The sequence below is a fragment of the Flavobacterium nitrogenifigens genome (assembly GCF_003254565.1).
Taxonomy (GTDB): domain Bacteria; phylum Bacteroidota; class Bacteroidia; order Flavobacteriales; family Flavobacteriaceae; genus Flavobacterium; species Flavobacterium nitrogenifigens.
Map to the genome: position 1 here is coordinate 173015 of NZ_QJRI01000177.1, position 107849 is coordinate 280863.

A 107849-nucleotide genomic window follows, 5' to 3' on the forward strand; every position below is an offset into this window, starting at 1 on the left:
CCGAAGTTAGAAATTTTCTGATAACCCCAAACGCAGCGACCAATCGTTTTTACTGATTCCGTAATCTAGAGCTAGATTACTGCCGTTACGCTTATTCCATTTTATACGGATTCCGGTTCCAACTGCCGGATTCCATTTTTTAAATTCGTACGTATCAAGTTTAGAAACCGAAGAAACATTGGTAAAAAAAACAGCGCCAAAAAATCCGTTACGGCTGATATCGGTTCTGTATTCGGTTTCAAAATAAATTAAAGCATTGCTGCGATATCTATTTTTGGTGAATCCGCGACCTGTTTTCCCTTCACGATCCCAACCAATGCTTGGTAAATCCAGATAATGCGGTTTTCCTCCAAAAGTTGACCAAAAGAATGCGCGTGAAGCCCAAACCCGATGTTTGGTTTTACTAAAAGAATGGTATTTTCGGGCATCAAAATACAAAGACTGCCACCTATCTCCTTCTACTCCACTGGTATTGAGTCGTAAATCAGCTTCTAAATATAAACCCTGTTCGGGATTAATAATATTTTCTCTAGAATCGTACAAACCTTGAATAGCAAACCCAAAAGAAGTCTCATCAGAATAATCTCCATTCATATATTTGTAATAATCAGTTTCTCCTTCGATATAAGATTCTTCAGAAATATTTTTATAATTATCAAAAAGAAAACCAACTCCCAACCGGTAATTACCGACAATCTGCCTTGTAATAAACTGGTAAAAACGCCACTGCTGATAATCGAGCGTTGACATTTCTTTTTCTGAATTGTCGGTACCCAGTCCGTAAGTATCTTGAGGATAAATCATGTAACGATAATCTCCCATCAGATTCCATTTATTGTCACTTGTATAAATATAAGATTGGATTGGAAATACAAATTGATTGCTGAAACTAAAATAAGGCGAAAAGGTAATCTGTGACATTTTGGTTTTTTCTGCATCTCCCAAGTAAAAAGTAGTCAGAAAAGAAACCACCAAACCATTGCTAGAATTAACACCTACTGGAACAGGCAGTAAAGAAAAAGTCAGTTTTCGTTTTCTATCTGGGCGAATAGTGTCCTGCTTATCAAAAATTTTATGAATAACGTCCAAAATATCACGAGTTCCCACGGCTGTGCTGTCATTTTGAGCCTGACAAAACGATCCTACAAAAAATAAAACTAAGATGTATTTAATTTTTAAACTATTCACGCACAATATCTTAAAAACCGTCTCTTACAAATTTAAAATTTTATTAAGAATATCTGCCATTTTTTTATACGAATAAAAAAGAATTCTGAATTACATAAAAGTTATATTTGAAACACTAAACCATCTGATTTTGAAAATCTTTATCATATGCCGTTTCTTCATTCCTTTCCCACTGATCATGCTCTTTGGTTTTTCAACAATGGATCAGAAGAATGAAACAAATCTCGTAAAATCGAATAAATGGTTTATTGCTGGACCAGCACTAGAAAATGAAGAAGAAATCAACAAAACTCGACTAGAAAAAGGAATCGTTACCGTTACAGCAAAAGATAATCCGAAAGGAGAAATAGAATTGAATGTCATGATTACTCCTTCTGAAATTAATGATGGAGTTCCAACTAATCTTCCAAATGATTCTAAACAGGTGGAAATTATCTATCAATCAACCCAAATTATAAAATTACAAGCGAGAGAAGGTAATGAAGAAGGAACAGGTTGTGTTCATGGAGGTTCGCATCCGAGAGTTACTATTCCCGCTTCTCCAAAGCATTTTTCTACAGTAAAAATTCCTTGGTCAGATTTTAGGCAAGACGAACTTTCTAATGGAAAATTTTTGAATATCCATAATCTATGCAAATTCAATTTTGTCAATTATAATCCAGTTTCTGGTTCTGTTTTAAAGATTAAATCGGTTATTCTTTTTTAGTTTTTTTGTTTCAGGTTTCAAGTTTCAGGTTTCAAGTTTTAAGTTTTATTTGGAACGTGAAATCTAAAACTTGAAATATCTCCTGTATTTTTAACGCAAAGCACGTGAGATTTGTTCTAGGTTCAACTCACTTGAAATGCAAGGTTCGCAAAGCTTTGTCTAAAAAAACTTTGCGAACCTTGCATATATCTTTGTGTTCTTTGCGGTTAAGTTCAACAACTTGAAACTTGAAACCTTAAAGATGCAGCTGAATTTTATATCTGTTTAAAATCTTCATTACAAAAAGCATAATTATTGAAAATACCAGAGACCATAAAATCCCTGGAACTCCTACTCTGAAATATCCCGGTATTATATGAAAGTTGAAAGCTTTGCAGAAATAATAAATAACCCCTGGTAAGATATAAATCAATAATGGGTTTGCGGCTGCAGGCATAAAAAACTCGCTCCATTTGGTCTGCTTTTTAACTTCCATAAGCCAATACAGAAAATAGAACAAAGCGGTGCAAATTGCCGCCGAGAACATTGTCCAAGATGGTGTTCCTTTTATTTTTGATATTCCGAAATACGGACGAAGCAAAATTGCTGTTAACGTAAACAAGCCAATAAAACCAATTACTGGCCAGTTAATTTTGGAACTGATTTTTCGATCAAAAAACAATAATGAAATTATAATTCCAGCTGAAGTCAGAGAAACATGTGTAAGATGTCCTGCTATAAAACTCAACCAAGAAGTGCTTTGAACAAAAGAGTTTTCGATTAAATTAAGAGAATTCATAGCAACGGCAAAAACCAGAAAAGCAATCATTGCCCACAGATTTCCTGAAACTAGCCAATAATAAATCACTGTAAAAAGATACGCCCAACCTATCAACCCAAGAATTCCCCACCATTTTGGTGTCATTCCGCGATCTCCGGTATCTTGAACATATATAAAATAGAGCGCGATGAGAACTAAAATCCCTCCATATTGCAATACATTTTTTAGCCAAAGAGGAAAATCTTTTGGGTATTTGTTCCAAATTGGAATTGGCATACTATAAGCCAAAAGTCCCCAAAATGCTGGTGCGATAATCATTTTTGTCGCATCATATCCATACTCAGCATTGACCATAAAAACACCAATTACAATAAGCGCGATGGCTCTTTTAAGAGTATGTGTCCAAATTGTTTTTGGACTGTCTCTTTTTATGAGTCTGGCATTAAAAGCAAACGGAATAGACATTCCGACAATAAATAAAAAAGCAGGAAAAACTAAATCAACAAAAGTCATGGCATCTGCATCTGCGGGCATGTGCTTCATCCATTGCGGCACGTTCTGAATACTCGCCAGTTCGTTTACAAAAATCATTACAAAAATGGTAATTCCACGCAAAGCATCAATAGAAATAATACGCTGATTAAACAGATTCTCTTTTATTTTCATAATTTTCTAATTTTTTACTAAAAATCAAATATAGTATAATTCTAAAATGCCTTGTTACAAATTCTAGATTAATTTTGTAGTTTATAATTGGATAAATTTCTTGCCTTATGTTTTTATTCTTCAAACCTAAACCTGTCTTAAAAGATCTGCTAGCAGACAGTTTTGTTGACATTCATTCTCATATTTTGCCAGGAATTGATGATGGTGCAAAAAACATTCAACAAACAAGCGATCTGATTAAATCTTTAGAAGGATTTGGCGTTTCTCAATTTGTAACTACACCTCACATTAGTCACTATATTTGGGATAACTCACCTCAAACCATTTTAAATACTTATGCCGAAACTAAGTCTCTTTTAGAAAGAGATAATATAAACCCTCCTTTTAAAGCCGCTGCAGAATATTTTATGGATGACTGGTTTGAAAAACATCTTAAAGCCGAAAAGCTTTTAACTTTAAAAGATAATTATGTTCTTGTAGAAATGTCATACATGAACGCTCCTTTAGAGCTTTATAAAATACTTTTTGACCTACAAGTAGCTGGATATATTCCCGTTTTAGCGCACCCTGAAAGATATATTTTTTATCACAAAAAGTTTAATGAATATGAGAAATTAAAAAGAGCTGGATGCAAATTTCAATTAAATTTACTTTCTATTGTTGGTTATTACGGTGGGGAAATTACTAAAATTACTGAAGAGCTACTGAAAAAAGGCATGTATGATTTTGCCGGAACCGATGTACATCATGCCAAACACATTAAAGCCTTTGATGAAAAAGTAAATAGTAAAAACATTTCAAATCTGAAAGAAGTTATTGCAAACAATACTTTTTTTAAGTTTTAAAACACCTCAATAAGCATTTTCTTCACCTTGAACAATATTCATAATTGTTCTAATTATAATTTTTATATCTAATAAAAGGCTCCAGTTTTCTATATACCAAATATCACATTCTACTCTATTTTCCATATCAGAAAGCTTTTTTGTTTCTCCCCGATAACCGTTTACCTGTGCCCATCCTGTAATTCCAGGTTTTGCATAATGTCGGACCGAATAGTTATCTATTAGCTGTCCATACTCTTTGGCAAGATTTATCATATGAGGTCTTGGCCCAACAACAGACATATTTCCAAATAGAACATTAAAAAATTGAGGCAATTCATCAATGCTTGTTTTCCGCATAAAAGCGCCAAACTTTGTAATGCGCGAATCCCCTTTTCTAGCCTGCTTATCATGTGCAAAATCATTTACATACATGCTTCTAAATTTAAAACATGAAAATGATTTATTATCACGACCCGAACGCTCTTGTCTAAAGAATATGGGGCCAGGTGATTCTAACTTTATAAACAGCATTACTATAGGAAATAGCCACGGAAAGATTAAAATTATAACAAATATTGAAAAGCAAAGATCAAATATTTTTTTTATAAGTCTATTAACTGCAAGCTCCAATGGTTCGCGACGCAACATCAAAACAGGTGTGTTTTCGTAAAAATCAACTTCAACTTTACTTGATTTTGTATACAATTGAAAATCTGGTATAAACTTGATTCTTACTAAATTTTGCTCACATATTTTGGTCAGTTTATTAATTATTTCAATATGATCAATATGTAAAGCTACGTACACTTCTTCAACTTTTTCTCTAATAACAAATTCATGCACATCATCAAATCCACCAATAATTGGGGTCACCTGATTTTCAGTTTCTTTTTTTTGATCAAAAAAACCCAAAAATTTGTAACCATACGTTAAATCTTTAGCTAATATTTTCCGCATTTTTTCTCCAGTCTCATTAGCCCCTACAATGATGAATTTTTTAAAATTATAGCCTTTAGCCCTAAAGTTTTTTAAAAGCTTCATGAAAATGTAACGAGAAATCACTAGCAAAATGAAGAAAAACGCATAAAAATATAATAATCTGAGCCTAGAAATATCTGAATATTTAAGAAGAACTACAAAAAAAACAATTAACGCAATATGTATAAAAAGTTTCTTAATTGTCCTTCTTAAAATTGATTCTATATACTCTATTCTAATTATTCTATGGGAATCCTTTTGCATCAGCAAAGCTATCCAAATCAAGTTTGCTAAAAGTGAGATTGTTTTTTCGTCCTTCAAAAAAAGCTTATCTAAATCGCCAAATCTCACCATAGCAGACATATATATAGCAAGATTTAATAATAGTAAATCCCAGCACACAAATAATAGTTTGGAGTAACGCGAAATACGATAATGTGATAGGTTTTGCAAAAAATTCATCTTCAACTTATTTGCCTAGATAAGATTTGTTTTTGGTATAGAAGACGAAAATAATACTTTAATTACTCTTACATACTATTTTTTAGATCATTTCTCTAAAAAGTTTAAATTAAAAAGATGTTTCCAATTATGGCATAAAAAAAAAGCTGTCAAGGGAGACAGCTTTTTTTTCGATATTAACAAATATATAAATTACAGTAAATAATTTTAAGCAATTGATAATAGCATAACTATTCTATTAAAATTTTATTTGTTCCAAAAATTGATTTTTGACTTTTACGGCAATTTCATTTTTTCGCTTTAACTAATTAGTTTTTTAAACCATCCTTTTTTCTTTACACTCTCTCCATAACCATAACTATATTTTTGTGAAGGATTTGTATCATTAAGAACAATGCACATATTAGGAAGTTTTTTATCTTTAAAAAATCGGTTCGCAATTGATATCATGCTCTTTTCTAAAAATCTGGCGCGCATAACATACACAAATGTATCCGCATTTTTGGCTATAAGCAAAGTATCTGTCACAAGACTAACTGGCGCTGTATCTACTATAATGTAATCATATTGGTCTTTTAACTTTTCAAATAGCTCATCCACTTTTTTACTTGTTAATAATTCGGGCGGATTGGGTGGAATTATTCCTCCTGGCAAAATATAAAAATTCTCATATTTATTATGTTTTATGATGTACTCCTCAATTTCTTTATTATTCGAAGTCAAATAATTTGTTAATCCATCAGGTGGAAGATCAATATATTCATTCAGTCTCGGACTTCTAATATCCATACCAATAAGCAAAACTTTTTTCCCTAATAAGGCAAAACTGGCCGCTAGATTTGATGATATAAATGTTTTTCCTTCGGAAGCAAAAGTTGATGTAACAAATATTTTTTTTGCTACTTGCTCTTCAACATTATTTAGCATGAAACCCAGATTTGTCCTAACAATGCGCAATGCTTCCGCAGAGCTGCTCCTGCTATTAGATTTGATTAATTCTGATACATCATCACTATTAGGCACATCTCCTATAAATGGAATGAGGGTTTTTCCATCTAAATCATTACTATCTTGAATCTTAGTATTCAGCAAATCTTTTGTATAAATAATACCAAAAGGAACTAAGAAACCAAACAATAATCCTGCTAGATATACAATCTTTCTCTTAGGACTTAGGGGTTCCTGATCTGCCTTTGCTACATCAATAACACGGGCATTTGGTTCTGTTGCTGCTAGAGAAATTGCCGTTTCCTCCCTTTTTTGAAGCAAATACAGATATAACTCTTCCTTTACCTTTTGCTGTCTAGCAATAACTTTAAACTGACGCTCTTGGGCCGGAATTCTACCTATTTTACCATTCAAAACCCCTTCTTGGCTTTTTAAATCTCTACTTTGAATCAGCAAATTTGATTTCATTCGTACTAAACTTGCCACAACGTTTGATTTCAAAGAAATTATTTGTTCTTCTAATTTTATTACTGTCGGATTTTCGGCAGTTGCAGACTTCAAAATCCGATTACGATCTAAAACCAATTGATTATAGGAATTAATTAAACTGCTTGCATCGCTCTTGTCACTAATCATATTAGATGGCAACAAATCGGAGATTGAGCTTTTCTTCATAAAGTCTAGTAATGACGTAACTACATTCAACTGAATCTCTGTCTCTACTCCTTTTTTATCATATTCATTAGAATTCTCAACGAACAATTTAGCCTCAGATTCTATATCTGTTAGTTTATTTGATTTTTTAAAGCTTTCAACATTCTGTTCAACATCGTCCAATTCTTGAGCTATTAGAGCCAGTCGATTTGCAATAAATTTCGATGTGTTTTCAGAAATAAAATTTTTATCCTCAGCAGCATCGTCATTATAAATCTGAATCATGGTATCTAAAAAATTCTCTGCTTTTTTAGCTACAGGATCTGATATCGAAATATTAACAACACTGCTTGTTTTACTTATAGGCTCAACTTTCAATTTTTTTCTAAAATTGTCTGTTAATTGATCTAAAGGCTTTATGGAAATACGAATAAATTCCGAATTATTCTCATTCTTTTCAGCAAAAAAAAGCGTCTTTTTTATTATTATAGTTCCTATTGGCGTCCCAATTTTTTCTCCATATTTAAACACTTTTTTGGTTAATAAAACTTTCTTGTCGTTCTCAGCTGTTTCATTTTCTAACGAAAAAGTATCTGATGTTAAAAACTTGAATTTTAAAACAACATCAGTGTCATCAAACAATTTGCTTTTATTTACAATACTAATGCTTATAGGGGCTTCTGCATATAAATCTTCATTCCTAAAATTTTCTTTAGCAAACAATCCGATATTTAAATTTAGTTTAGAAATTGTGCTCTCCACTAAGGTTCGAGATCTTAATATTTCAATTTCATTATCTACATTACTCTTCAGACTGCTTCCTATACCCAAATCTGAAAATACGGACAACTCTGAAAGCATTCCTCCTTTTTTCTCATCTTTGACAAGAATTGTACTTGTCGCTTCATAAGAGGGAATTGCATAACTCAAATAGGCAAATGCTAGCAACATACATATTATGACACTAACTACAAACCACTTCCAATGAATTAAATATTTTTCTAATTGTTCAGCTAAACTAATATCGATTTCATCTTCCATAAAATCATTATAAAAATCTTCCTTTTGCATTTTCTTATTTCAACTTTATTTAAAAATTAGAACTGAAAGCGAAACTAAAATAGAAATCGCCGATATAATAACTGAAGTATTTGGCCCAACAGCCGAAGAATTTACTCTTGTTTTGTTTGGTTCTACATATACCACATCGTTCTGGGCTAAATAGTAAAAAGGAGAATTGATAAAATCAGATTTTGTTAAATCAACTCTATTATATGATTTTACCCCATTGGTCTCTCTAATAACCAAAATATTATTTCTCTTACCATAGATGGTTAAATCTTTTGCCATACTTAAAGCTTCAATAATCGTAATTCTTTCTGAAGCTATAGAATACGTCCCTGGCATATTGACTTCTCCTTGCAACGAGACCTTAAAATTGGTTATACGAAGATTGATTATTGGATTTTTAATATAACTGCTAATCTTTGTTTGAAGTAACTGTAAAGCTTCCGTACGGCTAAGTCCCCCCATTTTAAGCGTTCCTAACACTGGAAATTCAATATTTCCACTTGAATCAACCAAATAAGTCTGAACCGTTTCTTGCCCGCGCGCTAAATCTGATTTAATATTATTAGAAATACTGTAGGTCTTTAGATTAAAAGGAATTGCCACTTCAGGATCATCGGCAGAAACAATAATCATTAATAAATCATCGGGCTGAATTTTGACTTCATACGTAGTATTTTTTTCTTTGGAAGAAAGCGCGTCAATATTCTGATAATAAAGGATGTCTTTTTTTGAACCGCAAGAAAAAAACAAGAACAATAGGGATAAAAAACTTATGTTTTTTATCAAAAAAATAAATTGAAATTTCATTATGCTAATTTTTAAAATCGTAAGCTTCTATAGCTAAACATTTTTGTTTAGCTAAGAGCATTTTGTAGTGAAGGAATTCTATTTTTAATCAGGAAGAAAAATGTTAATAGGCATTTTTCTCACCTCGAAAAATGTTGACAACTGTCTTTATAATAATTTTCACATCCAAGAGTAAACTCCAGTTTTCTATGTACCAAATATCGTATTCTACTCTATTTTCCATATCAACTAACTCTTTTGTTTCGCCTCGATACCCATTTACTTGAGCCCAACCTGTTATGCCAGGTTTAGCATATTGTCGAACTAAGTAATTATTAATTAGCTCACTATACTCTTGTGTATGATACAACATATGGGGTCTTGGTCCAACTACCGACATATTTCCCCACAAAACATTAAAAAACTGGGGTAATTCATCGATACTCGTTTTACGCATAAAAGCACCAAATTTTGTTACACGTACATCATTTTTCTGAGCCTGTTTCTGATCTGATGAATCATTTACAGCCATACTTCTAAATTTAAAGCAAGCAAATGACTTATTATCTCTACCGGATCGATCTTGTTTAAAGAAAATTGGTCCTTTAGACTCTAATTTTATGACAATCATAATAATAGGAAACAACCAAGGAAATAAGCCCATTATGACTAATGCTGAAAAACAAATGTCAAATGCTTTTTTTAAAAGTCTATTTACAGCATACTCTAAAGGCTCACGACGAGACGTTAAAACAGGCGTATTTTCATAAAAAGAAATTTCTACTCTGCTGGATTTGGTATACAATTGAAAGTCGGGTATAAACTTAATTCTAACCATATGATGCTCGCAAATATCAATTAAGCGATTAATTACATTCACATTATCTATGTGCAATGCAATGTACATTTCGTCAACATCTACTTTAGCTAGATAGTTCTGAACATCATCAAATCCTCCTAAAACACGGTCTGGAGTCGTTACCGAAATATTTTCTTTTTCGTCAAAAAAACCCAAAAACCTATAGCCATAAGTTAAATTTTTAGCTAGTATTTTACGAATCCTTTCTCCTTTATCATTGGCTCCTACAATAACAACATTTCTAAAATTATAGCCTTCTGATCGCACATATTTTAAAAACCTCATCAAAAAGAAACGTGATAACATTAACAAAACAAAAAAGATCACATAGAAAAAAACAGCCTAACTCTTGAAATATTAGAATATTCCAAAAAAACCACAAAAACAGCAACTATAGAGGCATGAATAATAACTTTTTTGATTGTTCTGCTTAAGATCGATTCCAGAGTTTCGATTCTAATAATTTTATAAGAGTTCTTATATAGTAGTAATCCAATCCAAATTAAATTTCCTAGCAGAAGAATTGTTCTCGATTCCTTTATTGATAACACATCAAGATCCTCAAACTTAATCAAACCAGAAAATACAACGGCAATGTTTAATAAGATCATGTCCCATAAAATGAACAAAATCTGGTAGTATCTTGAAAAACTATATTCGGATAGTTTTTTTAAAATTTTCATTTATGATTATTAAAAATTAAGCGTTGCATAAAAAACATCAAAGAATCAAATATTTGATTTATACATAAATGTTTTTTTGAATTAGTCACTTAATAAATTATTATTTATTGCTTTTTTCTGTAACATGCAAATCAACAAACTCGGTGAATGCTTTTTTGAACTTTCGCTCAACAAATTTCATTGCATTCTCTCTAATTTTATGCGAAAAGAACTCATTTTCCATTAGTAAAAATTTATTTATAGCTTCTGTCAAAGATTCAATAGTCTGCTCGTCAAAAAAAACTCCAGTCTCATTTTCTATTACTGTCTCTAAAGCTCCACCTTTGCCAAATGCTATTATTGGGGTTCCACATGCTTGAGCTTCAATTGGAATTATCCCGAAGTCCTCTTCAGCTGCAAAAACAAATGCTCTAGCGTTCGATAATTCTCTTTTAAGTACATTATCTTCTTGATAACCTAATATCTCAATATTTGATCTTCCTAAAAGTTTTATTTTTGCCATTTCTGGACCATCTCCAATTACTTTCAGTTTAAGATGTGGAAGCAAAGAAAAAGCTTGCACTATAAGATCAACTCTCTTATATGGCACTAATCTCGAGCAGGTTATAAAATAGTCTTCTTTCTTACTTACAAATGGAAACTGCTCAACAGAAACTGGCGGATAAATAACCTTTGCCGTACGTCGATATACTTTTGCTATTCTGTTTTTTATGTAATTTGAATTACAGATAAAATAATCAACACGGTAAGTACTAATTACATCCCATATTCGCAGCCTATGTAAGTAATATTTTACAATAATAGATTTTAAACCTTTTTTTAATCCGGCTTCATTTAAATATTGATGATATAAATCCCAAGCATATCTTACTGGTGAATGACAATAACAAATATGAACTTGACTGCTATTTGCAAGTATTCCCTTAGCGACAGAATAAGATGAAGAAATTATAAGGTCATATTGGCTAAGGTCAAAACTCTCAATTGCTTTTGTGAAAAAAGGGAGATAATTACGGTACTTTGTTTTGCCAAAGGGTAACCTTTGAATAAATGATGCTGTAACTCTATCCTCAGAAATTTTCATTTTTTCCAAAACCTCAGGATTATATACTAAAGTATATATATCTGCATCAGGATATATATCATAAATCGATCGGAAGACTTTTTCGGCTCCGCCAAACTCTGTCAACCAATCTTGAACAAGTGCAATTTTCATTTATTATTTTTTACAAAGTTTGTTTTGCAAAAAATGTTCTCACATCTTATTACCCACAAAAAAATCTAAGAACGTTTTTTATTTTACTTTTAAAATGTAAGGTTCATTTATTTTGACTATAGAATTTGACTCAATACTTTTTGTCAATACTACATTTGCTCCAACAATTGAAGAGTCTCCAATTTTTACATTTCCTAATATTTTAGCACCAGCGCCTAAAACACAATTTTTTCCAACTATCGGAAACCCATCAGAGGGGTGCTCTTCTGTAATTTGAAATTTTCTACCTAAAGTTACACAGTGGTATATAATTACTCCTTGATTAATAATAACTCCCTGACCAATGACTAAACCTATGCCGTGAATAATAATTACGCCCCCAAATATTTTACATTTAAAATCGATATCAATGCCGTACAAAATCTGAATCAGTCTTGTTAGAATAAGAGGCAATAATGGGATTTTCAGTTTATAAAAAAAATTACTAATTCTATAAATAAATAACGCATGAAAGCCTCTATTTGATATTATTATTGAAGCTTTCGAGATATGAAATTTTTTGCTCAAAAAATTGAGGTCTGCATTTATATCATTAGTCAATCTCAACTTTGATTTTCTTTTATTAGTTTTAAAACCTTTATAGCGCCATCTTCCCAGCTAAATCTAGATAAGTTATAACTAAACAATTCATAATTATCTAATGATTTTAAGATTTTATTTTTAATATCGTTTTCATCTAATGGATCGAAATAAGTTACATTTTCTCCACATATTTCTCTAAATACTGGTATATCTGAGACACAAATTTTTGTATTTTGGCTTAACGCCTCAATAATTGGTATACCAAATCCTTCATATAGACTAGGGAACACAAATAATTTTGCAAACTTGTAATAATAAACCAATTCTTCATCAGCGATATTTTCGAGATAAATAATATTTTTCGAAGTATATTTTTTATCTAGCTTAAAATCTTTATTTACATTTCCGATAATATATAACTTAAGATCGTCTTTTTCAATTCCTTTAAAGGCATTAACAAGTCTATTAAAATTTTTTCTTGGATGGTGTGATGATACTGATAAAATATAATGACAATCAATCGGAATTTTTCCAGAAAATTTTTTCTCTAATTCTTTTTTTTGAAATACTGGTGCAAGAGCATTATAAACCACGGTTATTTTTTCTTCAGGCACATTTAGTTTTTCAATCAATTCCTTTTTTGAAGTATTACTTACTGTAACAATTGCTTTTGAAACTTTTAACAATTGGGGTATTAATAAATTATAAAAAAATACGAATCTTTTTGAAAACCATTCTGGGCAAATTTTATAAGATATATCATGAATAGCAACTATTTGATTCTTAAAAAATAATGGTCCCGTATTACAAAGTGATATTAAAAGTGCTTTTTTCATTCGAACATAGGCGTACAATTCTACCTGTTCCCATAAATGACCTGTAGTTCTTCCTAAAACCTTAGCGCCTAATTCATTTGCAACGTCATTATGTATAATGTTTTTTGGAGTTAAAAAAACAATTTCCGAATTTGCTCTTCTTAATTCTTTTGCTAATTCAATAGCAAATCGTTGTACCCCTGTTACGGGCTGTGTTAAAAACCTTGAATTAATGACGATCATTTTCAAATTACGCATTTTTTCTTCCACGAAGTGCAACAGAACTGGCAATACCTAAAAACAAACTACTTATTACTGCTTCAAGACTATCAGTAGTCCAAGATATTATACAAATACAAACAACAATTCCACATAGTGCTACTGAAAAACTATCTTCTCTCTTAACAAGTCTATTCATGAGCCAATAGAAACGAGTATATAAAAAGATCCCAAATAACCCGAAAAGACCCCATAAATATAAAAATGTGTTATCAGCAACACCAAGTCCATAACCTTTAATAGTGGTAATATCTCTTATTGGAAATGAAGAAAAAGCCGATCCAATTGTTCCAATTCCAGTTCCCCAAATAAAACCGTTGTTATCTCTTACACATTGATAAAAGAAAGGCCAAGTATTAGTTAATCTATCATCAAATGAAAAAAGCAACGACCGACTTATTACACCAAAACCCTCACTGTCAACTGAATAATCTAAAAAAATTCCAATTATCGGCAAAAAACATCCAAAAAAGGTTATGAAAAAGAAAAAACCTTTTATAAATTTTCTCTCATAGTAGTAGAAATAAATAATTGATGTGGAAAAATATGAAATTACTGCAGTTTTATTTGTAGTTAATATTAAACTACAAAATGTTACAATTAAAAGAAAAAGCTTTAAGAATTTTGATTTTAGAAACATGTTTATATAAGTTGAAAAAATAGCAATCATAAAAGCTAATGATGCCGATAATCTTGAAAAGCCAGCAATTCTATCTTCTCCTAATGTTGACCATTGTCTATTTGCTTCAATTTCCACGCCACCAATATTATAAACAAACCCTTTCCAGGGGAGCTCAGTCACATAATCTAAATAAACACCAAGAATGGATGACAAAAAACATATCCAAACAATGATTAACAATTCTTTTCTCTTTATTTCCAAATATTGTCCATATAAAAATCCAAACAAAAATGGACAATAAACAAAAATGCTAAAGAAAATATTAAACATCGTAGCTGAATGAAATAAAGAGATCAAGATAGATAACATAAGAAAAGCGAATAGCATCAAATTCTTAATTTTTAATGCTACTACTTTAATTATTACCGCAAACAAACATATTACCTTAGGAAGATAGATCATAAATGATAAGTTCCATTGAGTAAAATAATATCTTAGTGCTCCGGAAAACACTTCAAACAACAAAACAAGAGAAGTAATAACAAGAATGATAATAGACACTCTTCCTTTTTGTTTTTTGACTAATTTATGCTCATGTAACTTCCGAGTGTCAGAATGCCCCTTAATATAATAGGTTTCCATTTATCTACCTTCTTTAAAAACCAAGGTTACTAATTTTCCAACATTTTATTGTAAAGACTAACATATCTGGATGCAACCTTCTCAGTAAATTTATTCCTTTGCTCAGGAACAACTTTTGTGCGTAATATTTCCATAATCTTTACTATTAATTCATCTGATTCAGGTTCAAACAAATCATCTTCAATAAGCAATTCTTTAATACCTCCCCGTTTGCTTGCTAATACATATTTGCCATGCAAAACCCCTTCTATTACAACTCTGCCAAAAGGTTCCTGCCAAAGAGATGGAACAATTAAAACATCAATACTTTTATAAAAAAACTCAGAGTCAACAACTCCAACAAATTCAACTCTATTTGACTTGTATTTTTTTTTCAGCAAATCGTCGAAACTTCCATTCCCTCTTCCTGCAATTATTAATTTCCAATTATTTATGTGTTCTAGCTTCTCGAAAGTTTTTAATAATTGAATTATTCCTTTAGACTCATTTAATTGACCTATAAATCCAAAAACAATACTAGATTCGTCAACATCTCTTTTAATAGTTTCAACGACCCTTATATCGTTACCTATTACTTCCCTGCTTATTGTATTTTCAAAATAGCCAAGCTGAATATGCTTTTGGAGTACATAGTCACTTATTCCAACAACACTATCAACTAAACAACTTGTTTTTTTTTTGGGGAGAGAAAACTTTTTACATAGTAAACATTGATTGAAACAATTTTTATTATCTTTATACATTGTAGCATTTGGACAAACTAAATAATAATCCCTAATAGTATGAATTATTTTAATGCGATTCTTTTGAGCAACTTTCCAAACTACTACAGATAATCCTGATAAATTATTTGTATGCACAATTTTAGGTTTTTCCTTTTGTAGTATTTTAGTAATTTTATTCTCTAACCTAAAATTATATGTATCAATTGAATGCCAAACTATTTTTTTCAAAGCTGAAGCACTCTCTTGATCAAAACCCCAATAAAGATTTCTATTATTGATATAATAAACTTTTACCCCATTAATCTCATCAATATAGTCACTTTTCGAAGTCGAAGTTACAACTGTAACTTTGACTCCCTGTTTTAATAAATTTTCTGCTAAAGACTGAACAGATTTTTCTGCGCCTCCAATACTATTGGGAAAATACAAAGTATTAAAAATCAAAACTCTCATTTTACATTTTTCTATAAATTACAAAGTGTTGTATGCTCGAAAATATTCATACAATGATTTTATAGTATTTTTATAAATAAATCTTCTCTTAGCTGTCGCTTTTTTAAAAACAGAATTCGTAGCCGAATCCTCTTTATGAAACACATTAATTTTATTACTATAAATTACTTTCATGCTATTACGTCTAATTCTATGATATAGAATATCCTCTTCAAGAAACATGAATGTTTTATCAAAAAAAACATCTTTAAACTTTTTGAAATAAGACTTTGAAAAAATTACCGCTGCCCCATGTACTTTAATATTTTTTCTAAAAACATCGTTCTTGTATTCGCTAAAAGCAATCCTATTTTTATATTTTTTTTCATTCCAAAAAAATACAAATTTTTGATCTAGATTAATGAAACTTAAGAGGAGTAAAAAAACTAACAATAAAAATTCTTTTATTATAGCCTTCTTTGTTACTATTGCAAAATCAACAGGGTTTTGATGCAAATTATCTATCAATGAAATAATATCAGGGCCTAGAACATCAAAATTATGAGAGATTTTTAGATCTATTATCTTATTCTCAAAATCCTTTTGATTAATTATAATGTCATTATTCAAAACAACTAAAAAATCTGGTTCGTAATTATCAATTGCAAAATTGCAACCTAGATTATTTCCTTTTGCAAAACCAAGATTAGTTTCTGAGAGTATCACAATCACGTTTAATGAATCAGCGTATTTTTCTTTAAGAACTTCACCACTTTTATTGGGAGAACAATTATCTACAATAATTATTTTTTGCTCAATATCTTTATCCTGTAACTTAATAATTGACTCTACACATTCTATCGTATCCGCAATTACCTGATAATGAAGAATTATGTAATTAATTTTTTTCATACTTTCATTTATTCAGCTATAAAACAATAATTTAAAAACAAACTTTACTGCTTTAAATAATACTAATATGATTAAACAGAATTTTTAAAAGATTAACTTAGAACTTTATGAAAACTAATTATAATAAACTAAAATTTTCTTTTTGTAGCTGATATAAAAAAGAAATATCATACCCCAAAACTCAACAATTAAAATTAAGTATGCCAATGTTGTAAGGAAAACACTGTGTAGTAAGATTAATATAAATACACCTAGACAAAATAAAACTCCTGACGAAACAATTACGCGCGCAAAGTCTTTATTATATCCAAAAATAATCAATCTAGAAGGACCTAAAAATTGACTAAAAGCGGTCATTAATGCCGAAAAAGATAAAATTCTTATAATTAAAGAAGCACTTTGCATCTCTTTATTGCCTAGAAATTTGATAATAGAATCTACTGAAATAAATATGGAGACAATAATAATTAAAGTAAACAAGACAGTAAACTTCATCATCTTATTTATTTTTGAAACACTTTTTTCTCTTGCTAATAGAGGAAATGTTGCCTGACCAAACATTCCAATTGGAATTTTAATTAAACGCAATATTTTTTCTCCTAAATCATAAATAGCAACATCACCCATTCCTAAAAATCCTCCAACTAAAATTCTATTTGCATTAACATAAATTTGAATTGAAGCAGCAGAAATAAATAAAGGTAAACTTTCTATAAAATAGTATTTTAATATCTCTTTTTTTTGAAAAGTTAAAACAATCTTTTCTTTAATTAAAAGAATATAAATTGCGATCAAACCCGAAAAAACAGCTCCTAAACCCTGAAAAATAGGCACATACAAATAGTCATCTTTCTTATGAACAAATAAAAAAATTAAAATTGTAAACAAAATTTTAGATGCAATAGTAATAAAAGTAGTATACTTCATTTTTTCTATAGCTTGAAAAAACCATTGCGGAAACAAAAAATCATTAAAGGTTATTGCAAAACAAAATAAAAACAATATATACTCTCTTTTAAATGGTGGTACAAAAATAAAAAGCAAAAGCAATATTATAAACGTACTAATCCATAACAATAATTTAACTATTAATACTGCAGAAACAATTTCGTTTAGTTTTTTATAGTCATATCTATTTTCTGCTATATTTTTTGTTGCTGATATATTAAATCCAAAATTGATTATCAACGAAAAATACATTATTATTGATTGAGCAAAAACGATAATTCCATATGTCTGAATTCCTAAAACTCTTATTAAATAAGGATAAGAGATTAAAGGCAATAAAATATTAAAAAGCTGTAATATTGTTAAATAACTGAAATTTTGCAACACAACTTTATAATTAAGAATCTTTTCTCTTATCTCTATCTTCATTAAAAACTTCTATAAAACAGCAATTGATACAATAAATATCATCTAGCCAACTCCCTAACAGCCACTTCCTTCCTAAGCCCACTACTAGAAAAACGATGATCCCGAGTATTAAAATAAAGCTCAATTCCTTTTTCTTCACAATATGATCTTCCTGTAAATTTTTTATGCTGATATTCATCGCCTATTATGCGAACATCTATTTTAAAAGCTCTTAGGATATCTTCTAAGTCTTGTTCTGTAGAATAAGGAACAATTTCATCAACAAACTTGCATCCTTTTAGCTGAATATACCTTTCGACTACAGTTTGAGTGGGTTTATTTTTTTCTGGCCTATCTAATGTCGGATCCGTTTGCAATCCCACTATTAGATAATCACATATCTGCTTTGCTTCTTCTAACATTTTAATATGTCCTGCATGCAGTAAATCAAAAGCGCTAAAAGTTATCCCTATCTTCATTTCTTAGACTTTAGTTTTTTTATTTATAATTGTCAAATTCTTAGCTGCCTGGCACAGCTTCGCTACTCCCACTCACATAAATTGGGATCAAATCTGATTTTAATTATGTACACAAACCTTCCTTAAATATGTCGTAGGCTTATGTTTTTATTTTTTTGCAAAAGTAGCCTAACGTAAAGGTAGGACACAAGCCAAAAAGAAAGAATTATCCTATCTTGTTACAAATAAAACCTTTTGGGGTTATCTCAAAAATGGGGTAAAAAGACATTTATAGCAATTTGCGCCCATTTTTCGGGCTGTAAACTCTATTTTTACTTTCTTAATAAACCTTAATCAAATGATTAGAATATTAGTACTTTGGGGCCTATTTATCTCTTCGGCTTATAGTCAAAATGAAGTGTACCTGGATGTGAAAACTAAAAAATATGATTCTTCATCAATAATAAACACTCGTAAATTCAGTCATAAAAACCTGAAATTAAAACCAGAATACTCCATACGTTTGAGCGATTCTATAAAAGAAACTTCTGGATTAATCGCTTTCGAAAATCTGCTTTGGACTCATAATGACGATCGTGACAAAACAATTTATGGATTAGATTCTTTGGGAAAAATTAAAAAGAAAATCGTTCTGGAACAGGCAGTAAACAACGATTGGGAAGAAATCTCGCAGGATAGTACACATATTTATATTGGAGATTTTGGAAATAATTATTCTGGAAATAGATCGGATTTAAAAATCCTTAAAATCGAAAAAAAATCTTTTTTTGAAGGCATTCCAAATATTGAAATCATTTTGTTTTCTTATTCTGACCAAACCGATTTTTCTCCTTCAAAACCAAACAAAACCAATTTTGATTGCGAAGCTTTTATTGTTTCTAAAGACAGCATTTATCTGTTTTCCAAACAATGGAAATCATCTAAAACCAATATTTACGTTTTGGCTAAACAAGAAGGAACACAAACTGCAAAACTCAAAGCCACACTTGACACCAAAGGTTTGGTTACTGGTGCAGCTTATTTAGAAGATAAAAAACTAATCACTTTGTGTGGATATACCAAAATTGGGAAGCCTTTTTTATACCTACTTTACGATTTTAAAAATCAGGATTTTTTGTCTGGAAATAAAAGACGAATCGATATAAAACTTCCTTTTCATCAAATAGAAGGAATTGCAACAAAAGACGGACTTCATTATTTTATGACAAATGAATCTTTGGTTCGAAAACCTATTTTAAACAATCCGCAGCAAATTCATTATTTTGATTTGAGTTCAGTTCTAAATCAATACATCAATCCGCAGAAATAGTTTTATTTTTTGCTCCCATTATCAAAAGCCATAAGCAAGTTCCTATTTCTCCAAGGCTTGCAGGAAGTCGCACATAAGATGATATTCCGAGTTCAGAATAATTAGGAAACAATGTATTTGCAAAGAAATTTATTAAATAGCCTAGACAGCCTAGCATTAATAATACTCCGAAAAATTTGGGAATTATTCCTGATTTGAAAATTAAATAACCAAGCGGAAAAAGCCAAAGTCCCCAAAATATCTGAACAATTAGATTTCCGTAATCATATTGATTTAGATAAAACATAACCTGTTCAGCATCTTTCTCATGGGAATTAATAATAGAAAGCACTGCAAATTTATTTTGCATATTTATAAAAGAAATTGGCACGCTTACAACTGCCAAAACAACCATATAAATAGCATAAGTTTGATTAACGGATTTTAGCAGTTTATAAAAAACAAAAGGCAAAAACAGAAAGAAAGTATAGCAAATTAGACCGCTTACGATACCAATTCTGAAGAGAAATTCAGATTGGACAATATTATTATAAGTCATCGAAGCATTATCCCAAACAATTAATTTGGAAGGAACATATCCTAGACTAAAAATTCCAGTTAATACAACTACTAAATATATTAAACCGGCAATTCTACCAGTATTTCTAAACGATACATTTGATTCTTGATTCATGCTTTTATCTTTTAAAATTTAAACCTTTTTTGGCCATTTCAATGCAGTCCAAAATATTACTGATGTCAGAACACTTTCTATTAATGCGAAAAAAACGTAAAAACTCCACCATGGCGCAATTGTCGTAAAGGCTATTAAAAGCATTATTAACGTATAAATAATTCCAAAAATGATATTGAGAAGACGGTTAAATTTTGGCTTTAAAACAACCGATGCAACAATCATTAATGCTGGAATTGCCATTAAAATTGCTGCAAGAAATAATTTTACTGGAGAATCAAGAAGTGTATCTCCACTTATAAAATCCTCTACTTTTTTAGGAACGTAAAGCGAGAAATAATCTCCATATACATAACAAAACATTACTGAAGTCCATAATGCCGCAAGTTTGATTTTGGGATTGATTCTAAAATCTTCGTAACCACTGGTATTTATTTGTTTCTCGCTCATGTTTTAAGGAATTAAATTGTAAATATGACGAATGTCGTCTTAAAATGTTACAATCGGTTTTTACAATCAACTTCCGTAGTGATTTTATAAAAGCATGGAAACCAGTTTTAAAACCCGTTTTTTTTCTCTAGTTCAAAAACCTATCTTTGCGCATTATTAGAATTTTAATTAATAGAGACTGATATTTCAGTTAAAAATCTTCATGAATTACTTATCTGTAGAAAATATATCAAAGTCATTTGGCGAAAGAGTCCTTTTTGACAACATTTCTTTTGGAATCAATAAAGACCAAAAAATCGCTTTTATTGCTAAAAATGGTTCAGGAAAAACAACCATCATGAGCATTATTAATGGATTGGAAGAACCAGATACTGGACAAGTTGTTTTACGAAAAGGAATCAGAATGGCATTTCTTTCTCAAGACAATAATCTTCAGGACGAACTTACGATTGAAGAAAGTATTTTTGCTTCAGACAACGAAACGCTTAAAGTGATTGAAGCTTACGAAAAAGCGTTAGAAAATCCTTCAGATGAAGAAGCTTACCAGAAAGCTTTTGACGCTATGGACCAGCATAATGCTTGGGATTTTGAAACACAATACAAACAGATTTTATTCAAATTAAAACTGGAAGATTTTAAACTTAAAGTGAAGAATCTTTCAGGAGGACAGAAAAAACGTCTTTCTTTAGCTATAATTCTAATTAACCGCCCAGATTTATTGATTCTAGATGAGCCTACCAACCACTTAGATCTTGAAATGATTGAATGGTTGGAAAGTTATTTTGCCAAAGAAAACATTACGTTGTTTATGGTAACGCACGACCGTTTCTTTTTAGAACGTGTCTGCAACGAAATTATCGAATTAGACAACGGAAAACTATACCAATACAAAGGGAATTATTCTTATTATCTACAGAAAAAAGAAGAAAGAATCACTTCTGAAAATGCAAGTATTGACAAAGCCAAGAACTTATTTGTAAAAGAATTAGAGTGGATGCGCCGCCAACCAAAAGCGAGAACAACCAAATCTAAATCACGTCAAGACGATTTTTACATTATTAAGGAAAAAGCGCAAAGCCGACGAAAAGAAAACAAAGTTGAGCTTGAAATTAATATGGAAAGAATGGGAAGCAAGATTATTGAGCTTCACAAACTTTCTAAAAAATTTAAAGACAGAGTTATTCTGGACAATTTCAGTTTTGATTTCCAACGTGGAGAAAGAATCGGAATTATTGGTAAAAATGGAACCGGAAAATCGACTTTCTTAAATCTGCTTACTGGGACAATTCCGCCAGACAGCGGTCGCGTTGTAAAAGGAGATACCATTAAAATTGGATATTATACACAGTCTGGAATCAATCCAAAACCTGGACAGCGTGTTATTGATATTATAAAAGAATACGGAGAATACATTCCGCTTACTAAAGGAAAGATTATTTCGGCTTCACAACTATTGGAGCGTTTTCTTTTTGATGCTAAAAAACAATATGATTATGTTGAGAAATTAAGCGGCGGAGAATTAAAACGTTTATATCTATGTACGGTTTTAATTCAGAATCCGAATTTTTTAATTCTTGATGAGCCAACAAACGATTTGGACATTGTAACGCTTAACGTTCTTGAAAGTTTCCTTTTAGATTATCCTGGCTGTTTATTGGTAGTTTCTCACGATCGTTACTTTATGGATAAAATCGTCGATCACTTATTTGTTTTTAGAGGTCAAGGCGAAATCGAGAATTTCCCTGGAAACTACTCTGATTTTAGAGCTTACGAAGACAGTGCAGATGTTACTCAAAAAGAAGAAAACAAGGCTGAAAAGAAAGATTGGAAACAAAATAATCCCACTGGAAATTTAAGTTTCAACGAACAAAAAGAATATCAAAAAATCGAAAGAGAAATAAAAGATCTTGAAGCTGAAAAAGCTAAAATCGAACAGTTATTCTCTGATGGAAAAGTTGCCGATGCTGATATTGAGAAAAAAGCGAATGAACTTCAAAATATCATAAACAAAATAGATGCAAAAGAAGAACGCTGGTTTGAACTTTCTGCTAAACTTGAAGGATAAGTTTTGTTTCACACCTCGGTCATGAGTGTTAATATACATAAACACTCACTGCAACTAGAAAACTAATTTATATATTTACGGCTTTTAAAATAAATACCACATGAAAAAATTATTAGCAGCATTTTCTATTCTTACATTTTTCATCTCTTGCTCAAGTGATTCAGGATTGGAAAGAATTCCAGAGAAAATAGATTATAGTGTTGAAAACGAAAAAGAAATTACAGATTATTTGACTAAAAATAATCTAACAGCACAAAAAACAAGTACTGGTTTGCATTATATTCTTACAGAAGAAGGAACAGGAAAACAACCTACTTTACAGTCAAATGTTACCGTTACGTATAAAGGCACTCTTACCAACGGAACTGTTTTTGACCAAAATGCATCTGGAGCAACTTTTCCATTAAACAAATTAATATTAGGATGGCAGCAAGGATTACAATTTTTTAAAGAAGGTGGAAGCGGTATCTTATTTGTTCCAGCACATTTAGGATATGGAAGCAGTAAGGTTCAAAACATTCCTGGTGGCTCTGTCTTAATTTTTGAAATAAAACTAGTTTCTGTAAATTAATCGATCTGAAGAACAAAACATTCTAAGAGTGCTGTTTCAAATACAATCTTATTTAAAATTTCTTTGGCATTCTAAAAACGAACACGCGGTTCATTCGCCATTTGTTTTTAGTCTGCTTACAAAATGTTTTTATGATAAGAAACCTAAACCTGAATACGACATTCTTAAAAAGTATAGAAAAACGCTTTTAGAGAATAAAAACTTTATTGAAGTAACCGATTTTGGAGCAGGATCGAGAGTTTTTAAATCAACCAGAAGACAAATTTCTAAGATTGCGCAAACAGCGGGAATTTCTCCAAAACGCGCCGAATTGTTGTTTAGAGTTACCAATTATTTTCAGCCTTCAACTATTCTAGAAATAGGAACTTCTTTAGGTTTAGCAACTTCTGCGTTGGCTTTAGGAAATCCAAAAGCTAAAGTGGTTACTATTGAAGGCTGTCCAAATACCGCAAATGTTGCCCAAAATCAATTGGCTGAATTTGATTGTAAGAATGTTGAAAATGTAATTTCAGAATTTGAATCTTTTTTAGTTTCTGAGAACATTCAAGCCACAAATTACAATCTGATATATTTTGACGGGAATCATTCTAAAAAAGCAACTTTGGCTTATTTTGATCTTTTACTGCCAACTATCGACAATGATTCTGTTTGGATTTTCGACGATATTCATTGGTCTCCCGAAATGGAAGAAGCTTGGGAAATTATTAAAAGTCACCCGAAAGTAAAAGTTACAATTGATACTTTTCAATGGGGATTTGTATTCTTCAGAAGAGAACAGCCCAAAGAGCATTTTATAATACGAGCATAAAAAAGACGATCATTTTTGATCGTCTTTTTGTTTAATTGAAAACATTAAAATCTTATTTTTTTGCGTCTTTGTTTTCTTCAGATTTAGCTCCCATTCTGTTTACAGTATACATTGGTGCAAACTTAACTTTCAAACCAGCAATTTTTCTGTTATCCTCAGCCGAAAGCCCTTCTTTTTCAACAGTATTTTTACGGCTGTCAAGCGCTTCGTACATTAATTTAATTTCATCCCAGTCTTCTCTAGAGTACCTGTCTTTATTATTTTCTACAGTATGTACAAATTGCTGATAAACACTATGAATATTTTGGGCATTCACCCAACTAAAACTCATATCGTCACCAATTTTTCCTGCGCCAAACAAAGCATCTCTTAACTGTTGTTTCGGACTAGGAGCTGGAGGGGCAAATTGGGCGGTCATTTCATCTCTAAATTCTTCGTACTTAATTTTACTTGCATTTACTTTTTCAGTCGCAGCAGCATTATCTTTGATATCTGCTAAAGCAGCTTGTGCTTCTTGAGATCTTCTGTCATATTCGGCTTCTACACTTTTCCAATTGTCTTTTAAATCGGCTGCTGCCACGTTTTTGACAGAGTCAACGTAGATTACATAGTTCTCAACTGTTTTTTGAGCTTTTTCTTGTTTTTCATCTTTACACGATGCAAACCCTAATACTACTAATGCAATTCCTATAGCTATTTTTATATTTTTCATAATCTTAGTTATTAATTAATTGATATATCAAATTTACTTAATACCAATTTCAATAAATTACATTATTATCACGTTTTCAAAACAAAAAACATCTTAAAACTATAAAACATTGAAAATAATGCGAATTACACAAAATTAAAGCTAAATCATATAACTATTTTGCTTTTAAAAATTATATTTTATTAATCGTTTCGATACGTTTATTCGCTTAAGTGATTTTGTAACAAAAACCAATTATCAACTACTTATTCAAAAGTGTTTTGTACTTTTAAATCCAAAATTGTAAACTCAAATGGCTGAACCATTAATTAAAATAACCGACATTAAGCGAAATTTTACTTTAGGAAACGAAATCGTTTATGTTTTAAAAGGAATAGATCTAGAAATACAAAAAGGCGAATATGTTGCTTTAATGGGGCCTTCCGGATCAGGAAAATCTACATTAATGAATTTATTAGGCTGTTTAGACACACCAACTTCGGGTCGTTATATTTTAAATGGAAAAGATGTCAGCAAAATGAAAGATGATGAACTGGCCGAAATCAGAAACAAAGAAATTGGTTTCGTTTTTCAGACCTTCAATCTTTTACCAAGAACAACTGCGCTTGACAATGTTGCTCTGCCCATGATTTATGCTGGTTATGGAAAATCTGAAAGAATTGCTCGTGCTACCGAAGTTTTAAAACAGGTTAATCTCGCAGACAGAATGGATCACCAGCCAAATCAGCTTTCTGGAGGACAGCGCCAGCGTGTTGCAGTTGCAAGAGCTTTGGTAAACAAACCATCGATTATTTTAGCCGATGAGCCCACAGGAAACTTAGACAGTAAAACTTCAGTAGAAATTATGAAGCTTTTTGGAGATATTCATGCCCAAGGAAACACTGTAATTCTTGTAACTCACGAAGAAGATATTGCCGCTTATGCGCACAGAATTATTCGTTTACGAGATGGATTAATCGAAAGTGATACAAGAAAATCTGTTTAATCGTTTAATCGCAAAAGAAAACTTATAATTTCAGCACGATCCTAACAGCTTTCGACATAGCAAAAAAAAATAAGCTCAAAGAAAGAAAAACTTAGAATCTCAGCATCTCAGAACCTTAGCATCTTAAAAAAAAAAATGAAAGTATATACCAAAACAGGCGATAAAGGCACAACGGCACTTTTTGGAGGAACTCGCGTACCGAAAGACCACATCAGAATTGACAGTTACGGGACTGTTGACGAACTAAATTCTTATATCGGATTAATCCGCGATCAAGAAATGGATTCACATTACAAAACCATTTTAATCGAAATTCAAGATCGCCTTTTCACAGTTGGTGCCATTTTGGCAACTCCACAAGAGAAAGAAGTTTTGAAAAATGGAAAACTTCGCTTAGAAAATCTTGGTATAATTGATTCGGATATCGAATTACTTGAAAACGAAATCGACAAAATGGACGAAAGCCTACCGCCCATGACTCATTTTGTTTTGCCTGGCGGGCATCCGACCGTGTCACATTGTCATATAGCGCGCTGTATTTGCCGTCGTGCGGAACGTTTAGCAGTACACTTAAGCCATAATGAACATGTTCCCGAAATAGCAATCACCTATTTAAACCGACTTTCTGACTACCTTTTTGTCTTGGCACGAAAGTTGTCCTCAGACTTAAAAGCGGATGAAGTGAAATGGATACCGCGTAAGTAAACAGTCTCAGTTTTCAGTTTTCATACTGCAAACTCACAAGAAAACTGAATACTTAAAAGTACAGTAATTAGTAGCAAACATCGGTTTTCATACTGCAAACTGCCACTGAAAACTGATTACTAATAAGGACGTTCTTAAATTTTATTAAAATAAATCAAAATTTACTTGTCTTTTTCAGTAAAAAATTTATTTTTGCACAAACTAAACAGATAACAGATGTATTGGACATTAGAATTAGCATCTTATTTAAGTGATGCGCCATGGCCTGCTAACAAAGATGAACTTATTGACTACGCCATTAGAGCAGGTGCTCCATTAGAGGTAGTAGAAAACCTTCAATCAATCGAAGATGAAGGCGAGATATATGAATCAATGGAAGAAATTTGGCCTGATTATCCAACAGACGAAGATTATCTTTGGAATGAGGATGAATATTAAAAAATAAACCAAAGGAAAAAGTCTCATCATGGAGACTTTTTTTTTGGTTCAAATACATATTATATAATAAAGAAATACAATAAATCATGAGTTTCATAAACAGTATTATTAAAGTCTTTGTAGGCGACAAGTCGCAGAAAGATGTCAAAGCTTTACAACCTTACTTAAACAAAATCAAGACATTCGAAGCTCCTCTAATGAGTCTATCAAACGATGAGTTAAGAGCTAGAACCGTTTATTTTAAAGATAGAATAAAAGAAGCTAGAGCTGACAAAGATGCTAAAATTGCTTCGCTTAAAGCGGAAGTTGAAAACATCGAAGACATCGATAAAAGAGAAGATATTTATGATGCAATAGATGCTCTTGAAAAAGAGGCTTATGAAATCTCTGAAAAAACTTTATTGGAAATTCTTCCAGAAGCCTTTTCTGTTGTAAAAGAAACGGCTCGTCGTTTTAAAGAAAACTCTCATATCGAGGTAACTGCAACTCCAAAAGACCGCGAATTCTCAGCAACAAAATCTTACATTACCATTGATGGCGAAAAAGCTATCTGGGCTAACAAATGGAATGCTGCTGGAAAAGACATCACTTGGGACATGATTCACTATGACGTTCAGTTAATTGGTGGTATGGTATTGCACGAAGGTAAAGTTGCCGAAATGCAAACGGGAGAAGGTAAAACTTTGGTTGCTACTCTTCCACTTTACTTAAACGCTTTGACAGGAAACGGAGTTCACTTAGTAACGGTGAACGACTACTTAGCAAAACGTGATAGCACTTGGAAAGCGCCTTTATTCGAATTCCACGGTTTATCTGTTGACTGTATCGATAATCACCAGCCAAGTACAGAGCAAAGAAAAAAAGCATACGACGCCGATATCACTTACGGAACTAACAACGAGTTTGGTTTCGACTACTTAAGAGATAACATGGCGCACTCTCCAAGCGATTTAGTTCAACGAAAACACAATTTTGCAATTGTCGACGAGGTTGACTCTGTATTAATTGATGACGCTAGAACACCACTTATCATTTCTGGACCAGTTCCTCAAGGAGATCGTCATGAATTCAACGAATTGAAACCAAAAATCGAAAACTTAGTTGCACAACAACGTCAGTTAGCAAATGGTTTCTTAGCTGAAGCTAAAAAATTAATCAAAGAAGGAAATACTAAAGAAGGTGGTTTCTTATTATTAAGAGCTTACAGATCTTTACCTAAAAATAAAGCATTAATTAAATTTTTAAGTGAAGAAGGAATTAAACAATTGCTTCAAAAAACTGAAAATCAATACATACAAGATAACAATCGCGAAATGCACAAAGTAGACGAAGCTTTGTATTTTGTGATTGAAGAGAAAAATAACCAAGTAGAATTAACAGACAATGGTATTAAATACCTTTCTGGAGATACTGATGCAGATTTCTTTGTTTTACCAGACATCGGAACAGAAATCGCAGCGATTGAAAAACAAAAACTTGATAAAGATTCTGAAGCGGAAGCTAAAGAAAGATTATTCCAAGATTTTGGAGTAAAAAGCGAGCGTATTCATACTCTTACTCAACTTTTAAAAGCGTATGCTTTATTTGAAAAAGATGTAGAGTACGTTATCATGGACAACAAAATTATGATTGTCGATGAGCAAACAGGTCGTATCATGGATGGTCGTCGTTATTCTGACGGTCTTCACCAAGCGATCGAAGCTAAAGAAAATGTAAAAATCGAAGCTGCAACTCAAACTTTTGCAACCGTTACATTACAGAATTATTTCAGAATGTACAGCAAATTAGGCGGTATGACGGGTACTGCTGTTACAGAAGCTGGTGAGTTATGGCAAATCTATAAATTGGATGTTGTTGAAATTCCAACAAATCGCCCAATTGCAAGACACGATAAAGAAGATTATATCTACAAAACTACACGTGAGAAATTCAACGCTGTAATCGAAGACGTTACAGAATTATCACAAGCTGGAAGACCTGTATTGATTGGAACAACTTCTGTAGAGATTTCAGAATTATTAAGCCGTATGCTTAAAATGAGGGGAATCACACACAACGTATTGAATGCTAAAATGCACAAGCAAGAAGCGCAAATCGTTGAAGAAGCTGGTAAAGCGGGAGTTGTAACTATTGCAACAAACATGGCTGGTCGTGGTACCGATATTAAATTATCGCCAGAAGTAAAAGCTGCCGGAGGTTTAGCAATCGTTGGTACAGAGCGTCATGATTCTCGTCGTGTAGACAGACAGTTACGTGGTCGTTCTGGTCGTCAAGGAGATCCAGGAAGTTCTCAATTCTATGTTTCTCTTGAAGATAACTTAATGCGTTTATTCGGTTCTGAAAGAGTTGCGAAAGTAATGGACAGAATGGGATTGAAAGAAGGTGAAGTTATTCAGCATTCTATGATGACTAAATCTATCGAACGTGCTCAGAAAAAAGTAGAAGAAAACAACTTTGGTGTTCGTAAACGTTTATTAGAATATGATGACGTAATGAACTCTCAACGTGAAGTAGTTTACAAACGTCGTCGTCACGCATTGTTCGGAGAGCGTTTGAAACTGGATATTGCGAACATGCTTTATGATACTTGCGAATTAATTGTAAGCAATAATAAAGTGGCTAATGATTTCAAAGGATTTGAATTTGATTTAATTCGTTATTTCGGAATCACATCTCCAATTTCTGAAGCTGATTTCACGAAATTAAATGATATCGAAGTTACTGGAAAAGTATACAAAGAAGCTTTAGCATTCTATACTGAAAAAACAGAAAGAAGCGCAAGAGAAGCTTTCCCTATTATCAAAGGAGTTTACGAAGAGCCAAACAATCATTTTGAAAGAATTGTAGTTCCATTTACAGACGGAATCAAAACTTTGAATGTGGTTACTGACTTGAAAAAAGCTTACGATAGCGAAGGCGCTCAATTAATTGCTGATTTTGAGAAAAATATCACGCTTTCTATTGTTGATGAAGCTTGGAAAAAACATTTACGTAAAATGGACGAATTGAAACAATCTGTTCAATTGGCTGTTCACGAGCAAAAAGATCCATTGCTTATTTACAAATTAGAAGCTTTCAATTTGTTTAGAGGAATGTTAGACAACGTTAACAAAGAAGTTATTTCATTCTTATTCAAAGGTGATTTACCAGCTCAAAACGTTCCTGAAATTCACGAAGCAAGAGAAGTTCGTCAAAAAGAAAATTTACAATTAAGTAAAGACGAAATTCCAAACAGCGAGAGCATGAATCGTGAGGCCGGAGAAACTCAACAACGCCAAGTTACTGAAACTATCGTTAGAGATATGCCAAAAATCAACAGAAATGATACTGTTGTAGTTCAAGAAGTTGCTACTGGTAAAACAGAAACAATGAAGTACAAAAAAGCAGAAGCTTTAATCGCTGAAGGAACTTGGATTTTAATTAACTAATAATTTCTATTTCAAATAGCAAACACAAGTAGACCCGACAGATTTCAAAAATCTGTCGGGTTTTTCTTTTCTAATGCCTCCAGTTGTCCTTTTTTTTATACTAAATGACAAAAATCGTTCTTGTAAATAAATTTAAAATGTATTTTTGCTCTCGAAAACAACGAAACCTATTTTGAAACGACTTATCGTCATATTTCTTTCTTGCATGCTATTAGTCCCTTCTTTTGGCAGTTTCTTTGTTTATACCTCATTCAAATTAAATCAGGAAGAAATTTCGAAAACAATCTGTGTACAACGCAAAATGGTTTTCAATAGCTGTAATGGTCGTTGTGAACTTCAAAAAAGCTTAAAAAAATACGCAGACAACGAAAAAAGAATGCAAAACAATCTGAAAGAAAAAGCAGAAGTAGTTTACATTCAAACTTCAATCCTAAACAATTTCAAATTAACGGGACTTATCGAATCAAAAGCAAAAATTTTTGCTTCATTTGATAAAAAGCCTATTGCAATTGCAAATTCAATTTTTCACCCTCCATCCTATTTTATATAAATTTTAAAAAGTCAAAATTCTAAGACTTGTAGTTTGCTTACGGCCTAAATCCTATAGCTTACAGCTTTAATTTATATAATTCAAAATGAAAAAAATATACTTTACCCTATTAATCATAGGGCAATGTGTCTTTGCACAAAACAAAACCGAGCAAGACACAACAAAGCAAGAACTTGAAAATGTTTTTGTAACGGCAAATCGTACAGCAACTTTGAGAAAAGAAACTCCAGTTGCCATCAGTAAATTGACAGCAAAAACTATTAATGAAACCAAGGCTACAGCAGTTTACGAAATCATAAATAAAACTCCCGGAGTCTTGATGGTAAATCTAGGAAACGAACAGCACATGATGTCTATTCGTCAGCCTATGACCACAAATGCTTATTATTTATATCTGGAAGACGGATTGCCAATTCGTCCAATGGGAATTTTCAACCACAATGCATTATTGGAAATAAATCAATACAATCTGCAAAGTATTGAAGTTGTGAAAGGTCCTGTTTCTTCTTTATACGGGCCAGAAGCTGTTGGCGGAACTATTAATTTAATTTCGATAAAACCTCCTGTTGATCCTGAGTTTAAATTCGGGATCCAAGCTGATAATTATGGTTACAGAAGATTTCAGGCCGCAGGTGGCGCCACAATTGGAAAAGTTGGTTTTCATATTGCAGGAATTTCTAGTTTGCAAGAAAATGGCTGGATGACTTATTCTGATTACAATAAAGATAATTTGAATGCTAGAATTGATTACAACATCTCGTCTTCTACCCGACTGATCAGCAGTACGATGTATGGAAAATATTATTCTGACATGAGCGGAACTGTTAACGAGGAAGCTTTCAACAACAGAACTTATAAAAGCACTTCTGATTTCACGTATAGAAAATCAGATGCCTTACGAACTCGTTTAACATTAGAACATGACTGGAATAGCAATTCTAGCAGTTACATTACTGCTTATTTACGTGACAATAAATTAGGTCAAAATCCATCATACGGAATCAAATGGAGTCCGACTGTAAATCCAACAGCAGCCAAAGGTGAAGTAAATTCAAACAACTTTAAAAGCTATGGCGCAATCGGACAGCACACTCAAAAGTTTGATTTTTTAAGCACCAAACTTGCGGCTGGAGCTTTATATGATTATTCTCCTGTAACGTATTGGTCGTATGTAATTGATTTAAAAGCCAATTTGAATCCAGGACAGCCAGGAAAACAAACGGTAGATTCGTATGAAATCATTGCCGAACATCCTGATTCTAAACTTTCAGATTATACGGCCGATATTTTTAACACTGCGGGTTATGCGCAAATTAGTTTCAATCCAATTGAGAAATTAATTGTTACTGTTGGCGGACGTTATGACAATATGAAAGTGAATTATGATAATGCCATTGATCTTTCTACAGGAAGCAAAGTATATGACAAATTTACTTTTAAAGCTGGAGCTAATTACAATCCTGTAGAATTTGCGGGGTTTTATGGCAATTATTCTCAAGGTTTTGCGCCTCCGGGAATTACTTCAATTTTCAGAGCTAAACCCGGAACCGGTGGTACATCTGGTGTTCCTGCTGAATTTTATTACAACCTAAAACCTGCAGATTTTGATAATTATGAAATTGGCGGATGGCTTTCTTTCTTCCAAAACAAATTAAACTTTGATTATGCATTTTATTATATGGAAGGAAAAAATGAATTATTAAACATCAAACTTCCAGATAATTCTACAGATTATCGCTCGGCAGGAGAAACGCGTCATAAAGGAATCGAGTTTGGTGCTTCATACAAACCATCAAAACAATTCAATATTCGTCTTGGTGGTACATACGCGCAACATACTTATATTGATTTTAAACTTTCAGATAAACCATCAGATCCTATTCAGGATTTAAACGGAAAAGAAATGCCTTCAGCTCCAAAATGGTCTGGAAATTCAGAAGTTACTTATTATCCGAACTGGCTTCCAAATTTGAGAACTTCAATCGAATGGCAACTCGTAGGCAGTTATTATCAAGATCAAATCAATACGGTAAAATATGACGGCTATAACATTTTCAATGCCCGAATTGGTTATCAATGGAAAAAAATTGAGGTTTATGGAAATGTGCTAAATCTTACTGACAAATTGTACGCTTACAATGTTACCAGAACCAATGTTGCCAATGCTCAGCCAACTTATACTGCCGCAGCACCTAGAACTTTTGTATTCGGAATTCAATATAATTTTTCATTAAAAAAATAATATTTAGCCACAGATTAAAATGATTAACACAGATTAAATAATCTTTTCTAATCTTTTAAATCTGTGGCAAAAAAAATTAACTATGAGTAAAGAAACACATAAAAAATCTTCGCAAATCCCGAAGACTTTCGGGACCAAATTCATCAAAAGAGTCAAACAAAACATGTACAAATGGCATCGTGTTATTGGGTTGATTACAATTGTTCCTGTAATTTTCTGGACATTTTCTGGTTTGATGCATCCATTTATGGCGCACTTTTTCAAACCTGAAATTGCTCATGACAAAATCGAACAAGCCATTATCGATAAAAATCAATTGCATTATTCTATTCAGGAAGTTTTACTGAAAAATGAAATATCGCAATTCAAAAATTTTAGAATTGTCACTTTTAATAATTCAACTTATTATCAAGTAAAAACTATTCTTGGCGAGCTTTGGTATTATGATGCCTCAAATGCTAAAAAACTAGAAAACGGAGATAAAAAATACGCTGAATGGCTGTCTCGTTATTTCTTAGATGACCAAAAAAATCCTGTAAAACACAGCGAAGTTGTAACCGAATTTACCTCACAATACAAATATGTAAATCGTTATTTGCCTGTTTATAAATTAAGTTTTGATCGCCCCGATGGTATGCAGGTATATGTAGAAACCTCATCTAGTAAATTGGCAACTTATAATCCGATTTCTAGACAAGCTTTTATATGGTTTTTCGACACATTTCATAACTGGTCTTTTATAGATGCCATAAGCAACAATAGCATCCGAATTATTACGATGATTTTTTTATTATCAGTTATTGGATTTTCTGCCTTGAGCGGTATTCTAATCTATGGTTTGCTTTGGAAACAATTCAAAAAAACAGATAGTTTAACGCCAAAAAAAGGATTGAGAAAATACCATCGTCAAATTGGAATCTGGGTTTCGCTTTTCACTTTGACTTTTGCTTTTAGCGGTGCGTATCATGCTACTACAAAATGGGCGCCTTACACGTTATCGCAAATGGTTTACGAACCGACTTTTGTGACCAAAGAAATTCCTAATGCAAACAATAATTTTAATGTAGATTGGAATCGTTTTCAAAACATCAGTTTAATTACATTGAATGACACGACTTATTACAGATGTCAATTGCTTGAAAAGGAAACAAAAAGATTCAAAATACCAAAATCAGATTCGAAATGGAATAAAAAAGAAGATTCAAAATCTGAAGTGGTTTACATTAATGCAACAACAAATAAAGTTGCACCAAATCTGGATTTGGAATATGCTGAGTTTTTAGCTTATTATTTTACTGACGGAGCTCCAAAAGCTTCTTGTTGTGAAATGATTGATACTTCAGAAGATGATTCTCAACCTTCTTTTGAAAATATAAAATTGCTTGAGTCAAAAGTTTTAACCGATTTTGATAGCAGAGAATATGGTTTTGTAAACAAAAGGCTTCCTGTCGTGAAATTGGCCTATGACACGCCAGAAAAAACAACTTATTTTATTGAAACCTCAACATCAAGATTGGCTGCAGTTGTCAATAATTCAGATCGAGTTGAAGGCTATTCTTTTGCCATTCTTCATAAATTTTTATTTATGGATTGGGCAGGAAAAAATATTCATGATCTGGCAACAGTTTTAGCTGCTTTGTCGATTCTAATTGTTAGCATTTTAGGTTTTGTTCTTTTTCTGAAAAAGTAAATAAAAGGTTCTGAGGCACTAAGATTCTAAGGTTCTAAGAAAAAAACTTAGCATCTCAGAATCTTAGCATCTTAGAACCTTAAAAAATTATTTCGGATTATCTTGGTAATAACGAGCTTCTATTCTTTTAATATCTCGAATTGAGTTTTTAGCCCAATCTAAACGTTTTACCAAAATTTCTTCTTCAGACAATTTCCAATCGATATCAGATCTTCTAAGTCTGTTCGTTAAGCTTTGAATGATAATTGCGGCAGAAACAGAAATATTTAAACTTTCTGTGAAACCTACCATTGGTATTTTTAAGAAACCATCGGCGTTGTCCATAATTTCTTTTGACAAACCTTCTTTTTCAGTTCCGAAGAATAAGGCGCTTGGTTTTGTAATATCGAAATCTTCCAACATGCAGTCTTTCTCGTGTGGAGTTGTTGCAATAATTTGATATCCTTTACTTCTCAAATCAGAAAGACATCCTGACACCGAATCAAATCGATTAATGTCAACCCATTTTTGCGCACCTAAAGCAATTTCTTTATCGATTCTTTTTCCAAAACGCTGCTCAATTACATTTAATTCCTGAATTCCAAAAACTTCGCAGCTTCGCATTACTGCGCTTGTATTATGCATCTGATAAACATCTTCTACTGCAACTGTAAAATGTTTTGTTCTATTTTCTAGTACTTTTAAAAAATTAGCTTTTCTATTATCAGTTAATATGTTTTCTAAGAATGCGAGATAATCTAAATCAATCATTTTATTTAAGTTTGGCGCAAAAATACATAAATTAAAGAGAAAGACGTCTTCGTCTAAATTTTCAACGCGCTAAATCTTCAATGAAATTGGCATTAAGCTTTTCATGAAGCAGATTAACTTCACTCAAATTCACAGACAAAACATCATCTTTATAAGAGTCTCCCGTAAAAACAGCATTTTCATTTTTAGAATGCTTTTTAAGACGCTCCAACATTAGATTTATTTCGTTTTCAGAAAAATCGACATCAATAAAAGATACAAATCGTTCAATGACATTTTTCATTCCATCATTGTAATTGAGCATAATTACATTGTTGTCAATTTCATAAAAATCCAGAAAACCTTGAAAATACTTTTCTAAAACCAAAGCTTGATATTGCTGTAAACTCAGCTCTTGAATTTCTTTAGAAGCAATTCCAAAAACGCTTGACGGAATTATATTTGGCACCATATGCATACCCGCTTGCTTTTGATGCGATCTTAAAACTTCTCCTGGATTTCGATATAATAACGCGAAAGGAATTTCAGGAAAAACCGACCTAAGATAAGAAGCCTTAAAAATACTCCAAGCATCCAGCTTTATAATGAGATTCTTTTGTTCTGGAAATCTCTTCTGACCAAGCAATCTAATAACCGATTCGAGCAAAACCGTTTTGGTATCTTCATCAAAAAAATTACTTCTTAAAATATCATCAATAATAGGAGCCTCAGAAACCATAATGTTTTCTGCTGAAGTTGCCAAAGACTGACTCAACATAGTAGATCCGCATCTTGAGACATGAAAAACCAATCCTTTCAATTCTACAAAATCTAGTTTTTTAGACCAATCAATCAGATTTTCTGGTGTGCTTACTAATTTAAACGGCTTTGAATTATAGTTATGACTTTTACATTTCGCAATTGTTTCTTCAAAAAAAGGATCTGCAAAAGGAATGTCCGAAAAATAAATCCATTCAAAATAAACTTCGTTTTCTTTTTCAATCAGTTTAATCGGAATCCAATTTGAAATAAAATCTTTTACATTTTCCATCTTACGAGTTCATTTGTGATTGAAGTTCGGCAATAATTTTAGCATTAGTTTCAGATGGATTTCTTGAAAGCTCCTCAATAATCTGCTGTTTTACCTCATCTGAATACTGCATTTTGGGCACAAAATTCACATCAAAACCCATTTTAGAAAACAATTTATCAGACCAATCATTTCTTATGCAATCGAGCGTTAAGTGAATTCTAGGTTCTGAACTTTTATTCTGAACACTATGCGGTAATTGAAAATTGGCATACCAGCATTCTCCCATTTTCATTGGAACTAGTTTTTTATCTACATAAAAATAAACTTCAGAGTTCGTAACAATAGGAACATGAATCCTGAAAAAACCATCTTCATACGAAGTATCATTATCTACGTGTTCTTTAATCTCACTATCAGGACCGAGCCTTAACAATCTTACAGTTTCCTTTTCGCACTCAAACCAATCCATTATTTCTTTAAAATAAGGACAATTGTCAAGCAAAGGCGTATTTTTATATTCTTTATCAGCAAAAGAAAGTATATCGGTTTCTAAACCAGATTGTGATCGCAAAGAAACACTTGTCCATTTTCCTTCATAGCGATAGGTATTAAAGTGCGGTGTCCATAAATTAGTTTCGCAAGTCAATAAATCGTTTTGCAGTTTTTCTATCGAAAAAGAAATGGGAAGCTGACAAGAAGAAGGATTCATAAACTTTGAAAATTTAAATTGCTAATTATAAAATTGTACAGTTTATTGGCAGAAACCGAAACCGTTTCTGAATCTGTTTTTAATACTAAATCTGCTTTTTCCGGAATTTCAAAAACATCACTTATCCCCGTAAAACTTCTAATTTTATTTTGATCGTGATCTGGCAACAAAGCTCTTTTGTATAATCCCTTTGGATCTCTTTCAATCAAATTCGCAATAGAACAATCTAGAAATACTGTTTTTACAAATTCAAAAGCTCTTAATTCGTTTCTAACATTTTCATAAGGATTTATAACCGACATCAGAACGATTTTATTTTCCTCAATCATGCTTCGCCCAACGTTAAAAAGGCGTCGTACATTTTCGCAACGGTCTTCTTTAGAAAATCCTAAATCTTTACAGATTGTCTGCCTGTAAACATCGCCATCTACTATTTCAGCTTCGTAATTGTTTTGAAGCAATAAATGTCTGACATTCTCCGCCAATGTTGTTTTTCCTGAACCTGACAGCCCTGTAAATTGAATTAAAATCATACTGAAACGCTTTTACCAAACAGAACATTAAAATTAAACAATTCAGAAAGAGAGACACAGCGTATAAACCCCCATTATTTTATCCAAAAAATTGCAGTCTCTCCTTACTATTTACTTAACATTTGAATAAAGAAATCACTATTTTTATCTTTTAAAAAACTAAGAATGAAAAAGAAACTTGTTGTTTTAACAGGAGCAGGAATCAGTGCCGAAAGCGGCATAAAAACTTTTCGCGATAGCGATGGTTTATGGGAAGGACATGATGTAATGGAAGTTGCCACTCCAGAAGGCTGGCATAAAAATCAGGAATTGGTTCTAGATTTCTACAATAAAAGACGCCAACAGTTAAAAGAAGTAAATCCGAATTTGGGCCATATCATTTTGGCTCAATTGGAGAAAGACTTCGATGTACAAATTATCACTCAAAATGTTGACGATCTTCATGAACGCGCAGGAAGCACAAACGTTTTACATTTGCATGGCGAATTGCTAAAAGTGCGAAGCACTCAGAATAAAAACCTGATTTTAGATTGGACAGAAGATTTGCTTACTGGAGATTTTGATGCAAACGGATATCAATTGCGCCCACATATTGTTTGGTTTGGTGAAGAAGTTCCGGCATTAGAACAAGCCATTGACATTACCGAAACTGCAGATTATTTTGCTGTAATTGGAACTTCTTTGCAAGTTTATCCTGCCGCTGGATTAATTTCTTATACTCCAAGCACAACTCCTGTTTTTTATATAGATCCGAAACCTATTTCAATTCCGAACCTACGCAATAAAGTTGAAACCATTGCCAAATTTGCTTCTGAAGGGGTTGCCGATTTGAGAGAAAAATTATTGAACTTAGAAAAAACTACATGATTTTTGAAAGCTGGTTACAGCAACTAACTCAATTTAATCTATTCTGGCTCTTTGTTTTCTTTTTATTAGAAAACTCGGTGCTAGTCGTTTTATCTGTTTTAGTTGGAAAAATAATAGAACCCGAAAACACTTTTTTAAAGCATAAAGATCAAAAATGGGTGCTTTCTACGTTGCTTTGCAACACATTTATCACTTTAATTGGCTTTGAATTGTACCATTATGGAATAATGAAAATAGATTTTTCAGCTTCTATTAAACTTATCATTTTTGATACACTTTTATTAATTCTTTTGATGGATCTTTTCATGTTCATCTTTCATTTTCTGGTTCATCATTTAAAATGGATGTATCCTATTCATAAACTGCATCACACTCATATTGAAACCAATGTTTACAGTTTGTATGTCCTTCACCCAATAGAAACTTTAGGTTTTGGTTTTATATGGCTGTTTTTAATTACGATTTTAAAGTTTAATTATCTAAGCATCATTATTTATCTCATTCTAAATCTATCTTATGGAATATTTGGACATTTAAAAAAAGACATATTTCCGTCTTTCTGGTACCGCAATTACTTCACAAAATGGATTTCGACGACTAAATTTCATAATGATCATCATAAAAATGAATCTCATAATTACGGTTTTTACTTCACAATCTGGGATAAAATTTTCAAAACCATAATTTAAGCATCAATATAGCTTTCAGAAGTTTTAACAATACCTTATATTTGCACCTTTCGAAAAACAACATAACAATGACTACTCTAAACGAATTGAATGCTATATCACCAATTGACGGAAGATATAGAAATAAAACTCAAAATTTAGCACCTTTCTTCTCTGAAGAAGCTTTAATAAAATACCGCGTTTTGGTTGAAGTGGAATACTTCATTGCTTTATGCCAAATTCCATTGCCTCAACTACAAGGTATTGATTCTAGTTTGTTTGAAAGCTTGAGAAACATTTACAAAAATTTCTCAACTGAAGATGCACTTTGGATTAAAGAAACAGAAAAAGTAACCAATCACGACGTAAAAGCGGTTGAATACTTTATTAAAGATGCATTTGAGAAATTAGGTTTATCTCAATACAAAGAGTTCATTCACTTCGGATTAACGTCTCAAGATATTAACAATACTGCCATTCCTCTTTCTACAAAAGAAGCGTTTGAGCAAGTTTATATGCCAACTTTAATTGCTGTAATTGCAAAATTAAAAGAACTAAGCGTTGAGTGGAAAGATATTCCAATGTTAGCTCGCACGCACGGACAGCCTGCTTCTCCTACTCGTTTAGGAAAAGAAATCTTGGTTTTCGTAGAGCGTTTAGAAGAGCAGATGCGTTTATTATTCAATATTCCGTTTGCTGCTAAATTTGGAGGAGCGACTGGAAATTTCAATGCGCACCACGTAGCATATCCGCAAATTGACTGGAAACAATTCGGAAATAAATTTGTTGAAACAGATCTTGGTTTAAAACATTCTTTCCCAACAACTCAAATTGAGCATTACGATCATTTTGCTGCTTTCTTTGATGCCTTGAAAAGAATCAATACCATTATCATCGATTTAGATCGTGATATCTGGACGTATGTTTCAATGGATTACTTCAAACAAAAAATCAAAGCTGGAGAAATTGGTTCTTCTGCAATGCCGCACAAAGTAAACCCAATTGATTTTGAAAATTCTGAAGGAAACCTAGGAATTGCAAATGCTATTTTTGAACATTTAGCGGCAAAATTACCAGTTTCAAGATTACAGCGTGATTTAACTGACAGTACTGTTTTACGTAATGTTGGTGTTCCGTTTGGACATACGGTTATTGCTTTTGAAGCGACTTTGAAAGGTTTAAATAAATTACTTTTAAACGAAAGTAAATTTGCTGAAGATTTAGAGAAAAACTGGGCAGTAGTTGCTGAAGCTATTCAGACTATTTTGCGTCGTGAAGCTTATCCAAATCCGTACGAAGCTTTAAAAGGCTTAACAAGAACTAATGAAGCAATCGACAAAAATGCCATTCATAATTTCATTGCAACTTTAGAAGTTTCAGATGCCGTTAGAGCCGAATTATTAGCTATAACTCCTAGTAATTACACAGGAATCTAAGAAAAATACCAAATATTTTACCAAAAAAAGCTATCTTTATCGAGATAGCTTTTTTTTATTAAATCCAGAGGCAAATCCAGATTACACTCCTTTTATTATAATTGGAGTTAATGAATTTCATTTGAAATAAAAAGCTGGATCAGCCGCTAAAAAAATACCACTTTTTTATATGATTGCATTAAATGCCGCTGCAGAAACCACACACCACTTACAACCTTTAATTAGTGATTTAGGATTAATCCTGATGACTGCCGGAATTGCCGTTCTATTATTTAAAAGATTAAAACAGCCTTTGGTTTTAGGTTACCTGATTGCAGGATTTCTAGCTGGAAACCATTTTGATTTTTTTCCCTCTATAACCGACATGAAAAGTGTTGAAGTTTGGGCCGAAATTGGGGTTATATTTTTGCTTTTTAGTTTAGGACTCGAATTCAGCTTTAAGAAACTAATGAAGGTTGGAGGGACTTCGTCTGTTACCGCCATAACCCAGATTCTGTTTATGACCGTAATTGGTTACGCAGTCGGACAATGGATGGGTTGGGGAAAAATGGACAGCATTTTCTTGGGCGCAACACTTTCTATTTCCTCCACAACCATTATCATCAGAGCGTTTGACGAACTCGGTGTAAAAGGAAAAAAGTTCGTTGGAATTGTCTTCGGAGCTTTAATCGTTGAAGATATTGTCGCTATCTTAATGCTTGTTTTACTGTCAACTATTGCCGTGAGCGATCAGGTTTCTGGAACCGCATTACTGCAATCTGTTTTAAAACTTATTTTCTTTTTAATTATCTGGTTTTTAGGAGGGATTTTTATCATTCCAACTATTTTCAAAAAAGCAAAACATCTCTTAACAGACGAAATGCTGCTGATTATCTCATTAGCCTTATGTTTAATGATGGTAATTTTTGCTTCAAATGTAGGTTTCTCTCCAGCGTTAGGTGCTTTCATTATGGGATCTATTATTGCTGAAACTACGATGGCAGAAAAAATTGAACATTTAATTCAGCCTGTAAAAGATTTTTTTGGTGCCGTTTTCTTCGTATCTGTCGGGATGTTAATCAATCCGGTTACTTTGATAAACTATGCACTCCCGGTGGCTATAATTACTTTATTGACCATCTTCGGAAAAGCCTTCAGTTCTTCTATCGGAGCATTAATTTCTGGTCAGCCATTAAAACAATCGGTTCAAACTGGAATGAGTTTGGCGCAAATTGGAGAGTTTTCTTTTATTATTGCCACTCTCGGAATGTCATTAAAAGTTACAAGCGATTTCTTATACCCAATTATTGTGGCTGTATCTGCAATTACCACATTTACAACTCCGTTCTTAATTAAATATTCGGAAGGATTTGCGCTATTTTTAGAAGCAAAAATGCCAAAAAGATGGGTTAAAAACATTAACCGTTATAGTGTGAATGCGCAAGCCATTAAGTCTGTCAGCACTTGGCAAATTGTACTTCGTTCTTCGATTACACAAATTATTCTTCATACTATTATTATTACGGCCATTATATTATTGTCTTCTAAATTTGTAGCGCCCTTGGTTGCCGACACAAGATTCGGAAATACTTTAGCTGCTTTGCTTACGCTAGTTGTAATTGCACCATTTTTATGGGCGCTTTCGCTTCGTCGTGTAAAAGTTGATGAAGTTGAAGCCCTTTGGGAAGAGCGTAAATATCGTGGTGCACTTTTAATGCTGATTTTGATAAGAATGAGTCTTGGTTTATTCTTTGTCGGGTTTTTATTGAATATTTTCTTCTCTCCTTTAGTGGCTTTCGTAGCACTTATCATTGCAATTGGAGCTTATCAAATTTTCCCTAAAAAACTAAATGAGCAATACCATAAAATTGAAAATCACTTTTTGAAAAACCTTAATGATCGTGAAAACAAAAAGATCGACAGAAGATATGCCAATTTAATGCCGTGGGACGGACACATGTCTTTCTTCGAAATTAAAAAGGAATCTAATCTGGTTGGACAAACTTTACAAGAACTCCGAATTCGTGAACAGCTCGGAATTAATATCGCCTATATTAAACGAGGTGAAGTTACCATTCCGATTCCGACCAAAACAGAACGTTTATTCCCAGGCGACGAAATTTGCGTAATTGGAACTGATGCACAAATTACAGAATTCACAAAATTCTTAACTCAAAACGAAACCGAACCACCTACAAAAGTAGAAGAAACCGATATTGTTTTACGCCAGCTTGAAGTTTCTCAAGACGAGTTCGTCCAAAAAAGCATTGGACAATTCAGAGCCAAAACAGACGGAATGGTGGTAGGAATTGAACGAAATGGAAACCGTATTCTAAATCCAGAATCTAGTTTAATCTTAGAGAAAAATGACATTCTATGGGTTGTTGGAGATAAGAAAAAAATGAATGCTTTGTTGGCAGCTAAGTAAGGTGCTAAGATTCTAAGCTTTCTATAGAAGGCGTTGAAATTTTCATAAACTGAAAATCTCAACGCTTTGTGTTTTTTATTACGTTTGGAAAAATAAAAAATGCTAAAATTCCAAGCAAAAACTTAGAACCTTAGCACCTTAGTATCTTAGAACCTCAAAAAAACTATTTATTCGGCTGCGGAGTCAATCTCAAATAAGGTTTTATTGGTGTATGTCCTTTTGGGAATTTTGCTGGAATATCGCTATCTGGAATTGCTGGTGCGATTACCACATCTTCTCCATCTTTCCAGTTTGCTGGTGTTGCAACGCTATAGTTTGCTGTCAATTGTAAACTGTCGATTACACGAAGCAATTCATCAAAATTTCTTCCTGTTGAAGCTGGATAAGTCAGCGTTAATTTGATTTTTTTATCTGGTCCGATAACAAAAACAGAACGAACTGTAAATTTATCACTTGCATTTGGATGAAGCATATCATATAAATTAGCTACTTTTTTATCCTCATCTGCAATGATTGGGAAATTTACTTCTGTATTTTGAGTCTCGTTGATATCTTTAATCCACTCTTTGTGCGAGTCTAAACCATCTACACTCAGAGCAATAACTTTAGTATTTCTTTTTTTGAATTCTGGCACATAGTTCGCCACAGTTCCCAATTCAGTTGTACAAACAGGAGTAAAATCTGCTGGATGTGAAAATAAAACACCCCACGAATCTCCTAGCCATTCGTGAAAATTAACTGATCCCTGAGTGGTTTCTGCGTGAAAGTCCGGAGCTATATCACCTAATCTTAATGTTGACATAATTTCATTTTTTTAGTTCATCTAAAATTAACTAAAAAATGCATTTAGAAAACATTCAAAAGGTAAAAAAAAGTTAAAATTCTACATTCTCTATCTAGTTAGTGTTTTAATCTGATTTTAGCACATAGAAACATAGATTTTGCAATGTTTACTGAATTATTTTATAAGCCTCTTTTTCATAGTAAAAATTGCTCGCAAAGTCGCAAAGACGCAAAGTTTTATAAAAAATTAAAAAAAAGAAAAACTTAAAAAGAAAAGACTTAGCGACTTGGCGTCTTTGCGAGATTAAAAAATAAGTAATAGATTAAATAAAACTTACCACAAAGTACCAAATCGCAAGCGTGACAAAGGAAATCGGGATTCCGAAACCGATCATCATACTGCTTAGTTTTGGTTTTAATCCATAAGTTGAAGCAAGAATTGCGCCTGTAATCATGGGCGACATAGCAGTTTCCATAATCGTAATTTTTATAACTTCAGAATGCTGATTGAAAATAAAAACATACAGCGCAAAAATTACAAAAGGAATTAAAAGCAGTTTAAAGAAAAGTCCAAGTCGTAAAAATTTCCAATGCTGGCTCTTTCTATCAAAAGTCAATTGCAAACCAACAGAAAGCAAAGCTAAAGGTGTTACTAAACTTCCTATTTTCAGTAATACAGATTGGATATTTTCATTTAAATTATAATCGAAAATATTCATCAAGCATGCTAAAACAAACATCAAAAATGGCGGAAACGTAATGATTTTTTTGAAAATTCCTATTGCGTTTGGACTTCCCTTTGAATAAAAGGCCGCAGTAAAAACGCCAAGTGTAGAAACCACCACAAAAGTTCCAGGCTGATCTACTAAAACAGCCGTTTCTAAACCTTTCTTTCCAAACAGAGCTTCAATAATCGGATAACCCAGAAAAGAACTATTGCTTAATCCTGCCGTCAAAATCAAACAGCCAATCAATTTATTAGACCAGCCATTTCTTCTTCCCAAAAAATGAAAAAAAATAAAAGCCAGAATATAGGTAATCCACCCTGCTCCTATTGGAAATAGCAATTCACTACTCCATTTTATTTTGGGAATATGATATAAAGTAATCGCAGGAAGACAGAAATAAATAACAATTTTATTGAGCGTCTTATAGATATGAGTAGGAAACTGTTTTACATGCTGAAGAACTAAACCCAGCGAAAGAAAGAGAAATATTAGTATAAAGTTGTTCATATCATGGCGTCAAGACAAAAATAGGAAATTATAAATTGATGAATTGAACAAATTATCTCCTCTCTTTGAGTTTTTTGTTACTTTTAATATGTAATTCGAAAAATCTATGCAGCAAATAAGGGATAATCTTGAACTAATGACCAAACTTTCTGATGAAGACTGGAACATCTTTTCTTCTAAACTCATTCGTCAGGAATTTTCGAAGAAAACTGCTATACTTCAAACTGGCCAAATAGAAAATTATCTTTCCTTTATAGAAAAAGGAATTCTTAGATATTATGTTCCTTCTGAGAATAAAGACTTAACGTTTACTTTTGTATTTGATGGCGAATTTACAAGCGGATATGATTCATTTATTACCAGATTACCAGTAAACTACACTATCGAAGCACTTTCTGACACCATACTTTGGCGCGTTTCATATAATGATCTTCAGGACATTTATGCCGAAACTAAAGTTGGCAATACTATTGGCCGATTAGCAAGCGAAGATTTATTTATTAAAAAATCAAAGAGAGAGCTCTCTTTGCTAAACGATTCTGCAGAACAGCGCTATCTTAACTTATTCACCGAGCAGCCTCACTTAATACAAAAAATTCCGCAAAAATACCTTGCCTCTTACATTGGCATTACTCCGCAAGCTTTAAGCCGAATCAGAAAACGCATTTATTAACCCAGGTTCATTGTTTTAGGCTTCTTTACTGTGCAACTTTGTACAATAAAAAAAGATATGGAAACCTTAATCGTGCTTTTTGGAGTTTTTATCGCCACACTGCTTATTATTTGGCTTACCACTAAACGGCTTGAATTAGCATTTGCTGGAAGAGTAGCCATGGCGGCTATGCTGACATTTACTGCTGTTGGGCATTTTGTTTTTGCTAAAGGAATGGCGATGATGATCTCTTTTTTGCCTTGGGCAAATGCTATTGTGTTTGCTACAGGAATCATAGAATTAATTACCGCAATTGGATTGCTGCTGCCGAAAACTAAAATCCTTACAGGAAAACTGCTGATTTTATTCTTTATCTTACTCCTACCCGCTAACATTTATGCCGCAAGCCATAATATCAATTTACAAACTGCCGACTATACTGGTAAAGGCTTATCGTATTTATGGATCAGAATACCAATGCAACTTCTTTTTATAGCATGGGTGTATTTTTCTTCACTAGGAATCAATCAAAAATCAAAATAGTCAATAAGGAAATTGTACGTCACTCATAATTAATGATGTGCATTTTCCTTTACTTTTATTTTATGTTTCTAATTACTTTAATTAACTTTAAGTTAAAATTGTTTTTTGCATTACAAAAAGATGTAAATTTGTAACATATTTTATTACAGTATGATTTCAGGTAAATTTGCCATAACGATTCACATTCTTACTTTGCTCCATAAATTCCCAAATGATTATTTGTCATCGGAGTTTATTGCGGGAAGTATTAATCTAAATCCTGTTTTGGTTCGAAAAGAAATTGCCAATCTAAAAGCACACCATATCGTAGAAAGTAAAGAAGGAAAAAATGGCGGTACAAAATTGGCAGTAAACGCTGCTGATCTGACTTTAAAACAAATATTCGAAATGACCTTTGAAACTATTGGTTTAGGTTTTGCAAAAAATCAGCCGAATCCTGATTGCCCTGTTGGGAAAAACATCAATCAGCATTTGGAAGTTTTATATAGCGAAATGAATCAAAACGTCAGCAGACAGCTGGAAGGAATTTCATTGGAAGATTTTTCGAATCAGTTTTAAAACTATTTTTTTAACCTAAACTGTAACATTTTTTATTACTAAATAAATTTATATATTATGAAAATCGCACTTATCGGAGCTACAGGATTTGTTGGCTCAGCAATTTTAAATGAATTAGCAGACAGAAAACATGAAATTACTGCTATTGCAAGGACTCCAAAAGACACAGCAAACGCAACTTGGGTTGCTGCAGATATTTTTAATGTTGATGCTTTGGCAGAAATCTTAAAAGGTCACGATGCTGTTGTCAATGCTTACAACCCAGGATGGACTAATCCTAATATTTACGATGACTTTTTAGCAGGTTCAAAAGCTATTCAGGAAGCGGTTAAAAAATCAGGCGTTAAACGTTTCATCACAATTGGTGGAGCTGGAAGTTTATATGTTGCGCCAGATTTACAAGCGGTTGATACTCCAGATTTTCCAAAAGAGATCTTCCCTGGAGCTAATGCAGCAAGACATTATTTAAATATTATTAAAGAAGAAAAAGATTTAGACTGGGCTTTCTTTAGTCCTGCTTTCGAAATGCACGCTGGAACTAAAACAGGAAGAACTGGAAAATACCGTTTAGGCTTAGAAAATCCTGTTTTCAATGACGAACAGAGAAGTATTTTGTCTGTAGAAGATTTAGCGGTTGTAATTGCTGATGAAGTGGAAACTCCAAAACATCATCAAGTTAGATTTACAGCGGGTTATTAATTTTTTTTCAGCCACGAATTCACGAATTTTCTTTTTAAAATCTTTACCTAATATTATTCGAATTAATTCGAAAAAATAATCTCAAAGATTTTAAAAAGAAAATTCGTGAATTCGTGGCTAACTTTTTTTACTCCTTTTGAGAATAACAAATTCATGTAAATTAGTGATGAACTAACTTTTTGAAACTGTTTTTGTTTTCTGTACTTTTACATTTCTAAAAAGTGCGTTTTGTCAAATTCTAATAAACAAACTGGTAGTATATCTGAAAAAGCTGGAATTTCATCTCCTGAAATCACCAATATTTCGGCTATCAATCAAATTAAAAGCAAACGCAGACAACAACCAACTTCTCAAGAATTAATTGATGGTATTTTAGAAGGAAACAGAACTTCTCTTAGCCGTGCCATTACTTTAATTGAAAGCACCAATCCAGACCATTTTGATAAAGCTGGCGAAGTGATTCAAGGCTGTTTAGCTCATGCTAATAAATCAGTTCGTATTGGAATTACAGGTGTTCCCGGCGTTGGAAAAAGCACTTTTATTGAAGCTTTTGGAAAACATCTGACACAATTAGGAAAAAAAGTAGCAGTTTTGGCAGTCGATCCAAGCAGTTCGCTTTCGCATGGAAGTATTCTCGGTGACAAAACCCGAATGGAAGAATTGGTCAAAGATGAAAACGCTTTTATTCGTCCAAGTGCTTCTGGAGAAACGTTAGGCGGTGTGGCTCGAAAAACTCGAGAAACTATTATTCTTTGTGAAGCGGCAGGTTTTGATACTATTATAATCGAAACAGTTGGTGTTGGCCAAAGTGAAACCGCTGTTCACAGCATGGTCGATTTCTTTTTGCTTTTAAAGATTTCTGGCGCTGGCGACGAACTTCAAGGCATTAAACGCGGTATTATGGAAATGGCAGATGCCATTGTCATTAACAAAGCCGACGGAGATAATATAAAAAAAGCAAATCAGGCGAAATTGGAGTTTAATCGCGCTTTGCATTTATTTCCTCCAAAAAAATCAAACTGGCAACCTAAAGTAACTACTTGCAGTTCGCTTACAAAAGATGGCATTGCGGAAGTTTGGAATACTATTTCTGATTATTTTGAAATGACTAAAGAAACGGGATTTTTCCAAGAAAAAAGAAATGAGCAAAATCATTTCTGGATGATGGAAACCATCAACGAACAATTGAAACAAAACTTCTATAATCAGCCTGAAATCATTTCGCTTTTAGAAGAAAACAAAAAAGCAGTGCAAAACAATGAGATTTCATCTTTTGCAGCTGCTTCTAGTTTATTAAAATTATATTTTGAAAAAAGATTCTAAGACACTAAGCTTCTAAGTTACAAAGGTTTCTTGTCAGTTCAAGCAGAGTCGATAACATTTCGACTTCGCTCAATGTGACAAAACTTAGAAGCTTAGCAACTTAGTACCTTAGCATCTTTATTTCTTAGGCCTAAGCTTATATTTATTTTCTTTATACAAATTCCCAGCTGTAATCACGTGCGCTAAAGCATCTTTAGCTAAATCTTCGTTCAGCTTTACAGGAACTAACGTTGTATCATTTTTGATTTCAAATTGCAACGGTTTCAAATTTGGCTGCATGATTACAACCTGATTTTCGACTCTAAATGCGTTGATATCATTAAACTGCATAATAGATCTTCCTTGTACTTTTGTATCCAATTTGCTTAAATTTCTACCTACCATAGGCGTTTCAAAAGGAATTCCTAAGTAGCTTAACAATGTCGGCGGAATATCAATCTGACTTGCCAATCTGTCATAAACAGCTCCTTTTGGAACTCCAGGTCCCATGATAAATGCTGGAATATGGAATTTATTAATTGGAACTAAATTTTTACCGTACGTTCTGGTATTGTGATCAGCAATTACAATAAAAATCGTGTTTTTAAAATAAGGTTCTTTTTTAGCCATTTCAAAGAATTTCCCAATAGAAAAATCAGCATATTTCATGGCATTATTTACTGTATTAGGCTTTTTATCATAAGGCTTAATTCTTCCTGCTGGATATTCAAAAGGCTCATGATTTGAAGTTGAGAACATTAAAGAGAAGAATGGCTTATCTCCTTTTGATTTGAAATATTGATTGGCTTTAGTAACTAAATCTTCATCAGAATATCCCCAAGTTCCTTTGAAAGCATATTTATTTCCGTCTGATTCAAAATCGGATTGATCCACGATGTCTGTAAAACCATTTCCGTTGAAAAACGAAGCCATATTATCAAAATTCGCCATTCCGCCATAAATGAAACTTGTATCGTAACCTTTCTGTTTTAACGCATCTGCTAATGTAAAAAATCCTTGTTGTGAATTTCCAAGCTTCACTACACTTTCTGATGGCGAAGGCAAAAATCCAGTTACAACTGCTTCAATTCCGCGGACGCTTCTAGTTCCTGTGCAATATAAATTGGTAAACAACAATCCTCCTTTAGACAATTTATCAAATTCTGGTGTTAATGGTTTTCCTCCTAAAATTCCAACATATTCTGCACCTAAACTTTCTTGTAGAAATATCACCAAATTGTATGGCTTTTTCATAACAGAATCTGGTTGCTGCACATGTAAAAACGGAATATCCTTATCGGTAAAATCACTTGGACCAGCGATCATGTATTTTTTTACACGAGCAATAGCTTCGGCCTCATCCATTTTACCATACATTTTGGTATTTCCTTCATTTTTGATTGAATACGCAGCAAAAGCAACGGTATAAAATGAATTTAACCCTAAAGTATTTGTAAGCTGATCTGTTGAGAAAACAGCATTACTAGCATTAATTGGACGTTTTGAAGTAAGACTTGAACGTGCTCCGAAAAACAATAAAAAAGCCACTAATGGGAATACCATTAATTTGAATTTATATTCTGTACTTGTAGTATAAAATAATTGTTTTCCTTTTTTGAAAGCAAAATAAATTACAACTCCCAAAATTAGAAAAGTCACAATGATTGAAGTCAAATAACTTTTTAAAAGCATTCCAACCACTTCTTTTGGATAAATAAGATAGTCTAAGAAAATCTTATTCGGACGTGTATCGTATTGTTTTACAAAATCTGGAGAAGCTAATTCTACAAAAAGAATTAAAAACAGAAATAGAAAACTATAAATTACCAGAAATTTATTGGTGAATTTTATCCATTTACTTGGCAGGAAAGTAATTAGAACTGCTGGCAAAAATGATAAATAACATAGTAAAATTAAATCCATTCGTAATCCGATTGGAAAAATATACCAGAAATCTGGCGTCTGCACTACTCTTTCTTTAAAAAGAAAAAATAAAAAGATTCGGCTTAAAGTGGTAATCAATAACCCGATCAATATAAAACTGAAAATAGGTTTTAAGAAACGTAAATTTTTCATTAAAAATAGTATAAGAACGTGAGATTAGAAAAACAAATTACTCTTCGTAACGGTTGATTTCTCTGTCATAAAACTCATTAGCTTTTTCAATTAAACTTTCCATTTCGGCGTTTAATTCAGCTTCATCAAGATCTTCTGGTTCTTCTAGAAACTCAACCTCATCATCTTTCAAATTGATAATAAATCTTGGGTAATCTAGGTGAATGATAAAAATATCGTCTGGAAAATCGGTGTTATCTCCAAGTAAAAATTTAGGTAATTCCATATCTATTTATTTTTTTAATGGTTATTTTTTAGCCACTCCCGATAGCTATCGGGATAAAAGATTAAAAGGATTTCTCCTGGTTTTATATAATCTTCGGTTTATTTTTTATTCAAATTTAATTATTCTGTGTCTGAATTCTTAACTAATCTCTTTGTTAAGTAATGAAAACGAATGTATAAACAAATTGCCGCTGCGGTTAAACCTGCCAAAAGTCCGATCCAAACTCCTTGTGCTTTCAATTCGGTGTGTTCTCCTAAATAATACGAAATCGGAAAACCAATAACCCAATAGGCCACAAAAGTAATGTACATAGGAATTTTAACATCTTGCAATCCACGCAATGCACCTAAAACCACAACTTGGATTCCGTCAGAAATCTGGAAAATTGCTGCAATTAAAAGCAGTTTTGAAGCAATTCCTATCACTTCTTCATTATCTAAAATTTGTCCTGTATTTTCCATATTCAAGAAAATATATGGCAGATAGTCGTGGAAAACGATAAAGAAAATCGCAAAAATGGTTTCTAAAATTATGGCAAGCAAAAAGATAGAACGCGCCACAACAATTAGCTTTTTATAATCCATTAAACCTCTTTGATTGCTGACACGAACCATCGAAGTTACGCTTAATCCCATGGCAAACATAAAAGTCATCGACGCTAAACTCAAAGCAATCTGATTTGCCGCCTGACTTGTTTTCCCGATATTTCCGCAAAGCCAGATTGAAGCCGTAAACAGAACCACTTCAAAAAGCATTTGCATCGCAGAAGGAAATCCGATGCTGATAATCTTTTCTATTGTTGCCTTTTTTATTTCATTAAAACTAAATCCTTTGAAAAAGCGTTTTAAATCATCTCTTCGCGAAAGCATAATATGCATGAACATTACCAAAAATATTCTTGAAATCACCGTTCCTAAAGCTGCTCCGATAATTCCCATTTTTGGAAAAATCCAAATTCCGTAAATTAAAACATAGTTTATACCTACGTGAAGCACATTGGCCATTACCATGGCATACATAGAATATTTGGTCAATGACATTCCGTCTGCAAACTGTTTATAGCCCTGGTACATTACCAACGGAATTAGAGAAAAAGCCACCCAGCCTAAATAGGGTTTTGCTAATACAATGACATCTGCTGGCTGTTTCAGCAATTCCATTATTGGTTTGGCAAACATAATTACCGTAAAAAGCACCACTCCTAAAATGGTACAAAGAAATAATCCATGATGAAAAGCAGAGCGAATTTTAGTGTCATTTTTCTCAGCATCACCTTCGGCAACGATTGGCGTAATGGCTGTAGAAAAGCCGATTCCTAAAGACATGGCAATAAAAATCATACTATTTCCAAGCGAAACCGCCGCCAGTTCTGTACTTCCTATTTTACCAACCATTATATTATCGACAATACCAATCAAGGTATGTCCGACCATTCCTAAAATAACAGGATATGCCAGTCTTAAATTATACGAAAACTCTTTAGTGTACTGCTTTAAATTCACTTCTATTCTATTTTGTGCGCAAAGATAGTCAGAAGCTTCGAATTCTATCCTATCTATAAAAATATATCCCAATTTTAAGACAAAAATAAGACGAACTAAATATTATGTAACGATTTTTAAAAATTGTATAACAAACTCCAAATGGCTTGCATATAATTTTACATCATAGAAATTTCAAAAATATAAGCCATGAAAAAATTACAGATGTTATGCCTAGCTGCTTTCACATTTTTATTCGCCAACACCACATTTGCTCAAGAGACAGAAGCAACAAATTACGATCAAGGTTTTAGATTAGGTTTTGGCTTAAATGGGGGATTGCCAACCGACAATGATTACGACTGGTCTCTTGGGGGAGATGTTCGTTTACAGTATGATCTTTCCAAAAAAACATCTTTGACCTTAACTACAGGATTTACAAATTTATTTATGGGAAAAGACGATCTTGGAAATGACATAAAAGATCTTGGATTTATTCCGGCCAAAGCAGGTTTTAAAGCTTTTGTCTTAAAAGATCAATTTTATGTTTTAGGAGAACTAGGTGCTGGTTTTGCGGTAACAAATGGTTACGATAAAACTACCTTTTTATGGGCGCCAGGAATTGGTTATGCCAACAAGTACATCGATTTAAGTGTTCGTTACGAAGATTATCATGATTTCAGAACCAATCAGGTAGCATTGCGTGTTGCTTATGGTTTTCAACTCTAAAAAATAGGTTTAATTTATTATTTTGTTTTTGGTAAAAACCCGATAGTCTGAGGAGTCTGTCGGGTTTTTTATTTACCATTGGTCAAAAGAAGAGTGCCGGTAGTCAAATGATTTTTTGGGATTGATTTAGAACGCGGTAATTCGCAGAAAAATTAATCAAATCATGAACAAAACAATTTTTTATCTCTCGCAACTTTTTCTTTTTTTATTGGCTACTCTTGCTGCGCGCTCACAATCGGGAATTTCAGGTGAATTCAAGGTCGATTATGTCCCTTTTTCTAAATATGTACGACCAATGGACAGCACAAAAACAAATGCCGAAAGCAATTTTAAAAGAGCCCAGATTGCTTTTGAAGTGCCGTTATCTTTAAAAATGGATAAATATGATCATCCAAAACTCTGGTCTGTATTTTTTAGTGGCAGTTATGCCAAAATGGAAAACAGGAATTACAATATTCAAGATCTTCCAATAGCATTTCAAGGCGGATTTCCAGATGAATTGCTCAATACGCAAGTTGGAGTCAAACATTTGCGTTCCATTTCTTCTTCGTGGTCGTTGTTAATAATGGCTTCTGTAGGCGTTTATACCGATATGGTCGAAATTAATAAAGACGATGTCCTGCTTCAAGGTGGGATTCTTTTTATCAAACAATTTAATCCTAAACTGGCTTTGGGTGCAGGTCCAGTTCTGACTAATAGCTTTGGTGTGCCGATGGTTCTTCCTGGAATTTATTTTAACTGGGAATCTACTGGAGCTTTACATTTTAAAGTAGCTTTTCCGGAAGGTGTAGAAATTGGCTATCGAATGTCTGACACTTTTGACTTAAAAGCAGTAGCCGAATTAAGCGGAATGACAGCTGAAACCAAAATTGGAAATAAATCTACATTACTAGGATATCAGCAGATAATTGCAGGCTTAAGACCTCAGGTGAAATTTGGAAAACATTGGATTTTAGAACCAACTGGCGGAACTACTCTCGTGCGAAGTTTTTCGACAACTAACCGAAAAATTAAAGAAATTTTCAAGGAAAAAGATATTGCCGATCCAAGATTCACCACTACGTTTTATGGAGCAATAGCGCTGAAATGGAAATTCTAGAACTATCTGCTTAATAAGTTTTTATAGACTACCCCTTTCAATAATTCCTCACGGCGTGTTCTTGAAATAGGTAGTTCTTGTCCTTTTATAAATAAACGTCCGCCAGAAATAGAATCTATATGCGTAACATTTACGAGAAATGATTTATGGATTCGAAAGAAAATTTCTTTGGGAAGTGTTTCTTCTAATGAAATCATCGTCTGATGAATAATCAGTACTTTATCTTTAAAATGAAGTTTAGCATAATTTTGCATTCCTTCGATATATAAAATATCTATCCAAGAAATTTTCTGAAATCCTTCTTCCTGACGCACATATAAAAAAGGATCCAATTGATTTTGTTTTGGCGAACTCAGCATTTGATGCCATTGCTTTGCCTTTAACGAAGCCTGATAAAATCGCTGAAAAGTAATCGGCTTTAACAAATAATCTACAACTTGAAGACGGTATCCGTCTAAAGCATGTTCTGAATAAGCGGTTGTAAAAATCACCAATGGCGGATTTTCTAATGATTCCAGAAACTCCAATCCCGTAAGATAAGGCATATTGATATCCAGAAACATCAAATCAATTTGCTTTTCCTGAAGAAACGAAGTCGCTTCTAGAGCAGAAGCACAAGTACCAATAGTTTCAAGGAAATCAATTTTAGAAACAAAATCTGCTATTCCGTTTCTTGCTATAGGTTCATCGTCGATAATGAGACATTTCATTTTCATAGTTTTTTTCTCTGGTTTGTGTGTGTTTTTGTTTCTCGCAGATTTGGCAGATTTAGCAGATTTTTTTCTTTAACCGCAAAGAACGCAATCCCGATAGCTATCGGGATACGCAAAGTTCGCAAAGTTTTAATTTTATAAAAGGATGCTAAGAGAACAAAGCAATATGTTAAGATTTTGAAATTTAAAAATTCGTGCTAATTCGTGTAATTCGTGGCTAAAATAAAATCATTTTTAATCTTTATATCCCGATAGCTATCGGGAGTGGCTACAAAATTTAACCGCAAAGTGCGCGAAGGTTTACGCAAAGTTCACAAAGTCTTAATTTTTAAAAGGATGCAAAGATCACTAAGCGTTGCGGATTAAAAAATTCGTGATAATTCGTGTAATTCGTGGCTAAAATAAAATCATTTTTAATCTTTATATCCCGATAGCTATCGGGAGTGGCTAAAAAATTATTTTAAATCTAAAACCACTTCAACAGCAAAATCAGAATCGGTTTTATGGATGTCTAATTTGTACTTTTCAGGATATTGTATTTCCAGTCTTTTCTTCACATTCTCTAAACCTAATCCTTGATTTTTTGAAGGTATTTTATATTGCTCAGTATATGAATTTTCTATTCTAAAATTCAGCTGATGATTTATTTGCTCGCAAGATAAATGCACAAATCCTTTTTGATTTGGAAGTCGAGAAACATGTTTAAAAGCATTTTCGATCAAAGGAACCAAAAGTAATGGTACAATTTGAAGCTGTCCGTCTTCTATATTCCATTTGCTTTTTACTTCCAATTCATTTCCCCAGCGCGTTTCTTCAACAGCAATTAAATCTTTTAAGTATTTAATTTCAAGATGCAAAGGCACATATTCTTTGTTGCATTCATACAATTGATAACGCAAAATATCCGAAAACTGAACCAATAAATCTGAAGCTAACTTTACATTGCTCTGCATCAGAATATGAATATGGTTCAGAACATTAAACATTAAATGCGGATTAATCTGATCTTGCAAAATCTTGATTTGAGCTTCAAGATGAACCTGCTGCAATTGTGCGTGATTTCTTTCTATAACATTATGTTCCTGATAAAATCGGAGCCCGCAAGCAGTGCCACAAATTAAAATCGCAGACGGAATGTTGCCATAAAATCGCGACCATAAAAAATGAAGAGAATCTACATCTGCTTCTTCAGGATATGCCTTCCTTCTTATAACCGAATCAGAAAAAACAATATAAATCAGTGACAGACAAAATGCCAAAAGCAACACAACAACAACGCTTTGTACGGCAAACGAGCTCATTTTATTTTGTTTTAGCGCTTTGGGCAGTATAACATCACTTAAAATATGAGCTAAAACAGCAGAACAAAACAAAACCAAAATAGCCTGAATCGTAGCCGTCAAAAAATCGTAATCTTCGATCATCTGCGCCCAAATCGTGATGCCTAATAAGCTCCAAAAAAAGACTAAAAATATCCAATGCCTATTCTTATTGATTGCGATCATTTATAAATAATTTACTGAGAAAATTTAACTCCAAAAGTAGTTCTATATTTTTTAAACAAACAGCAAAGAAGCACAAACCATAAGCAATATTGAAATTAATTTGACGAACTGCGTTTTTGTTTTGACCAATGGAATCTACAAAAACAGTTTAAAAATTTTCGGATATAAAATAAACCCGACAGCTTTTAAAAACCTGTCGGGTTTACAAAAAAATATCTCATTGACTAATTATCTCAATTACCCAATTACTTCTCTCCTAATTCTTTCTTATATAGCTCGATATTTATAGCCGTTTTCTCGTCCAATTCAGGTTCTTTAATATCGGTGTGTTTTTTCATTTCTTCCCAGATAATTTTCGCTACAATATAGCGTGACATTTCTTTATCATCTGCAGGTACAATATACCATGGCGCATGAGGCGTTGATGTTTTATTGATGGCTTCTTCATAATACTTCATGTATTCATCCCAATAACCACGTTCTTTCAAATCGCCTGGAGAAAATTTCCAATTGTGTTTTTCTTCTTCCAAACGACGCAATAAACGCTGGCGCTGTTCTTCTTTGCTCAAATGCAGATAAAACTTCATAACGATTGTCCCGTTTTGAGCAATATGCTTTTCAAAATTATTAATCTGTTCAATCCTGTTTTCCCAAAACTCAGGCGTAATATCATCAACAGAATTAATATCCGGAAGGTTTTCAGCCAAAAGATATTCAGGATGCACGCGTGTGACCAAAACATTTTCGTAATGTGTCCTATTAAAAATAGCAAACTTTCCTTTTTCCGGCAGAGCGATATAATGACGCCACAAATAGTCATGTTCCAGTTCTGCCGAAGTTGGAGTTTTAAAACTATGTACCACTACTCCACGCGGATTAAATTCCTTAAAAACTTCCCGAATCAAACTATCTTTTCCCGAAGTATCCATTCCCTGAAGACAAATCAAAACACTGTATTTGTTGTGCGCATACATTACGTCTTGCAAATCGCTCAATTTGGCTTGAACTTTATCTAGTTTCTCTTCTTTTTCATCGTCATCGGCTTTGACATTCAAAACAGTCGGAATTTCTTTGAGCTTTATTTTATCTACAACTTTAAAATCTTTCGGGTCTATTGATTTCATATTTTCAAATTTTATATCATAAATATACTACTTTTACGAAGCATATTCCTGCTATCCATTGCAATACTTTTCAATAAACTGCTTTTTTCCAAAGCCATAACAAGAGCTTCCGTTGGTCGCTTTCTTATGTCAGGAAAAAATGCAATTTCTTTTCAAAGTATTTCCATTACTATCAGGGCTAGGCATTTGTTTTCAAAAGAACAATTCAAATATTTCAAATTCATAATGAAAAAGATATTTCTAATTGTATTTTTACTTTTCTTAAATAAGTCTTATTGTCAAGATGGAAATTACTCAAATCCTGAAAAAGCCCTAATTAAAGTATATGGGAAATGTTACAAGGATTTAAAGTCAATTGAAGGAACAAGAGATCTTATACCTGAAAAGAAAAATGTAAAATTCTGTTCCCTATACCAATGTGTTTCAAGAATTGAATATGCAGAGAAACAAAAAGATATCGAAAAAGCAATTATTAAAAGAGCTATAGAAATAACTGTCAGACTTTATAGTGAAGGAACTCCAGTATCTTTAATCTATGGAATGAACAGTTCAAGTCAAGCCGATTGGGATAATCAAATTTTGACAGATGACGATAATTTAGTCTATATAAGCGTTGCAGAATGTATTGTTTCAAACTCTTTAATAAAAATATGTGAAGCAGTAAATAAAACAACAATGGAGTTAATTAACAACTCAAAATCAGTAAAACAAAAAAAAATAGAATAGCAAAAGCTTTCAAAACAACATTCATGGAAAAATTCACATTAGAAATATTATTTCAAATTATCGGAATCGGTTCGGCATCAGGATTATTTTATAACAACGATGCACTTTACGTAATTGGCGACAACAGCGGATTTCTTTACGAATACAATATGCAAAATCAGCAATTGAATCAGCATGCTTTAATCGACAATCCGACACAAAATATTCCGAAAAACTTAAAGCCCGATTTTGAATCTATCACACATCATAATGATACTCTTTATGTTTTTGGCTCTGGTTCTACCGAAAACCGAAACAAAATGATTGAATTTGATTTGAAATCGAAAAATGTTTTACAGAAGAATAATTTAGTCGATCTGTATGCAGTTATGCAGAATTTTGGCGAAATAAAACCAGAAGATTTCAATCTAGAAGGAGCTATTTTCGACGGAGAAAACTGGTATTTATTCAATCGAGGCAATGGCGTTACTAACAAAAACACGATTTTTACGATTCACGCCAAAAATCTAGGAGAAGAATTTGCCTTAATTTCTGTTAACTACAAACTTCCAAAAATAAAAGGTGTTCGCTCCAGTTTTACCGACGCTATTCTAGTTGATGATAAAATCTATTTCCTCTCAACTGCTGAAGACACAAAATCGACTTATGATGATGGAGAAATACTAGGAAGTTTCATTGGAAGAATTGACGTAAAAACCATGAAAATCGATTTTACTCAAAAAATTACGGCAGCCAATAAATTTGAAGGCCTGACTTTTTATAAAAAAGAAAACAATAAAATCGAGTTTTTGCTTTGCGAAGATAATGACACAGAAGTTTTAGAAACGAAGATTTATAAATTGACTTTGCCGATTAAATAAATTTTGCGAATCTTCATGCAGCTTGTGAATCTTTGCGAAAAAGCTATTACACAGAGATTCACAAAGATTTTCGCAGAGAAACACAAAATATTTTGATTACCATATTACCGTAGAGACGCACCGCAGTGCGTCTACGCAAAGAATGTAAACAATACAAAAATTATAAATTCACTGACGTTAGACGCACTGCAGTGCGTCTCTACGATAAAAACTATGACCCTTTGTAACTTTGTAACTTTGAACCTAAAAAAAATATTTTAATATTTTTTCACCCCCCGTCCCAACCTTTTTATCTTTTTTACTCTCTATACAAGAAAGACAACAATTGTGATAAACGAGACTCAAATAGCAAACTGTAAAAAAATGCACCGCGATGCCCAGCGTCAGGTGTACGAATACATGGCGCCAAAGTTGTACCGCCTTTGCAAAAGATATTTAAAAAAGGAAGAGGAAATCGAAGAAGCTTTAGCCGATTCTTTCTTTACAATTTTCACCAAACTAGAACAGTTAAAAGAAGCTTATGCTTTTGAAGCTTGGGCAAGACGCATAACTGTAAATCATTGTTTGGCGACGATTAGAAAAGAAACCAACTTTAATATGTATTTAGATGATGTGAAATTGCTTTCGCAACCTTCTGTTGACGAACTAAATACGTTGGAAGAAGAAGATTTACTTAATTTATTAAACCACATTCCTGACGGCTGTAAAACTGTGTTTAACCTTTTTGTCATTGAAGGTTTCTCGCATAAAGAAATAGCCGAAATGCTGAAGATCTCTGAGGGCACCTCAAAATCACAATTGAATGCCGCTAAGACCAAACTGAAAGAACTGGTTAATAAACTGTATTATCAAAAAGCAAAATAGTCATGGACAATCAAGATAAATTATTCGATAAAATAAAAGAAGCTTCGCAAAAAGCCGAGTTTCAAGACTTTCCGGGAATGGAAAAAGTCTGGGCACGTGTAGAAGAAAAACTGGACAAAAAAGAAGACAAAAGAACAATTGCATTATGGAAAAAAATAGCGGTTGCAGCTTCTCTTCTATTATTGCTTTCTTTAGGATTTCAGTTTTTACATTCTAATAAAGAAACTATAACAGAAACGCCAAAAGTAGTTCTCGAAGAAAAAGAAATAAAACAGCTTCAAACTGAAGAACCTATTGTAAAACAAAATGATGCAACTTCTTCTGGAATAGTTTCAAACGAAGAAGCAGTTAAAATTTTAGACAATCAAACTAAAAAGAAAGAACGAGTTGCTATTCAGGAAGAAAAAGATCAAAATAATGAAGCAGTAGTCTCTTTGAAGGACAAAAAAAATATTCCTGCACCTTTTTATGTACCGCCTGTAGCCGCATCAACGCAAGAACAAACCTTTGAGGAGGAAGATAACATCGTTTCAAAAAAAGAAGTGGCTCCAGAAATGGGTTATTCAAGCTATCCTCAAAGAGAGTCTGCAAAAGTGGCTTACTCTGCAGCGCCAACACAGAGAGCTAAAAAAAGCAGTCCTTTAGTAGTTCTTAACGGAAATGCAATGGCTCACAGCAACGACGCAAAAAAAGATAAAATGATGCAAGATGAGCTTCCAAACCTGGATCCTGAAAATGTAGATTCGCTGGTAGTTTTGGATGAACCATTATACATCATCGATGGGATTTATTACTCAGAAAATGATTTATTTGGCAAAAATCCAACGAGCCCTTATGCGCCTCTTGACAAACAAGACATTAAAACCATAACAATTCTACAAGACCTTGAAGCGACTGAAAAATATGGCGAAAGAGGCAAAAAAGGAGTTGTTATAATCATTACAAAAAACGGAAAACCAACTCCGAAAAAATAATCTAATGCTTTGTCAAAATCTGCAGTTTTGACAAAGCAAAACCCAAACATTAATTCTAAAACTTATTATCATGAAAAGTCTAAAACTTATTTCATCAGCCATTGCTATGCTTATATGTTTCGTAACCATGGCACAAGAAAGAACGATTTCTGGAATTGTTTCAGATGAAAGCAAACAGCCACTTCCAGGCGTAACTGTTTTCAATCAGACATCAAAAAAAAATGTTGCAACTGATTTTGATGGAAAATATAGCATTCAAGCTAAAACTGGAGACATGCTAGTTTTCTCTTATATTGGATACAAAAACCAAAGTCAAAAGGTTCAAAACTCAAACACGATTAATATAAAACTACTTCCAGATAATCAGACCTTAAGCGAAGTTGTCGTTGTGGGTTATGGCGTAAGCAGTTCGGAATATGAAGACCGAAGCTATGCCCGTGCTGAAAGAAGAAGAGAGAAAAAAGATGCACAAGCGCTAAAAGGAAAAGTTGCGGGAATTCAAGCTCAAAATTCTATGGGATATTCTGCTATGCCAAGCCCAACTGTTTCTATTCGCGGAAATGAATCTGTTTCTCCAAAAAATGAACCTATGTACATTATTGACGGAGTTCCAGCAAAAGCTAATCAAATGGCAAAAATTAATCCGAATGATATTGATAATGTTTCGGTTTTAAAAGATAAAGATGCGACTTCAATTTATGGAAGTAAAGCTTCAAATGGCGTTGTGGTTATTTCAACTAAAAATGAAATCTATAAAAACCTTTCTGAAAAAGAATTGGATAAAAAGTTAAACATTATGCCAATTCCAGCTGAACCAACTCAGGAAGATTATGATGCTTTTGTAGAAAATGCTTTCGAAAGCCCTAAAACAGCTCCGCTTTCTACATTTTCTATCGATGTCGATAATGCTTCTTATACCAATATCAGACGTTTTTTAAACAACGGACAGGAAGTTCCAAAGGACGCTGTGCGCGTAGAAGAAATGGTTAATTTCTTTAAATACACTTATCCACAACCAAAAAACGAACATCCGTTTTCTATCAATACAGAAGTAAGCGATTCGCCTTGGAACAAGAATAATAAAATCTTGAAAATTGGTTTACAAGGAAAAAACATTCCAACCAATGATTTACCTGCTTCAAACCTTGTTTTCTTGATTGATGTTTCGGGTTCGATGAGCGATATGAACAAATTGCCTTTATTGAAACAATCTTTAAAAATATTGGTAAACGAATTACGTGCAAAAGACAAAGTCGCAATTGTAGTTTATGCTGGCGCTGCAGGAATGGTTTTACCTCCAACTTCTGGAGATGAGAAAAAAACAATTATCGACGCTTTAGATAAATTACAATCTGGCGGAAGCACAGCCGGAGGCGCAGGAATTGAATTAGCTTATAAAACGGCAACTGAAAATTTCATTAAAGACGGAAACAATCGTGTAATTCTAGCAACCGACGGAGATTTTAACGTTGGAAGTTCTTCTAATTCTGATATGGAAAAACTAATTGAAGAAAAAAGAAAAACAGGTGTTTTCTTGACTTGTTTAGGTTACGGAATGGGCAATTACAAAGACAGCAAAATGGAAATTCTTGCCGATAAAGGAAACGGAAATTACGCTTATATCGACAACATTCAGGAAGCAAATCGATTTTTAGGAAAAGAATTCAAAGGTTCAATGTTTGCTATTGCGAAAGATGTAAAAATCCAGATCGAGTTCAATCCGAAACAAGTTCAGGCGTATCGTTTGATTGGTTATGAAAACAGAAAATTGCGTCCAGAAGATTTTAAAAATGACGCGATCGATGCAGGCGAATTAGGAAGCAATCATACTGTAACGGCTTTGTATGAAATTATTCCAGCTGGTGTAAAAAGTGATTATTTGGCTGAACAGCCAGATCCTTTAAAATATACTAAAACTGAAACCAGTTCAAACAATTACAGCAACGAACTGGCAACGATAAAATTCCGTTACAAAAAACCTGATGGCGAAAAAAGCATCGAAATGGTTCAGGTAATCGAAAACAAATCGGTTGCTTTGGAGAAAGCTAGCGATGATATGAAATTTAGTTCTGCCGTAGCTTGGTTTGGTTTGAAACTGAGAGATTCAAAACTAATTGCCGACAAGTCTTCTGAAGAAATTGTAAAACTAGCGAAGCAAGGAAATTCAAACGATGGCGAAGGTTATAAAGCTGAATTTATTCGTTTGGCAGAAACTTCTAAGCAGTATAATTAATAAATATTGTATTACATTTGCGGCTTTATTTTCAAAACTTATTTTACACACATATGAATTCTATTTTAAGCCAAAATCTATTTTTAGTAAAAGAACATGTTGGAATGTTCAAAGCCGCAAACAATTACGATATATATCATCCAGAAACCAATCAAATCATTATGAACTGCCGAGAAAACAATCTTGGTTTCTTCACAAAAGTATTTCGTTTTACAGATTATAAAAGAGCAACTCCGTTTAATGTTGAAATTACAACTGCTTCTGGAGAAAAGTTAATTACAGTAAGAAGAGGTGTGGCCATCTTTAGATCTACTGTTGAAGTATTGGATGAAAAAGATCGTTTGATTGGAACTTTCAAACAAAAATTCTTTTCGATTGGAGGAAAATTTAACATTCTGGACAAAAATGAAAAACCTGTGGCTACTCTGCAAGGAAAATGGACAGGCTGGGATTTTAAATTCTCACACGAGAATAAGCAATTGGCTCAAGTAAACAAAAAATGGGCAGGATTAGGAAAAGAGTTTTTTACAAGTGCCGATAATTATGTTCTTCAAATTGAAGACACAGTTGCAACTGACAGTCCGTTGAGACAATTGATTTTAGGAGCTGTCATGTGTATTGACATGGTTCTAAAAGAATAACAAAAAGTTGTTAAACTTAGATTAAGAATACCTTTTAAAGCATCATTTTAGTTTTCAAAACCTTATTTTTGTAAGACTTAAAATGATGCTTTCTGCATTTCTAAAAACACAATCATGACCGACTTAAAAAATAAAAACGCCTTTATTACGGGCGCAGGAAAAGGAATAGGAAAAGCTGTGGCAATTGCTTTGGCAAAAGAAGGTGTAAACCTGATTTTGGTTTCTAGAACCAAAAGTGATATTGACCAATTGGCAGAAGAAACTTCAAAATTGGGAGTAAAAACTTTGGCCTTGTCTGCCGATGTTTCTGACATCAATTCTATAAATGCTGCTGCTGAAAAAGCTATTGCTGAATTTAAACACATCGATATTTTAATCAACAGCGCCGGAATTGCTTCTTTTGGAAAATTCTTAGAATTGGAGCCAGAAGCTTGGGAGAGAATTATTCAGGTGAATTTAATGGGAACGTATTTCACAACGCGTGCGATCATCCCAAACATGATCGAAAGACAAACTGGCGATATCATCAATATTTCATCAACTGCTGGATTAAACGGAAACGCTCTGACAAGTGCTTACAGTGCTTCTAAATTTGCTGTTTTAGGTTTAACCGATTCTTTAATGCAAGAAATGAGAAAACACAATATTCGTGTTACAGCTTTAACGCCAAGTACAGTGGCAACTGATATGGCAAAAGACTTAAACCTAACTGACGGAAACCCAGAAAAAGTAATGCAGTCTGAAGATATGGCAGATTTGATTATTGCACAATTAAAACTAAACCGAAGAGTGTTTATCAAAAACAGCAGTATCTGGTCTACTAACCCATAAAAAATAAATTGCAATATTTAAATTCCAAATTCCAATCTCAAAGCAATTGGAATTTGGAATTTAAGTATTGGAATTTGGAACTAAATTATTGGAATTTAAAAAACACATGATGGAACAATATTTAAGACAATTGGTCGAAATAGAATTTCAGGATAAAAAGGAAATCTTCAGCGGATTTTTAATTGATTATTCTGACGAGTGGATTTTGCTTCGAAATAATCCTGTAGATTTTGTTTTGGATGGTTTTGTTATTTTAAGAAATAAAAACATTGAAGCTGTAAATAGAGATCACGATCTGGCCTTTACAGAAAAAGTAATTCGCTTGAAAGGGTTAAAAATTAATTCTGATGATATTATTCCAATCAAAGATTTAGCTTCAATTATTAATTATGTTTCTAAGAAATATGGCGTTTTTCAAATCGCCAAAAAATCGTCTAAATCTGCCTATTTAGGAAAATTAATGGAATTAAATGACGAAAAATTAACAATTAATTTTTTAGACACAAGAGGCCAGTTTGGAGGAGAATTAGATTTTAATCCCGAAAAAATTCGAGTTATTGAATTTGATACTGATTATATTAATTCTTTGAAATTGGTGGTTGGAGAAGATAATTGATTTTTATACCACAGAGACGCGCAAAGATTTCGCAGAGATTCGCGAAGAAGTGTAATAAAAAAAGCTCTTTTATGAATTAAAAGAGCTTTCTTGTTTTTTATGTTTGTGCAAGACACACTACAGCGCGTCTCTTCGACATCGCAATTTTAAATCAACTTTGTGTATCTCTGCGAAATCTTGGTGTATCTCTGTGAAATAATTAAGCTTCCGCCAGTTTATTCAAAAACTCAATGCGAACACTTCCGTCTTCGTCTATTTTTGTCAAATTGATTTCTTGCAATGTATTTACCAATTCTGGATTCCAAGGTGTTTTTACTTTTACGTAATTTTCTGTAAACCCATGAATGTATCCTTCTTTATTTTCACTTTCAAAAAGAACTGTTCTGTTTGTTCCCAATTGGCTTTCATAAAAAGCACGACGTTTTTTAACCGATAAGCCACGAAGCATTTTACTGCGTTTAGCGCGAACATTTGAAGGAACTACGCCTTCCATATCAACCGCTTCTGTATTATCTCTTTCAGAATACGTAAAAACGTGCAAATACGAAATATCTAAATCATTTAAGAAATGATACGTCTCTAAGAAATGCTCATCTGTTTCGCCGGGAAAACCAACAATAACATCAACACCAATACAAGCATGAGGCATTACTTCACGAATTTTACTTACGCGTTCTGTATAAACTTCACGTAAATAACGGCGTTTCATTAATTTCAAAATATCATTGCTTCCTGATTGTAACGGAATATGAAAATGCGGTACAAAAGTTCGGCTTTTAGAAACAAATTCTATTGTTTCGTTTTTCAAAAGATTTGGTTCGATAGACGAAATTCTCAAACGCTCAATTCCTTCTACTTTGTCTAAAGCTTGTACTAAATCTAAGAAAGTGTGCTCGTGTTTTTTATTCCCAAACTCCCCTTTTCCGTAATCCCCAATATTTACACCCGTTAAAACAATTTCACGGATATTTTGAGCCGAAATTTCTTTAGCATTTTTAAGCACATTTTCCAAAGCATCACTTCTAGAAATTCCACGAGCCAAAGGAATTGTACAATACGTACATTTATAATCGCAACCGTCTTGGACTTTTAAGAATGCTCTTGTACGATCTCCGATAGAATAGCTTCCTACATAGAAATCGGCTTCAGCAATTTCGCATGAGTGAACTTCACCCATATCGTTTTTACTCAAATCATGGATATAGTCCGTGATTTTGAATTTTTCTGTAGCTCCCAAAACCAAATCAACACCATCAACAGCTGCTAATTCTTCTGGTTTTAATTGCGCATAACAGCCAACAGCAGCAACAAAAGCTTTTTCGTTAAGCTTCATTGCTTTCTTAACTACCTGCTTAAACTGCTTATCTGCATTATCTGTTACAGAGCAAGTATTAATGACATAAATATCTGCTATTTCTTCAAAATCGACGCGGTCAAAACCTTCGTCATTAAAATTTCTGGCAATTGTAGAAGTCTCTGAAAAATTCAGTTTACAACCCAGCGTATAAAAGGCAACTTTTTTTCTATTTTCCATAATCTGTCTTAAATTAATGAAATCGTTGTCAAAAAATTTAAGGCTGCAAATTTACAAACAATATTCATCAAAAGAAAGCAATTAATGGACTTCCAATCAATAATTTGCGTTAATGTTAATTTAGAAACATTAAAAACTCAATCTTTTATTTTATTTTCAAAAAAGTAGGAGCCTGCATTTTTTCAGATTTTGGCTTTCAAATAAGAATAAAATGACAAAATAATCGACCAAACGCAAATTTTATCGATTAAATACATTTTTTTATATTTTAAATTCAAAATTTCTTACATTTACCATTGTTATGAATCAAGTTGCCAATAAATTCATATTAGAGAATTTTAACAAGCTTTAATTAATTTAATAATAATTCGGGCATAACAATTTTGAATTTTACTCGTTATGTTGTTGTTTTGTGTTACAAAATGAAATGGGAAAGCCGAAAACCAAAGAGAGTAGGCAACAATTATAATAACAAATACCACTTTATGAAAGCATTTTTACCCACAATCTGCTTGATGTTCTTAACCATTTTTAGTTCGCAAGCGCAAACTAATGCTCCAGCTGCAAATGCAAATCCATTTCCTTCTATTAGCACATTAACATCTTGGGCAAGCTTAAACTCTCAGCAGCAATTTGACGTTGCTATTCGTGCTGTTGGTTTTAAATTTGAAGTAAAAGAACCAGGTGAAGGATCTACAGCTTATACCTACATTCGTAAAGTAACTGTTAACGACGTAAATTATACAGATAGAATTGTATACAGAATCACAAACAACAATTCTGCAAGTATTATTTCGTTAGTAACTGCTTCTACTGATTTGGTTAGCTTATACACACCTCAATTGGCAAGCTTTAAAAACAACAACTGCAAAACAGAAATGTCTAAAGACAAAAACACAACTTGTAGCTGTTACGAAAGTGCAAATTTTGCAATCGATCTTTGCGACGAGCGTGTAAAATTAACTATGGGTGACGGAAATAAATATTTTGTTTCTGTAGCTAAAAAATAATTATTACTCTGATTTGTTTCCAAATCTTTACTGACTTTTAAGTATGTAAAGATTTGGAACACATTTCTTAGTTTGAGTTTGGATTTTTAAGTTCGTACCAAACTTCTAATTCTTCTTGATATTCGAAAGAATTCACAAAATGGAAACCTAGTTTTTCTAAAATCTTTCTAGAATTTTCATTTCCAGCATCTGCATAAGCGTAAAGTTTTTCTACTTTCATTTCGTTAAAGGCACGATCAATAAAAGCTTTTCCCGCTTCGGTGGCATACCCTTTTCCCCAATGCTTTTCGATAAAACGATATCCTAACTCATAAAAATTTTTATGGTTATTAATTTCGTCTGTAATAAACTTAATTCCAGACCAGCCAATAAATTCATTTGTTTCTTTTAAAACAACTGCCCATCGGCCTGTTCCAAGATCTTTGTACTGCTTCTGAACAAACTTGATATATTCAATGCTTTCGTCAATATGTTTTACAGGTCTATTTCCAACAAATAAATGTACATTTGGGTTCGAATCCAATTCAAACATTCCTTCAGCATCAGAAAGTTCAAGTTCCCGTAAAATTAAACGCTCCGTTTCAATTGGATTTTTCATTTTTAGTTTAGTTTAAAATATAACGTGTTACTACTTCAGCGACACCATCATCATTATTTGAAGCTACGATTAAATCGGCTTTATCACGCAATTCTGGCGTTACATTATCGACCCAAACTCCTAAGCCGGCATATTCGATCATAGTTAAGTCATTTCCTGCGTTTCCTACGGCTATAATTTCACTTTGATGAATTCCTAGCTTATCAGCCAAAAACTTCAGGCTTGCCGCTTTATCAATGCCTTGTTGGGCAGCTTCTAAGAAAAATGGTTTTGACATCGAAACGCTTAAATGTGGCATAGCTTCTTTCAAATCATTTTCTAACGTTTTTAAATACGCTGGATCTTGAAGCAAGATACATTTAACCGCCGGTCTGTCTACATAATCTTTAAAGCTTGACACTTTATGATGCGCCATTCCAGTAATTTCTTTTTCGACTTCTATAAACTCAGAATCTGTTTCACTAATGATTTGATCATCTAAATAGGTAATGATATGTGCATTTTTCTTTATGCTATAATCGTATAGCGCATGAATTTGCTCTACAGTCAATTTCTGTTCAAACAAAACCAAATCATCTTTAACACGGCTAATTATGGCTCCGTTAAACGAAATCATATACGAATCGTTTTTATCCAATTCCAACTCCTTTGCATAAGCCGTCATTGCAGTAGTTGGCCTTCCAGAAGCCAAAACCACATAAACACCTTTTGCCTGAGCTTCTAATATTACTTTTTTGTTTAAATCTGAAATTCTATGATCATCTGTCAACAAGGTATCATCCATGTCGAGCACTAACATTTTGTATTGCATATTTTTTTTTAATTTTCAGTCGCAGTAACAGTTTTCAGTATTCTAACTGTAAACTGTGACAGCAAACTGCGACTTTTTTAAAGACTCATTCTGAAATTTTCGATAACAGGATTTGCTTTTGCAAAATCGGTTTCTTGAATAAAAACCTCAACAGCTAAATCTGTTTGGCCAAAACCTCCCAAACGAGCCGATTGAATATTATCTTTTTTTACTGTTTCTACTCCAGCTTCTTCTAATCTTTCTTGCAAAGCAATTGCTAATACTTCGCTTCCCGAAAATACTTTCATTAATCCCATAATACTTTATTTTTATTCTAATATTCTTTTTAATTGTTTTTGAAAATCTTCATTCTCATTTACTCCAATATGTTCTTGATTTTTCAGCGGATAAAAGTAGGTATTTGATTTTAATAACTTCTTTAATCGAATCGAATTGTCAATTGGAATTAATTGATCCTTAGTTCCATGAAAAATATAAATTGGACATTTTATTTTTGGTAGATACTCGTTTGTTTCCAAGCTAAACTTCTTCATAAAATCAGGAAAAAATGGAACTCTAGAGCTTGATAATTCTAAAAAGTTATAATACGGTGCTTGAAGAATCAATGCTTTTGCTTTATTTTCTAAAGCCAATTTTGCCGCAAAACCAGAACCAATAGAATATCCTGCAATTATAATTTTATCTTCAGAATATCTTTTAGAAATACTTTTATATACAATTGATATATCTTCCGTTAATTGCTCTTCATTCTCAATTTCACCTTCACTTTTTCCGAAACTTCGATAATCCAAAATAAAAATATCATGACCATTCGAAGTATAATTTTTTGCAATCTTTCCCCAAGTCTCTAAGGTTCCTGCATTTCCATGAAGATAAAAGACAAGTCCTTTTGACTTCTCAGCTTTAAACAATAATCCATTTAAAACAGTTCCATCAAACGACTTGATATTTATTTCTTCAAATTTCTGCGTATAATCAAATTTATAATCTTTAGGCAGTCGAGAAGCATGAAAAACTAATCCTACCTCATTAAAATACACATAAGAAATTATTAAAACGTAAATGACTAGAAAAAAGCACAAAAGTACCATTAGCAAGAATTTAAGTGTTTTAAAAATTTCCATAAATTATTTATGATTAAGTTTTAAGTGAAAGTGGCAGCTTACAATATTTTTACTGTAAACTGCCACTCCCTATTACGACTAAATATTATTCTTCTTCAATATCGTCTTCATCTTCATCAAGTTCTTCTTCGCCTTCTTCATCCATATCAAACAAATAAGGCTCGATCATGATTTTATCTGCCAAAATTTCGATGCGTTCTGTCAAAGTTTCAGCAAAAATGATTCGTTGCACTTTGGCTATACTATTTGAAATACGAGTGATTTTAGCATCATGACGTAATTTCAAAATCGGATCTGCATCATCTATAACAAACATTTTAAGACGATTTACATTGTAACCCGCTGTACTAAACATATCATTTAGTTTGGTTGGCGTACCAATTAAAACATCGATTCCGGTGGAAACGTAGTTTTTATCATAATCCATATCACCTTTGTCATGAACTCCATAAACTTCCAGATTTGTATATCTTCCATATTTCTCAAAAAGCTCTTCCATTGCCAAAACCTTTTCTTTGTCTTCCACAACAATCAAAGCTCGTGGCGATTCTTCATTCTTTCCTGCCAATTGCTGAATTACATTCAATACAATTGTAGTTGTTTTTCCGCTTCCTTTTGGAGAAATAATAACACAGTCAGCACCACTTTTTATAGTTGAAAATGTTTCCATCTGCAAAGCATTGGCTTCAGTTAAACCATTCTCAATTAAGGCGTCCTGTAATTTCTCGTTTATCTTTTTTAGTTTCATGTTTTTCTTGCTTTAAGCTTTAAGCTTTAGGCTATAAGCTAAAATATTATTATTTTTTAAAGCCTAAAGCTTAAAGCTTAAAGCCTATTGCGCGAAGCATCTTACTTGCTTGCGAACATTTTTACATCGGTTTCAGAAATTTCGCTTCCTCCCAAAATGATCAATCTTTCCACCACATTTCGAAGTTCTCGAATGTTACCTGTCCAATCATATTCCTGCAACAATTTTATGGCTTGCGCCGAAAATGACTTCACCGCATTTCCTTGTTCTGAAGCTATTTTTTCTGTAAAATGAGAAATCAAAGCTGGAATATCATCACGTCTTTCGTTCAATGGTGGAACTTTTATTAAAATTACAGCCAAACGATGGTATAAATCTTCACGGAAACGGCCTTCTGCAATTTCAGTTTTTAAATCTTTATTGGTTGCCGCAACGACACGAACATCAACTTTTATATCTTTATCAGCACCAACTCTAGTAATCATATTTTCCTGAAGAGCGCGTAAAACTTTCGCTTGCGCAGAAAGACTCATATCTCCAATTTCATCCAAGAAAATAGTTCCTTTGTCTGCAGCTTCAAACTTTCCAGCGCGATCTTTTACCGCCGATGTAAAAGCACCCTTTACGTGCCCAAACAATTCACTTTCGATTAATTCACTTGGGATTGCAGCGCAGTTTACTTCGATTAACGGAAAACTAGAACGCTCACTTTTTTCGTGTAATTGATGCGCTACTAATTCTTTTCCAGTTCCGTTTGGACCCGTAATTAAAACTCTGGCTTCTGTTGGAGCAACCTTATCAATCATCACTTTAATATGATTAATCGATTCGCTGTCACCAATCATTTCGTAGTTTTTACTGACTTTTTTCTTTAGAATTTTATTTTCAACTACTAATTGTTTTTTATCTAAAGCATTACGAACGGTATTCAGCAAACGATTCAAATCTGGCGGTTTCGAGATATAATCAAAAGCTCCTAAACGCATAGTCTGAATAGCCGTTTCCATATCGCCATGCCCCGAAATCATCACCATCGGAATTTCTGGTTTTATCTTCTTCACTTCTTCCAAAACCTCAACACCATCCATTTTTGGCATTTTGATATCACACAAAACCAAATCGTAATCGTTGTTTTTTATTTTTTCAAGTCCAGCAACGCCATCTTCAGCCTCATCAACCTGATACGAATCATTTTCTTCTGATAAAATTTTTACCAAAACTCTTCTGATTGCTGCTTCGTCTTCTACAATTAGTATTTTACTCATTCTTTTAAAGATACTAAGATACTAAGATGCTAAGATTCTGAGTGTTTTTAGCTAAAATCTTAGCATCTCAGAAACTTAGAAACTTAGAATCTCTAAGTTAATATTTCAGCCACTTATACAATTCCTTCCAAGTCGGTTTTTTGCCGTACATTAAAATACCGATTCGGTAGATTTTTGCAGCGAACCAGACAACAAGGAAAAATGTAGCAAACAATAATGATACCGAAATTGCAATTTGCCACCACGGCACCCCAAACGGAATACGCATTAACATTACAATTGGCGAAGTTAACGGAATCATTGAAAAGATAACCGCAACACTTCCGTGAGGATCGTTTACTACAGTGAAAAATCCGATATAAACGCTCAAAATCAGAGGCATTAGAATTGGCAACAAAAACTGCTGAGAATCGGTTTGATTGTCAACTGCGGCACCAATTGCGGCATAAAATGAGCTATATAGAAAATATCCTCCAATAAAATAAATTACAAATCCGATTAAAATACTGGCAATTGGCAAATTCCATAATTCAGCAATATACATTTGTGCCGATCCAGAAAGTTCATGCTGAGCTGCTTGCATCATTTCTGGAGAAATTCTAGCTGTTGGACCAACATTTACTCCAAAAAATGCCGAAGCGGCAAACATTAATCCTAAACCAATAATTGCCCAGATTATAAATTGTAGAATTCCTGCTAAAGAAGTTCCCACAATTTTACCGATCATTAACTGAAATGGTTTTACAGATGAAATAATGATTTCGATAATACGATTTGTTTTTTCTTCGATTACACTTCGCATTACCATGTTCCCGTAAATGATAATAAACATCATAATCAAGTAGCCAAATGCACCGCCGATTCCGATTTTAATTTCATTTAAACCTTTTAAACTTTCCTCTCCAGAGGCTTTAACCAAATGAATATTTACATCTGACTGTGCTTTCTGAATAGCAAGTGTATCCAATTTCGCCTCTTCCAGATTCAGTTTTGTGATTTTATTTCCGATAATATCCTGAGTGTTTTCAATAAAAGAAATGCTCGGGCTATTATTTGAAATAAATTCAATTTTACTTTCTAATTCCTTAATGCTTTTTGTTTTCGGAATAACAATTAATCCACTGAAATTTTCTTTTGTAATACTGTCTTTTAATGCATTTACATCAATTTCAGATAGATTGAGATATTTAAATTCGGCTCCTTTTTTATTCTCCTTTAAAAAATCTGAAGCAAAAAGTCCAGTTTCGTCATGAATCGCAATTCTTTTCGTTTCTGCCTTCATAGTACTCAAATACCCAATAAAAACAGCAATAGCCACAAATAAAAGCGGACTCAAAAATGTCATGACAACAAAAGATTTATTGCGAACTTTAGCAATAAATTCTCTTTTTATAATCAACGAGATGATACTCATAAATAATTAATTTTCAAATTTTAAATCCCAAATCCCAATTTATAAGCTTGAAATTTGGAATTTCTATATTGGAATTTTTAAACTTTGTTTTCAGTAACTGTTTGGATAAAAATATCGTTTATGCTCGGAATTTTTTCAACGAAGTGAGTTACTTGTCCGCGTTGTGTTAAAACATTCAATAATTCATTTGGAGAAGCATTTCCGATCTGAATATTTAATTTTAAATCATCATTTAAAGATTTAAAACTTGCTGGAGACACTGTAAACTTCTGAGTAATATCGTACATTAATCCTTCGACATTATTTGTCAAAATTCCAACTTCGAAACTGTTGGTTCGAAACTGACGTTTCACATCGACCACTTTTCCCTCTATCAGTTTATTAGATTTATGAATTAAAGCGATATTTTCACAAAGCTCTTCTACGCTTTCCATTCTATGAGTCGAGAAAATAATAGTTGAGCCTTGTTCTTTTAAAGCCAAAATTTCGTCTTTGATGATATTTGCATTTACGGGATCAAAACCCGAAAATGGCTCATCTAAAATCAGCAATTTTGGTTTATGTAAAACACAAACCACAAACTGAATTTTCTGCGCCATTCCTTTAGAAAGCTCTTGGATTTTTTTATTCCACCATCCTTGAATTCCTAATCGGTCAAACCAATAATCTAGTTGTTTTTTGGCTTCGGCTTTAGAAAGACCTTTCATTTGTGCCAAATACAAACATTGCTCACCAACTTTCATTGAACTGTACAAACCACGCTCTTCTGGAAGGTAACCAATAGTTTGCACATGTTTTGGCTGTAACTTTTCTCCGTCCAAAATTACTTCACCACTGTCTGGCATTGTAATCTGGTTTATGATTCTGATAAGGGAAGTTTTTCCTGCTCCATTGGGACCTAAAAGCCCATATATACTGCCTTTTGGCACATTTAATGAAACTTCGTTAAGTGCTACATAGTCGCCATATTTTTTTATGACTTTATGTACTTCAAGTAAGTTACTCATGCTATTTTTAAGGATTTACTGCGTTGCCTCTCCTATTGCGGTTCAGCGACTGTAAAAGTAAATAATTACTAGCGAATCTGCGCCATATTACGCAAAAAACCCATTCTAATTTATACTAGAATGGGTTTTTATTTTTTTATAACCTTTTAAAAAAGTTCAGATTATGAGAACATATCTTTTACTTTTTCAAAGAATGACTTCTCTGATTTCTCTGGGCTTGGAGCAAAGTGCTCGTTGTTTAGAGCATTTTCAAAGAATTGTTTTTGCTCTTTATTTAATGTTTTTGGAGTCCAAACATTTACGTGAACCAATAAATCTCCGCTTCCGTAACCGTTCAAACTAGGAATTCCTTTTCCTTTTAATCTTAAGATTTTTCCAGATTGGATTCCTTCTTCCAGTTTAATACGCACTTTTCCGTTGATTGCTTCAATATCTTTAGAAGCTCCCAAAACTGCTTCAGGGAAACTGATATATAAATCGAAGTGAACGTTTTCACCTTCACGCTTCAAGAATTCGTGTTCAATTTCTTCAATAGCAACAATTAAATCACCTGGAATACTGTTTCCTGGAGCATCGTTACCTTTGTTGGCAACTTTCAACTGCATACCGTCAACAACTCCCGCAGGAATTTTGATTGATACTGTTTCATCTTCTTGAACCATTCCTTGAGCATCTGCCTCAGAAGGTTTTTTATCTAAAATTTGACCAGAACCACCACAAGTAGGGCAAGTTGATGCAGATTGCATTCTTCCTAAAATGGTATTGGTTACACGCATTACTTGTCCTTGACCGTTACAAGTCGTACAAGTTTTATACGTTACACCTTTTGCCTGAACTTTACGTTTTACTTTTACTTTTTTCTCAACTCCATTTGCAATTTCTTCCAAAGTCAATTTTACTTTAATTCGAAGATTGCTTCCTTTCGCACGGCGAGGACCTCCGCCTCCGCCTCCGAAACCGCCAAATCCGCCACCAAAAATATCACCAAACTGGCTGAAAATGTCGTCCATATTCATACCACCGTGACCGCCGCCAAATCCGCCAGAACCATCAAATGCTTGATGACCATATTGATCGTATTTCGCTTTCTTCTGCGGATCACTCAAAACTTCATAAGCTTCTGCCGCCAATTTGAAGTTTTCTTCTGCCTCTTTGTCGCCTGGGTTTTTATCAGGATGATATTTTAAAGCGCTTTTTCTATACGCTTTTTTAATTTCGGCAGCATCAGCATTTTTTGAAATGCCTAGTATTTCGTAAAAATCTTTTTTCATAATTTAGGTTAAATTCTAAATCTAAAATTCCAAATTCCAATTTTTAAAAACTGAATTTCAGAATCTTAATTGCTTTTAGTTTCCAACTACAACTTTAGGGTAACGAATAATTTTGTCTCCTAATTTGTATCCTTTTTCAATAACATCAACAATTTTCCCTTTTAATTTGTCAGACGGAGCTGGAATTTGGGTAATTGCTTCAGCAATATCAGCATTGAAAGCATCTCCTGCTTGAATTTCAACTTGCTCTAAACCTTTAGAAACTAAAGTGCTTTTCAATTTTTCGTGAATCAACTCAACACCTTTTTTCAAATTCTCATCCTCAGACTTGTTGATCTCTACTGTCGCTCTGTCAAAATCATCTAAAACTGGAAGCATAGCCAACAAAACCTCTTGGTTTGCAGTTTTAAATAAATCAAGACGTTCTTTTGAAGTTCTTTTTTTGTAATTTTCAAATTCAGCAAATAATCTCAAAAACTTATCTTTTTCGTGAGCCAAGTCTTTAGCTAATTGCTCCTCAACACTTAATTCTTCAACAATTAACTGCTCTCCGTTGGCATTGTTCTCTAACGTTACGTCGTCTAATTCCTGATCGAATTCTGTATTTTCCGTAGTCATATTACTTTTATTTTTAAAAATATTTTTAAACTTCATTTTTATTTCTTTCTGTTGGATTGCAAAAGTACTGCCAAATCTTATAAAATGTCAAATTGTCACTTTATTAATTATGAGACATTTAAAAAACGCATTTGCCCAGAAAAAATTTATTATAATTTTAAGACTATTACGTTTTAGTTTATGCTATCTTTGAGACCAATAAACATAAATTATTACCACCAAAAATTGAATTTAAGGGTTGGCTTCGGCCTCTAAATAATTATTAATTCAAATTTACCTTATATTAAAAAAAGCTTCGCCTACAGAGACGAAGCTTTTTTTTTATGTTTGAGCTTAACATGACAAGGTTGTCATTTTCTATTTTTGCACGGGCGGAGGGATTCGAACCCCCATCAACGGTTTTGGAGACCGCTATTCTACCCTTGAACTACGCCCGTAACTTAAGGTTGGCAAATTAAGAGTTTTTTTTCTTCACTAGCAACTATTTCACTAAGAGATTTTAAAAGAAAACCCTTTAAATCTGCGTAATCTAAAGCAAAAACTTTTGTCCCAGACAGTTAGCCTCGGAAAGTATTTTTTAATATTTCACGCAGATTTAAGAAGATTTAGGAAGATTAAAATAGATTTACTTTTTAAATCAAATTAAATTTGCTCCAATCTGCAGAATCTGTATGAAACAAAAACTTAATTACGCCTGTAAAGCTTTCTTCAATCCGTCGAAATTTACAGAAACCTGCTCTCCCGTCACTAAATTTTTAAGCGTATACGAATTTGAATTAATTTCCTGATCACCAACCAATACTGCAAACGGAATCAAACGTTTATCTGCATATTGAAATTGTTTTCCGACTTTTACATTGTCCGGATATAATTCTACTTTTATATTTTCCTGTCTCAATTTCTGAATCGCTTTTGAAGCATATAAAGCTTCTTTGTCTCCAAAATTCAAGAATATTGCTTTTGAAGTAGCTGCAACAGTTTCTGGGAATAACTGCAATTCTTCTAAAACAAGATAGATTCTATCCAATCCAAAAGAGATTCCGACACCGCTCATATTTTTTAATCCAAAAATACCAGTCAAATCGTCGTATCTTCCGCCACCGCCGATAGAGCCCATTGCAACAGTTTTTGGCGCTGCAACTTCAAAAATAGCTCCAGTGTAATAATTTAAACCACGTGCTAATGTCACATCTAAATCTAAAGTTGCGGTCGACAAACCTAAATCAGCCACATTGTCGCAAATAAATTTAAGTTCTTCAACACCTTTCATTCCTTCTTCAGAAGAAGACAATAAGTCTGAAAGCTGTGCAATTTTGTCTGCAAAAGTTCCTGAAAAACTAAAAAGCGGTTGCACTTTTACCAATGCTTCTTCAGAAATTCCTTTTTCGATCATTTCTTTTTTAACGCCGTCTTCTCCAATTTTATCCAATTTATCAAGAGCAACTGTAAAATCAATTAATTTATCAGAAGCACCGATAACCTCAGCAATTCCTGATAAAATTTTTCTGTTATTGATTTTAACTGTAACACCTTCTAAACCTAAAGAAGTAAAAACCGTATCGTATAATTGAACTAATTCAACTTCCTGCCAAAGTGATTTTGAACCAACAACATCGGCATCACATTGAAAGAATTCTCTAAAACGGCCTTTTTGCGGATTATCTGCCCTCCAAACTGGCTGGATCTGATATCTTTTAAAAGGGAATTCAATTTCACTTTGGTGTTGCACCACGTATCTTGCAAACGGGACAGTCAAATCATAACGCAAGGCTTTCTCAGAAATTTTCCCTGTGAATTTATTCAGTTCGATTCTTTGTTCTAAAGTTATTTTTTCAGCAGAATTTAATTGCAATTCTTCAATTGATTCTGGCAATTCAATTTTACTTTTATTGTAGAAAAAATTACCCGAGTTTAAAATTTTAAAAATCAGACGATCTCCTTCTTCTCCATATTTTCCCATTAAGGTATCTGAATTTTCAAACGAAGGAGTTTCGATTGGCTGAAAACCAAATTTCTCGAAATTAGCTTTTATAGTCTGAATAATATATTGACGTTTTGACACCTCTGCCGGTGAAAAATCTCTTGTCCCTTTTGGTATACTTGGTTTTGAAGCCATCTCTTTTTATTTTAGATTTCTGATTTTTAGATTTTAGATTTCTTTGAAACCTAAAAATCTAAACTTTTAAAATTAATTTATTTCTAGATTTTCTTTTAGATTGTTGGATCTTCAGACTTTCGACTTTATGACTTTCCAACTTTCGACTTAAATAAGTCTGCAAATATCTTACTTTTTAAAATAAATAATAACACTTCGAAAACAAACTTGTAACAAAAACCGTATTTTCGTGACAAATTGGTCATGATGCTAAAATTATTTAAAGAAAATATCCGAATTGCTTTTGGTTCCATCAAAACACAAATTCTGCGTACTATTCTTACCGTTTTAATTATTGCTATCGGTATTACGGCTCTGGTTGGCATCCTGACTGTGGTGTCTGCTTTAGAAAATACTATTTCTACCGATTTTGCTTCTATGGGAGCGAATACTTTTAACATCAATCAATACGAAAATAAAGTTCGAAACCGCGGCGGAAGAGAAAGAGAAGTCATCAATCCGATTATTTCGTATCCAGAAGCAGTTGCTTTCAAAAACAAATACAAATATCCATTTACCGAAACCTCTTTATCTTTTACAGCAACTACAACAGCAGAAGTAAAATATTTGGGTGAAAAAACAGATCCAGAAATTACAATTGTTGGCGTTGATGAGCATTTTATTACCAATTCAGGATTAGAAACCAGTTTAGGAAGAAGCTTTAACCAATTTGATATTGACAACAATACGTATTCTTGCATTGTAGGTTCTGATTTTGAAAAAGGACTTTTGAAAGACATCAATCCAATTGATAAAGTAATTTCGATTCGAGGCGCTCGTTTTAAAGTTATAGGTGTTCTGAAAGAAAAAGGATCAACCTTTGGAAACAGCCAGGATTTAAGAGTTCTGATTCCGATTCAGGTAGCAAGATCTTTATTTACAGCACCAAATATCAATTATACCATTAGTGTTATGGTTTCTAAAAAAGAAGTTCTAGACGAAGCCATAGACAATGCCACAAGCACCATGCGAAGAGTCCGCAAACTAAGCCCTGTTCGTGACAATAATTTTGGTGTGGTTCGAAGCGATGATTTGATTAACCGAATTCTAAGCATAACTCAATATCTAGGAATAGCAGCGTGGACTATTTCCGTAATCACTATTTTAGGATCTTCAATTGCTTTGATGAATATTATGATTGTTTCGGTTACAGAGCGTACTCGCGAAATAGGCGTCCGAAAAGCTTTAGGAGCAAAAAGATCGACCGTTGCTTTTCAGTTTTTTATAGAAACTTTATTGATCGGACAAATTGGAGGTTTGGTCGGAATCGTTTTAGGAATTCTGCTTGGTTTTGCTATTGCAACCGCTATGAGTTTTGTTTTCGTGATTCCGTGGATGGCAATTTTTGCCGCTTTTGCAACCAGTTTCTGTGTTGCTTTGGTTTCTGGTTTGTATCCAGCGACTAAGGCTTCTAAATTGGATCCTATCGAGGCGCTTCGTTATGAATAATTTTTTAGTATTCAGTGTTCAGATTTTTAGTATTCAGTAGCCAGACTAAATTAAGTTTTTTAGCAAGCCAAAACTGAACACTAAAAATCTGAACACTGACTACTTTAAACACTCCCTTTCAGCATTCGGTCGTTATCGTAAATATCTTTTCGCAATTCGATATTTTTATATTCCATCCCTTTGAGCAGCTCCTCCATTTCTTTTCCAAGATATTGATTGATTTCGAAATACAATTTTCCTTTTCCAAAAAGAGCTTTTCTCGCCAATGAAGCAATTTTTCTATAAAAAATCAAAGCATCATGATCTTCTACAAAAAGTGCTAAATGCGGTTCGTAATCCAGAACATTTTTCTTGATTTCTACTTTCTCTAAATTTCTAACATAAGGCGGATTCGAAACAATAATATCAAATTGACATCTTAATTCTTCTTCTTTCAAAATATCCAAAAGCACAAAAGTTACATCAACATTATTTCTTACTGCATTTCGCTTTGCTGTTTCTATTGCTTTTTTAGATACATCAACAGCAACAACTTCTGCATTAGGCAGATTTTTAGCTAAAGAAATGGCAATACAGCCACTTCCCGTACCGATGTCTAAAATTTTTATTTTTTTTGATTTTTCTGGACTTGCATTTTCATTGATAATCCATTCTACCAATTCTTCGGTTTCTGGCCTCGGAATTAAAACATTTTCGTTTACCTCAAAATCTAAACCGTAAAAATGTGTTTTACCCAATAAATACTGAATTGGAACTTCTCTCTTTAAATGGTTTAATATTTCATCCCAGATGATAAAATCATTCTCTTCAAAAGCCAATTCATGATTTAATGCTAAATCAATCTGACGAAGTTTGTGCTTGTCTTCTAGAATTAAATAAAAAAAACTTTCCGCTTCGTACGCATCGTAAAAAGGAGATAATTCTTTAATGAACTGGGTACGATATTGTTTAATTTTCATTTTTATTTTTTGAGCATTTTCACATCAGCCAAAAAACTGACATTTTATCTTTCAATAAGTCTTGATGGCTTAAATTTATTACATTAAACTACAAAACTTTCAGCATCCAAACAGGACAAGAATTATGCCCAGTGCATCCCATTGGAGCATCTAAATACTCAAAACCGGATCTTTTGTACAGTTTTTGTGCCGCATGCATAAATGGCATGGTTTCGATATAACATTTTTTAAAACCAAAAGCTCTAGCTTGTTCTAGACATTTTTCCATCATTTCAGTCCCAATTCCCAAACCTCTTTTTTTCGGAAGGAAATACATTTTCTGTAATTCACAAATTTCCGGATCTCCATTTTCTAAAGGTGCAATTCCTGCACAACCTACAATTTCTCCATCATTTTCAACAACGAAGTATGCCGATCTGGGCTTACTGTATTCTTCAAACATCAAATCCAGATAAGGATCTTCATATGCAGTTCCTACTTTAGGAATCTCCATTTCATCAAAAACAAAACGTATCAAACTCGCAACTGCCTGATTGTCTTCTTTTTTAATTGCTCGTATTTGCCAATTTACCATTTTTTTATTCTAAATCATTATACATGCAAAAGTAAATATACTTTTTCTATAGTTCCTTAACTTAGCCATAAACTCAAAAATAACTACTTTTGCACTGTGAATATACATGAAAAATATATAAAACGCTGCATCGAACTGGCACAAAATGGACTTGGAACAACATATCCGAATCCAATGGTTGGTAGCGTTATTGTTTATGAGGACAAAATTATTGGCGAAGGCTGGCATAAGAAGGCTGGTGAGCCACATGCAGAGGTAAATGCCGTAAATTCTGTAAAAGACAAATCGCTATTGAAAAAGGCTACAATTTATGTAAGCTTAGAGCCATGCAGTCATTTTGGCAAAACTCCTCCTTGCTGTGATTTGATTATTGCAAATGAAATTCCGAACGTTGTTGTTGGAACGGTTGACCCTAATGAAAAGGTAGCTGGAAAAGGCATTTTGAAATTAATTGAAGCTGGCGCCAATGTTACAGTTGGAGTTTTAGAAGATGAATGCAACGAACTGAATAAGCGTTTTTTTACTTTTCATGAGAAAAAAAAACCTTATATCATTTTAAAATGGGCCGAAAGTCAAGACGAATTTTTAGCTCCTGAGAAAACAATTGATCAAGATCGAAAACCAATTTGGATTACGAATCAATATTCTAGACAATTGGTTCATAAATGGAGAACTGAAGAGCAAGCCATTTTGGTCGGAACACAAACTGTAGTTGATGATAACCCGAAATTGAATGCTAGAGATTGGGACGGAAACAATCCGAAAAGAATTGTTTTAGATCGAAATAATAGAATTGATAAAGACAGTTTTATTTTTGATGACAGCGTGAGAACTATCATTTTTTCTAGTGAAGCAGAAAAGTCATCAAAAGAAAATACGCAGTTTGAGACAATTGATTTTAACAAAAACATTGTACCTCAGATTTTAGATGTTTTATACCAAAATCAAATTCAATCGGTAATTATTGAAGGCGGAAGACAAACGCTTCAATCTTTTATTGATGAAAATCTTTGGGACGAAGCACGAATTTTTATTGGAAAAACAAGTTTTGAAAAAGGCACGAAAGCGCCAGAAATTTCAAGAAAAAGCACTATTAAAACCAACATTTTAAGCGACGAATTAATACAGATTAGAAATTATGATTAATGCGATAATTTTTGACTTTGGAGATATTTTCATCAATTTAGACAAACCTGCCACGATTTCTGGTTTACAAAAACTAGGAATGAAAGAATGGAATAACGAATTAGATCAATTAAATCTTTCTTTTGAAGTAGGCGCTATTTCTCCAGAAGATTTCGTTGGAGGTTTTCAAAAACAATTGCCAAATGCTAATAAAGAAGATATTTTGAAAGCTTGGAATGCTGTTTTGGCAGATTTCCCTTTTTATCGTCTGGAATTTCTTCAGGAATTATCAAAAAAATATCGCTTGTTTCTTTTAAGCAATACCGATTCTATTCACATCAACACATTCGAAACAAAAAGCGGCGTTTCTTTTTACAAAGATTTTTATGCTTGTTTTGAAAAAGTTTATTTTTCTTTTGATATCGGAATGAGAAAACCGGACCCAAAAATTTATCAATTTGTTCTTGAACAAAACAATCTCGTTGCCGAAAACACTTTATTTGTTGATGATAAAACTGAAAACACAGACAGTGCTGCAACTTTAGGAATTAAAGTCTGGAATCTTCAAGTTGGAAAAGAAGACGTTGTAGATTTATTTAGCAAAGGATTATTATAAAAAAATATTTTAGCCACTCCCGATAGCTATCGGGATATACTGATTAAAAGGATTCAAAAGTATGTTGCCACGAATTACACAAATTTCCACTAATTGAATTGGCTTAAAAATTAAAACTGAAATTCGAGGAAATCTGTGTAATTCGTGGCAAAAAAACTTAAAGCTTAGCATTTGGAAATTAACGACACTTATCAAACTATTGCAACTGTATCTGAAGAAATACTGTTTAAAGAAAAAGGCAGTAAATTCTTTGGCTACGCATTTCCAATAGATCATGAAGATGAAGTAAAACCCATTATAGAAGAACTCAAAAAACAGCATCCGCACGCGGTGCATTATTGTTATGCTTACCAATTGGGGGTGGGAAATAAAATTTCGTATCGTGCCAATGATGATGGCGAACCAAGCAACACGGCAGGAGCACCAATCTACGGACAAATACAATCTTTTGGTGTAACCAACGTTCTAGTTGTAGTGGTTCGTATTTTTGGAGGGGTAAAATTAGGCGTTGGTGGTTTAATTGCAGCTTACAGAACAACTGCTCAACAAACTTTAGAAGTTTGCGAGATTATTGAAAAAACTATTGATGTCGAATTTTTAATTTCATTTGATTACAAAAACATGAATAAAGTGATGCGTGTGATCAAAGAAAAGAAATTAGAAATCGTCTCTCAAGAAATGGAAATGGATGAAGTTTCTGGATTGCCAATTGGCAAAATTGTGACCAAAACGCGAAAAAAAAATGCCGAAACGGTATTCAGCATTTTTGATTTAATGTTTGAAATTGATATTAAAATTATATAATTTAACATCAAAAAGAAAGCTGTTTTAACACTTTTCATCAAGTGTTTTAAATATGTCTAAAATGTATTCCGGAGGGGCTGTTGGACGACCAGTTTTTAACGCAACAAATACTAAAATAAACGTCGCAGTTGTTAATAACTCATTTGCCTCATTGTAAATCGCGCAGTCAAATTCGATCTTCACAGAAGAGTGACTTTTGAATGTGGTATGAATTGTCAAAAGTTCATCGTATCGTGCCGATTTTTTGTAGTTGATATTCATGTTGACAATTGGAAGACCAATTCCGCTTTCTTCCATGCTTTTATACGAAACCCCTTTATTTCTAAGCCATTCCACGCGTCCAATCTCAAAATAAGGCACATAATTTCCGTGATAAACAACTCCCATTTGGTCTGTTTCTGAGTAACGAACTCGCACTTGAGTCTGGTGATTTTTCATTTATAAAATATTAAAAAAATTCGAATTTAAAAAGCCTCATTACAACTTTTTTTTATAAAATTAGATGCCGAAATATTTTTTTTTACAGAAATTTGTTCACATATTTGTTATCCCGAAATACGGAATAAAATTGCTCCACTTTTATTAGGAGAATCTTTATAACAATAATAAAAATTTATCTGAATCTATGACTAAAACTGCTCAATCGGTATGGGAAAACTGTTTGTCCTTTATAAAGGATAATATTCAAGACCAAGCATATAAAACTTGGTTCGAACCAATCAAATCAGTTGAGCTAACCGATAACGCATTATACATTCAGGTTCCGAGTAAATTTTTCTACGAATGGCTCGAAGAGCATTACGTAAAATTATTGAAAGTTGCGCTTACCAAAGAACTGGGAAAAAACGCAAAGTTACTCTATAAAATTAAAATGGAGAACACTTATGGCAATAAACAGCCGTTTACCGAGCAGCTGCCAAGTGCCAACAGAGTGCCAATGAAACCGCAAGAGGTTGACGCTCCGTTTAAAAACTTAAATCCTGAACTTAAAAATCCTTTTGTAATTCCTGGAATTAGAAATTTAAAAATTGAGTCTCAGTTAAATCCGAACTACAGTTTTGATAATTTCTTAGAAGGAGATTCAAACCGTTTGGCTCGTTCTGCTGGTATGGCAGTTGCCAACAAACCAGGGGGAACTTCATTTAATCCGTTGTTGATTTTTGGAGGAGTTGGTTTAGGAAAAACACACTTAGCGCATGCTATAGGTGTAGAAGTAAAAGATAAGTATCCGGAAAAGACCGTTTTATATATTTCTGCTGAGATTTTCACGCAACAATACATTGATTCTGTTAAAAAGAATAATCGTAATGACTTTATTCACTTTTATCAGTTAATCGATGTTTTGATTATTGATGACGTTCAGTTCTTGTCTGGAAAATCAGGAACGCAAGACGTATTCTTCCATATTTTCAATTATTTACACCAAAACGGAAAACAAGTAATCTTAACTTCTGATAAAGCTCCTGTTGATATGCAGGATATCGAGCAAAGATTATTATCTCGTTTCAAATGGGGATTGTCTGCAGAATTACATCAGCCTGACTACGAAACTCGTATCTCAATCTTAAAAAACATTTTATACCGCGATGGTGTAGAAATGCCAGAAGATATTTTAGAATATGTTGCTCGAAACATTAAATCTAATGTTAGAGAACTTGAAGGCGCTATTATTTCGTTAATCGCTCAATCTTCTTTCAACAAAAAAGAAGTTACGATCGAGCTAGCAAAAAGCGTTGTAGAGAAATTTGTTAAAAACGTAAAGAGAGAAATCTCTATTGATTATATCCAAAAAATTGTTTCAGACTATTTCCAGTTGGATATTGAAACACTTCAATCTAAAACCAGAAAGAGGCACGTTGTTCAAGCAAGACAACTAGCGATGTTCTTTGCTAAAAAATTCACTAAAGCATCTTTAGCTAATATTGGTTCACAAATTGGAGATCGCGATCATGCAACTGTTCTTCACGCTTGTAAAACAGTCGATAACTTAGTTTCTACAGACAAACAATTTAAAAAGTTTGTTGAAGACATCAATAAAAAACTAACGCTTTAAGACGCGCCATGCCTGTAAAAATCTTAATGGTATGTTTAGGAAATATTTGCAGATCTCCTTTAGCAGAAGGAATTCTTGCTTCTAAACTACCCGAAGATAAATTCTTTGTTGATTCTGCCGGAACAGGCTCATGGCATATTGGTCATTGTCCCGACAAACGTTCTATAGAAGTTGCGAGAAAAAACGGAATCAACATCAGCGCACAAAAAGGACGTCAGATAAAAGTCTCTGATTTTGATGAGTTTGATTACATCTATGTGATGGATAATTCTAATTTTCGCGATGTTGTCCATTTAGCTAAAACTCCTGAACATAAAAATAAAGTTCGTTTGATTTTAAACGAATTATTTCCAAATGAAAACGTCGATGTACCAGATCCGTATTACGGCTCTGCAAACGGTTTTGACAACGTTTACCAAATGCTAGACGAAGTAACTGATTTAATTGCAGATCAGCTTCTTAAAAAACACTCCTAATCTAATTCAATTGTTTCTAAAAAAGAGATAATTGAATTTTTTAATTTTAAACAAAACACATTATGAAATCTTTCGGAAAACTATATTTAATTCCAACCACAATGGGCGAAAGCGATCCGATGGATGTTTTACCTCAAACTGTTAGAAGAACAATAGAAGTTATCGACCACTATATTGTTGAAAACGACAAAACTGCAAGAAAATCTATAAAAGCAGTTTATCCAGAAAAAAAACAATCTGAATTGGTTCTTTTTACTTTAAACAAAAGAACAGAAACTAGCGAACATAATGATTTCATTAAACCTTTATTAGAAGGAAAAAACATGGGATTAATGAGCGAAGCTGGCTGTCCAGGAGTTGCAGATCCTGGTGCTGCAATTGTAAAATTGGCACACGAAAAGGGAATTCAGGTTGTGCCATTGGTTGGCCCTTCTTCTATCCTACTAGCCATGATGGCTTCTGGAATGAATGGCCAAAGTTTTACTTTCAATGGGTATCTACCAATTGATAAAGACGAGAAAAAGTCGGCAATTCGTCATTTTGAGAAATTATCTTATGATAAAAATCAATCGCAACTATTCATTGAAACTCCGTACAGAAATAATAAACTGATTGAAGACCTTTTACAGATTTTAAGCCCTGCAACACATCTTTGTATTGCGGCAGATATTACTTTACCAACAGAATTCATCAAAACATTGAAAGTTGCGGATTGGAAAAAGTTAAAAGTTGACTTAGATAAACGTCCTGCGATTTTTATTATTCATAAAATGTAAAAACTAACTCTAAAACCATCACAATGGAAAAGATTTTTCTCCTTGTTTTAATTTGTTTTGTACAAAATGGATTTTCACAAAGCACTAAAAATAATTCTAAGACAAAAGCTTCACAAACAAAAGAATCAGAAATACCAATTGTTAAAGTTAATACTAGTAATTACACTGACACAGATTTAATAGTAGATGAGCCTAACCCCTCTTCATTAGCTATAAAAAATGACGACAAAACAATTTATAACACTGCAGGTTTAGATGTAAAACCAGATTTTCCTGGAGGAATAGAGAAATTCAACAAATTTTTCTATAACAATTTTCATTATTCCGATGAAGAATATACTGCTTTAAAAGGGAAAAAAATTTACGCAACGTTTATAGTTGAACAAGATGGCGCATTAACAGATATAAAAATCCTTAGAGATGCTGGCTATAACACAGGAGCTGAAGCAATTCGAGTTTTAAAAAAGTGTCCAAAATGGATTCCTGGAGAAATTAAAGGCAAAAAAGTTAGAGCTTTATACTCAATACCACTAACAATAAATTAGCAAGTATAACACTCATAAGTTTTTCCTTAACCAAACTTTAGCATGAGCAAACTCCCAAACGTAACCACAAGCATTTTCACGGTAATGTCAAAAATGGCAGCTGAATACAATGCGATTAATCTTTTGCAAAGAATTAAAAGTAGGTCTACATAACTGACCTACAATTTTTATCTCAAGACAAATTCTTACTCTTAAGGTAAAACTCCAACCCAAAAAATGCAGAAATAAAATAACTGCTTTAACAGCCGTTATAATTAAAAGTATAGAAAAGGATTTCTCGATTTACTTACCAAACAGAAATCTAGATCAATAAGCAAAAACACTTCAAAAAAAGATTATTTCTTACAATTTAAGAAAAGATTATGAAGGTTATCAACTTGTACTTAGTAGTCATAGAATCCTCAAAATAACTCCTTATCTGCAACCTATAATGAAAACAAAAAATTAACCAGTATCATTGAAAGTTATAAAAACGTAAAACTTCATGGCAAAGCAATTTACGCGATATATTCAAAATACCCCGGATATACAATAGTAAAAACAAATTTACGTATACTCAAGAACAAGGTGACATCAAACAGAAAGAATACAATCTGAAAATCAAAAAAGACAATGAAATTATCAAACCTGTAGTTAAACTAACAGGAGAAATTATATAACAAAACAATTGCCAGAAAAACCCTAAACAACTGTTTTGATAGCATGTCCCGTTTGTTTAACACTTTTTTTATATCAAAAAATAAAAAAACTCCAATTTGCTTAAAAAAACAAGTACATTTATAATAAAATTTCTACAAATACCAATTATGAGCAAACTTCCAAATGTAACCACCAGCATCTTTACGGTGATGTCAAAAATGGCAGCCGAATATAATGCAATAAATCTTTCACAAGGATTTCCAAATTTTCCTGTCGATGAAAAGCTAACTGATATTGTCGCTAGATTAGCCAAAGAAAATGTTCATCAATACACACCTGTAACAGGCTATCCACCTTTGATGAATCAAATTACTAAACTGCTTTTTAATTCATATAAAAGGTCTGTAAATCCTGATATAGAACTTTTAGTTACAGCTGGTGCTACACAGGGAATTTTCACTTCTATTCTGGCTTTAATAAAAGAGAATGATGAAGTAATTATGCTTGATCCAAGTTTTGACTCTTATGAATCTCCAATCTTGCTATGCAAAGCTAAACCTATAAGAATTGCTTTAAATGACGATTATACTCCAAATTGGGAAATAATTGAAAAAGCCTGTTCTATAAAAACCAGAATGATTATCATTAATAACCCTCATAATCCAACAGGAAAAATACTATCAGATTCAGATTTTATTCAGCTAGAAAAACTACTTTCAAAATATCCTGATTTATTGGTTTTATCCGATGAGGTTTACGAATACATCACATACGAGGAAAAACATATTTCGGCACATACAAAAAGTTTTCTTTTAGATCGATGTATTATGGTTTCATCTTTTGGAAAATCATTTCACATAACAGGATGGAAAATTGGATATACAGTCGCGCCTGAACATCTAATGATAGAAATCAAAAAAGTACATCAGTTTTTGGTTTTCAGCGTAAATAGTATCTCACAAATAGCCCTAAGTGAATATTTAAATATTGTAGACACAAATCTCCTTGGAAAATTCTATCAAGAGAAACGAGATTATTTTCAGAAACTACTCCAAAATAGCCGTTTTGAATTGAAACCTTGCGAAGGAACGTATTTTCAAGTCGCTTCTTATGCCAATATTTCAAATGAAGACGATGTTACTTTCTGCAAAAATCTGATTATAAATCATGGTGTTGCGGCAATTCCAATTTCAACTTTCTATTCAGATCATAAAGACCAAAAATTAATTCGTTTCTGTTTTGCCAAAGACGATTCTACACTTGAGTCTGCAGCAAAAAAATTATGTGAAATATAAAATTTATTGAAATTTTATAACATTATTATGCGTGCATCCTATTTTATTTAATTAATATTGTAAAAAAAAGAAAAAATATGAGCTACACAGATAAAATGTTACGTGATGATGCTTTAAAAGGCAAAGTCATTGTCGTTACAGGCGGCGGAAGCGGTTTAGGCAAAGCTATGACCAAATATTTTCTCGAATTAGGAGCTCAAGTAGCCATAACTTCTAGAGATTTAGAGAAGTTAAAAACTACAGCTGCCGAACTGGAAAGCCAAACTGGAGGTAAATGTCTTCCTCTTCAATGTGACGTTCGCCATTACGAAGAAGTCGAAAACATGCTTCAGGAAACTTTAAAAGTTTTCGGAAAAGTAGATGTTCTTTTAAATAACGCAGCAGGAAATTTCATTTCTCCAACAGAGCGTTTATCCGCAAATGCATTTGATACTGTAATAGATATCGTACTTAAAGGTTCTAAAAACTGTACGCTTGCTTTTGGAAAACACTGGATTGACACGAAACAAACTTCGGCAACGATTTTAAATATAGTAACCACTTACGCTTGGACAGGGTCTGCTTATGTTGTTCCTAGTGCTACGGCAAAAGCGGGAGTTTTGGCAATGACAAGAAGTCTTGCTGTAGAATGGGCAAAATACGGAATTCGTTCTAACGCAATTGCTCCTGGACCATTCCCTACAAAAGGTGCTTGGGACAGATTATTGCCTGGAGATCTTTCAGAGAAATTTGATATGGCTAAAAAAGTACCTTTAAAGAGAGTTGGAGATCACCAAGAACTAGCAAATCTTGCTGCCTATTTAGTTTCTGATTTCTCTTCATATATTAATGGAGATGTAATCACAATTGACGGTGGCGAATGGTTAAAAGGTGCTGGACAGTTCAATTTATTAGAAGCAATTCCAGAAGAACTTTGGGATCAGCTTGAAATGATGATAAAAGCAAAAAAGAATAAATAATTACAAGTGCTTACTAAATTCAGAATATTTTTTTAAACTATACTGATTGCACAAAATCCCGAAGGTTTACTTTCGGGATTTTTTTATGCTTTTTAACCATATAAGTGATATAAGTTCAATGAAGTAAAAAAATGTTTAAAAATCTGATTGCTTAAATTTACTTACATTACTTATATGGTTAAATTATTTTAAATGTTTAGCGATTCAGTTAAATTATTATTTTTGCCAAACAAATATCAAACAAAAATTTTATGCTCATTATTGGAATTGCAGGAGGAACTGGAAGCGGAAAAACAACGGTTGTACACCAAATCATGAACGAATTACCAGACACTGAAGTTGGCGTAATTTCTCAAGATTCGTATTATAAAGAAAACCATAACTTGTCTTTTGACGAGAGAGCATTAATCAATTTTGATCACCCTCGTGCCATTGATTTTGAATTATTGGTAAAACATCTAAAAGCTTTAAAAGCTGGAGAGACTATCGATCAGCCTGTATATTCATTTATTCAACACAACAGAACTGATGATACAATTACCACTCATCCTAGAAAGGTAATGATTGTTGAAGGAATCTTAATTTTGACAAATCCAGAATTGCGTGAGCTTTTTGATATCAAAATTTATGTTCATGCCGATTCTGACGAAAGATTAATTCGTCGTTTAAAAAGAGATATTTCTGAACGTGGACGTGACATTGACGAGGTTTTAAACCGTTACCAAACTACTTTAAAACCTATGCATGAGCAATTTATAGAACCCACTAAAGCATTTGCAGATATTATTATCCCAAATGACAAATACAATACAGTAGCAATTGATGTAGTTCGGGCTGTAATTAATCAGCGTATTTCATAATTTTTATCGTAAATTTAAACCATAATAATTAGAAGCTGATTCCCGCTATTCGTTGCAATCTTTTGTGTCTCGTTAAAGAAACGAGACACAAAAGGATTTTCACTTCTATCGGGGCTAGAAATAACAAATTCAAAAGAAATATTCGTTTAAAATGAAATTTAAAAATCCATACAAAGACAAAAAATGGTTCAAATACCTTGGAAACAAATACGTTTGGGTTTTGCTGTTTTTTATCGTTTGGATGTTATTTTTAGACAATTACTCTTATTTTGATCATCGTTTTCTAGATCAACAGATACATGAACTTGAGGATAATAAAAAGTATTATCAAGAGGAAATCAGAAAAGATCAGGAACAGATTAAACAGCTCAAAAATCCAGAACAAATTGAAAAATACGCTCGCGAAAAGTATTTTATGAAAAAAGACAGCGAGGATATTTATATCATACAATTTGAAGGAGACACAATTCAAGAAAAAGAATAATCAAAAAAACTACAATGGCCACTAACCTATTCGACGATTTTAATCCGATTTCATCCAAACAATGGAAACAAAAAATTCAGTTTGAATTAGATGGAGCCGATTACAATCAAACTGTTATTTGGAATTCGCCAGAAGATATTCAGGTAAAACCTTTTTATCACAGTGATGAGTTTACAAAAGCAGCAAATGTAAATACTCAAGCCTCAGATTTTAAAATCTGCCAAAATATTTTTGTTTTCGATATAGAAAAATCGATCGAACGAGCTTTAAATACTTTAGAAAGAGGTGCAGAAAGTCTTCGTTTTACAATTGAAAATGATAAAATTGATGTTCAAAAACTATTGGAAAATCTTCCTTTAGAAAATAAAACCGTTTACTTTAATTTCAATTTTATCTCAATCGATTTCGTTAAAAAATTAGACACTATTTCAATTCAGAAAAAAGCTAATTTTTACTGCAATTTTGACCCAATCGGACAATTGGCACGAGAAGGAAATTGGTTTACCACTTCGGAGAAAAATAATTTTGAAACCTTAGATATACTTTTTAAGAACACAACTAATTTAAATCTGCTCAGTGTAGATTTGGGTTTGTATCAAAATTCAGGTGCCAATATTACGCAACAGATTGCCTATAGTTTAGCGCATGCGAATGAATATTTAAATCGTTTCTCTGGTACAGCAAAATCTATTGTTTTTCAGGTTTCTGTTGGAACAAATTATTTTTTCGAAATAGCGAAACTTCGTGCGCTTCGAATGCTTTTTGATTTAATTGCTGCAGAATACGATTCGAAAATCGAATGTCATATACTGGCAACGCCAACAAAGCGAAATAAAACCATTTACGATTATAATGTAAATATGCTTCGTACCACAACTGAATGCATGTCGGCAATTTTGGGTGGTGCAGATGCAATTGCCAATTTGCCTTACGACGCATTATATCACAAAGACAATGAATTTGGAGATCGAATTTCAAGAAATCAGCTTTTGATTTTAAAACACGAAAGTTATTTTGACAAAGTAGATAATCCAGCTGATGGAAGTTATTATATCGAAAGTTTAACAATGCAGTTGGCGGAAAAAAGTTTAGCATTATTTAAAGATATTGAAGCCAATGGAGGTTTCTTGAAACTTTTAAATGATGGAACCATCAAAAAGAAGATTCAAGAAAGTGCCACTAAAGAGCAGGAATTGTTCGATTCTAAAAAAGAAATTTTATTAGGCACAAATAAATACCCTAACAAAGAAGACCGAATGAAACATGATTTAGAATTGTTTCCTTTTGTAAAAATCAAACCAAGAAAAACATTAATTACACCAATTATTGAAAAAAGATTGGCAGAGAAAATGGAGCAGGAAAGATTGGAGCTTGAATAAAATTAAGAGATAAGTTTTTGAATTTAAACTAAAGTATTATGAAAAGACCTAATGAAATAATATCAGTTGAAAACGATTCAATAACTGAATTTCAATACAAAATTCCTGAGTGGCAAATTGATCAAGTTATAAAAAGAACAAAAGATTATTTAAAAAATCCAAATGATGTCTCTAACATCGATGACTTTTTAGAAGAAATCAAAAGAGATTTAATCGAACTTAAATAACCATATTTAAATTGAGAAAAGACCTTAAAAATATAAAGCTAGAAGTTAAAAGTCAGGAACCCGAAGCTAATTCTAGTTCTAACAACTTTACTACTGCCGAAGGAATCGAAATTAAAAAAACGTATTCTGAAAAAGATATCGAAGATTTAGATTTTCTTGATTTCGGAGCTGGTTTTGCACCAAATTTACGAGGGCCATACGCAACAATGTATGTACGCCGTCCGTGGACTATTCGCCAATATGCCGGATTTTCTACCGCAGAAGAAAGCAATGCTTTTTACAGAAAAAATTTAGCTGCGGGCCAAAAGGGACTTTCCATCGCTTTTGATCTTCCAACGCATCGCGGTTACGATTCTGATCACGAAAGAGTGGTTGGTGATGTTGGAAAAGCTGGAGTTGCCATTGATTCTGTCGAAGACATGAAAGTGCTTTTCGATCAGATTCCGTTAGACGAAATGTCGGTTTCCATGACCATGAATGGAGCCGTTTTACCTATTATGGCTTTTTACATTGTTGCTGCAGAAGAACAAGGCGTTAGTCCAGAGAAACTGGCAGGAACAATCCAGAATGATATTTTAAAGGAGTTTATGGTTAGAAATACTTATATCTACCCTCCAACTCCTTCTATGAAAATAATTGCTGATATTTTTGAATTTACCAGCAAAAAAATGCCAAAATTCAATTCTATCTCTATTTCTGGTTATCACATGCAAGAAGCCGGAGCAACAGCTGATATTGAATTAGCTTATACTTTAGCAGATGGTTTAGAATACATCAGAACTGGATTATCTACAGGAATGACCATTGACGATTTTGCTCCAAGATTATCTTTCTTTTGGGCAATCGGCATGAATCATTTTATGGAAATAGCTAAAATGAGGGCCGGTCGTATGATTTGGGCAAAACTATTACAACAGTTTAATCCGAAAAGCGATAAATCTCTGGCTTTAAGAACACACTGCCAAACCAGCGGATGGAGTTTGACAGAACAAGATCCATTTAACAATGTGGCGAGAACTTGTATAGAAGCTTCTGCAGCGGTTTTTGGAGGAACACAATCTCTCCATACCAATGCTTTAGACGAAGCAATTGCACTTCCAACAGATTTCTCCGCTAGAATTGCGAGAAACACGCAAATATTTCTTCAAGAGGAAACCAAAATTACTAAAACGGTAGATCCTTGGGCTGGAAGTTATTATGTTGAAAGTCTAACCAATGACATCGTAGAAAAGACTTGGAAATTAATTGAAGAAGTAGAAGAATTGGGCGGAATGACCAAAGCCATTGAAGCTGGAATTCCGAAACTTCGAATTGAAGAGGCTGCCGCAAGAAAACAAGCAAGAATAGACAGCGGGCAAGATATTATTGTCGGCGTAAATAAATATCGTTTAGAAAAAGAAGATCCGTTGGATATTCTAGATGTGGACAATCAGTTGGTTCGTAAACAGCAAGTCGAACGTCTTGAAGAAATAAAACGAACCAGAGATTCTGAGAAAGTAAATAAGTCACTAGAAAAATTAATCCATTGTGCACAGACAGGACAAGGAAACTTACTAGAAAATGCAGTTGAAGCCGCTAGAAACAGAGCAACATTAGGCGAAATCAGTAGTGCATTGGAAACTGTTTTTGGCCGTTTTAAAGCACAAATTAAATCTTTTAGCGGAGTGTATAGTGCAGCAATAAAAAATGACGAGAATTTTGAAAAAGCAAAACAACTAGCAGATGTTTTTGCAAAACAAGAAGGAAGACGTCCTAGAATTATGATTGCCAAAATGGGACAAGACGGTCATGACCGAGGTGCAAAAGTGGTTGCAACAGGCTATGCCGATGTAGGTTTTGATGTTGATATAGGCCCATTATTTCAAACTCCTGCAGAGGCGGCAAAACAAGCTGTTGAGAATGATGTGCATATTTTAGGAGTTTCTTCATTGGCAGCAGGGCACAAAACTTTGGTACCACAAGTAATAGAAGAACTAAAAAAACATGGACGCGAAGATATAATGGTAATTGTAGGCGGTGTTATTCCGTCTCAGGACTATCAATTCTTGTTTGATGCGGGTGCATCAGCCGTTTTTGGACCTGGAACTAAAATAAGTGAAGCGGCTATAAAAATCTTAGAAGCTCTAATAGATTAAGTTTTACAGTCTCAGTCTCGGTTTTCAGTTATCAATGATGAGAAAAAAGTTGTGGATTGAGATTTACTATACATGAAAAAGAATAAAAAATAGAAAAAGAGGTTGTTTCACTGATGCGAAACAACCTCTTTCAATTTAGTCGTTTACTGTTGCGTTACTATCTGCTTCTATAAAAGAAAGATCGTAACCTGCAAAATCTCTCATGTAGCTTTTCAAGGAAGTCCCGAAAGCATCTCTAAAATGTCTGCTTCCTTTGTTTTTGAAAAAATTCTTTACAGAACCTGCACCACCTAAATGCGCTGCCGCTAAAATTCCAGATTCGGTAATTTCGATACCACTGATGACTTTACCTTGATACTTTTCGATTTCGTAACGTAAAATCCATTTGTTTTTGGCTAACAAAGCCATAAAAGCTTTTTCTTGTAGAGCAGGATCTTTTAAAAAGGCCTTATTATCATTAATTCCAATTGCTCTCAAAGCTTTAGAACCAAATTGATATTTACCCATATAACCAAGAGTGTTTACTAATCTGTACTGCCCTTGTGATTCTTTAAAAGCGACTGCTTCTTTAAATCCTATTAGACGATTTCCTGTAAATGGGACATTTGCGATTTTAGGATAATCATCTTTTTCTTTTGATGGAAAAATGTATTCTGATCCATCTGTTTTTTCAATTAAAAACCAAGGTTTGGTTTCATGGTTAGAGGGAATAAATCCCAAACTTAAAAATGTAATAATAACGACTAAACTCGCATAAAAATACCATTTCTTTATCATAAATTGTTTTTCTTCAAGACGCTGTCACCCTCTTGAAATTTCTACGCTGCAAAGATAAGCTATTTTAAAAATATGCTAAAAATCAACAGATTAGCGTTTTTTACGTAAAAACGTAAATCACTTTAATCCCAGTTATCATAATGGTTTCCGAAAGATTTGAAGCTTATTTTTTTGACCCTAAAAACTGAAATATGGAGTCAAAAAAAATCGCTTTTTATATAAATTTTAAGCAAATTTCATTAAAAAGAAGGTTTTTTCCTACAATAAACTCATGGATTTTTATACAAATCTTGAAAGTCACTTTTCGAATTTTATAAAATTCAAGATTAAAAAATGTTTATTTTTTTATTACTTCAACCTAAAAAATATCCAAAATCATAATTTCACAATTTTTCAATTCTAGAAGTATTTTTACATCAAAAACAACAACAAAAAAACCGAAGTAAAATTTACTTCGGTTCTTAATATTTTAATGGATAAATAAAATTATCTAGTTACCCCTTGACTTGCTATCCAATCAGAATATTTTTTTGCATTTACATTATGTTCTGCTAATGTCGCCGCAAATTCATGATATCCGAAACGATCAACACTTGCGCAGAAATAGATATAATCGTTCTTCTCTGGATTTAAAACCGCTTCAAGAGCTGTAATATCAGGCATTGCGATTGGTCCTGGCGGAAGTCCTTTATTCACATAAGTATTATATGGAGATCTCATTACCAAATCATTATAAAAAACTCTTTTTATAACTTGATCAAAATCGTTATCTCTTAATTTTAAAGCATAAATAACGGTTGGATCTGCTTGCAATGGCATTTCTAAACGTAAACGGTTTAAATAAACTCCTGCAATTCGAGGTCTTTCATCTTTTTTAACTGATTCTTTATGAACGATTGATGCTAAAATTGTTGCCTGTACAGGTGTTAAACCTTGTGCTTTTGCTTTTGCGATTCTATCAGCTGTCCAGAAATTATGATATTCTTTAATCATTTTATCACGGAACTTTTCTGCCGATGTATTCCAATAAATCTCATAAGTATTTGGAATAAACATTGCAAAAACGTTTTCTTCGTTAAATCCGTTTGCAGCTAAAAATGTAGAATCTTTGATAGCTTTCAATAATGATAAACTGTCAGCCTCAATTTCTTTTCCAATTCTTCCTGCAAAATTCTCTAAACGTTCTTGATTATTAAAAACCAACTTAACTGGAATATTAGAACGCATTGCACGAACTAAGTCGATATTGTTCATGTCTTTCTTTAAAAGAAAACGACCTGATTTTACGTTTTCCGGATAATCTCTTTTTTCGGCAACCATTTCAAAGTTGTCAAAATTCTTGATATAAGGTGCTAATATCTTTTTTACATCAGCATAATTAGCGTCTGTCGGCACATAAACGTATACCTCTTTTTCTTCAAATTTAGTATTAGAACTAAATATTTTACTGATTAATATAAAACCATAAATCAATAAAACTGAAATTATGGCTACGGCACTTATTGTGATTATTTTTTTTAGACTCAAAGCTTAAAATTTAAATTTGTTTGTTAATTAACTGAAAAATTGCTTCATCATGATAGTGGTTATGATACAAAATCCAGTCTTTTTTTATTCCGATTTTCTTGAAACCAAATTTAGTAAAAAGTGCAATACTCGCTACATTTTGCACGCCAATATTTGCATATAATTGATGGAGGTTTAAGTTAGTAAAAGAATATTTAATTAAAAGCTCTAAAGCCTCAGAACCAATGTTTTTCCTTTGATTTTCTTCTTTCTGAATGACAATGCCAATCCCTGCCCTATTATTTCTAGGATCAAATTCAAACAAATCAATCAATCCGATAGCAGGAAAATCTTCATCCTGACAAATCGCCAAACGAAGCTGTTTTGCCTCATAAATATCCTGATGGGCATTCTCTAAATATTGTTTAATCAAAAAACGGCTATAAGGAGTTTGCGTATTGCTAACTTCCCAGATATTCTCATCATTTTCTATAGAATAGATAAACTCTAAATCTTGAGGTTCAAGTGCCCGCAAATAAATTGAATCTCCTTTTAATGTTATCATTTCGATATTTTAGATTTTAGATCTCGATTGGAATTTGGATTTTAAATTTTTGGGATTTAACATTAAATCTCAATTGTTCCTTTGAATACGAATTTGGCCGGACCAGTCAGGAATACATTTGTATAACCATCATTATCTTTATCAAAAGAAACCACCAATTTTCCTCCTTCAACATTTAAGTTTATCGAAGTTTTATCTGTTTCTCCAATTGCATTCATGGCGATCGCAACCGCTGTAGCTCCAGTTCCGCAAGCAAGAGTTTCGTCTTCAACACCTCTTTCGTAGGTTCTTAAAGAAAAAGTATCATTATCTACTTTTTTTACAAAGTTGACATTGCTACCTTTTTCTCCATATAATTCACCGTAACGAATTGCAGCTCCGTTTTCTTTTACGTTATAATGCTCCAAATCATCTACAATTTGAACATGATGCGGTGAACCTGTATTTAGGAAAGTATAAGAATCTTTTTTCTGAATTTCGTTTACATCGATCATTTGTAAAGAAACAATTGAATCGGCATTTACAGAAGCGTGATGCAATCCATCGGTTGCGATAAAAGTTGTTTTGTCATCAATTACTCCCAATTGATTAGCAAAAGCAACAAGACAACGACCGCCGTTTCCGCACATCGAACTTTGATTTCCATCAGAGTTATAATACACCATTCTAAAGTCAGTTTCAGAATCATTTTCTAAAAGAATTAATCCGTCTGCTCCGATTCCGAAACGTCTGTCACACAGACGTTCAATAAGTTTTACATCGTCTTTTGGAAAGAAATTGGAACGGTTATCAATCATTACAAAATCGTTTCCGGTACCTTGATATTTATAAAATTCTATTTGCATTTTTTAGTTGTTAGAAATACAAAAGTACGAACTATTAATTAATGAAATGTTAATCATTGTTAAAGAGAGTTAAACCATTTTTCCAAATAATTTTTTGAAGTATTTTTACGTTAAATATTAAAAACATAAATTTCTAATAACTTAAATTATAAATTCTAACATGAAAAGATTTTCAGCCTTATTTTTAGTGTCATTATTAAGTGGTGCTATTACTCTTGGTGCTTACAAGTTATTATTTGAAAGCAACAATTCTTTTTTTGGAAAAGGAAATTCTGTTGTAACTCTTGCCCCTAACTCTTATGGAAAAAATGTTGGTTTAGGTGCCGAAATACTAGATTTTACCGAAGCCGCAGACAAAACCGTTCACACTGTTGTTCACGTAAAAAATGTTTCGAGGAGAACTGTAAGCAATCCAATGCTTGAGTTTTTCTACGGGTACGGCGGACAGCAACAGCAAGAACAAGTAGGAACTGGTTCTGGTGTAATTATTTCTGAAGACGGATACATTGTGACTAATAATCACGTAATTAAAGACGCTACAGAAATCGAAATTACTTTAAACAATAAAAAATCATACAAAGCGAAGCTAATTGGTACTGACTCAAAAATGGACATTGCCCTTTTAAAAATCAATGCTGATGAGAAACTTCCTTATACTGCTTTCGCTAATTCAGATAATGTAAAAGTTGGAGAATGGGTATTGGCAGTTGGAAATCCTTACAACTTAACTTCTACTGTAACTGCTGGAATAGTTTCTGCGAAAGCTAGAAATTTAGACCAAAGCGGAATCCAATCTTTCATACAAACTGATGCTGCCGTAAACCCAGGCAATAGCGGTGGAGCGTTGGTAAATGCAAGAGGAGAATTAATCGGAATTAACACTATGATTTCTTCTATGACAGGTTCTTATGTTGGATATTCTTTTGCTGTTCCTTCTAATATTGCCCGAAAAATTATTGAGGATATTATGGAATACGGTAATGTTCAAAGAGGTATTCTTGGGGTTGAAGGAGGCGAATTGAATGCTACAGCTTCTAAAGAATTGGGAGTAACAGAAACGCAAGGATTTTATATTAATAGAGTTTCTAAAAACTCAGGCGCAGAAAAAGCTGGTTTAACTAAAGGTGATATTATCGTAAAATTGGATGATCAAAACATCGCTACTTATGCAGATCTATCAGGTTACATCAATACAAAACGTCCAAACGATGTTGTAAAAGTAACTTATATTAAAGAAGGAAAAACGAAAACTGTTCCTGTAACTTTAAGTAAAAATGAGTTTTACAGCGCTGAATTTAAAGGAATTGAATTAGAAAACATCGATGCAGCTGACAAGAAAAAATTCAGAATTGATTATGGTGTTAAAATTAAAAACATCAGCAATGAGAATTTAATGCAATATCAAAACGAATTACTAGGAAATATTATTCTTAGCATTGATAATGTAAAAGCAACAAACGTTGAAACTGTTTCTAAACTTTTAAGTAAAAAAGACGAAGGACAAAGCGTTCGAATTGAAATGATCAACAGAAATGGAGAGATTTTCAGAATAATTATTTAAGTCGCAGTTTTCAGTCACAGTTTTCAGTTACTAAAAACTGTAAACTGTGACTGCGACTGAAAACTTCAAAAATAGCCATCTTAATAAAATAAGGTGGCTTTTTTATTTTCAAAAATAAATGCTAAAATAGTTTACGAAATCGATTGAAATAGATACTTTTGCGCAAAATTTTAAAATAGTGAGCATTTTATTTTTTCAATTATGAGTAACAAATCATTGTACCAAAAAGAGGTATCATTACAAGTCGACCGAAGAAAAGCCGGTGTAGAATTAATTAAAGTCATAAGCGATTTATGGTATGACAAGTCAATCGAAATGGTCTTATTCAAGAATCAATTATTGGATAAAAACGTCAGCGATATTATCAATCTTCACCAATATGCTGGTGAATTCGTAGGCAAACCAATCACCATTTTTGATTCGGTTGAAATCGCAAAAGTCGTTTTATCTTTAGATCTTCCACCAGCAAAAATAGATTTAGGAAAACTAACTTATGAATATCGTTTAGAAGATGAAAAATATCCTGATGCGAGATATTTTGTTATTGAAAAATTGAAAAAGGCAAAATCTTCAAAAGAAATCAAACCAAAAGATATTGTTTTGTATGGCTTCGGAAGAATTGGACGTTTATTGGCGAGAGAACTAATGTCTAAAACTGGAAAAGGAGATCAATTGCGCCTGAGAGCAATTGTAACCCGTGATAAAAATGAAGCAACAAGTTTAGAGAAACGAGCTTCTCTATTGCGATATGACTCAATTCATGGAGATTTTCAAGGCTCTGTAATAGCCGATCCAAAAAACAATGCCTTAATTATAAACGGAACAACCGTTCATATCATTACTGCCAATTCTCCAGAAGAAATTGATTACACTACATACGGAATTAATGATGCTTTGGTAATTGATAATACTGGAGCGTTTACTACTGAAGAAGCATTAAAAAGACATTTAACATCAAATGGAGCGAGTAAAGTTTTATTAACTGCTCCTGGAAAAGGTGTCCCGAATATTGTACATGGTGTAAATCATAATGAATTTAATCCAGATGAAGTAAATATTTTCTCTGCCGCATCTTGCACAACAAATGCGATTACTCCAATTTTAAAAGTGGTTGAAGAAACTCTTGGTGTTGTAAAAGGGCATTTAGAGACCATTCATGCTTACACCAACGACCAAAATCTGGTTGATAATATGCATAGAAAATACCGTCGAGGTAGAGCAGCAGCTTTGAATATGGTTATTACCGAAACTGGCGCAGGAAGTGCTGTGGCAAAAGCTTTGCCAACATTGGAAGGCAAATTAACATCAAATGCGATTCGTGTTCCTGTTCCTAATGGATCTCTTGTTGTTTTAAATTTAGAAGTTAAAAAAGCCACATCAATTACCGCAATCAATAAAATCATGAAGAAATATGCTCTTGAAGGAGAACTGGTAGAGCAAATCAAATATTCTTTGAATAACGAATTGGTTTCGTCTGACATAGTTGGAACTTCTGCTCCATCTATTTATGACAGCAATGCTACAATTGTTTCAAAGGATGGAAAAAATATAGTGCTATATATTTGGTATGACAATGAATATGGATATAGTCATCAAGTTATTCGTTTAGCAAAATATATTGCCAAAGTAAGACGTTATACTTATTATTAATTCAACCAAACTAACTTTTTTTCTTAAAACCATCAATATTTTCTTGATGGTTTTTTGTTTTAATTTAAATAGGAAGAACGGTAGTACTTTTTACCTCCGAAATAACAAAAACAGTATTTATTAAAGAAACTTCAGGCAGAACTGATAATTTTTTCTGATGAAAATGATGATAGCTTTCCATGTCAGGAATTATAATTTTCAGCATATAATCGAAGTTCCCCGAAACATAATTACATTCGACAACTTCTGGCAAATTCAAAATCGATTGATTAAATCCTTCCGAAGTATCATAAGTCTGTTTTGTCAGCGTAACTTGACAGTAAACCGTCAAATTATTCCCAAGTTTTTTCTTGTCAAGAAGTGTCACATATTTTTCGATAATACCATCTTTTTCAAGGCGTTTCACACGATCATGAACAGGTGTCAAAGACAAATTTATTTTGTTTGCGATGTCTTTTAAAGTATAATGCGCATCTTCCTGTAAAAGGCGTAGGATTTTTTTGTCAATTTCATCTAAAGCCATAACGAAAACGTTTTATTAAAATTAGTCCGAATTAGTCATTTTTTCTTTTTGAAGAATAAATTTTGCTTCAAAACAGAATATTTTTCTGTAAAAGTAAAAAATAAAATAATATTTTCTTATTTATTCAGCATTAAACCATAATTTATTCTCTATCTGTAGATTTGTAAAACAAATTCAATAAAAACAAATTCAATAAAAACAAAAAAATATAACAAAATGATAATAGGTGTTCCTAAAGAAATAAAAAATAACGAAAACAGAGTTGCCTTAACTCCTGCAGGTGTTTCTGAAATGAAAAAACACGGACATACAGTTTATGTTCAAGCTACTGCTGGTTTAGGAAGTGGTTTCGCTGATACAGAATATGCTGAAGCTGGTGCAGTTGTTTTACCAACTATTGAAGAAGTTTATGCTATCGCTGAAATGATCATCAAAGTAAAAGAGCCTATTGCTTCTGAATACCCATTGATCAAAAAAGATCAATTATTATTCACTTACTTCCACTTTGCTTCTTCAGAAGAATTAACGCATGCAATGTTAGAAAAAGGAGCTGTTTGTTTAGCTTACGAAACTGTAGAAAAAACAGACAGAAGCTTACCATTATTAGTTCCAATGTCAGAAGTTGCTGGTCGTATGGCAATTCAACAAGGAGCTAAATACCTTGAAAAACCATTAAAAGGAAGAGGAATTCTTTTAGGAGGTGTTCCAGGTGTTCCGCCGGCAAAAGTATTAGTTTTAGGTGGAGGAATCGTAGGAACTCAAGCTGCTAAAATGGCTGCTGGATTAGGTGCTCAAGTTACTATTATGGACTTAAGTTTACCTCGTTTGCGTCAATTGGATGATATCATGCCAGCAAACGTAAACACAGAAATGTCAAATCATTACAATATCACAAGAGCAATTAAAGATGCTGACTTAATTGTTGGTGCAGTTTTAATTCCAGGAGCAAAAGCACCTCACTTGATTACTCGTGACATGCTTAAATTAATGCGTCCAGGAACTGTTGTTGTTGACGTAGCTGTAGATCAAGGAGGATGTATTGAAACTTGTACTCCTACAACACACGAAAATCCAACATTCATTATTGACGATATCGTTCACTACTGTGTAGCTAATATGCCAGGAGCTGTTCCTTACACTTCTACTTTAGCTTTAACAAACGCAACTTTACCATATGCTGTACAATTAGCAAACAAAGGATGGGAAAAAGCTTGTGCAGAAAATGAAGAATTGAAAAAAGGATTGAACGTAGCTAATGGAAAAATCCTTTACAAAGGAGTTGCAGAAGCTTGGAATCTTCCTTTTAATGAAGAAATAGTATTAGCAAACGCATAGTGCTAATACTTATATAAGTGCTTACTAAATCACTATTACAAAAGGCTTTTCTTAATTGAAAAGCCTTTTTTCAAGGCATAAAAAAACCTGTCACGAAGACAGGTTTTCAAAGCTTTATATTTTCTTATTTTTTACTATCCAGAACTTCAGTCATAACTTTCGCTTCTGTACCATTTGGAAAAGTAACTTTAATCTTTTGCGCTATTGTTGGAGCAATCTCAGTTATAGCCTTCTTATCGTAAGATTCACCTTTTTTAATATGCCAACCGTAGAAAATAGCAGGTACATGTGTATCGTAGCTATAAATTGTACCATGTGATGTTCCTGTTGGAGTATATTCAATCATTCCAGGTTTATCTACAATAACTAAATCACCATTTTGCGTAACATCATAGCCTTTTGCTACAAAATTAAGAGCGTAATCATTTCCAGCATTAGCTAAAATTTCTTCCTCTGTATAAACTTTTTTAACTTGTGGCTGAGTAATTAAAAACTTTTTAAAAGCATCTTTAACTTTATCCAGATCCAATTTCTTATCCTTAATAATCTGCTTATTAAAGAAAACATTAAAGTTTGAATAATTTTGAACTAAATCTACACCAAAAGTCTTAGTAGAAAAATCTTGTAAACTTTTCTTAACTTCTTTTGAAGGATAATTATCTACATTATATTTACGATCTTTCAAGTAAATTACATTCTCAGCACCTGCGTGGTCAGCTGTTAAGAAAAGTAAATAATTTCCTTTACCAACCGTTTTATCAAGATAAGCTAAAAAATCAGCAATTGTTTGATCCAATCTCAAGTAAGTATCTTGAAGTTCCATAGATCTTGGACCAAGTAAGTGACCTACATAGTCTGTAGAAGAAAAACTAACAGTCAAAAAGTCTGTAACATTGTCTTTACCCAATTCTTCTTTCTCTATAGCTCTTTTTGCAAATTCAGCTAACAAATCATTTCCGAAAGGCGTAGCTCTAATAACACCAGCATCATTTTTCTCATACATAGATTTTAAATCGTATGGAAAAACTGGCGCAGCACTTCCATATAATTTCCCTTCATACGGATTATTATCAGGAAGACTTTCATTATAAACAGAGGCAGGCTTGTATAAATCCCAACCTTTATTAATGTATTTTAAGTAGTTTTTTTCATTATTGAATTCGGTAACCCATTCTGGCAATTTTTCACCATAAAAAGTACTAGAAATAAAAGAACCAGTTTTGCTGTACCAAAATGCCCAGTTCGCAAAATGACCGGCTGGTAATATAGCACCACGATCCTTTAAACTCATTCCAATAACTTTCCCAGTAAAATTGGTGGCCATTCTAACTTCGTCAGTAATGGTAGTACTTTGAAGATTTTTTGGAGACATAGCACCCTCTTCTGGCGTACCGTCACCTACCGTTTTAACACCAGCATCGTCAGTACAATACGTTTCTTTACCAAGCGTTCTGCTAAACCATTCGTTCCCTACAATTCCGTGAGTTGCTGGAGTTGTACCTGTGTAGATTGAAGCATGCCCAGGAGCAGTATAAGTTGGCATATAATTGTAATGCATATTCTGGAAAGTAAATCCATCATTCATTAGTCTTTTAAAGCCATTTGGAGAAAAATCATCTGAAAAACGATATAAATATTCCATTTTCATTTGATCGACAACTATACCCACCACTAACTTTGGACGTTGTTGTGCACTTAAGCCTGTAACAGCAAGAAGCGCTAACAATAAAATATTTTTCTTCATGTTTAAAAAGTAATTTAAACACAAAAATACTCATTCAAATTCAAAAACTCTAAAGTATCAATATTTAACGACTACAATTGACTATAATTTAACACTTCTAAACTCAAGGTTTCTAATACCAATGGCGTTTCCCGCCGCGGCGGGCCCTGCTGTCCATTGTATCTTTTGCTGGAGAAGACATAGGGAAGAGAGAGGCACTCGAGTCCCGCAAAAGAATGCCGCTTCTATCACTAACGCGGCTCACCGAGATAGTTTTTTTTCAAAATCA

At 33.0% G+C, this 107849-nt stretch carries 102 protein-coding genes and 1 tRNA gene; 51 read left to right on the top strand and 52 right to left on the bottom strand.

The window, feature by feature from the left end:
- Positions 1-6: 6 nt before the first annotated feature.
- Complete coding sequence (locus DM397_RS15255) at positions 7-1188, bottom strand: BamA/TamA family outer membrane protein (protein WP_239457863.1); 1182 nt, start codon at positions 1186-1188, stop codon at positions 7-9.
- A gap of 130 nt (positions 1189-1318) precedes the next feature.
- Here DM397_RS15255 and DM397_RS15260 point away from each other — a divergent pair, with 130 nt between their 5' ends.
- A complete protein-coding gene (locus DM397_RS15260) occupies positions 1319-1894 on the top strand; it encodes a hypothetical protein (protein ID WP_239457864.1) in 576 nt (191 codons plus the stop codon).
- Between the two features lie 235 nt (positions 1895-2129).
- Here the strand turns inward: DM397_RS15260 and DM397_RS15265 are convergent, their stop codons facing one another.
- Positions 2130-3320, bottom strand: a complete 1191-nt coding sequence (locus DM397_RS15265; RefSeq protein ID WP_111378362.1) for a DUF5009 domain-containing protein — start codon at positions 3318-3320, stop codon at positions 2130-2132.
- A 107-nt stretch (positions 3321-3427) separates the two neighbouring features.
- Between DM397_RS15265 and DM397_RS15270 the strand changes: the two genes are divergently transcribed.
- Entirely contained in the window at positions 3428-4165 is a 738-nt protein-coding gene (locus tag DM397_RS15270; RefSeq protein WP_111378363.1) for a tyrosine-protein phosphatase, read from the top strand.
- 6 nt (positions 4166-4171) lie between these two features.
- Here the strand turns inward: DM397_RS15270 and DM397_RS15275 are convergent, their stop codons facing one another.
- The 13 genes from DM397_RS15275 to DM397_RS15330 form a co-directional block, all read right to left on the bottom strand.
- Positions 4172-5587, bottom strand: coding sequence for an undecaprenyl-phosphate glucose phosphotransferase (locus DM397_RS15275; RefSeq protein WP_111378364.1), 1416 nt, complete (start codon positions 5585-5587; stop codon positions 4172-4174).
- Between the two features lie 300 nt (positions 5588-5887).
- Positions 5888-8260: a GumC family protein gene (locus DM397_RS15280; RefSeq protein ID WP_111378365.1), complete on the bottom strand. Its 2373-nt coding sequence runs from the start codon at positions 8258-8260 to the stop codon at positions 5888-5890.
- A gap of 15 nt (positions 8261-8275) precedes the next feature.
- Positions 8276-9067 (bottom strand): polysaccharide biosynthesis/export family protein, encoded by a 792-nt coding sequence (locus tag DM397_RS15285; protein WP_111378366.1) that lies wholly within the window; start codon positions 9065-9067, stop codon positions 8276-8278.
- 103 nt (positions 9068-9170) lie between these two features.
- On the bottom strand, positions 9171-10211 hold the full coding sequence (locus tag DM397_RS15290) for an undecaprenyl-phosphate glucose phosphotransferase (protein ID WP_317048807.1): 1041 nt from the start codon (positions 10209-10211) through the stop codon (positions 9171-9173).
- A 17-nt stretch (positions 10212-10228) separates the two neighbouring features.
- Entirely contained in the window at positions 10229-10588 is a 360-nt protein-coding gene (locus DM397_RS24040; RefSeq protein WP_239457866.1) for a hypothetical protein, read from the bottom strand.
- A 100-nt stretch (positions 10589-10688) separates the two neighbouring features.
- On the bottom strand, positions 10689-11804 hold the full coding sequence (locus tag DM397_RS15295) for a glycosyltransferase (RefSeq protein ID WP_111378367.1): 1116 nt from the start codon (positions 11802-11804) through the stop codon (positions 10689-10691).
- A gap of 78 nt (positions 11805-11882) precedes the next feature.
- Positions 11883-12257: a serine O-acetyltransferase gene (locus DM397_RS15300; RefSeq protein WP_204251880.1), complete on the bottom strand. Its 375-nt coding sequence runs from the start codon at positions 12255-12257 to the stop codon at positions 11883-11885.
- Between the two features lie 149 nt (positions 12258-12406).
- A complete protein-coding gene (locus DM397_RS15305) occupies positions 12407-13444 on the bottom strand; it encodes a glycosyltransferase family 4 protein (RefSeq protein ID WP_162615492.1) in 1038 nt (345 codons plus the stop codon).
- A gap of 7 nt (positions 13445-13451) precedes the next feature.
- The gene (locus DM397_RS15310; RefSeq protein WP_111378370.1) at positions 13452-14744 is read right to left on the bottom strand and encodes a hypothetical protein; all 1293 of its coding nucleotides are present in this window, start codon (positions 14742-14744) and stop codon (positions 13452-13454) included.
- A 29-nt stretch (positions 14745-14773) separates the two neighbouring features.
- Positions 14774-15922, bottom strand: a complete 1149-nt coding sequence (locus DM397_RS15315; protein WP_111378371.1) for a glycosyltransferase family 4 protein — start codon at positions 15920-15922, stop codon at positions 14774-14776.
- 18 nt (positions 15923-15940) lie between these two features.
- On the bottom strand, positions 15941-16813 hold the full coding sequence (locus DM397_RS15320; RefSeq protein ID WP_111378372.1) for a glycosyltransferase family 2 protein: 873 nt from the start codon (positions 16811-16813) through the stop codon (positions 15941-15943).
- Positions 16814-16927: 114 nt separating this feature from the next.
- Positions 16928-18190, bottom strand: coding sequence for an oligosaccharide flippase family protein (locus DM397_RS15325; RefSeq protein ID WP_111378373.1), 1263 nt, complete (start codon positions 18188-18190; stop codon positions 16928-16930).
- Positions 18191-18228: 38 nt separating this feature from the next.
- Complete coding sequence (locus DM397_RS15330; protein WP_111378374.1) at positions 18229-18648, bottom strand: adenylyltransferase/cytidyltransferase family protein; 420 nt, start codon at positions 18646-18648, stop codon at positions 18229-18231.
- A gap of 337 nt (positions 18649-18985) precedes the next feature.
- Here DM397_RS15330 and DM397_RS15335 point away from each other — a divergent pair, with 337 nt between their 5' ends.
- A complete protein-coding gene (locus DM397_RS15335) occupies positions 18986-19957 on the top strand; it encodes a T9SS C-terminal target domain-containing protein (protein ID WP_111378375.1) in 972 nt (323 codons plus the stop codon).
- Here the strand turns inward: DM397_RS15335 and DM397_RS15340 are convergent.
- A complete protein-coding gene (locus DM397_RS15340) occupies positions 19941-20630 on the bottom strand; it encodes a DUF4386 domain-containing protein (RefSeq protein ID WP_111378376.1) in 690 nt (229 codons plus the stop codon). The genes DM397_RS15335 and DM397_RS15340 overlap by 17 nt on opposite strands.
- 18 nt (positions 20631-20648) lie before the next feature.
- Positions 20649-21080 carry a DUF6326 family protein gene (locus DM397_RS15345; RefSeq protein ID WP_111378377.1) on the bottom strand — a complete coding sequence of 144 codons (432 nt, stop codon included), beginning with the start codon at positions 21078-21080 and terminating at the stop codon, positions 20649-20651.
- A 202-nt stretch (positions 21081-21282) separates the two neighbouring features.
- Between DM397_RS15345 and DM397_RS15350 the strand changes: the two genes are divergently transcribed.
- The 3 genes from DM397_RS15350 (at position 21283) to DM397_RS15360 (ending at position 24524) form a co-directional block, all read left to right on the top strand.
- Positions 21283-23145, top strand: coding sequence for an ABC-F family ATP-binding cassette domain-containing protein (locus DM397_RS15350; protein ID WP_111378378.1), 1863 nt, complete (start codon positions 21283-21285; stop codon positions 23143-23145).
- Between the two features lie 100 nt (positions 23146-23245).
- Positions 23246-23716: an FKBP-type peptidyl-prolyl cis-trans isomerase gene (locus tag DM397_RS15355; RefSeq protein ID WP_111378379.1), complete on the top strand. Its 471-nt coding sequence runs from the start codon at positions 23246-23248 to the stop codon at positions 23714-23716.
- A 28-nt stretch (positions 23717-23744) separates the two neighbouring features.
- Positions 23745-24524, top strand: a complete 780-nt coding sequence (locus tag DM397_RS15360) for an O-methyltransferase (RefSeq protein WP_111378380.1) — start codon at positions 23745-23747, stop codon at positions 24522-24524.
- 52 nt (positions 24525-24576) lie between these two features.
- On the opposite strand, the gene DM397_RS15365 is transcribed toward DM397_RS15360, so the two are convergent.
- Complete coding sequence (locus DM397_RS15365) at positions 24577-25236, bottom strand: hypothetical protein (RefSeq protein ID WP_111378381.1); 660 nt, start codon at positions 25234-25236, stop codon at positions 24577-24579.
- A 292-nt stretch (positions 25237-25528) separates the two neighbouring features.
- Between DM397_RS15365 and DM397_RS15370 the strand changes: the two genes are divergently transcribed.
- From DM397_RS15370 to DM397_RS15400, 7 genes are all read left to right on the top strand, one after another.
- Entirely contained in the window at positions 25529-26221 is a 693-nt protein-coding gene (locus DM397_RS15370) for an ABC transporter ATP-binding protein (protein ID WP_111378382.1), read from the top strand.
- A gap of 135 nt (positions 26222-26356) precedes the next feature.
- On the top strand, positions 26357-26926 hold the full coding sequence (locus DM397_RS15375) for a cob(I)yrinic acid a,c-diamide adenosyltransferase (RefSeq protein WP_111378383.1): 570 nt from the start codon (positions 26357-26359) through the stop codon (positions 26924-26926).
- Between the two features lie 216 nt (positions 26927-27142).
- Entirely contained in the window at positions 27143-27364 is a 222-nt protein-coding gene (locus DM397_RS15380) for a DUF2795 domain-containing protein (RefSeq protein ID WP_007138072.1), read from the top strand.
- 86 nt (positions 27365-27450) lie between these two features.
- On the top strand, positions 27451-30792 hold the full coding sequence (secA, locus tag DM397_RS15385; protein WP_111378384.1) for a preprotein translocase subunit SecA: 3342 nt from the start codon (positions 27451-27453) through the stop codon (positions 30790-30792).
- Positions 30793-30997: 205 nt separating this feature from the next.
- Positions 30998-31342, top strand: coding sequence for a hypothetical protein (locus DM397_RS15390; RefSeq protein WP_111378385.1), 345 nt, complete (start codon positions 30998-31000; stop codon positions 31340-31342).
- Between the two features lie 85 nt (positions 31343-31427).
- Complete coding sequence (locus tag DM397_RS15395; protein WP_111378386.1) at positions 31428-33584, top strand: TonB-dependent receptor; 2157 nt, start codon at positions 31428-31430, stop codon at positions 33582-33584.
- Positions 33585-33666: 82 nt separating this feature from the next.
- A complete protein-coding gene (locus tag DM397_RS15400; protein ID WP_111378387.1) occupies positions 33667-35274 on the top strand; it encodes a PepSY-associated TM helix domain-containing protein in 1608 nt (535 codons plus the stop codon).
- An 87-nt stretch (positions 35275-35361) separates the two neighbouring features.
- Here DM397_RS15400 and DM397_RS15405 read toward each other — a convergent pair whose 3' ends face one another.
- The 4 genes from DM397_RS15405 to cysC all read right to left on the bottom strand — a co-directional run bounded on the left by DM397_RS15405 (position 35362) and on the right by cysC (position 38278).
- Positions 35362-36024, bottom strand: coding sequence for a TrmH family RNA methyltransferase (locus DM397_RS15405; RefSeq protein WP_111378388.1), 663 nt, complete (start codon positions 36022-36024; stop codon positions 35362-35364).
- A gap of 61 nt (positions 36025-36085) precedes the next feature.
- Positions 36086-37054 (bottom strand): sulfotransferase family protein, encoded by a 969-nt coding sequence (locus tag DM397_RS15410; protein ID WP_111378389.1) that lies wholly within the window; start codon positions 37052-37054, stop codon positions 36086-36088.
- A gap of 1 nt (position 37055) precedes the next feature.
- Positions 37056-37745, bottom strand: a complete 690-nt coding sequence (locus tag DM397_RS15415) for an aspartyl/asparaginyl beta-hydroxylase domain-containing protein (protein ID WP_111378390.1) — start codon at positions 37743-37745, stop codon at positions 37056-37058.
- Positions 37742-38278, bottom strand: coding sequence for an adenylyl-sulfate kinase (gene cysC / locus DM397_RS15420; RefSeq protein ID WP_111378391.1), 537 nt, complete (start codon positions 38276-38278; stop codon positions 37742-37744). The genes DM397_RS15415 and cysC overlap by 4 nt, the downstream gene beginning before the upstream one ends.
- Positions 38279-38443: 165 nt before the next feature.
- On the opposite strand from cysC, the gene DM397_RS15425 reads away from it, so the two are divergent.
- The 4 genes from DM397_RS15425 (at position 38444) to DM397_RS15440 (ending at position 43656) form a co-directional block, all read left to right on the top strand.
- Positions 38444-39145, top strand: a complete 702-nt coding sequence (locus tag DM397_RS15425) for an SIR2 family NAD-dependent protein deacylase (RefSeq protein WP_111378392.1) — start codon at positions 38444-38446, stop codon at positions 39143-39145.
- On the top strand, positions 39142-39834 hold the full coding sequence (locus tag DM397_RS15430) for a sterol desaturase family protein (RefSeq protein ID WP_111378393.1): 693 nt from the start codon (positions 39142-39144) through the stop codon (positions 39832-39834). The genes DM397_RS15425 and DM397_RS15430 overlap by 4 nt, the downstream gene beginning before the upstream one ends.
- A gap of 68 nt (positions 39835-39902) precedes the next feature.
- Positions 39903-41249: an adenylosuccinate lyase gene (gene purB / locus DM397_RS15435; protein WP_111378394.1), complete on the top strand. Its 1347-nt coding sequence runs from the start codon at positions 39903-39905 to the stop codon at positions 41247-41249.
- Between the two features lie 169 nt (positions 41250-41418).
- On the top strand, positions 41419-43656 hold the full coding sequence (locus DM397_RS15440; protein ID WP_111378395.1) for a cation:proton antiporter domain-containing protein: 2238 nt from the start codon (positions 41419-41421) through the stop codon (positions 43654-43656).
- Between the two features lie 163 nt (positions 43657-43819).
- Here DM397_RS15440 and DM397_RS15445 read toward each other — a convergent pair whose 3' ends face one another.
- Positions 43820-44458 (bottom strand): peroxiredoxin, encoded by a 639-nt coding sequence (locus DM397_RS15445; protein WP_111378396.1) that lies wholly within the window; start codon positions 44456-44458, stop codon positions 43820-43822.
- Positions 44459-44762: 304 nt separating this feature from the next.
- On the bottom strand, positions 44763-45674 hold the full coding sequence (locus DM397_RS15450) for an AEC family transporter (protein ID WP_111378397.1): 912 nt from the start codon (positions 45672-45674) through the stop codon (positions 44763-44765).
- A gap of 106 nt (positions 45675-45780) precedes the next feature.
- Here DM397_RS15450 and DM397_RS15455 point away from each other — a divergent pair, with 106 nt between their 5' ends.
- From DM397_RS15455 to meaB, 5 genes are all read left to right on the top strand, one after another.
- Entirely contained in the window at positions 45781-46347 is a 567-nt protein-coding gene (locus DM397_RS15455) for a Crp/Fnr family transcriptional regulator (RefSeq protein ID WP_111378398.1), read from the top strand.
- A gap of 57 nt (positions 46348-46404) precedes the next feature.
- Positions 46405-46869: a DoxX family protein gene (locus tag DM397_RS15460; protein ID WP_111378399.1), complete on the top strand. Its 465-nt coding sequence runs from the start codon at positions 46405-46407 to the stop codon at positions 46867-46869.
- A gap of 150 nt (positions 46870-47019) precedes the next feature.
- Positions 47020-47427, top strand: coding sequence for an RrF2 family transcriptional regulator (locus tag DM397_RS15465; protein WP_111378400.1), 408 nt, complete (start codon positions 47020-47022; stop codon positions 47425-47427).
- A gap of 57 nt (positions 47428-47484) precedes the next feature.
- The gene (locus tag DM397_RS15470; protein ID WP_111378401.1) at positions 47485-48126 is read left to right on the top strand and encodes an NAD(P)-dependent oxidoreductase; all 642 of its coding nucleotides are present in this window, start codon (positions 47485-47487) and stop codon (positions 48124-48126) included.
- Between the two features lie 228 nt (positions 48127-48354).
- The gene (meaB, locus tag DM397_RS15475) at positions 48355-49449 is read left to right on the top strand and encodes a methylmalonyl Co-A mutase-associated GTPase MeaB (protein ID WP_111378402.1); all 1095 of its coding nucleotides are present in this window, start codon (positions 48355-48357) and stop codon (positions 49447-49449) included.
- Positions 49450-49566: 117 nt separating this feature from the next.
- Here the strand turns inward: meaB and DM397_RS15480 are convergent, their stop codons facing one another.
- The 3 genes from DM397_RS15480 to DM397_RS15490 all read right to left on the bottom strand — a co-directional run bounded on the left by DM397_RS15480 (position 49567) and on the right by DM397_RS15490 (position 53271).
- On the bottom strand, positions 49567-51504 hold the full coding sequence (locus tag DM397_RS15480) for an LTA synthase family protein (RefSeq protein WP_111378403.1): 1938 nt from the start codon (positions 51502-51504) through the stop codon (positions 49567-49569).
- 37 nt (positions 51505-51541) lie between these two features.
- Positions 51542-51769: a hypothetical protein gene (locus tag DM397_RS15485; protein ID WP_008468034.1), complete on the bottom strand. Its 228-nt coding sequence runs from the start codon at positions 51767-51769 to the stop codon at positions 51542-51544.
- A gap of 119 nt (positions 51770-51888) precedes the next feature.
- Positions 51889-53271, bottom strand: a complete 1383-nt coding sequence (locus DM397_RS15490; protein WP_111378404.1) for an MATE family efflux transporter — start codon at positions 53269-53271, stop codon at positions 51889-51891.
- Positions 53272-53460: 189 nt separating this feature from the next.
- On the opposite strand from DM397_RS15490, the gene DM397_RS15495 reads away from it, so the two are divergent.
- Both DM397_RS15495 and DM397_RS15500 read left to right on the top strand, forming a co-directional pair.
- The gene (locus tag DM397_RS15495) at positions 53461-53979 is read left to right on the top strand and encodes a hypothetical protein (RefSeq protein WP_111378405.1); all 519 of its coding nucleotides are present in this window, start codon (positions 53461-53463) and stop codon (positions 53977-53979) included.
- 163 nt (positions 53980-54142) lie between these two features.
- Positions 54143-55078, top strand: a complete 936-nt coding sequence (locus DM397_RS15500) for a DUF6268 family outer membrane beta-barrel protein (RefSeq protein WP_111378406.1) — start codon at positions 54143-54145, stop codon at positions 55076-55078.
- A 2-nt stretch (positions 55079-55080) separates the two neighbouring features.
- Here DM397_RS15500 and DM397_RS15505 read toward each other — a convergent pair whose 3' ends face one another.
- From DM397_RS15505 to DM397_RS15515, 3 genes are all read right to left on the bottom strand, one after another.
- The gene (locus DM397_RS15505; protein ID WP_111378407.1) at positions 55081-55794 is read right to left on the bottom strand and encodes a LytR/AlgR family response regulator transcription factor; all 714 of its coding nucleotides are present in this window, start codon (positions 55792-55794) and stop codon (positions 55081-55083) included.
- Between the two features lie 452 nt (positions 55795-56246).
- The gene (locus DM397_RS15510; protein WP_167511662.1) at positions 56247-57296 is read right to left on the bottom strand and encodes a sensor histidine kinase; all 1050 of its coding nucleotides are present in this window, start codon (positions 57294-57296) and stop codon (positions 56247-56249) included.
- Positions 57297-57541: 245 nt separating this feature from the next.
- Positions 57542-58420: a PPK2 family polyphosphate kinase gene (locus DM397_RS15515; RefSeq protein WP_111378408.1), complete on the bottom strand. Its 879-nt coding sequence runs from the start codon at positions 58418-58420 to the stop codon at positions 57542-57544.
- A gap of 225 nt (positions 58421-58645) precedes the next feature.
- On the opposite strand from DM397_RS15515, the gene DM397_RS15520 reads away from it, so the two are divergent.
- The 8 genes from DM397_RS15520 (at position 58646) to DM397_RS15555 (ending at position 66165) form a co-directional block, all read left to right on the top strand.
- Entirely contained in the window at positions 58646-59146 is a 501-nt protein-coding gene (locus DM397_RS15520; RefSeq protein ID WP_111378409.1) for a hypothetical protein, read from the top strand.
- A gap of 23 nt (positions 59147-59169) precedes the next feature.
- Positions 59170-60006 carry a DUF6929 family protein gene (locus DM397_RS15525; protein WP_111378410.1) on the top strand — a complete coding sequence of 279 codons (837 nt, stop codon included), beginning with the start codon at positions 59170-59172 and terminating at the stop codon, positions 60004-60006.
- A gap of 363 nt (positions 60007-60369) precedes the next feature.
- Complete coding sequence (locus DM397_RS15530; protein WP_008468024.1) at positions 60370-60870, top strand: RNA polymerase sigma factor; 501 nt, start codon at positions 60370-60372, stop codon at positions 60868-60870.
- 2 nt (positions 60871-60872) lie between these two features.
- Positions 60873-61844, top strand: coding sequence for a hypothetical protein (locus tag DM397_RS15535; protein ID WP_111378411.1), 972 nt, complete (start codon positions 60873-60875; stop codon positions 61842-61844).
- Positions 61845-61914: 70 nt separating this feature from the next.
- Positions 61915-64077, top strand: coding sequence for a vWA domain-containing protein (locus tag DM397_RS15540; RefSeq protein WP_111378412.1), 2163 nt, complete (start codon positions 61915-61917; stop codon positions 64075-64077).
- Positions 64078-64130: 53 nt separating this feature from the next.
- Positions 64131-64718 (top strand): phospholipid scramblase-related protein, encoded by a 588-nt coding sequence (locus tag DM397_RS15545; protein ID WP_111378413.1) that lies wholly within the window; start codon positions 64131-64133, stop codon positions 64716-64718.
- 114 nt (positions 64719-64832) lie between these two features.
- Positions 64833-65549, top strand: coding sequence for a 3-ketoacyl-ACP reductase (locus tag DM397_RS15550; protein ID WP_111378414.1), 717 nt, complete (start codon positions 64833-64835; stop codon positions 65547-65549).
- Positions 65550-65658: 109 nt separating this feature from the next.
- Entirely contained in the window at positions 65659-66165 is a 507-nt protein-coding gene (locus DM397_RS15555; protein WP_111378415.1) for a hypothetical protein, read from the top strand.
- Between the two features lie 199 nt (positions 66166-66364).
- On the opposite strand, the gene mtaB is transcribed toward DM397_RS15555, so the two are convergent.
- Positions 66365-67699, bottom strand: coding sequence for a tRNA (N(6)-L-threonylcarbamoyladenosine(37)-C(2))-methylthiotransferase MtaB (mtaB, locus tag DM397_RS15560; protein ID WP_111378416.1), 1335 nt, complete (start codon positions 67697-67699; stop codon positions 66365-66367).
- Between the two features lie 422 nt (positions 67700-68121).
- Between mtaB and DM397_RS15565 the strand changes: the two genes are divergently transcribed.
- Positions 68122-68709 (top strand): hypothetical protein, encoded by a 588-nt coding sequence (locus tag DM397_RS15565; RefSeq protein ID WP_239457867.1) that lies wholly within the window; start codon positions 68122-68124, stop codon positions 68707-68709.
- 67 nt (positions 68710-68776) lie between these two features.
- On the opposite strand, the gene DM397_RS15570 is transcribed toward DM397_RS15565, so the two are convergent.
- From DM397_RS15570 to hisS, 12 genes are all read right to left on the bottom strand, one after another.
- Positions 68777-69307, bottom strand: a complete 531-nt coding sequence (locus DM397_RS15570; protein WP_111378417.1) for a GNAT family N-acetyltransferase — start codon at positions 69305-69307, stop codon at positions 68777-68779.
- Positions 69308-69314: 7 nt separating this feature from the next.
- Complete coding sequence (locus DM397_RS15575) at positions 69315-70118, bottom strand: Cof-type HAD-IIB family hydrolase (protein WP_111378418.1); 804 nt, start codon at positions 70116-70118, stop codon at positions 69315-69317.
- A gap of 77 nt (positions 70119-70195) precedes the next feature.
- A complete protein-coding gene (locus tag DM397_RS15580; protein ID WP_111363916.1) occupies positions 70196-70414 on the bottom strand; it encodes a putative signal transducing protein in 219 nt (72 codons plus the stop codon).
- A gap of 12 nt (positions 70415-70426) precedes the next feature.
- Positions 70427-71242 carry an alpha/beta hydrolase gene (locus tag DM397_RS15585; protein ID WP_111378419.1) on the bottom strand — a complete coding sequence of 272 codons (816 nt, stop codon included), beginning with the start codon at positions 71240-71242 and terminating at the stop codon, positions 70427-70429.
- Between the two features lie 85 nt (positions 71243-71327).
- The gene (locus tag DM397_RS15590) at positions 71328-71990 is read right to left on the bottom strand and encodes a DEAD/DEAH box helicase (RefSeq protein ID WP_111378420.1); all 663 of its coding nucleotides are present in this window, start codon (positions 71988-71990) and stop codon (positions 71328-71330) included.
- Positions 71991-72091: 101 nt separating this feature from the next.
- Positions 72092-73255 (bottom strand): sigma-54-dependent transcriptional regulator, encoded by a 1164-nt coding sequence (locus DM397_RS15595; protein WP_111378421.1) that lies wholly within the window; start codon positions 73253-73255, stop codon positions 72092-72094.
- A gap of 97 nt (positions 73256-73352) precedes the next feature.
- Positions 73353-74669, bottom strand: a complete 1317-nt coding sequence (locus DM397_RS15600) for an ABC transporter permease (protein ID WP_111378422.1) — start codon at positions 74667-74669, stop codon at positions 73353-73355.
- 77 nt (positions 74670-74746) lie between these two features.
- A complete protein-coding gene (locus DM397_RS15605; protein ID WP_008468000.1) occupies positions 74747-75676 on the bottom strand; it encodes an ABC transporter ATP-binding protein in 930 nt (309 codons plus the stop codon).
- 161 nt (positions 75677-75837) lie between these two features.
- On the bottom strand, positions 75838-76947 hold the full coding sequence (gene dnaJ, locus DM397_RS15610; RefSeq protein WP_111378423.1) for a molecular chaperone DnaJ: 1110 nt from the start codon (positions 76945-76947) through the stop codon (positions 75838-75840).
- Between the two features lie 75 nt (positions 76948-77022).
- Positions 77023-77601 (bottom strand): nucleotide exchange factor GrpE, encoded by a 579-nt coding sequence (locus DM397_RS15615; RefSeq protein ID WP_095931837.1) that lies wholly within the window; start codon positions 77599-77601, stop codon positions 77023-77025.
- A gap of 330 nt (positions 77602-77931) precedes the next feature.
- A tRNA-Trp gene (locus tag DM397_RS15620) sits at positions 77932-78002 on the bottom strand.
- A 251-nt stretch (positions 78003-78253) separates the two neighbouring features.
- Positions 78254-79681, bottom strand: coding sequence for a histidine--tRNA ligase (gene hisS / locus DM397_RS15625; protein WP_111378424.1), 1428 nt, complete (start codon positions 79679-79681; stop codon positions 78254-78256).
- 243 nt (positions 79682-79924) lie between these two features.
- Between hisS and DM397_RS15630 the strand changes: the two genes are divergently transcribed.
- Positions 79925-81169: an ABC transporter permease gene (locus DM397_RS15630; RefSeq protein WP_162615493.1), complete on the top strand. Its 1245-nt coding sequence runs from the start codon at positions 79925-79927 to the stop codon at positions 81167-81169.
- A gap of 104 nt (positions 81170-81273) precedes the next feature.
- On the opposite strand, the gene prmC is transcribed toward DM397_RS15630, so the two are convergent.
- Both prmC and DM397_RS15640 read right to left on the bottom strand, forming a co-directional pair.
- Complete coding sequence (gene prmC, locus DM397_RS15635; protein ID WP_111378426.1) at positions 81274-82128, bottom strand: peptide chain release factor N(5)-glutamine methyltransferase; 855 nt, start codon at positions 82126-82128, stop codon at positions 81274-81276.
- A gap of 88 nt (positions 82129-82216) precedes the next feature.
- Positions 82217-82702 carry a GNAT family N-acetyltransferase gene (locus tag DM397_RS15640; protein ID WP_111378427.1) on the bottom strand — a complete coding sequence of 162 codons (486 nt, stop codon included), beginning with the start codon at positions 82700-82702 and terminating at the stop codon, positions 82217-82219.
- Positions 82703-82798: 96 nt separating this feature from the next.
- On the opposite strand from DM397_RS15640, the gene ribD reads away from it, so the two are divergent.
- The 3 genes from ribD (at position 82799) to DM397_RS15655 (ending at position 85247) form a co-directional block, all read left to right on the top strand.
- On the top strand, positions 82799-83848 hold the full coding sequence (gene ribD, locus DM397_RS15645; RefSeq protein WP_111378428.1) for a bifunctional diaminohydroxyphosphoribosylaminopyrimidine deaminase/5-amino-6-(5-phosphoribosylamino)uracil reductase RibD: 1050 nt from the start codon (positions 82799-82801) through the stop codon (positions 83846-83848).
- Positions 83841-84443 carry an HAD family hydrolase gene (locus DM397_RS15650; protein ID WP_111378429.1) on the top strand — a complete coding sequence of 201 codons (603 nt, stop codon included), beginning with the start codon at positions 83841-83843 and terminating at the stop codon, positions 84441-84443. Before ribD ends, DM397_RS15650 begins: the two co-directional genes overlap by 8 nt.
- 171 nt (positions 84444-84614) lie before the next feature.
- A complete protein-coding gene (locus DM397_RS15655; RefSeq protein ID WP_111378430.1) occupies positions 84615-85247 on the top strand; it encodes an IMPACT family protein in 633 nt (210 codons plus the stop codon).
- A gap of 24 nt (positions 85248-85271) precedes the next feature.
- On the opposite strand, the gene DM397_RS15660 is transcribed toward DM397_RS15655, so the two are convergent.
- Entirely contained in the window at positions 85272-85685 is a 414-nt protein-coding gene (locus DM397_RS15660) for an acyl-CoA thioesterase (protein WP_111378431.1), read from the bottom strand.
- A gap of 187 nt (positions 85686-85872) precedes the next feature.
- Between DM397_RS15660 and dnaA the strand changes: the two genes are divergently transcribed.
- The 11 genes from dnaA (at position 85873) to scpA (ending at position 97075) form a co-directional block, all read left to right on the top strand.
- A complete protein-coding gene (gene dnaA, locus DM397_RS15665; RefSeq protein WP_095931847.1) occupies positions 85873-87300 on the top strand; it encodes a chromosomal replication initiator protein DnaA in 1428 nt (475 codons plus the stop codon).
- Between the two features lie 8 nt (positions 87301-87308).
- Positions 87309-87776 (top strand): low molecular weight protein-tyrosine-phosphatase, encoded by a 468-nt coding sequence (locus DM397_RS15670; RefSeq protein WP_111378432.1) that lies wholly within the window; start codon positions 87309-87311, stop codon positions 87774-87776.
- A 62-nt stretch (positions 87777-87838) separates the two neighbouring features.
- The gene (locus DM397_RS15675) at positions 87839-88552 is read left to right on the top strand and encodes an SAM-dependent methyltransferase (RefSeq protein ID WP_111378433.1); all 714 of its coding nucleotides are present in this window, start codon (positions 87839-87841) and stop codon (positions 88550-88552) included.
- 23 nt (positions 88553-88575) lie between these two features.
- The gene (locus DM397_RS23940; RefSeq protein WP_185957086.1) at positions 88576-89097 is read left to right on the top strand and encodes an energy transducer TonB; all 522 of its coding nucleotides are present in this window, start codon (positions 88576-88578) and stop codon (positions 89095-89097) included.
- An 806-nt stretch (positions 89098-89903) separates the two neighbouring features.
- Positions 89904-91031, top strand: coding sequence for a methionine aminotransferase (locus tag DM397_RS15685; RefSeq protein ID WP_111378434.1), 1128 nt, complete (start codon positions 89904-89906; stop codon positions 91029-91031).
- 77 nt (positions 91032-91108) lie between these two features.
- Complete coding sequence (locus tag DM397_RS15690; protein ID WP_008467969.1) at positions 91109-91990, top strand: SDR family oxidoreductase; 882 nt, start codon at positions 91109-91111, stop codon at positions 91988-91990.
- Between the two features lie 251 nt (positions 91991-92241).
- Positions 92242-92850, top strand: a complete 609-nt coding sequence (gene udk / locus DM397_RS15695) for a uridine kinase (RefSeq protein ID WP_111363887.1) — start codon at positions 92242-92244, stop codon at positions 92848-92850.
- Between the two features lie 151 nt (positions 92851-93001).
- Positions 93002-93334 carry an FtsB family cell division protein gene (locus tag DM397_RS15700; RefSeq protein WP_111378435.1) on the top strand — a complete coding sequence of 111 codons (333 nt, stop codon included), beginning with the start codon at positions 93002-93004 and terminating at the stop codon, positions 93332-93334.
- Between the two features lie 14 nt (positions 93335-93348).
- The gene (locus DM397_RS15705) at positions 93349-94713 is read left to right on the top strand and encodes a methylmalonyl-CoA mutase subunit beta (protein ID WP_111378436.1); all 1365 of its coding nucleotides are present in this window, start codon (positions 93349-93351) and stop codon (positions 94711-94713) included.
- A 38-nt stretch (positions 94714-94751) separates the two neighbouring features.
- On the top strand, positions 94752-94940 hold the full coding sequence (locus tag DM397_RS15710) for a hypothetical protein (protein ID WP_111378437.1): 189 nt from the start codon (positions 94752-94754) through the stop codon (positions 94938-94940).
- 11 nt (positions 94941-94951) lie between these two features.
- On the top strand, positions 94952-97075 hold the full coding sequence (gene scpA / locus DM397_RS15715; RefSeq protein WP_111378438.1) for a methylmalonyl-CoA mutase: 2124 nt from the start codon (positions 94952-94954) through the stop codon (positions 97073-97075).
- A gap of 135 nt (positions 97076-97210) precedes the next feature.
- Here the strand turns inward: scpA and DM397_RS15720 are convergent, their stop codons facing one another.
- The 4 genes from DM397_RS15720 to dapF all read right to left on the bottom strand — a co-directional run bounded on the left by DM397_RS15720 (position 97211) and on the right by dapF (position 100768).
- Positions 97211-97852 carry a peptidoglycan-binding protein LysM gene (locus DM397_RS15720; protein ID WP_111378439.1) on the bottom strand — a complete coding sequence of 214 codons (642 nt, stop codon included), beginning with the start codon at positions 97850-97852 and terminating at the stop codon, positions 97211-97213.
- Between the two features lie 486 nt (positions 97853-98338).
- The gene (gene mltG / locus DM397_RS15725; protein WP_111378440.1) at positions 98339-99379 is read right to left on the bottom strand and encodes an endolytic transglycosylase MltG; all 1041 of its coding nucleotides are present in this window, start codon (positions 99377-99379) and stop codon (positions 98339-98341) included.
- Between the two features lie 10 nt (positions 99380-99389).
- Positions 99390-99923, bottom strand: a complete 534-nt coding sequence (locus tag DM397_RS15730; RefSeq protein ID WP_111378441.1) for a GNAT family N-acetyltransferase — start codon at positions 99921-99923, stop codon at positions 99390-99392.
- Positions 99924-99985: 62 nt separating this feature from the next.
- The gene (dapF, locus tag DM397_RS15735) at positions 99986-100768 is read right to left on the bottom strand and encodes a diaminopimelate epimerase (protein ID WP_111378442.1); all 783 of its coding nucleotides are present in this window, start codon (positions 100766-100768) and stop codon (positions 99986-99988) included.
- A gap of 160 nt (positions 100769-100928) precedes the next feature.
- Between dapF and DM397_RS15740 the strand changes: the two genes are divergently transcribed.
- Both DM397_RS15740 and DM397_RS15745 read left to right on the top strand, forming a co-directional pair.
- Entirely contained in the window at positions 100929-102329 is a 1401-nt protein-coding gene (locus DM397_RS15740) for a trypsin-like peptidase domain-containing protein (RefSeq protein ID WP_095931875.1), read from the top strand.
- A 201-nt stretch (positions 102330-102530) separates the two neighbouring features.
- On the top strand, positions 102531-103979 hold the full coding sequence (locus DM397_RS15745; RefSeq protein ID WP_111378443.1) for a glyceraldehyde-3-phosphate dehydrogenase: 1449 nt from the start codon (positions 102531-102533) through the stop codon (positions 103977-103979).
- A gap of 64 nt (positions 103980-104043) precedes the next feature.
- Here the strand turns inward: DM397_RS15745 and DM397_RS15750 are convergent, their stop codons facing one another.
- Positions 104044-104502 carry an Lrp/AsnC family transcriptional regulator gene (locus tag DM397_RS15750; RefSeq protein ID WP_008467950.1) on the bottom strand — a complete coding sequence of 153 codons (459 nt, stop codon included), beginning with the start codon at positions 104500-104502 and terminating at the stop codon, positions 104044-104046.
- Between the two features lie 216 nt (positions 104503-104718).
- On the opposite strand from DM397_RS15750, the gene ald reads away from it, so the two are divergent.
- A complete protein-coding gene (gene ald, locus DM397_RS15755) occupies positions 104719-105837 on the top strand; it encodes an alanine dehydrogenase (protein WP_111378444.1) in 1119 nt (372 codons plus the stop codon).
- Between the two features lie 124 nt (positions 105838-105961).
- Here the strand turns inward: ald and pafA are convergent, their stop codons facing one another.
- The gene (gene pafA / locus DM397_RS15760) at positions 105962-107581 is read right to left on the bottom strand and encodes an alkaline phosphatase PafA (RefSeq protein ID WP_111378445.1); all 1620 of its coding nucleotides are present in this window, start codon (positions 107579-107581) and stop codon (positions 105962-105964) included.
- Positions 107582-107849: the final 268 nt, after the last annotated feature.

Bases quoted from the DNA above. Each gene is read 5' to 3' on its own strand.
- DM397_RS15265 (WP_111378362.1), bottom strand. From the start codon at position 3,320: ATGAAAATAAAAGAGAATCTGTTTAATCAGCGTATTATTTCTATTGAT.
- DM397_RS15270 (WP_111378363.1), top strand. From the start codon at position 3,428: ATGTTTTTATTCTTCAAACCTAAACCTGTCTTAAAAGATCTGCTAGCA.
- DM397_RS15275 (WP_111378364.1), bottom strand. From the start codon at position 5,587: ATGAATTTTTTGCAAAACCTATCACATTATCGTATTTCGCGTTACTCC.
- DM397_RS15280 (WP_111378365.1), bottom strand. From the start codon at position 8,260: ATGCAAAAGGAAGATTTTTATAATGATTTTATGGAAGATGAAATCGAT.
- DM397_RS15285 (WP_111378366.1), bottom strand. From the start codon at position 9,067: ATGAAATTTCAATTTATTTTTTTGATAAAAAACATAAGTTTTTTATCC.
- DM397_RS15290 (WP_317048807.1), bottom strand. From the start codon at position 10,211: ATGTTATCACGTTTCTTTTTGATGAGGTTTTTAAAATATGTGCGATCA.
- DM397_RS24040 (WP_239457866.1), bottom strand. From the start codon at position 10,588: ATGAAAATTTTAAAAAAACTATCCGAATATAGTTTTTCAAGATACTAC.
- DM397_RS15295 (WP_111378367.1), bottom strand. From the start codon at position 11,804: ATGAAAATTGCACTTGTTCAAGATTGGTTGACAGAGTTTGGCGGAGCC.
- DM397_RS15305 (WP_162615492.1), bottom strand. From the start codon at position 13,444: ATGATCGTCATTAATTCAAGGTTTTTAACACAGCCCGTAACAGGGGTA.
- DM397_RS15310 (WP_111378370.1), bottom strand. From the start codon at position 14,744: ATGGAAACCTATTATATTAAGGGGCATTCTGACACTCGGAAGTTACAT.
- DM397_RS15315 (WP_111378371.1), bottom strand. From the start codon at position 15,922: ATGAGAGTTTTGATTTTTAATACTTTGTATTTTCCCAATAGTATTGGA.
- DM397_RS15320 (WP_111378372.1), bottom strand. From the start codon at position 16,813: ATGAAAAAAATTAATTACATAATTCTTCATTATCAGGTAATTGCGGAT.
- DM397_RS15325 (WP_111378373.1), bottom strand. From the start codon at position 18,190: ATGAAGATAGAGATAAGAGAAAAGATTCTTAATTATAAAGTTGTGTTG.
- DM397_RS15330 (WP_111378374.1), bottom strand. From the start codon at position 18,648: ATGAAGATAGGGATAACTTTTAGCGCTTTTGATTTACTGCATGCAGGA.
- DM397_RS15335 (WP_111378375.1), top strand. From the start codon at position 18,986: ATGATTAGAATATTAGTACTTTGGGGCCTATTTATCTCTTCGGCTTAT.
- DM397_RS15340 (WP_111378376.1), bottom strand. From the start codon at position 20,630: ATGAATCAAGAATCAAATGTATCGTTTAGAAATACTGGTAGAATTGCC.
- DM397_RS15345 (WP_111378377.1), bottom strand. From the start codon at position 21,080: ATGAGCGAGAAACAAATAAATACCAGTGGTTACGAAGATTTTAGAATC.
- DM397_RS15350 (WP_111378378.1), top strand. From the start codon at position 21,283: ATGAATTACTTATCTGTAGAAAATATATCAAAGTCATTTGGCGAAAGA.
- DM397_RS15355 (WP_111378379.1), top strand. From the start codon at position 23,246: ATGAAAAAATTATTAGCAGCATTTTCTATTCTTACATTTTTCATCTCT.
- DM397_RS15365 (WP_111378381.1), bottom strand. From the start codon at position 25,236: ATGAAAAATATAAAAATAGCTATAGGAATTGCATTAGTAGTATTAGGG.
- DM397_RS15370 (WP_111378382.1), top strand. From the start codon at position 25,529: ATGGCTGAACCATTAATTAAAATAACCGACATTAAGCGAAATTTTACT.
- DM397_RS15375 (WP_111378383.1), top strand. From the start codon at position 26,357: ATGAAAGTATATACCAAAACAGGCGATAAAGGCACAACGGCACTTTTT.
- DM397_RS15380 (WP_007138072.1), top strand. From the start codon at position 27,143: ATGTATTGGACATTAGAATTAGCATCTTATTTAAGTGATGCGCCATGG.
- secA (WP_111378384.1), top strand. From the start codon at position 27,451: ATGAGTTTCATAAACAGTATTATTAAAGTCTTTGTAGGCGACAAGTCG.
- DM397_RS15390 (WP_111378385.1), top strand. From the start codon at position 30,998: ATGCTATTAGTCCCTTCTTTTGGCAGTTTCTTTGTTTATACCTCATTC.
- DM397_RS15395 (WP_111378386.1), top strand. From the start codon at position 31,428: ATGAAAAAAATATACTTTACCCTATTAATCATAGGGCAATGTGTCTTT.
- DM397_RS15400 (WP_111378387.1), top strand. From the start codon at position 33,667: ATGAGTAAAGAAACACATAAAAAATCTTCGCAAATCCCGAAGACTTTC.
- DM397_RS15405 (WP_111378388.1), bottom strand. From the start codon at position 36,024: ATGATTGATTTAGATTATCTCGCATTCTTAGAAAACATATTAACTGAT.
- DM397_RS15410 (WP_111378389.1), bottom strand. From the start codon at position 37,054: ATGGAAAATGTAAAAGATTTTATTTCAAATTGGATTCCGATTAAACTG.
- DM397_RS15415 (WP_111378390.1), bottom strand. From the start codon at position 37,745: ATGAATCCTTCTTCTTGTCAGCTTCCCATTTCTTTTTCGATAGAAAAA.
- cysC (WP_111378391.1), bottom strand. From the start codon at position 38,278: ATGATTTTAATTCAATTTACAGGGCTGTCAGGTTCAGGAAAAACAACA.
- DM397_RS15425 (WP_111378392.1), top strand. From the start codon at position 38,444: ATGAAAAAGAAACTTGTTGTTTTAACAGGAGCAGGAATCAGTGCCGAA.
- DM397_RS15430 (WP_111378393.1), top strand. From the start codon at position 39,142: ATGATTTTTGAAAGCTGGTTACAGCAACTAACTCAATTTAATCTATTC.
- purB (WP_111378394.1), top strand. From the start codon at position 39,903: ATGACTACTCTAAACGAATTGAATGCTATATCACCAATTGACGGAAGA.
- DM397_RS15440 (WP_111378395.1), top strand. From the start codon at position 41,419: ATGATTGCATTAAATGCCGCTGCAGAAACCACACACCACTTACAACCT.
- DM397_RS15445 (WP_111378396.1), bottom strand. From the start codon at position 44,458: ATGTCAACATTAAGATTAGGTGATATAGCTCCGGACTTTCACGCAGAA.
- DM397_RS15450 (WP_111378397.1), bottom strand. From the start codon at position 45,674: ATGAACAACTTTATACTAATATTTCTCTTTCTTTCGCTGGGTTTAGTT.
- DM397_RS15455 (WP_111378398.1), top strand. From the start codon at position 45,781: ATGCAGCAAATAAGGGATAATCTTGAACTAATGACCAAACTTTCTGAT.
- DM397_RS15460 (WP_111378399.1), top strand. From the start codon at position 46,405: ATGGAAACCTTAATCGTGCTTTTTGGAGTTTTTATCGCCACACTGCTT.
- DM397_RS15465 (WP_111378400.1), top strand. From the start codon at position 47,020: ATGATTTCAGGTAAATTTGCCATAACGATTCACATTCTTACTTTGCTC.
- DM397_RS15470 (WP_111378401.1), top strand. From the start codon at position 47,485: ATGAAAATCGCACTTATCGGAGCTACAGGATTTGTTGGCTCAGCAATT.
- DM397_RS15480 (WP_111378403.1), bottom strand. From the start codon at position 51,504: ATGAAAAATTTACGTTTCTTAAAACCTATTTTCAGTTTTATATTGATC.
- DM397_RS15485 (WP_008468034.1), bottom strand. From the start codon at position 51,769: ATGGAATTACCTAAATTTTTACTTGGAGATAACACCGATTTTCCAGAC.
- DM397_RS15495 (WP_111378405.1), top strand. From the start codon at position 53,461: ATGAAAAAATTACAGATGTTATGCCTAGCTGCTTTCACATTTTTATTC.
- DM397_RS15500 (WP_111378406.1), top strand. From the start codon at position 54,143: ATGAACAAAACAATTTTTTATCTCTCGCAACTTTTTCTTTTTTTATTG.
- DM397_RS15505 (WP_111378407.1), bottom strand. From the start codon at position 55,794: ATGAAAATGAAATGTCTCATTATCGACGATGAACCTATAGCAAGAAAC.
- DM397_RS15510 (WP_167511662.1), bottom strand. From the start codon at position 57,296: ATGATCGCAATCAATAAGAATAGGCATTGGATATTTTTAGTCTTTTTT.
- DM397_RS15515 (WP_111378408.1), bottom strand. From the start codon at position 58,420: ATGAAATCAATAGACCCGAAAGATTTTAAAGTTGTAGATAAAATAAAG.
- DM397_RS15520 (WP_111378409.1), top strand. From the start codon at position 58,646: ATGAAAAAGATATTTCTAATTGTATTTTTACTTTTCTTAAATAAGTCT.
- DM397_RS15525 (WP_111378410.1), top strand. From the start codon at position 59,170: ATGGAAAAATTCACATTAGAAATATTATTTCAAATTATCGGAATCGGT.
- DM397_RS15530 (WP_008468024.1), top strand. From the start codon at position 60,370: ATGCACCGCGATGCCCAGCGTCAGGTGTACGAATACATGGCGCCAAAG.
- DM397_RS15535 (WP_111378411.1), top strand. From the start codon at position 60,873: ATGGACAATCAAGATAAATTATTCGATAAAATAAAAGAAGCTTCGCAA.
- DM397_RS15540 (WP_111378412.1), top strand. From the start codon at position 61,915: ATGAAAAGTCTAAAACTTATTTCATCAGCCATTGCTATGCTTATATGT.
- DM397_RS15545 (WP_111378413.1), top strand. From the start codon at position 64,131: ATGAATTCTATTTTAAGCCAAAATCTATTTTTAGTAAAAGAACATGTT.
- DM397_RS15550 (WP_111378414.1), top strand. From the start codon at position 64,833: ATGACCGACTTAAAAAATAAAAACGCCTTTATTACGGGCGCAGGAAAA.
- DM397_RS15555 (WP_111378415.1), top strand. From the start codon at position 65,659: ATGGAACAATATTTAAGACAATTGGTCGAAATAGAATTTCAGGATAAA.
- mtaB (WP_111378416.1), bottom strand. From the start codon at position 67,699: ATGGAAAATAGAAAAAAAGTTGCCTTTTATACGCTGGGTTGTAAACTG.
- DM397_RS15565 (WP_239457867.1), top strand. From the start codon at position 68,122: ATGAAATGGGAAAGCCGAAAACCAAAGAGAGTAGGCAACAATTATAAT.
- DM397_RS15570 (WP_111378417.1), bottom strand. From the start codon at position 69,307: ATGAAAAATCCAATTGAAACGGAGCGTTTAATTTTACGGGAACTTGAA.
- DM397_RS15575 (WP_111378418.1), bottom strand. From the start codon at position 70,118: ATGCAATACAAAATGTTAGTGCTCGACATGGATGATACCTTGTTGACA.
- DM397_RS15580 (WP_111363916.1), bottom strand. From the start codon at position 70,414: ATGGGATTAATGAAAGTATTTTCGGGAAGCGAAGTATTAGCAATTGCT.
- DM397_RS15585 (WP_111378419.1), bottom strand. From the start codon at position 71,242: ATGGAAATTTTTAAAACACTTAAATTCTTGCTAATGGTACTTTTGTGC.
- DM397_RS15590 (WP_111378420.1), bottom strand. From the start codon at position 71,990: ATGAAACTAAAAAAGATAAACGAGAAATTACAGGACGCCTTAATTGAG.
- DM397_RS15595 (WP_111378421.1), bottom strand. From the start codon at position 73,255: ATGAGTAAAATACTAATTGTAGAAGACGAAGCAGCAATCAGAAGAGTT.
- DM397_RS15600 (WP_111378422.1), bottom strand. From the start codon at position 74,669: ATGAGTATCATCTCGTTGATTATAAAAAGAGAATTTATTGCTAAAGTT.
- DM397_RS15605 (WP_008468000.1), bottom strand. From the start codon at position 75,676: ATGAGTAACTTACTTGAAGTACATAAAGTCATAAAAAAATATGGCGAC.
- dnaJ (WP_111378423.1), bottom strand. From the start codon at position 76,947: ATGAAAAAAGATTTTTACGAAATACTAGGCATTTCAAAAAATGCTGAT.
- DM397_RS15615 (WP_095931837.1), bottom strand. From the start codon at position 77,601: ATGAAGTTTAAAAATATTTTTAAAAATAAAAGTAATATGACTACGGAA.
- hisS (WP_111378424.1), bottom strand. From the start codon at position 79,681: ATGGCTTCAAAACCAAGTATACCAAAAGGGACAAGAGATTTTTCACCG.
- DM397_RS15630 (WP_162615493.1), top strand. From the start codon at position 79,925: ATGATGCTAAAATTATTTAAAGAAAATATCCGAATTGCTTTTGGTTCC.
- prmC (WP_111378426.1), bottom strand. From the start codon at position 82,128: ATGAAAATTAAACAATATCGTACCCAGTTCATTAAAGAATTATCTCCT.
- DM397_RS15640 (WP_111378427.1), bottom strand. From the start codon at position 82,702: ATGGTAAATTGGCAAATACGAGCAATTAAAAAAGAAGACAATCAGGCA.
- DM397_RS15650 (WP_111378429.1), top strand. From the start codon at position 83,841: ATGATTAATGCGATAATTTTTGACTTTGGAGATATTTTCATCAATTTA.
- DM397_RS15660 (WP_111378431.1), bottom strand. From the start codon at position 85,685: ATGAAAAATCACCAGACTCAAGTGCGAGTTCGTTACTCAGAAACAGAC.
- dnaA (WP_095931847.1), top strand. From the start codon at position 85,873: ATGACTAAAACTGCTCAATCGGTATGGGAAAACTGTTTGTCCTTTATA.
- DM397_RS15670 (WP_111378432.1), top strand. From the start codon at position 87,309: ATGCCTGTAAAAATCTTAATGGTATGTTTAGGAAATATTTGCAGATCT.
- DM397_RS15675 (WP_111378433.1), top strand. From the start codon at position 87,839: ATGAAATCTTTCGGAAAACTATATTTAATTCCAACCACAATGGGCGAA.
- DM397_RS23940 (WP_185957086.1), top strand. From the start codon at position 88,576: ATGGAAAAGATTTTTCTCCTTGTTTTAATTTGTTTTGTACAAAATGGA.
- DM397_RS15685 (WP_111378434.1), top strand. From the start codon at position 89,904: ATGAGCAAACTTCCAAATGTAACCACCAGCATCTTTACGGTGATGTCA.
- DM397_RS15690 (WP_008467969.1), top strand. From the start codon at position 91,109: ATGAGCTACACAGATAAAATGTTACGTGATGATGCTTTAAAAGGCAAA.
- udk (WP_111363887.1), top strand. From the start codon at position 92,242: ATGCTCATTATTGGAATTGCAGGAGGAACTGGAAGCGGAAAAACAACG.
- DM397_RS15700 (WP_111378435.1), top strand. From the start codon at position 93,002: ATGAAATTTAAAAATCCATACAAAGACAAAAAATGGTTCAAATACCTT.
- DM397_RS15705 (WP_111378436.1), top strand. From the start codon at position 93,349: ATGGCCACTAACCTATTCGACGATTTTAATCCGATTTCATCCAAACAA.
- DM397_RS15710 (WP_111378437.1), top strand. From the start codon at position 94,752: ATGAAAAGACCTAATGAAATAATATCAGTTGAAAACGATTCAATAACT.
- DM397_RS15720 (WP_111378439.1), bottom strand. From the start codon at position 97,852: ATGATAAAGAAATGGTATTTTTATGCGAGTTTAGTCGTTATTATTACA.
- DM397_RS15730 (WP_111378441.1), bottom strand. From the start codon at position 99,923: ATGATAACATTAAAAGGAGATTCAATTTATTTGCGGGCACTTGAACCT.
- dapF (WP_111378442.1), bottom strand. From the start codon at position 100,768: ATGCAAATAGAATTTTATAAATATCAAGGTACCGGAAACGATTTTGTA.
- DM397_RS15740 (WP_095931875.1), top strand. From the start codon at position 100,929: ATGAAAAGATTTTCAGCCTTATTTTTAGTGTCATTATTAAGTGGTGCT.
- DM397_RS15745 (WP_111378443.1), top strand. From the start codon at position 102,531: ATGAGTAACAAATCATTGTACCAAAAAGAGGTATCATTACAAGTCGAC.
- DM397_RS15750 (WP_008467950.1), bottom strand. From the start codon at position 104,502: ATGGCTTTAGATGAAATTGACAAAAAAATCCTACGCCTTTTACAGGAA.
- ald (WP_111378444.1), top strand. From the start codon at position 104,719: ATGATAATAGGTGTTCCTAAAGAAATAAAAAATAACGAAAACAGAGTT.
- pafA (WP_111378445.1), bottom strand. From the start codon at position 107,581: ATGAAGAAAAATATTTTATTGTTAGCGCTTCTTGCTGTTACAGGCTTA.